Here is a 113204-nt window from a genome sequence, read left to right as displayed (position 1 = left end):
ATCGAAGCGCGGATGGTTTTGTAGTTGGTCAGCATGCCGCCCAACCAGCGATGGTCAACGTACGGCGAGTTGCAACGAGCGGCTTGCTCGGCGACCAGTTTGCCGGCGGAACGCTTGGTGCCGACGAACAGGATCTTGTTTTTGCCCTGGGCCAGGCGCTCGACGAACGACAGAGCGTCGTTGAACATCGGCAGGGTTTTTTCCAGGTTGATGATGTGAATCTTGTTACGCGCGCCGAAAATGTACTTACCCATTTTCGGGTTCCAGTAACGGGTCTGGTGACCGAAGTGCACACCGGCCTTCAGCATATCGCGCATATTGACTTGGGACATGATAGTTCCTTGATAAGTCGGGTTGGGCCTCCACGTATCCCAATGACCAACCCGCGAAGCCGAAGCGTTCGGGGCACCCAGGCCATCGTGTCGACACGTGTGTGGGTTAATGCTCACGGGGTCGTCCCCGAAAGCGGCGCATGTTATACCACAGACTGCAGCCTAACGGAACCCGGATACTGCCTCGCCCGTCAGCGACTTTTGCAGCGAGCGCTCAATCGCGCCAGAATGCTCCCACAAGGCCACGGCGGCGGCGGCTTTCTCCCGACAGCGGGGGGCGCTGCTCTGCTAGAATCCGGCCTTTCCCGTTTGTTCGCGCCCCGCGAGGCGCCGTAGAGAGCCTGTAATGACCGTTACCATCAAGACCGCAGAAGACATCGAGAAGATGCGCATCGCCGGCCGCCTGGCCGCTGAAGTGCTGGAGATGATCGAAGAGCACGTCAAGCCCGGCGTCACCACCGAAGAGCTCGACCGCCTGTGCCACGACTATATCGTCAACGTCCAGCAGGCGATCCCGGCGCCGCTCAACTACAAAGGCTACCCGAAGTCGATCTGCACCTCGATCAACCACGTGGTCTGTCACGGCATCCCCAATGACAAGCCGCTGAAGAACGGTGACACGCTGAACATCGACGTGACCGTGATCAAGGACGGCTACCACGGCGATACCAGCCGCATGTTCCATGTCGGCAGCGTGCCGGTCTGGGCCGAGCGCCTGTCGCAGATCACCCAGGAATGCATGTACAAGGCCATCGAGCTGGTCAAGCCGGGCTGCCGCCTGGGCGACATCGGTGAAGTGATCCAGAAGCACGCCGAGAAGAACGGCTTCTCGGTGGTCCGCGAGTTCTGCGGGCATGGCATCGGCAAGGTATTCCACGAAGAGCCGCAGATCCTCCACTACGGCCGCGCTGGCACGGGCATGGAGCTCAAGGAAGGCATGACCTTCACCATCGAGCCGATGATCAACCAGGGCAAGGCCGACACCAAGGTGCTCGGCGACGGCTGGACCGCGATCACCAAGGACCGCAAGCTCTCGGCGCAGTGGGAACACACCCTGGTGGTGACTGCTACCGGCTACGAGATCTTCACCCTGCGCAAAGACGACACCATTCCCCGTACCTCAGCCTAAAATCCAGGAAAGCGACGCGATGCCCCAGGTGGATCCAGAGCTGTTCGACCGCGGTCAGTTCCAGGCGGAGCTGGCGCTCAAGGCAAGCCCCATCGCTGCCTTCAAGAAAGCCATCCGCCTGGCCCGCGAGGCGCTCGACAAGCGCTTTCGGGAAGGCCGCGAGATCCGCCGACTGATCGAAGACCGCGCCTGGTTCGTCGACAATATCCTGCAGCAGGCCTGGAACCAGTTCGACTGGCAGGATCAGACCGGTATCGCCCTGATCGCGGTGGGTGGCTACGGCCGGGGTGAGCTCCACCCCTACTCCGACATCGACTTGCTGATCCTGCTCGATGGCGCCGAACACGAGCGCTACCGCGACGCCATCGAAGGTTTTCTGACCCTGCTCTGGGACATCGGCCTGGAAGTCGGCCAGAGCGTGCGCAGCGTCGAGGAGTGCGCCGAACAGGCCCGCGCCGACCTGACGGTGATCACCAACCTGATGGAAAGCCGCACCATTGCCGGCCCCGAGCCGCTGCGCCAGCGCATGCTCGAGGTCACCAGCACCGCCAAGCTGTGGCCGAGCAGAGAGTTCTTTCTGGCCAAGCGCGCCGAACTCAAGGCCCGCCACCACAAGTACAATGACACCGAATACAACCTCGAACCCAACGTCAAGGGCTCGCCAGGCGGCCTGCGCGACATTCAGACCGTGCTCTGGGTCGCGCGCCGCCAGTACGGCACCCTGAACCTGCATGCGCTGGCCGGCGAAGGCTTCCTGCTGGAGAGCGAGAACGAACTGCTGGCCACCTCGCAGGCGTTTCTGTGGCGGGTCCGCTACGCCCTGCACATGCTCGCCGGGCGTGCCGAAGACCGCCTGCTGTTCGATCACCAGCGCAGCATCGCCGCGCTGCTCGGTTTCAGCGACGAGAACCCCAAGCGCGCCATCGAGCAGTTCATGCAGCAGTACTACCGGGTGGTGATGAGTATCAGCCAGCTGTGTGACCTGATCATCCAGCACTTCGAGGAAGTCATCCTCGCCGACGAAGACAGTGGCACCACCCAGCCGCTCAACGCCCGCTTCCGCCTCCATGATGGCTATATCGAGGCAGTGAGCCCGAACGTGTTCAAGCGGACCCCGTTCGCCATGCTCGAGATCTTCGTGCTGATGGCCCAGCACCCGGAGATCAAGGGCGTGCGCGCCGACACGGTGCGGCTGTTGCGCGAGCATCGCCACCTGATCGACGACAGCTTCCGCAACGATATCCGCAACACCAGCCTGTTCATCGAGCTGTTCAAGTGCGAGATCGGCATCCACCGCAACCTGCGCCGGATGAACCGCTACGGCATTCTAGGCCGCTACCTGCCGGAGTTCGGCCTGATCGTCGGGCAGATGCAGCATGACCTGTTCCACATCTATACGGTCGATGCGCACACCCTCAACCTGATCAAGCACCTGCGCAAGTTGCAGTACACCCCGGTCTCGGAGAAATTCCCGCTGGCCAGCAAGCTCATGGGGCGTCTGCCCAAACCTGAGCTGATCTACCTGGCGGGGCTCTACCACGACATCGGCAAGGGCCGCCAGGGTGACCACTCGGAGCTCGGCGCGGTCGACGCCAAGGCCTTTGGCGAACGCCACCAGTTGCCGACCTGGGATACCCGCCTGATCGTCTGGCTGGTGCAGAACCACTTGGTGATGTCCACCACTGCCCAGCGCAAGGACCTCTCCGACCCACAGGTGATCAACGATTTCGCCCTGCTGGTCGGCGACGAGACGCGCCTGGACTACCTCTACGTGCTGACCGTGGCCGACATCAATGCGACCAACCCCAGCCTGTGGAACTCCTGGCGCGCCAGCCTGCTGCGCCAGCTCTACAGCGAGACCAAGCGCGCGCTGCGTCGTGGCCTGGAGAACCCGCTCGACCGCGAAGAGCAGATCCGCCAGACACAGAGCGCGGCACTCGACACCCTGATCCGCGAAGGCACTGACCCGGACGACGTCGAACAACTCTGGTCGCAACTGGGCGATGACTACTTCCTGCGCCATACCGCCACCGATGTCGCCTGGCACAGTGACGCGATCCTGCAGCAGCCCGCCGATGGCGGCCCGCTGGTGCTGATCAAGGAAACCACCCAGCGTGAATTCGAGGGCGGCACGCAGATCTTCATCTATGCGCCCGACCAGCACGACTTCTTCGCGGTGACCGTGGCGGCGATGTCCCAGCTCAACCTGAACATCCATGACGCGCGAATCATCACTTCCAGCAGCCAGTTCACCCTCGATACCTACATCGTGCTGGACAACGACGGCGGCTCGATCGGCGACAACCCGCAGCGGGTCAAGCAGATCCGCGAGGGCCTGACCGAAGCCCTGCGCAACCCCGAGGACTACCCGACCATCATTCAGCGCCGGGTACCACGCCAGCTCAAGCATTTCACCTTCGCGCCGCAGGTGACCATCCACAACGATGCACAGCGGCCGGTGACCATCCTCGAGATCATCGCCCCTGACCGACCGGGCCTGCTTGCGCGGCTGGGGCGGATCTTCCTCGAGTTCGACCTGTCCTTGCAGAATGCCAAGATCGCCACCCTGGGCGAGCGCGTCGAAGACGTGTTCTTCGTTACCGACGCCGACAACCAGCCGCTGTCCGACCCGCAGCTGTGCAGCCGCCTGCAGGAGGCGATCATCCAGCAACTGCAGGCCGGCCAGGCCAGCGATGCCAGCCCTACCCGCGTAACCTTCTAACGATTGACGAGACCTTGCGCCGATGAACCATGCCTTGACCCAGCTGCAGCCCTACCCGTTCGAGAAACTCCGCGCCCTGCTGGGCAGCGTGAAGCCGGCAGCGGACAAACGCGCCATCGCCCTGTCGATCGGTGAGCCCAAGCACGAATCGCCGGCGTTCGTCGCCAAGGCCCTGGCCGACAACCTCGACAAGCTCGCGGTCTACCCGAGCACGCTGGGCCTGCCTGCCCTGCGCCAGGCGATCGGCCAGTGGTGCGAGCAGCGTTTCGGCGTGCCGACTGGCTGGCTCGATGCCGACCGCCACATCCTGCCGGTCAATGGCACCCGTGAAGCGCTGTTTGCCTTCACCCAGACGGTGGTCAATCGTGCCGATGACGGCCTGGTGATCAGCCCCAACCCGTTCTACCAGATCTACGAAGGCGCCGCCCTGCTCGCGGGCGCCACCCCGCACTACCTGCCGTGCCTCGAAGACAACGGCTTCAACCCCGACTTCGATGCGGTATCGGCTGAAGTCTGGCAGCGCTGCCAGATCCTCTTCCTCTGCTCGCCGGGCAACCCCACCGGTGCGCTGGTGCCGATGGACACGCTGAAGAAGCTGATCGCCCTGGCCGATGAGCACGACTTCGTGATTGCCTCGGACGAATGCTACAGCGAGCTGTACTTTGACGAAGAGAACCCGCCGCCGGGCCTGCTCACCGCCTGCGCCGAGCTCGGCCGTAGCGATTTCAAGCGCTGCGTGGTGTTCCACAGCCTGTCCAAACGCTCCAACCTGCCCGGCCTGCGCTCGGGCTTCGTCGCCGGCGACGCCGCGATCATCAAGCCGTTCCTGCTCTACCGTACCTACCACGGCTGTGCCATGCCGGTGCAGACCCAGCTGGCGAGCATTGCCGCCTGGCAGGACGAAGCCCACGTGCGCGCCAACCGTGATCAGTACCGGGCCAAATACGACGCGGTGCTGGATATTCTCCAGCCGGTGATGGACGTGCAGCGTCCGGATGGCAGCTTCTACCTGTGGGCCAAGGTACCTGGCTGTGATGCCGCGTTCACACGCGACCTGTTTGAAGCACAGCACGTGACCGTGGTGCCAGGTTCGTACCTGTCGCGTGACGTGGATGGGGTTAATCCGGGCGCTGGTCGGGTGCGCATGGCGCTGGTAGCACCACTGGCGGAGTGCATCGAGGCCGCCGAGCGGATTCGGGATTTCCTGAGCAAGCGCTGATACCTGAAGATCCTGGGGCCGCTTTGCGGCCCCGGCGATCTACCTGACCTGCCCCAGATTGGCCTCACTCAAGTCCAGCTCTCCCAGCACCTGGCGCACCACCTCATCGCCCACCAGATGCTGGCGATGCAGGTTGTACAGCTCCAGCCGCTGCGCCCGCAGCGCCTTGACCCGCAAGCGCCGTTCGAGCAGGTCCATCTGCTCAGCCAGGGCCCGCGCCTCGGCAGTGTCGTTGTAGCTGTCCAGTTCATCCCGGTATTCCGCCATCAAGCGCGCCTTGAGCTCCACGGCCAATGTCGCCTGGGCCGCGTCCTGGGGGGCATTGGCATCGATCACCTCTTCCGCCTCAAGGGCATGGATCGCCGCCTCGGCGGTGCGCCGCCAGGCTTCCTGAACCTCCTGCTGCAAACGCTCGTCGGGGCTCTTGGTGACCCCGCGCAAGAGGATCGGCAAGGCGATACAGGCCCCGATCAACGACAGCAGGATCACCCCGGCAGCGATGAAGATCAGCAGGTCGCGCTCCGGAAAGGCCTGGCCCGCGCCCATCAGCAGCGGCACCGACATGACACCGGCCAGGGTCACCGCACCACGCACGCCACCCAGAGTCAGCAGCCAGCACGAGCGCGCCGTGGGTACCAGCACCAGCTCTGGCTTGCCGCGCCAGCGACGGACCACGCCGATCGCCCGCCAGATGCTCTGCACCCAGATGAACCGCAACAGGATCAGCGCGGCGAAGATCGCCAGCACATCGAGGCAGCGGTAGGCCAGGGTCGGCCAGACGGTAGCTTCGTGGCTGACCACGGCCTTGATGATGTCCGGCAACTGCAGACCCAGCAGCAGGAAGATCAACCCATTGAAGGCAAACTCCAGCAGCGACCAGACACTGCGGTTGAGCAGCCGTGTACTGGTCTGGCGCGGCAGCAGGTCGAGCCAGCTCTGCATCATGCCGGCCGCCACCGCCGAGAGAATCCCCGACACGCCCAGGCGTTCGGCCAGCACATAGGCGGCAAACGGCAGCAGCAACATGAACACCACGTGGGTGGCCGGGTCATCCCAGCCACGGGTGATCATCCACATGCGCAAGCGGCCGATCAGCCAGCTCAGGGCAACGCCGACGGCCAGGCCGCCCAGCGCCACCAGAACAAAGGTAAGGCTGGCGTCGGTCAACGAAAACACGCCGGTGATCGCCGCTGCCAGGGCGAACTTGAAGGTCACCAGGCCGGTGGCGTCGTTCATCAGCGCCTCACCCTGGAGCATGTGCATCAACGGTGTCGGCAAGCGATCCTGAGTAATCGCCGAGACCGCCACGGCATCCGTGGGCGACAACACGGCCGCCAGGGCGAAGGCCACCGCCAGCGGAATATCAGGCAGCAACCAGTGAATGAAGTAGCCTGCCCCGATCACGGTAAACAGCACCAACCCCACCGCCAGGGCTACTACCGGCCCGCGCAGGCGCCACAGTTCACGCTTGGGAATGCGCCAGCCATCGGCAAACAGCAGCGGCGGCAGAAACAGGAACAGGAACAACTCCGGCTCCAGCGCCACATGCAGGCCCAGGCTGGGCCAGGCCAGCAGCGCACCGGCAGCGATCTGCACCAGCGGCAGTGGCAGCGGGATGATCCGCCCCACCAGTTTTGACACGCTTACCAGCGTCAGCAGGATAAGGACGGTATAGGCTGACTGCATCAGCAAGCTTCCTGTGTAATTCGAAAATCCCGGCGCAGCGTAAACATCGCCTCTGAAACAATATGTTAGCGGTGAGCGGTGATACTGCACCGCTGCACGATAGTCGCAGGTACCGGCTGGATATGTAACACCATGCTACTAGACACGCTGTGACACGCAACGTCCCGTCGCGCTCGGCAGCAAGCCGTGGCGCCGGGCTCATCGATGTCGCATAATCGCCTCCACCCTTTCTTCACGGAGTATCGGGGACGCCAGGCTCGCCCTGCCGCCCCAGGCATTCAATGGCTTACACTCTTTACGGCATCAAAGCCTGTGACACCATGAAAAAAGCCCGTACCTGGCTTGAAGAACAGGCCATCGAGTACGTGTTCCACGACTACAAGGCTCAAGGCATCGATCGCGACAGCCTCAACCGCTGGTGTGACGAGCACGGCTGGGAGGTTGTCCTCAACCGCGCCGGCACCACCTTCCGCAAGCTCGACGACGCCAGCAAGGCCGATCTTGACCAGGCCAAGGCCGTCGAACTGATGCTCGCCCAGCCGTCAATGATCAAGCGCCCGGTGCTCGACCTCGGTGAGCGCACCCTGGTCGGCTTCAAGCCCGATCTGTACGCCGCTGCGCTGGCCTGAGCCCGCCTTCGCTTCAACCCTTATTCGCAAGAGGTAATCGCATGTCCACTACCCTGTTCAGCCTGGCCTTCGGTGTCGGCACCCAGAACCGCCAGGGCACCTGGCTGGAAGTCTTCTACGCGCAGCCGTTGATCAACCCAAGCGCCGAGCTGATCGCTGCAGTCGCGCCGGTTCTTGGCTACGAAGGCGGCAACCAGGCGATCGCGTTCAGCAACGCCCAGGCTGGCCAACTGGCCGACGCCGTCAAGTCGGTCGATGCCACGCAGTACGCCCTGCTGACCCGCCTGGCCGAGAGCCACAAGCCGCTGGTCGCCACCCTGCTGGCCGAAGACGCCGCACTGACCTCGACCCCAGAGGCCTACCTCAAGCTGCACCTGCTGTCGCACCGCCTGGTCAAGCCGCATGGCGTCAGCCTGGCCGGCATCTTCCCGCTGCTGCCTAACGTCGCCTGGACCAACCAGGGCGCCGTGGACCTGGCTGAAGTGGCTGAGCTGCAACTGGAAGCACGCCTCAAAGGCGAACTGCTGGAAGTGTTCTCGGTGGACAAGTTCCCGAAGATGACCGACTACGTGGTCCCGGCCGGCGTGCGCATCGCCGACACCGCCCGCGTGCGCCTGGGCGCCTACATCGGCGAAGGCACCACGATCATGCACGAAGGCTTCGTCAACTTTAACGCCGGCACCGAAGGCCCAGGCATGATCGAAGGCCGCGTCTCCGCTGGCGTCTTCGTCGGCAAGGGCTCGGACCTCGGCGGCGGTTGCTCGACCATGGGTACCCTGTCCGGTGGCGGCAACATCGTCATCAAGGTTGGCGAAGGCTGCCTGATCGGCGCCAACGCCGGCATCGGCATCCCGCTGGGCGACCGCAACACCGTTGAAGCCGGCCTGTACATCACCGCCGGTACCAAGGTGAACCTGCTCGACGAGAACAACCAACTGGTCAAAGTGGTCAAGGCCCGTGAACTGGCCGGCCAGACCGACCTGCTGTTCCGTCGCAACTCGCTCAACGGCGCGGTGGAGTGCAAGACCCACAAGTCGGCCATCGAGCTGAACGAGGCGCTGCACGCGCACAACTGAGAACCCTCGGGTTCAAGGTGATAAGATCGGGTCTGGCGTAATGCCAGACCCGTTTTTATTTCCAGGTCTCTCAATATGTTCCAGCCCTCCCCCTGGCGCGCCGACTTTCCGGCCATCGCCGCCCTGCAACGCCAGCACCAGACCTATCTGGACAGCGCCGCTACCACGCAGAAGCCACAGGCCCTGCTCGATGCCCTGAACCACTATTACGGCCATGGCGCGGCCAATGTGCACCGTGCCCAGCATTTGCCCGGCGCCTTGGCGACCCAGGCGTTTGAAACCAGCCGCGACAAGGTTGCTGCCTGGCTCAATGCTGCCGACGCGCGTCAGGTGATCTTCACCCATGGCGCCACCTCGGCGCTGAACCTGCTCGCCTATGGGCTGGAGCACGGTTTCAACGAAGGCGACGAGATCGCCATCAGCGCCCTTGAGCATCACGCCAACCTGCTGCCGTGGCAGCAACTGGCGCGGCGACGCAACCTGCGCCTGGTGATCCTGCCGCTGGACGAGCACGGCTGCATCGACCTCAACCAGGCCCTGCAACTGATCGGCCCGCGTACCCGTTTGCTGGCAGTCAGCCAGCTGTCCAACGTACTCGGCACCTGGCAACCCCTGCCAGCGCTGCTCGCTCACGCTCGTGCCCAGGGTGCGTTGACCGTGGTCGACGGTGCTCAGGGCGTGGTTCATGGCCGGCATGATGTGCAGCAATTGGGCTGCGACTTCTATGTGTTTTCCAGCCACAAGCTGTACGGACCGGAAGGCGTTGGCGTGCTGTACGGCCGCCAGCACGCGCTGCAGCAGTTGCTGCATTGGCAGTTTGGCGGAGAGATGGTGCAACTGGCCGACTACCACAGCGCCAGCTTTCGCCCGGCACCGCTGGGCTTCGAGGCGGGCACCCCGCCAATCGCCGGGGTGATCGGCCTGGGCGCGACCCTTGACTACCTGGCCAGCCTCGATGCCAGCGCGGTCGAACGGCACGAGGCCAGCCTGCATCAGCATCTGCTGCGTGGCCTGGCTGATCGCGACGGCGTGCGCATTCTCGGCACGCCGCAGACGGCGCTGGCCAGCTTTGTCGTCGACGGCGTGCACAACGCTGATATCGCTCACCTGCTGACCGAGCAAGGCATCGCCGTGCGCGCCGGGCATCATTGTGCGATGCCGCTGCTGCAGGGCCTGGGCCTGGACGGCGCAATCCGCGTGTCGTTGGCGTTGTATAACGACAGTGACGACGTGCAGCGCTTCTTCGACGCGCTGGACCAGGGCCTGGAGATGCTGCGTTGAACCTGTCGAGCGAGGCCCAAGAGGCCTTGGCGACCTTTCAGCAGGCCCGCGGCTGGGAGCAACGGGCGCGCTTGCTGATGCAATGGGGCGAGCGCCTGGCAACGCTGGATGAGTCGGAGAAGTCCGAGGACAACCGCGTGCATGGCTGTGAAAGCCTGGTGTGGCTGGTGGCACACCAGGACAACGGCCAGTGGCGGTTCAAGGCCGGCAGTGATGCGCGCTTGTTGCGCGGGTTGCTGGCATTGTTGCTGGTGCGGGTGCAGGGGCTGCACAGCGCTGAGCTGGCGCAACTCGACCTGCGTGGCTGGTTTACCGAGCTGGGGCTGGAGCGGCAGTTGTCGCCTTCGCGCAGCAATGGCCTGCATGCCGTGTTGCAGCGCATGGCGCAGTTGGCCGCTGCGCCGTGAGCTGATGTCAGTCAGCGCCGGCCTCTTCGCGGGGCAAGCCCGCTCCTACAGGGGCCGCGCCGGTCTTCAGCATGGCACGGCCCCTGTAGGAGCGGGCTTGCCCCGCGAAGAGGCCCGCACTGACTGAGCAGACTATTCGGCGACCACCCGCTCCGACGGCCGCCGGGCGCCGCCGACCAGTTTCTCCACCGCCTTGCTCGCCGCCACCATGCCAAAGGTCGCCGTGACCATCATCACCGCGCCAAAACCGCCCGAACAGTCCAGCCGCACGCCTTCACCAACAAAGCTCTTCTGCAGGCAAACGCTGCCATCACCCTTGGGATAGCGCAGCTGCTCGCTGGAAAACACGCACGGCACGCCATAATTGCGCGAGGTATTGCGCGAGAAGTTGTAGTCACGGCGCAAGGTCGAGCGCACACGCGAGGCCAGCGGGTCGTTGAAGGTCTTGTTGAGGTCGCCGATCTGGATCTGGGTCGGGTCGATCTGCCCCCCTGCGCCGCCGGTGGTGACCACGCCGATCTTGCGCCGGCGGCACCAGGCAATCAGCGCCGCCTTGGCCATCACGCTGTCGATGCAGTCGATGACATAGTCGATTTCGTTAGTGATGCACTCGGCCATGCTCTCGCGGGTGACGAAATCCGCCACTGCGTGCACCGTGCAGGCCGGGTTGATCGCCCGCAGGCGCTCAGCCATGACCTCGACCTTGGGCCGCCCGACCTGCCCCTCAAGGGCATGCGCCTGGCGGTTGGTGTTGCTCACGCAGACATCGTCCAGATCGAACAGGCTGATCTCGCCCACGCCACTGCGCGCCATGGCCTCCGCGGCCCACGAGCCCACGCCGCCGATGCCGACGATCGCCACATGGGCCTCGCGCAGGCGTTGCAGCCCGTCGTCACCGTACAGCCGGGCAACGCCGGCAAAGCGTGGATCTTCTGTGCTCATGGTCAGTACCCCGAAAAAACCGGCGCGTATTATAGGCCAGCTGGGCGATCGTGGGGCTGCTTTGCAGCCTGATTGCGATGCAAGGGCGCTCGCCAAAAGGCACCCCGACTAACAACTATCCGATTAACCCTGCTTTAATGTCCTATCAGCAAATGCGAAATGGACTACAACAGAGCGGGATCAATACTTCATCCTCCGAGGCAAGCCCAAGCCACTGCCTCATCTGGAAACCGCCCCGCTCCCTTCTTCGGAATCTTCAAACGCCTATGTCATCACGCAAATTCGGCCTCAATCTGGTGGTCGTGCTCGTCATCGCTGCGCTGTTCACCGGGTTCTGGGCGCTGATCAATCGCCCGGTATCGGCACCTGCCTGGCCGGAACAGATCTCCGGTTTCTCCTACTCGCCGTTTCGCCTGGGTGAAAGCCCGCAAAAAGGCCAGTACCCGACCGATGACGAGATGCGTCAAGACCTCGAGCAGATGAGCAAGCTGACCGACAGCATCCGCATCTACACCGTCGAAGGCACACAGGCGAACGTCCCGCGCCTGGCCGAGGAGCTGGGCCTGCGCGTGACCCTTGGAATCTGGATCAGCCCGGACCTTGAGCGCAACGAGCGTGAAATCAACAAAGCCATCGAGCTGGCGAACACCTCGCGCAGCGTGGTCAGGGTGGTGGTGGGCAACGAAGCGTTGTTCCGTGAAGAGGTCACGCCCGAAGCCCTGATAGCCTACCTGGACCGGGTTCGTGCCGCGGTCAAGGTACCGGTCACCACCAGCGAGCAGTGGCACATCTGGAAGGAACACCCGCAACTGGCCCAGCACGTCGACCTGATCGCCGCGCACATCCTGCCGTACTGGGAGTTTGTGCCCATGCAGGACTCCGTGGAATTTGTCCTTGAGCGCGCGCGCGAGCTCAAGCTGCAGTTCCCACGCAAGCCGCTGCTGCTTTCGGAAGTCGGCTGGCCGAGCAACGGCCGCATGCGCGGCGGTGCCGATGCCACCCAGGCCGACCAGGCCATCTACCTGCGTACCCTGGTCACCACGCTCAACCGGCGCGGCTACAACTACTTCGTCATCGAAGCCTACGACCAGCCATGGAAGGCCAGCGACGAAGGCTCGGTGGGCGCCTACTGGGGCGTGTTCAACGCCGAGCGCCAGCAAAAATTCAACTTCGAGGGGCCGGTGGTGGCCATCCCGCAGTGGCGTGCGCTGGCGGTCGCCTCGGTGGTGCTGGCGATGCTCGCCCTGACCATCCTGCTGATCGACGGCTCGGCCCTGCGCCAACGCGGGCGCACCTTCCTCACCTTCATCACGTTCCTGTGCGGCTCGGTGCTGGTGTGGATCGCCTACGACTACAGCCAGCAATACAGCACCTGGTTCAGCCTGACCGTCGGCTTCTTGCTGGCGCTGGGCGCGATTGGCGTATTCATCGTATTGATGACCGAGGCCCACGAACTGGCCGAGGCAGTGTGGACGTTCAAACGCCGCCGGGAATTCCTGCCGGTACAGGGCGACAGCGCCTACCGACCCAAGGTCTCGGTGCATGTGCCGTGCTACAACGAGCCGCCAGAAATGGTCAAGCAGACCCTCGACGCCCTGGCCGCGCTGGACTACCCCGATTATGAAGTGCTGGTGATCGACAACAACACCAAGGACCCGGCTGTGTGGGAGCCGCTCAAGGCCCACTGCGAGCTGCTCGGCGAGCGCTTCAAGTTCTTCCACGTCGCGCCCCTGGCCGGCTTCAAGGGCGGCGCGCTGAACTACCTGCTGCCGCATACCGCCAAGGATGCCGAAGTGATTGCCGTGATCGACTCGGACTACTGCGTCGACCGCAACTGGCTCAAGCACATGGTGCCGCACTTCGCCGACCCGAAGATTGCCGTGGTGCAATCACCCCAGGACTACCGCGACCAGCATGAAAGCGCCTTCAAGAAGCTCTGCTACAGCGAGTACAAGGGCTTCTTCCACATCGGCATGGTGACCCGCAACGACCGTGACGCGATCATCCAGCACGGCACCATGACCATGACCCGACGCTCGGTGCTCGAAGAGCTCGGCTGGGCCGACTGGTGCATCTGCGAAGATGCCGAACTGGGCCTGCGCGTGTTCGAAAAAGGCCTCTCTGCCGCCTATGCGCACAACAGCTACGGCAAGGGCCTGATGCCCGACACCTTCATCGATTTCAAGAAGCAGCGATTCCGCTGGGCCTATGGCGCCATCCAGATCATCAAGCACCACGCCCGCGCACTGCTGCGCGGCCAGGGTAGCGAACTGACCCGCGGCCAGCGCTATCACTTCCTGGCCGGCTGGCTGCCATGGGTAGCCGACGGCATGAACATCTTCTTCACCGTCGGTGCGTTGTTGTGGTCGGCGGCGATGATCATCGTCCCGCACCGGGTCGACCCGCCGTTGATGATCTTTGCCATACCGCCGCTGGCGCTGTTCTTCTTCAAGGTCGGCAAGATCCTGTTCCTCTACCGCCGCGCGGTCGGGGTCAATCTCAAGGATGCCTTCGCCGCCGCTCTGGCCGGCCTGGCGCTCTCGCACACGATCGCCAAGGCGGTGTTGTACGGCTTCTTCACCAGCAGCATGCCGTTCATCCGCACGCCCAAGCATGCCGACAGTCATGGTCTGCTGGTGGCGATTGCCGAGGCCCGCGAAGAGCTGTTCATCATGCTCCTGCTGTGGGGCGCGGCAGCCGGGATCTACCTGGTCCAGGGCTTGCCGAGTTCAGACATGCGCTTCTGGGTAGCCATGCTGCTGGTGCAGTCGCTGCCGTATCTGGCCGCGCTGATCATGGCTTTCCTGTCGTCGCTGCCCAAGCCGGCGGACAGCAGCGTCGAAGCGCAGGCAACCTGAAGGTCGCCCTCGCTCGACCTGTGGCAGCGGCCTTGTGTCGCGAAGGGCCGCCTGGCGGCCCCAATGCCCGTGCCCGCCGACATCATTTGATATAAGATAACGCCCCTCGTTTTTTCGCCTTGCCTTGCCCCGGAGTTCCCCATGACGGCCCCAGCCGAGCTCTCGCCTACCCTTCAACTGGCCTGCGACCTGATCCGCCGCCCTTCGGTGACCCCGGTCGACGCCGACTGCCAGTCGCAGATGATGAACCGCCTGGGCGCTGTCGGCTTCCAGCTCGAGCCCATGCGCATCGAAGATGTCGATAATTTCTGGGCCACCCATGGCAACCAGGATGGCCCGGTATTGTGCTTCGCCGGCCACACCGATGTGGTCCCGACCGGCCCGGTGCAAAACTGGCAGCACGAGCCATTCCAGGCACTGATCGACGCTGATGGCATGCTCTGCGGGCGCGGCGCTGCCGACATGAAAGGCAGCCTGGCGTCGATGGTAGTGGCCAGCGAGCGCTTCGTGAATGACTACCCCAACCACCGCGGCAAGGTCGCCTTTCTCATCACCAGCGACGAAGAAGGGCCGGCCCACCACGGCACCAAGGCCGTGGTCGAGCGCCTGGTCGCGCGCAACGAGCGCCTGGACTGGTGCATCGTCGGCGAACCGTCGAGCACCAACCTGCTCGGTGACGTGGTCAAGAACGGCCGTCGCGGCTCGCTCGGCGCCAAGCTCACCGTGCGCGGCAAGCAGGGCCACGTGGCCTACCCGCACCTGGCACGCAACCCGATCCACCTGGCCGCGCCGGCCCTGGCGGAGCTTGCTGGCGAACACTGGGACGAAGGCAACGCGTTCTTCCCGCCGACCAGCTTCCAGATCTCCAACCTCAATTCCGGTACCGGCGCCACCAACGTGGTGCCGGGCGACCTGACCGCCCTGTTCAACTTCCGCTTCTCCACCGAGTCGACCGTCGAGGGCCTGCAGGCTCGCGTCGCGGCGATCCTCGACAAGCATCAACTGGAGTGGTCGATCGACTGGGCGCTGTCCGGCCTGCCGTTCCTCACCGAGCCTGGCGAACTGCTCGACGCCGTGTCCGCGAGCATCAAGGCAGTCACCGACCGTGATACCCAGCCGTCGACCAGCGGCGGCACCTCCGATGGTCGCTTCATCGCCACCATGGGTACCCAGGTGGTCGAGCTCGGCCCGGTCAACGCCACCATCCACCAGGTCGATGAGCGGATCCTGGCCAGCGACCTCGACTTGCTGACCGAGATCTACTACCAGACCCTGGTCCGGTTGCTCGCCTGATGCTCGCCTGCCCTCTTTGCCAGGCCGCCCTGTCGCCGCTGGACAACGGTGTTACCTGCCCTGCCGGCCACCGCTTTGACCGGGCCCGCCAGGGCTACCTGAACCTGCTGCCGGTGCAGCACAAGAACAGCCGCGACCCGGGTGACAACCAGGCCATGGTCGAGGCCCGCCGCGACTTTCTCGAGGGTGGCCATTACGCTCCGGTTGCCCGCCGCCTGGCCGAGCTTGCCGCTGAGCGCCAGCCAGGAGCCTGGCTGGACATCGGTTGCGGCGAGGGCTACTACACCGCCCAGTTGGCCCAGGCCCTGCCCGACGCCGACGGTTACGCCCTGGACATCTCCCGCGAGGCAGTCAAGCGCGCGTGCCGCCGCGCGCCGCAGGTGACCTGGATGGTCGCCAGCATGGCCCGGGTTCCGTTGGCCGACGCCAGCTGCCAGTTCATCGCCAGCGTGTTCAGCCCGCTCGACTGGCAGGAGGCGCTGCGCCTGCTCAGCCCCGGTGGCGGCCTGATGCGAGTAGGCCCGACCAGCGGCCACCTGATGGAGCTGCGCGAGGTGCTCTACGATGAAGTACGCCCCTACGCCGATGACAAACACCTGGCATTGGTGCCACAGGGCATGACCCATGCCCACAGCGAGATTCTCGAGTTTCGCCTGAGCCTGGCCGCGCCCAAGGCCCGCGCCGACCTGCTGGCCATGACCCCGCACGGTTGGCGTGCCAGCGCTGACAAGCGCGCCCTGGTGATCGACCAGGCCGAGCCGTTCGAGGTCACGGTTTCCATGCGTTATGACTATTTCGTGCGCCAAGACTGAGCACACCCGGAGCCCTTTATGCGTCAACCCGATATCGAGATCTACCTGAAGGACACCGACGTTGACCACAAGCAGGTTGCCGCCTGGCTTGCCGAGGCGTTGGGTCCATGCACTGAGTGGAGCCAGAAAGGCCTGACCTGGAAGTGCCAGGCCGGTAACATTCCGGTGACCTGGTTACCCAAGGCTGTAGGGAAATGGAACAGCCTCTACCTGGAAAGTGACCAGAGCCCATGGGACGACGACATCGCCTGCGCCCGCGCAGCCTATGCCGCACTGCAGGTCGAAGTGCGCTGTGCACCCGGCAGCTGGAGCGAGGAACATGGAGAGGAAGATGCCGATCGTTGGGTCCGCATCAGTGCCGACGGTGAAGAAGAAATCACCTGGCGTACGCAATAAGCAGCTTCAAGTCGTATGCGGCACGCTTCAAGCGTGATCGCATCAGGCTGCAAGTTCCACGGTCAACTTGCAGCTTGAGGCTTGAGCGTTAGAGGCCGATTACGTCTTCGGCCTGCAGGCCTTTCTGGCCCTGCGTCAGGTTGTACTCCACCTGCTGTCCTTCGACCAGGGTACGATGCCCCTCACCGCGGATCGCCCGATAGTGGACGAACACATCCGCCCCGCCTTCGCGCTGAATGAAGCCATAGCCCTTGGCATCGTTGAACCACTTTACATTCCCAGTCTCACGAGACGACATCTGAACTACTCCGATTTTTTATTGTGAAGATCGCCTTGCAGGCACTGGGTCCTCCCCGTGCCGACGCAGCTTGCTGAAATATCCTGCAAGGTGCGGACCGAGTATATGACACGGAACAAAGAAAATTCATGACCGGGATATGAATTGCAGATTTTTGCTGAACTTACGCGGATACGGCAGACTAACTGATTGGATGTCGACTCGAAATTCCTTCCAGGGCCCCTATATCCCATGACCCGATCTCCCCTGCGCCGCCTGATCTTCGGCGCTCTGCGCCGCGTGCTGTACCTGTGGGTGCGCTCCGAGACCATCAACCAGTCTTCCCTGACCCTCAATCTCGACCGCAGCCGCCCGGTGTTCTATGCCCTGCCCTCACCGGCGCTGACCGACCTGGCCGTGCTCGACCGCGAATGCACCAAGGCGGGGCTGCCGCGCCCGGTGCTGCCGGTGGCCGTGGGCAACCTGCACGAGCCGGCGGCGTTCTTCTACCTGACGCCAGATCCGGACTGGCTCGGCCGGCAAGACAAACGCGGTGCGCCGCCGACCCTCGAGCGCCTGGTTGCGGCGATCAGCCAGCACGCCGAAGAAGACGCGCAGATCATTCCGGTCAGCGTGTTCTGGGGGCAGACCCCGGCCAGCGAATCCAGCCCGTGGAAGCTGTTGTTCGCCGATAGCTGGGCGGTCACCGGCCGCTTGCGCCGGCTGCTGACCATCCTGATCCTGGGACGCAAGACCCGCGTGCAGTTCTCTGCCCCCATCCACCTGCGCGAACTGGTCGAGCAGAACAAAGGCCACGAACGCACGGTACGCATGGCCCAGCGCCTGATGCGCGTGCATTTCCGCAACCTCAAGACCGCCGTGATCGGGCCCGACATCTCGCACCGGCGCAATCTGGTCAAAGGCCTGATCCACGATCCGCAGGTGCGCCAGGCGATCGCCGACGAGGCCGAGCGCGAGAAGATTCCACTGGCCAAGGCCGAGGCCCAGGCGCTGCGCTACGGCAACGAAATCGCCTCGGACTACACCTACACCGCGATCCGCTTCATGGAAGTGGTGCTCAGCTGGTTCTGGAACAAGATCTACGACGGCATCAAGCTCAACCACATCGAGCAGGTGCAAAGCATCGCCCCAGGCCATGAAGTGATCTACGTGCCCTGCCACCGCAGTCACATCGACTACCTGCTGCTGTCGTACCTGCTGTTCCGCAATGGCCTGACCCCGCCGCACATCGCCGCCGGAATCAACCTCAACATGCCGGTAATCGGTGGCCTGCTGCGCCGCGGTGGCGCGTTTTTCATGCGCCGCACGTTCAAGGGCAACCCGCTGTACACGGCGGTGTTCAACGAATACCTGCATACCCTGTTCAGCAAAGGCTTCCCGGTCGAGTACTTCGTCGAAGGCGGTCGCTCACGCACCGGGCGCATGCTCCAGCCGCGCACCGGCATGCTGGCGATCACCTTGCGCAGCTTCCTGCGCTCGTCGCGCACGCCGATCGTCTTCGTGCCGGTGTACATCGGCTACGAACGCGTCCTCGAAGGCCGCACCTACCTGGGCGAGCTGCGTGGGGCGAGCAAGAAGAAAGAATCGATCTTCGACATCTTCAAAGTGTTCGGCGCACTCAAGCAGCGCTTCGGCCAGGTCTACGTCAACTTCGGCGAGCCGATCCGCCTGGCGAGCTTTCTCGACCAGCAGCAGCCGGGTTGGCGTGAACAGCAACTGGGCCCGCAGTTCCGCCCGGCCTGGCTCAACGAAACCACCACCCGCCTGGGTGAGACCGTGGCCCGCCACCTCAACGAAGCGGCGGCAGTCAACCCGGTCAACCTGGTCGCCCTGGCCTTGCTTTCGACCAGCCGCCACGCCCTCGATGAAGACGCGCTGGTGCGGGTTCTCGATCTCTACCTGGCCCTGCTGCGGCAGGTGCCGTACTCGGCCCACAGCACCTTGCCGGAAGGCGATGGTGGGGCGTTGATCACCCATGTGCGTGGCATGAAGCTGCTGTCCGAACAGAACGATGCGATGGGCCGCATCCTCTACCTGGACGAAGCCAACGCGGTGCTGATGACCTACTACCGCAACAACGTACTGCACATATTCGCCCTGCCGGCTTTGCTGGCAAGTTTCTTCCAGAGCAGTTCGCGAATCAGCCGCGAGCTGATCGGCCAATACGTCAAGGCGCTCTATCCGTACCTGCAGGCGGAGCTGTTCCTGCGCTGGAGCGCCGAGGAGCTCGACGCGGTCATCGATCAATGGCTCAGCGCCTTTGTCGAGCAAGGCCTGCTGCGCTTCGAGAACAACGTCTACCTGCGCCCCGCACCCAGCTCGCGCCAGTTTGTCCTGCTGACCCTGCTGGCACGGACCATCACCCAGGCCCTGCAGCGCTACTACATGGCCACCTCGCTGTTGCTCAACAGCGGCCAGCAGACGCTCAGCGCCGAAGCGCTGGAAGACCTTTGCGTGATGATGGCCCAGCGCTTGTCGATCCTGCATGGGCTGAATGCGCCGGAGTTCTTCGACAAGACGCTGTTCCGCCACTTCATCCAGACCCTGGTCCAGCAGGGCGTGCTGCGCCCAGACAGCAACGGCAAGCTGGGCTATCACGACAAGCTCGGCGAGTTGGCCGAAGGCGTCGCCAAACGCGTGCTGTCGGCCGAGCTGCGCCTGTCGATTCGCCAGGTGGCGCTGCACCGCGAAGGGAACGAAAAAGCGTCACTGCAGCAAGCAATCAGCTGACCACACGAGCGACCTGCCCGGGAAAATCCGCTAAAGTCCCTGGGGTTGGCCACAAGCCAGCCCCAGGACTACGGAGATTCCATGAAAAAGCTCTTGATGCTGTGTTGTGCATCCTTGCTCGCAGCCTGCTCCAGCAACAGCAATACCCCCTCGCACCAGGCCAGCCTGGACGGCGAAGTCTTCTATCTGCAGCGCATCGCCCTGCCGCCCACCGCCACCCTGAGCGTCAGCCTGCAGGACGTTTCGCTGATGGATGCCCCGGCCACAACCCTGGCCAGCCAGGCCGGCCCGGTCAAAGGCAATGTGCCGCTGCCATTTCACCTGACCTACGACCCCGCGCAGATCAAACCGGGCCATCGCTATGCGATCAGTGCACGGATCGAACTGGACGGCAAACTGCTGTTCATCAATACCGAGCATCATGGCGTCGAGCTTGATGGCAGCCCTGCACAGCCGCTGCGGATCAAGGTCGATCCGGTTCGTTGATCTCGCTTATTCATCGTCAAAAGGAAGTACCCATGATTCGCTCCTCCCTGCGCCTCGGCACCTTGTGCGCCGGCCTGCTGCTGTCCGCCAACGCCCTGGCCCTGTCACTGGGTGACCTGAGCCAGCAGGATGCCGCTGGTGGCCTCAAGGATGCCCTGACTCAAGGTGCCCAGGTTGCCGTCAAGCAACTGAGCACCCCGGGCGGCTTCAGCAACAACCCCGACGTGCGCATCGAGCTGCCAGGCAACCTTGGCAAGGTGGCCAAGACCATGAAAATGCTCGGCAAGGGTGACCAGGTCACCGCCTTGGAAGACGGCATGAACAAAGCGGCCGAGGCGGCAATGCCTCAGGCCCAGGCGATCCTGGTCGATGCCGTGAAGAAGATGACCGTTACCGATGCCAAGGGCATTCTCAGTGGCGGTGATGACTCTGCCACCCAGTACCTGAACAAGAGCAGCCGCGAGCAGATCCGCGCCAAGTTCCTGCCGATCGTCAAGGCGGCGACCGACAAGGTTGGCGTGGTTCAGCAGTACAACAGCTTTGCCGGCCAGGCCTCGGCCCTTGGCCTGGGCAGCTCGAAAAATGCCAGCGTTGAAAGCTACGTGACCGAGAAGGCGCTGGATGGCCTGTTCGAGATGGTCGCCAAGCAAGAGCAGAGCATTCGCCAGAATCCTGCCCAGGCGGCGACCAGCCTGGCCAAGAAAGTCTTCGGCGCGCTCTGATTCAACCGCTGCACCGTGGGGCTGCTTCGCAGCCCTTTCCTGCGGTGCTCAGTCCTTCCTGACCTTGAACCACGCCGCATACAGCGCCGGCAGGAACAACAGGGTCAGCACCGTGGCAACGATCAAGCCACCCATGATCGCCACCGCCATCGGCCCGTAGAACACGCTGCGCGACAACGGAATCATCGCCAGCACCGCCGCCAGGGCGGTCAGCACGATGGGCCGGAAACGCCGCACAGTCGCTTCGATGATCGCCTGCCAGCGCTGCATCCCTGAGGCAATATCCTGCTCGATCTGGTCAATCAGGATCACCGAGTTGCGCATGATCATCCCCGCCAAGGCAATCGTGCCAAGCATGGCCACGAAGCCGAACGGCTGACGGAAGATCAGCAGGAACAGGGTCACCCCGATCAGTCCCAATGGCGCCGTGAGGAACACCATCACAGTGCGCGAGAAACTGCGCAGCTGGATCATCAGCAAGCTCAGCACCACGACGATGAACAGCGGCATGCCGGCGTTCACCGACTTCTGCCCACGCTCGGAGTCTTCCACGGTACCGCCGACTTCCAGCAGGTAGCCGTCTGGCAGGTTGTTACGTACCTCCTGCAGGGTCGGCAGGATCTGCTGGGTCAAGGTCGCCGGTTGTTCCTTGCCATAGATATCGGCGCGTACGGTGACCGTCGGCAGGCGGTTGCGGTGCCAGATGATGCCCTCCTCGAAGCCGTACTCGAGGGTCGCCACCTGCGACAGGGCAACGCTCTGGCCGTTCTCGGTAGGCACGGCGAGGCTGGCCAGGTTGGTCAGGTCGCTGCGTGCTTCGAGCGTGCCGCGCAAGAGGATTTCGATCAGCTCGTTGTCCTCGCGGTACTGGCTCACCGAACTGCCGGTCAGCGAACTCTGCAGGAACGTCGACAGGTGCGCCGTGCTCACGCCCAGGGCGCGCGCGCGGTCCTGGTCGATCTTGAGGAAGACCGCCTTGCTCGGCTCTTCCCAGTCCAGGTGGACGTTGACCACATAGGGGTTCTCGCGCACCCGGTCCGCCACTTGGCGGGCCAGCGCACGCACCTTGTCGATATGCTCGCCGGTCACCCGGAACTGCACCGGGTAGCCTACCGGCGGGCCGTTTTCCAGGCGCGTGACCCGCGAGCGCAGCTCCGGGAACTGCTCATCCAGGGTTGCGATCAGCCAGCTGCGCAGCGTCTCGCGCTCCTCCAGCGACTTGGCCAGCACCACGAACTGGGCGAAGCTCGCCGCCGGCAGTTGTTGGTCCAGGGGCAGGTAGAAACGCGGCGAGCCCGTGCCGATGTAGGCCACGTAGTTGTCGATACCGTCCTGGCGCTTGAGCAACCCCTCAAGACGCTTGACCTGTTCGGTGGCGTTGCTCAGCGAAGCACCTTCGGCCAGTTTCAGGTCGATCATCAGCTCCGGACGCCCCGACGCAGGGAAGAACTGCTGAGGCACGAAACGGAACAGCAGGATACTGCCGACAAAAGCAGCGATGGTCAGCAGGATGACCGTCTTGCGCCGCCGTACGCACCACTCCACCACGCGCCGCACGCGCTGATAGAACGGCGTGGCGTACGGGTCGGGCGCCTGCCCGCCATGACGCGCCGCGTGGAGCTTGGCCAAGTCAGGCAGGAGGCGCTCGCCCAGGTACGGCACGAACAGCACCGCGGCCACCCACGAGGTCAACAGGGCAATAGTCACCACCTGGAAAATCGAACGGGTGTACTCGCCTGTGCTCGACGCTGCGGTGGCAATCGGCAAGAAGCCGGCGGCGGTAATCAGGGTGCCGGTCAGCATCGGGAAGGCCGTGCTGGTCCAGGCGTAGCTGGCCGCCTTGAAGCGGTCGAAGCCCTGTTCCATCTTGATCGCCATCATCTCCACGGCAATGATCGCGTCGTCCACCAGCAAGCCAAGCGCCAGTACCAGCGCACCCAGTGAGATCTTGTGCAGACCGATGCCGAAGTAATGCATGGCGGCAAAGGTCATCGCCAGCACCAACGGGATGGCCAAGGCCACCACCAGGCCGGTGCGCAGGCCAAGCGAGAAGAAACTCACCAGCAGAACGATCACCAGCGCCTCGACCAGCACCTGGACGAACTCGCCAACCCCGGCCTTGACCGCCGCCGGCTGGTCGGAGACCTTGCGCAGCTCCATACCCGCCGGCAGGTTGTGTGCCAGGCGTTCGAACTCGCCTTCCAGCGCCTTGCCCAGCACCAGGATATCGCCACCGTCCTTCATCGACACGGCAAGGCCGATGGCATCTTCGCCCATGAAGCGCATGCGCGGCGCGGGCGGGTCGTTGAAGCCGCGATGCACTTCGGCCACATCACCGATCCGCAGGGTGCGGTCGCCGACTCGAATCGGGAACTGGCGAATCTGCTCGACACTGTCGAAACGGCCACTGACACGCAGGTTCAAGCGCTCGCTGGGGGTCTCGAAGAAGCCTGCGGTGCTCACCGCATTCTGCTCCTGCAAAGCCTGCTGCACCGACGCCAGCGGCACGCCGAGGGTGGCCAGCTTGATGTTGGACAGCTCGATCCAGATTTTCTCATCCTGCAGGCCGACCAGCTCGACCTTGCCGACATCCTTGACCCGCTGCAGCTGGATCTGGATGCGGTCGGCGTAGTCCTTGAGCACGGCGTAGTCGAAACCATCGCCGGTCAGCGCATAGATGTTGCCGAAGGTGGTGCCGAACTCGTCGTTGAAGAACGGCCCCTGAACCTCCGGCGGCAAGGTATGGCGGATGTCCGCGACCTTTTTGCGAATCTGGTACCAGAGCTCGGGAATGTCCTTGGAGTGCAGCGAATCGCGGGCCATGAAGGTCACCTGCGACTCACCCGGACGGGAGAACGAGACGATCTTCTCGTACTCGCCGGTCTCCATCAGTTTCTTTTCGATGCGCTCGGTGACCTGGCGCGAGACTTCTTCGGCGGTGGCGCCCGGCCACAGGGTGCGAATCACCATGGCCTTGAAGGTAAACGGCGGGTCTTCGCTCTGCCCCAATTTGCTGTAGGACATGGCACCGATCGCTGCCAGCAGGATCATCAGGAACAGTACGATCTGGCGATTGCGCAGCGCCCAGGCGGAAAGGTTGAAACCCATCGGGACTTACTCCTTGGCCGCCAGGTCTACTTCACGGTTGCTACGATCTACCGGCCGCACCTGCTGGCCTTCGCGCAGTACATGGCCGCCGGCGGCGACCACCCAGTCGTTGGCGCCGAGGCCATCGAGTACCGGCACGCTGTCCGAGCCATACGCCCCCAGGCGCACGGCGACACGCTCCAGGCGTTTGTCCGGGTTCACCCGCCAGACGTAGGCCTGACCCTGTTCGGCCGTTACCGCCGACAACGGCACGGCCAACGGCGCCAGGCCATCGTGGGCAATGAACACCCGCGCGCTCTGGCCGAGTTCGGCCGGCGCCTTGGTCGAGTTGAAGGCGATTCGCGCGGCGAAGGTGCGCGAACGCGGATCGGCGGCTGGCGACAATTCGCGAATGTGCGCCTCGAAACGTTGGTTGGGATGTGACCAGAGCTCGACGCTGACCGCCTGGCCCACGGCGAAGCCGGCGAACTGCTGTTCCGGCAGGCCAATCACCACCTCGCGCTCGCCATCGGCGGCCAGGGTGAACACCGTCTGCCCGGCGGCAACCACCTGGCCGACTTCGACCTGACGCTTGGCGATCAGCCCGGCCTGCGGCGCGCGCAGCACGGCATAGTCGGCCTGGTTGCCGGCGACGTCGAACTCCGCCTTGGCCTGCTTGAGCCGCGCCATGCCTGCGCGGTAGAGGTTCTCGGCGTTGTCGAACTGGGAGCGGCTGACCATCTGCCGGTCGAGCAGCGTGCGGTAGCGGTCACGCTCGGCCTGCACCAGCGCCAGGTTGGCCTGGGCGGCGGCCCACTGGGCACGGTTGGCCTCCAGTTGCAGGCGCACATCCTGCGGATCGAGCTCGGCCAAGGGCTGCTCCGCCTTGACCCGCTGCCCTTCTTCTACCAAGCGCTTGGTGACCTTGCCGGCGATGCGGAAGGCCAGCTCCGGCTCAAAGCGGGCACGGACCTCGCCCGGATAACTGTTGGCAGCGGCGCCAGCCGGATGCGGCTGCACCACCAACGCCGGGCGTGGCGCAGCCGGTGCCGCGGTTTCCTGACCGCAGGCGGCCAGCAGCAGCGCTGCGGCGGCGGGCAAAGCGATGGACAAGGCATGACGCAACATGATGAATGACCTTCTGCGAAGCGCACTTTTAATATTTATACTGCCGAGTATATTAAATCAGGGAACCGATGCCGGGAAGCCGCCGTCGGAGAGAAAATCAACATTAACGATTGGTCGCCGATTGCAGCCGGAGCGCACCTGACCCGGTAAGATGGGCGCCTGTTCACCAAGATGCGGATTCCAATGCCCAACGACGCACCCATCGGCCCCGGCCGGCCGAAGGATCTGGCCAAACGACAGGCCATCCTCGAAGCCGCCAAGGCGCTGTTCCTCAGCCTTGGCTATGCCAACACCAGCATGGATGCGGTCGCTGCGGCGGCAGGTGTTTCAAAACTTACGGTCTACAGCCACTTCACCGACAAGCAGACCCTGTTCGGTTCGGCGGTCATGGCGACTTGCCAGAGCCAATTGCCGGAACTGATCTTCGAGCTGCCGGACGACGTCCCCCTCGATCAGGTACTGCTGAACATCGCCCGCGGTTTCCAGGCGTTGATCAGCAGTGACGAGTCGGTCAAGTTGAGCCGCCTGATCATTGCCTTGGGCAGCCAAGACCCTGGCTTCAGCGAATTTTTTTACGAGGCCGGACCCAAGCGTGTGCTGGCCGAAATGGAGTCGCTGCTGCGCTGCGTGGCCGAGCGCGGCTTGCTGCGTATCGACAACCCGTTGCGGGCGGCCGAGCATTTCTTCTGCCTGATCAAAGGCGCGCCGGACTACCGCTTGCTGCTCGGCTGCGCGCCGCCGCTCGAAGGCGACGAAGCCGAGGCGCATGTGCGCGAAGTCGTCGGGCTGTTCATTCGCGCCTACCGCAACTGACGACTCACGCCACCGCGTGCGGCAGCCACAAGGCCAACTGCGGGAAGCAGATCAGCAACGCGATCAGGGCAAGCAGCGCCAGGCAGAACGGCAGCGCGCCGTACACCACGTCCATGAAGTTGCCCCGACCGCGAATGCTCTGCACCACGAACAGGTTCATGCCGAACGGCGGGGTGATCTGCCCCATCTCGCAAAGGATGATCAGGATCACCCCGAACCACAGCGGGTCGAACCCTAGCGCGACGACAATCGGCACGATCAGCGGCGCGGTGGTGATCAGCATGGCCAAGGTGTCCATGAAACAGCCCAGGACGATATAGAACAGGATGATCACCAGCAGGGTTGCCAGCGGCGACAGGCTCAGTTCGCTGACAAAGGCGACCAACGCCGTGGTCAGGCCAATGGACGCCAGCACGAAGTTGAGAAAAAACGCCGCCAGGGTGATGAAAATGATCATGCCGGTGGTGCGCAGGGTCGCCTCGAACGCCTTGCCCAGGCTCTCTCGGGTTAGCGCGCGCCGCCACAAGCCTACGCCCAGCGCCGCCAGTACCCCCAGCGCTGCCGATTCGCTGGCGGTGGCAAAGCCACTGTAGATCGAGCCGATCACCAATACGAAGATCGCCAGCGGCGCGAGCAGATCAGGGATGCTCGCAAGCCGCTCGGCCCAACTGTAGTGGACTTTTACCCCACCCAGGCTGGGGCGGATCAGGCATGCCACGACGATCACCGCGACAAACAACAGGCTCAGCAAGATGCCCGGAAGGGTCGCCGCCAGGTACAGCTTGGGCACCGAAACGTTAGCGATCAGGGCGAACAGGATCATGTTGATCGACGGCGGAATGAGGATTCCCAAGGTGCCGCCAGCGGCAATCGAACCGAGAAACAACGGCGCGTTGTAACCCTTGCGCTCCTGCTGGGGGATCGCCAGGGTCGAGATGGTGGCAGCCGTCGCCACGCTGGAGCCGCTGGTGGCCGAGAACAACGCCGATGCGCCGATGTTCGAGTTCATCAGGCCTCCTGGCAACCATGACAGCCATTTCTCGACAGCCTGGTACATTCGCCCTGCCACCCCCGAACAGACCAGCAACTCGCCCATCAGGATGTACAACGGAATCGCCACCAGCAGAAACTCGGCACTGGTATTCCAGGCGATTTCACCCATGGCGTTGCTCAGTGGCAAGCTCGAATAGAACAGCGACAACGACATGCCCAGCAGGCCGACGCTGACAGCCGCCGCAACGCTTAGCGCCAGCAGACCCAGAAGGATGACCAGGGTAACGCTCAGCATGGTTCTTGCTCCTTGTGCACGGGTGGGTGGGGGCTGAGCTCTTCCTGGATTTCTTCCTCGACCGAGTTGATACCGATCAGCGCACTCACCGCGCGCCAGCGCCCGCGCACCAGGTGGGTCATGCTGGTGAGCAGCAGCATAACGATGGTCAGGGCAAAGAACAGATAGCCCGCGAACCAGATCGATTGCGGGATCCACTGCGGCACCTGCAACGGCGTATTCGAGATCGAGCCGTATTCGATGGAGTCGCGCAGGACGTTGCCGGCGTGCAACAGCAGCGTGCCGACCAGGATCGCCATGCACAGCAACGCGAACAGGTCGAACAGCACCCTGGTTTTCAGCCCGAGGCGGGCATAGAGGATATCGACGCGGACATGCGAGCGCTTCAGCAGGGTCACTGGGAAGGCCCAGGCGCTGGTAATCGCCAGCACATAGCCGGCGATCTCGTCGGCACCGCCCATGGACACGCCGATGGTCTTGCGCAAGATCAGGTCGACAGCGATCAGCACGGCACAACCGAGCAAGGCCACCCCGCCACCCCAGGTGCCTGCCTTGGCAATGGCATTGATGACGCTCGCGCCTGAACGGACCTTTTGCATGGTGGGCTCTCCGGAAACTCATTGCGTTCATCGGCAGCGGCGGCCTGCGCCGGCGGATGCAGGGTGGTCATGGGTGCAATCGGACACCAATGGTCATGCCCACGGTGGCATTCCAGCGCTCGCTACACGCCAGGCCACAGCGCCTGCCCCAGTCATTGGCGATCTTCACCACGATCTGGCGCAGTGCCTGTTTCTCGGTGGCGCTGGGCGCGGACACGGTCATGTGCGCTGGCTGATGGATCTGGCAGTCGGGTCTGCCGATGTTGCAGGCCAGCGCATAGCGGTTCTCGTTGGCAGTCGCCTGCCAGAGGCCATCCTCAAGCACTTGCGCTTGCGTCTGCAGCAACTGCTGAACGGAGGGCGGCAGTTGCTGCCAACGCTTGAGGCCGATGCCGTAGAAACCGATCGACCAGTCCACTGGCAGGTTGTAGATGTAGTCGGCCACGTCATACCACTTGGCGGCGTTGCCAGAACCGATGCCAGTCACGGCGCAATCGATGACGCCGGTCTGCATGGCCGTGACCACCTCGGCGAACGGCAGGGTTACTGGCGCGGCGCCGATGGCCTTGACCATTTCCGCCATGTTGCGGCCACGGGTGCGAATCTTGCGGCCCTGCAGATCGCTCAACGCATTGACCGCCTCGCGACAGAAAAACACCTGGGCGGTGTAGGGCACGGTGGCCAGCAACTTGATGCCGTGACGCTCAGCCATGCGCTGCGCCAGCACCGGCTTGTAGGCATCGGCAATGGCCCGCGCAGCGTCGATGCCGTCGGCCATGCCGGGCAGGTCGACACCTTCGAAGGTCGCATCGTCTCCGGCAACAAAGGCGAATACGCCCATGCCGATGTCGACCGCGCCAAAACGCATCAGGCGGATGATCTCAGGACCCTTCAGGCCACTCTCCGACAAACCCAGCAGTTGCGCGGTGACCTTGCCCTGCGAGCTGGCAGGCAGGGTCTGGTTCCAGAACGGCTGTTCTACTGCGCGAAAGCTGTAGTTGTGGCTGCCGCCGCCAACCACGTTGAAGCGGATGTTCGGGTAGTCGTCGGCAACGGCAACCGAGCTGGCCAGCAGCACACTGGCCAGCCACAGGGCGAATCGAAAGCAGGGTTTCATGGTAGTCCTGTGTTCTTGTTGGAGGATCTACTGGGCAGAAACGCAAAGCGATGCGGCGTGGCTATCAGCAGTCCTGGCGGATCGCTGCATCAATCATCGGCCGCGAGCCGACCACGTCGGGAAACTTCTCACCCTTGGCCAAGCGCGCCAAGGTGTGCTTTTCGTTTTCCTGAAAGTCGATGGCGCGCTGGGCCAGCTCAAGTACCTGGCCAGGCCTGAGGAAGACAATCCCGTTTTCATCAGCCACTACCGCATCGCCCGGATGGACGACCACCCCACCGCACTGGATCGGCGTGCAGAACTCGCCGTCAGCGCCCAGTATGCGCGTGGTGATCGCACTGGCGCCACGCGACCACACCGGCACGCCATGCTGGCGCAGCTCGCCCAGGTCGGTCACGCAGCCATCAACGATGATCCCGGCAATGCCGGCCTGCCGGGCGGCATAGGCCATGGCCCCGCCCAGCGCTGCGGTGACTCGCTCGCCGCAGCGATCGACTACCAGAAAATCGCCCGGCCGCGCGCAGCCCATGGCGTAGTGCAGGATACCGCCATCAGTCCCCGGCATGCGCACGGTGACAGCAGTGCCGACCACCCGCACGTTCTGCAGATGGGCCTTGATTTCAGGGTTGGGAATGCCACGGGTGGTGAAGTGGCCAATGGTCGCCGGCTCGGCCTTGAGCAGGGTATCGAGTTCGGCACGGTCAATCGGAACAGGCAGTTGTTCGATGATATACATGAGGAAGTCTTATTGTGATGGGTGCATTTCCGTATGGGTTCGGTCATCCTAACAAGCACGTCTTCGTGTCGATAATAAAAATCAATGAGCCGATTTCGGGGAAATTTTTATCATGCGAATTACCCTGATGCAGATCGAGGCGTTCTACTGGACGGCCCGTTTGGGCGGCGCGCATGCCGCCTCTCGTCATCTTCATCTGACCCAACCGGCCATCTCTTCGCGGATCAAGGAGATGGAGTCGCTGCTGAGCGTCAAGCTGTTCGACCGCAGCAAGCAGCGCATGACCCTCACCGCCGACGGCCACACCGCACTGCGGCATGCCGAGCTGGTCCTCAACAACAGCGTGCAGCTCGAACAATTTGCCGCCAAGCAGAAGGAACACCGGCGCCTGCGCCTGGGTGCCGACGAATGTTCGGCCATGGTCGGGCTGACTGCGGTGATCAGCGAGATCAAGGCGCACTTTCCGCAAATCACCCTGGAGATCTCGATCGATGTCGGCGCGGAGCTCAATCGCAAGCTCAATGATCACGAGCTGGACATGGCGCTGCTGACCAACCCGGCCACGCGCGAGGACGTTACCGATGTGTTTCTCGGCTGGATGACTTTTCAGTGGGTGGCGGCGCCGCACCTGGACATTGGCGAGGGGCCGTTTCTGGCGACCCAGGCGCGCCAGCACTCGATCGTCACCCACAGCGCGCCGTCGACCTTGTACTCGGTGGTCGACCGTTGGCTGAAGGAAAGTGGCGCGGCGTCGAATGCCTTCCATTCGAGCAACTCGCTGGCGTTCATGGCCAAGATGATTTCTGCCGGGCACGCCATCGGCATCCTGCCGGTGCCGTTGATCCGCGAAATGCTGGCGGTGGACATGCTGAAGATCCTGCCGTGCGATCCACCAATACCGCCGGCAAAGTTCTGCCTGTCATACCTGACCGAGCGCCCCGACATGCACCTTGAAGAGCTGGTGGCGATCACCCGGGCGACCTTGGTCAAGCAGAACTTTCTGATCGACTGAGGCTACTGGAATTGGGCCGCTTTGCGGCCCCAATACAGACGAGCCGGATCAACCGCCGCGCAGCGCCTGCTGCACTGCGGCAATCTGTTGCCCGGCGCTGTTCAGCCAGGACAGATCACTGCCCATCAGCAACATGTCGCTGCCCATTTCGATCAAGCGCCGGGCCGTCTGCAGATCGGCCGGGAAGCACGGCACCATGACCTGGATCGAACGCGCATGACACTTGTCGATGAGCACCTGGAGGCGCTCGAACACCTCCGGATTGCCCAACCGGTAGTCGACCGGCAGCCCCCGCGACAACGAATAATCGGCCGGGCCGAAATGCACTGCATCGATGCCTTCGACATCGAGTATTTCATCGATGTGGTCAAAGAACTCGTAGCTTTCAGCCATGGGCACGATCACGCTCTGGGCATTCTGCGCCTCGGTGTAGCGCGCCCAGTCGAAGCCAGGCCCGGCATAGCCCGCTGAACGCACCGAGCTGTCCCCCCCGCGCCGGCCCAGCGGCGCAAACTTGCTGAAGCGGATGATCTCGCGCATCTGTGCGGCACTGTGCACTTGCGGCACGATCACACCTGAAGCGCCCATTTCCAGCGCCTTGCGGATATCCCACTCGAGTGTGCCGCGGACCCGCACCAAGCTGTGGATGGCCGCATTGCTGGCCGCCAGAATCAGTTTTTCCATGTCGCGGTCAACGCCCAGCGCGGTGTGCTCGGCATCGATAAAGACAAAGTCCAGGCCCCAGTTGCCGGCTACCTCGATGGGCATGCAGGCGGTGCTGTAGATGTTCATGCCAAAGGTGTTGCCAGCCGCCATCCGCTGCTTGAGCGAGGTCTGTGTGCTGTGCATGGTGATGCTCCTGCCCTGTGGTGGATGAGTCGCCATCAGATGCGATAGGTTTCCGGCAGGCGATCGCGGAACGGATGCACCTCGAACACGCCAGGGTCGCGAATCAGCGACTTGTTGCGGGCCTTGCCCAGGTCGATGTCGACGCTGTACACACCGTCTTCCAGGCCCGCGCGGACCAGGGTCTTGCCGGAGGGCTCGATGATGTGGCTGGTGCCGATGAACTGCATGCCGCCATCCATGTCGTTACGGTTCGGTGCAACGAAATAGACCATGTTCTCGGCCGCACGCACCGTGCTGAAGATGTCCGGCAGCATGCGCGCCTGCTCCGGCCAGGCGGCAGGCAGGACGACGATGTCGGCACCTTCCAGGGCCAGGGTACGCACGACCTCAGGGAAGCGGATCTCGTAGCAGATAGCCAAACCGATGCGACCGATCTCGGTGTCGAAGATTGGCGCTGTCCACTCCTGCGGGCGATCAGTGAAGCGGTCGCCGATCATGAACGGCAGGTGCCGTTTGCGGTGCAGGCCGATGATCCCCTGCGGGCCGATCAGGGCCGCGGTGTTGAACACCGAGTCGGCGTGTTTCTCGTAGAAGCCGACAACGATGAGGATGCCGGTCTGCGCCGAAGCTTCCAGCAACGGCGCCAGCGCGTCGATGGCGATCGCGCCACGCTCGAGGTCTTCACGGCTGTCGAACGAGCCGCCGGTCAACAGACATTCGGCGAAGGCGATCAGGCGCGAACCTTCGGCAGCAGTCTGACGGGCCAGCGCAGCGACCTTGTCGATGGTCATGCTCGGGTTGTCGGCCGGGTGGATCTGGGCAACGGAGATTTTCATGCGGGTCCTTTTCTTATAGTGCGTGTCTGCTAGTGCGCGCGCCGCCGCAGCGGCGCACGGGGGATCGTCACTGCGGTTGGAAGTCCATGGCCTGGTAGACCTTGCGGACCAGTTCAGGATTGATCTGCGCGGCATACTTGCTGACCACCGGGCGGATCTTGTCCTGGATGCGGGCCACCTCTTCGGCAGCCAGTTCATTGACCTGCATGCCCGCGCTGCGCAACTCGGCGATCGCCTTGCTGTCGGCTTCGCGGGAGATCTTGCGCTGCTCGATGCGCACCTCCATGGCCACCTCCGAGAGCAGCTTCTGCTCATCCGGGTTGAGCGAGTCCCAGAAGGTCTTGCCGATCAGCACGATCTGCGGGTTGTAGTTGTGCCGGGTCAGGCTCAGGTATTTCTGCACTTCGTTGAATTTCGAAGCGAGGATCAGTGCGGCCGGGTTCTCCTGGCCATCGACAGTGCCCGTCTCCAGCGCCGTATGCACTTCGGTGAACGGCAACGGCGTCGGGTTGGCGCCCAGGGCGGTCCACACATCGAGGAACAACGGCGACTGCTGCGCGCGGATCTTCAGGCCGGCGATATCTTCGAGCTTCTGCACGGGACGCACGTTATTGGTCAGGTTGCGCACACCCAGCTCCCAGAAGGCCAGGCCGACCAGGTTCTTTTCCGGCAACTGATCGGTGAGCATCTTGCCCACCTCACCGTCGAGCATGGCATCGACCTTGGCGGTGTCGTTGTACAGGAACGGGAAATCGAGGATGCCGAAGTCAGTCACGTGGTTGAGCATCAGGCCAGCGTTCCAGGTCATCATTTCGATCACCCCGCCCTGCAGCGACGACAGCACCTGGACATCGCCGCCAAGGACGCCGTTGGGGAAGGTTCGCACCTTGATCTTGCCGCCGCTGCGCTGCTCGACCTTCTTGGCGAACAGCTCCATACCGATGGCCGGCGGCGTGCCCTTGGGGCTGGTGGCGGCAAACTTGATGAGCCGGCTGTTGTAGTCGGCGGCAAAGCTCATGCTGCTGGCGAGCAGCAGGGCCGCGACGGCTGCGAATGGCTTATACATGGCAGGTTCCTTTTTTATTGTTGGGTGTTAGTGGGCGAACCATTGCGCGGGGACGGTGACCAGCTCGGGGAAGATCACCAACAGGAACAACACGATGATTTCGGCGATCAGAAACGGCATGGTGCCCTTGAGCAGCGCTTCGTAGCGCATGCGGCCAATACCGCAGACCACGTTGAGCACCGTGCCCACCGGCGGGGTGATCAGGCCGATCGAGCAATTGACCATGAACAGCACACCGAAGTAGATCGGGTCGATGTTGGCTGCGGTAACCACCGGCACCAGGATCGGCGCCAGCAGCAGCACCGTCGGCGTGAGGTCCATGACCATCGAGATCAGCAGGATCAACAGCATCAACACCACGATCAGCAGCCGTGGGCTGTCGATCACCGGCTGGATCAGGTCGATGATCTGTCCGGGAATATCGGCAATGGTGATCATCCAGGCCGGAATCGACGCGCAAGCGACCAGGAACATCACCGCCGCTGTGGTCTTGCCGGCACGCAGCAGCAGGTCGTTGAGCGACTTCAGGTCGAGCTCGCGATAGACCAGGCACGACACCAGCAGCGCATACACGCTGGCCACGGCACCGGCTTCAGTCGGTGTCACCACGCCAAAGCGCAGGCCGACCACGATGATCACCGGCAGGATGAGCGCCCAGATGCTGTCGACGAATGCCTTCAGGCGCTCCTTGCCAGAGGCCTTGGGGCTCAGCTGCACATCGGTATCGCGCCGCGACACCAGCCACCAGGCGACGACCAAGGCCAGCGCGATCAGCAGCCCTGGGGCAATCCCGGCGAGAAACAGCTTGGTGATCGACAGCCCCGAAGCCACGCCGAAGACGACGAAGCCGATGCTCGGTGGAATGATCGAACCGAGCACCGAGACCGAGGCGATCAGGCCTCCCGAGCGATTGCGGTTGTATCCGGCGATGACCATCATCGGCAGCAACAGCGCGGTCAGCGACGCGGCGTCGGCCAGTGCCGAACCAGACAGGCTCGACAGCAGCACACCGGCAAAGATGGTCACGTAGCCAAGCCCGCCGCGCATGTGGCCAACCATGGCGATGGCCAGGTTGATGATGCGCTTGGACAAGCCACCACTGTTCATCACCTCACCGGCAATGATGAACAAGGGGATGGCCAGCAGGGGAAAACTGCCCGCCGAGTTGATGATGTTCTGCGCGATGATCTGCCCGTCGAACAGGCCGAGCAGCCCCATCAGGGCCACGCCGCAGAGGATCAAGGCGTAAGCGATCGGCACGCCGAGCAGAATGGCGGCCATCAGCACGCCGACAAAAAGATACAGGGCCATTATTTGACGGCTCCCTGTTCGACTGCCAGCGCGGGCTCCGCGACCTGCGCAGGAGGGGCGCTGATCAGGGTCCGGACCAGTTGCACGCCCAGCAGGACACCGCTGCACACCGAGAACACCAGGCCCGCACCATAGAACAGGGCCATGGAAATACCGGTCGAGGGCGCACCGACATGGAGGTTGATCAGGGTTTGCTTGAGGCTGCCATCAAGGAACAGCCAAGTCACATAGAGCATCAGTAGTTGGGTCGCTGCCAGCATGTACTTGGCCATACGTGGCGAGACACGGCTGGTCAGTACATCGACACCGATGTGGCCGTTTTCATGGAGCATCAACTGGGCGCCGGCGAATACCAGCCAGACGAATGCCAGGCGCGAGAATTCTTCGCTGAAGAACAGCCCCGAGTTGAAGCCATAGCGCAGCACGACGTTGGTGAAGATCAGGCACGTGATGCAGATCAGGCACGCAACGACCAGCACCTTCAGTGCAAGGAAGTAACCCTTGAGGAGTGCGTTCATGGCGCCTCCCGGCTATTGACCGACGGGAGGGCGCCGCGAGGGCGAGGACGTGAACTTAGCATGGAGATCACCTTGTTGTTTTTTTGGTTATACGTCGTCGTATGACCTAACAAAGTGTCTGTGAAATGCTCTCTCCCCGCTGCCTCAACATTTTTATCAGGGTTATAAGGAATACAGATCAGCAGCGGGCGTTGCGGTTGTGCTTCCGCTGCCCTTGTGGAAGCGGCCTTGTGTCGCGAAAGGGCCGCGAAGCGGCCCCAGCACGCTCAAGCCAAACGCACAACGAAAGGTATGAAAGCGCTGCCCTACCCCTTCAACGCCTTCTTCGGATAAATGTCATAGCGGCTCGACTTGCCCTCAAGGCTATGACTCGGCTTGGGACCGTCAATGATCGGCGCCTTGCGCGGCCGTTTGACCACCACCCGATGCGACGCCAGGGCCAGCGCCGCCTCAAGCAACGCCGGTGCATCCAGGTCGTCTCCAACCAACGGCCGGAACACGCGCATCTCCTTCTTCACCAAGGCACTCTTGTCGCGGTGCGGAAACATCGGGTCGAGGTAGATCACCTGCGGCGGCTCGCCCTGCCAACCGCGCATGCGCTCGATGGCATTGCCCACCAGCAAACGCATCCGCTCGACAATCACCCCCACCTCAGCATCGCCGCGCCCACGTACCAGGCCATCCTCGAGCAGCGCGGCAATCAGCGGCTGGCGCTCGATCAGAGTCATCTGGCAGCCCAGGCTGGCCAGCACGAAAGCATCCTTGCCCAACCCCGCCGTGGCATCCAGCACCTGCGGGCGCACGCCCTGGGCGATGCCCACGGCCTTGGCGATCATCTGCCCGTTGCCACCGCCAAACAGCCGCCGATGCGCCGCCTGCCCCTCAACGAAGTCCACCCGCACCGGGCCAGGCGCCTGCGGCCCCAATTGCTGCACCTGCAGGCCATCAGCGCCGACCTGCACGGCGAACTCAGCCGAATCATCGGCCAGCGGCAGACCCAGCCGCTCAGCCCACGCCACCGCCTGCGCCTGAAACTGCGGCGCCATCGCCTCGACCCTGATGCCCGTGCCCTGCTCTTGCTCTACCATCCGTTCCCGCACCCGAAAAAATTAATGAAACGCCGGCCACGGCCGATACACGCAGTATCCGCTATTCTGCCAGAGCACAACACGCGCAACTGCCATGTCAGATACTCTTCCCATCGGCTTGACCTACCTGTCGCCCGTCGGCAACTACGGTCGGCAGAATACCCAGGCACTCGGCGGCGTCAGCCACCTGTGGCAGGATTTCTTTGCCCGGGCCATGGCTGATCAGCAAGGTCAGGAAGAAGACACCTTCAGCCAGGCGCTGGTGCAGTATGACCAGGACAGCGGCGAACCGATCGGCGGCGCCCGTGCCCTGGCCCTGATCGACGCACAGCGCGCCTGCCCGGTCAAAGAAACTCAGGTCGTTCCACCCGAGCCGCTGTTTCTGCCCAAGGCAGAACTTGAGGCCAACCTGCTGGAGCCGGCGCCTGAACCCTTCAGCGCTGCCGAACTGATCGAGCAGCAACGCAATCTCGACCTCAACAACAGCTGGCTGCGCCCGGTGGTCATGAGCCACGGCCAACCGCTGCCAGCACCGGGGGCCGCGCCCTCCCCGCGCCCCCTGCACCTGCCGATCGCCGAGTTCGAGATGAGCCTGCTCGACCCTGCCGCCGAACCCTTTGACGACAGCACCCTGGCGCAGCAGCAGAACGACCTCGAGTTCGATACCCACTGGGCGCGCCCGGTCGTACTGAACAACGTCCGCGTTCACGCCTGAGGTCAGCGGCAGATCTGCCAGCGGCCCATGTCCAGGTGAAAGTGGTTGTGGTGAGCCGCGTTGTAATCTGGCCCCAATACCGTACTGAAACTCTCGCAGGCCGCCTGGCGGACCTGCCGGAGAAACTCGGCCTTCTGCCCGCCTGCCTGCCAGTCCTGAGCGAGAACGATACGCTGGCCGTCCTTGAGCCGAAACCCGCTGACATCCAGGGCATTCGCCGTGGCGTGCTGGCTGAGGCGGCCTTCCTTGCGGTTATAGACATTGCGGCAGGCAAAGCTACCCAAGTGCTCGACCTGCGTCACCGGCTGGCCAAACACCCGCTGCGCCGCCGGCTGCAGGCCGTGCTCCTCGAACAGGGCGTAGGCTACCGCCAGCGGGCAAGTGGCCAGGAAACTGCTGCTCAAGCGCGCCTGCCCTGCCTCGACCCGCCATACATTCTGCAGCGGGCAGCGCGCGCTCACCGGGCTGTCGGCCTGCTGGCGAAAGCGCAGTGCCGAGGTGGCCAGTGCCTGCTGACACAGCGCGGGGTCATCGCGCAGCCGTGACAACTTGAAAGGGCTGAGCAGATTGGGCGGCTCACGCACATCCAGTACCGCCCAAGGGTTCCATGCCGAAGGCGGGCGCCAGCCCAGATACCAGGCTTGCCCCGCCGCAAGCAGCAGGCCGAACAGCAGCCAGGCGAACCAGCGCATCAGGCTTCAGCGACGGAACAGGTCGTTGAGCTGGGCAAACGGCAACGCCTGTTCGCTGTAGCCAAACGTACCCTGATCACGAATCTCCAATGCCGCCCGGTGCATCGCCCCCAGCGCAGCGCGGGCCAGTGACGAGCCGACACTGATACGGCGCACGCCCAGATCCTGCAACTGATTGACGCTCAACGGCACCCCCGCCAGCCCCATCAGCACATTGACCGGCCTGGGCGCGACAGCCTGCACCACAGCGCGCACCTCATCGACGCTACGCAACCCCGGTGCATACAGTACATCGGCACCCGCTTCGGCATACGCCTGCAGCCGCAGGATGGTGTCGTCGAGGTCCATGCGGCCATGCAGCAGGTTTTCGGCGCGGGCACACAGGGTGAACGGAAACGGCAGGCTGCGCGCCGCCTGAACCGCGGCGCGAACACGCTCTACGGCCAGGCCCAGGTCGTAGATCGGCGCTTCGCTGCGGCCACTGGCATCCTCTATCGAACCCCCGACCAGGCCTGCCTCTGCGGCACGCAGAATGGCCTGGGCACAGTCGTCCGGCAGGTCGCCAAAGCCGTTTTCCAGGTCTGCCGCAACTGGTAGCGGCGTCGCATCGACTATCGCGCGGGCGTTGTCCAGGGTTTCATCCAGGCTGAGCGCGCCTTCGCCATCCGGGCGAGCCAGGCTGAACGCCAGGCCGGCGCTGGTGGTAGCCAGGGCCTCGAAGCCGAGGCTGGCCAACAGTCGCGCCGAACCCGCGTCCCAGGGATTGGGGATGACGAAAGCACCGTCACGCTCATGCAGTGCCTTGAAGGCCTCGGCTCGCAGGGTTTGCACATCCATGGTCACAGGCTCCGGCAGGTTGAGGAGTGGTCAGAGTAGTCCCAGTTGTTCGACCTCAGGCGCGCGCGGCAATTCCGGCAACGTTGCCAAGCCCGGCAAGCGCTCGCCCAGACGCTGATGAAAGCGCTGGGCCAATGCAGCGGCCAGGCGGTTATCGGAGGTGTGCAGGAAGATGTACGGGCAGCGGCCCTGCTCGATCCATTCAGCGACCTTGGCCACCCAAGGCGTCAGAAACGCCTCGTTCGCTTCCAGCCGCGGGTGGCCGATAAAGCGGATTTGCGGATGCTGGCTGAACGCCGCCGGCCGAGGCGGCACACGCGGCTTTTTGGCCTGGGCGTGAAGAACCGCAGGGTCGTCAGAGCTGCAACTGAACAGCGCGCGTGGATCCAGACAGATGCGCTCTACCCCGCGCCCGAGCAGCAGGCGGTTGAGCGCACGTTCCTCGTCGCCACGGGCGAAGAAGCCAGGGTGACGCACTTCGACCGCGACCGGTACGCCGATGTGTTCGAGAAAGTAGTCCAGCTCCGCCAGCCGCGAGGGGCCGAACAGTGCGGGCAGCTGCAGCCAGTAGGGTGAGACCCGCTCGCCCAATGGCGCCAGCAGACGAGTGAAGTCGATGGCCGCCTGCAGGTGCTCGCGCAGATCTCCCGCATGGCTGACGTCGCGGGGAAATTTTGCAGTAAAGCGAAAATGCGCCGGCATGATCTGCGCCCAGCGCTCTACCGTGGCAGGCGCGGGACGGGCATAGAACGTAGTGTTGCCTTCAACAGCATTGAAGACTTGGCTGTACAAACCGAGAAATTCAGTGGCCTTGGCGTCGGCGGGATACAGGTAGTCGCGCCAGGCGTTTTCGCTCCAGGACGGACAACCGAGAAAGTAAGGCAGTGGCGATGGATTCATCCATCAAATGTACAGATCAAGCCCTGTCACTTCCATCTCCCAATCGCAGAAGCCAGCCGTGGCCAGGTAGCTGGCCAGCGCGGTCGCCGTGCGCCGGTCACGCGCGCGCGGGAAGATCAGGTCTTGTTGGCGGGCCGGCAGACCACCGCTGCGGCGCGGAGTCCTGGCCTCCTGAGGCACTTCGATGTCTTCGACCAGATCGGCATCTTCAACTGCCTCTTCACGTACCGGTGCCTTGCGCACTGGGCGCTTGATCGGATAGGACTGTGATGAGAAGCCGTCGATACGCATGAAATGAACACTCAGGACCCATGATGGCAATCTAGCAGCATCCGCGATTCATCGCGAATGCCGTTGTGATAACTGGACCACATTTCATACGAAAGGTTTAGCGCGAAGGTCGCTCGCCGATGAATAGCCGTCAGAACGCCTTGGGCGTCGCGACGTTATCACGCAGATAAACCGGTTGCGCCTGGTCGGCAGGAATCGCCTCGCCGCGGTCCCAGGCAAAGTTTGCCAGGCTGAGCACGTCCAACGCATTCGGCAGCAGCGTGGCGTCGCTGGCGCTGACGCTTGGCGCCAGGCGCTCGGCGTAATTCCAGCCAGTACCGGCACCGAACCAGTCACCCTTGCTGCCCTCAGGCAGCACGACCCGCTCGGGCGCCAGCACTGCCTCGCGTCCGAGCAGGCGCATCTCGCCTTCGCTGGCCTGGTAGCAACCCCAGTAGACTTCGTCCATGCGCGCATCGATGGCTGCCGCAACCTGCTGGATACCGCGCTCGCGCAGCACTCCCTGGGCCAAGGCTGCCAGATTGGAAACCGGCAATACCGGGCGCTCCAGGGCAAAGGCCAGGCCCTGCACCACGCCGATGGCAATCCGTACCCCAGTGAAGGCGCCTGGCCCACGGCCAAAGGCGATGGCATCGAGTGCGCTCAACGGCACGCCGGCGTCAGCCAGCAGTTGCTTGATCATCGGCAGCAGCTTTTGCGCATGCAGGCGCGGGATGACCTCATAGTGGCTGGTCACCTTGCCGTCATGCAGCAGCGCGACGGAACAGGCTTCGGTGGCAGTATCCAGGGCCAACAGGGTGGTCATCGAACGGTTTCCAAGCGAAAAGGGAAAGAGCGCCAGTATAAACGACTACGGCCCGCAAGCGGGCCGTAGTCGAATACAAGGCAGGGATCAGCTCAGGGCTGCCAGCACCTTGGTAGTGATCGCATCTACCGAACCAACACCTTCGATGTGGCTGTACTTCGGCTTGCCGTTGGCGGCGGCCAGGTTCTGGTAGAAGGCGACCAGTGGCTTGGTCTGGTCGTGATAGACCGACAGGCGATGACGCACGGTTTCTTCGGTGTCGTCCTTGCGCTGGACCAGCTCTTCACCGGTCACGTCGTCCTTGCCTTCGACCTTCGGCGGGTTGTACACGACGTGATAGACGCGGCCCGAGCCTTCATGCACGCGACGGCCAGCGATGCGCTGGACGATTTCTTCGTCTTCCACGGCGATCTCGACCACAGCGTCCAGTTCGACGCCGGCGGTGACTAGGGCTTCAGCCTGCGGAATGGTGCGTGGGAAGCCATCGAACAGGAAGCCGTTGGCGCAGTCGGCCTGGGCGATGCGATCCTTGACCAGGTTGATGATCAACTCGTCGGACACCAGCTTGCCAGCGTCCATGATCGCCTTGGCCTCCAGACCCAGCGGGGTACCCGCCTTCACCGCGGCGCGCAGCATGTCGCCGGTGGAGATCTGCGGAATACCGAACTTCTCGGTGATGAACTTTGCCTGAGTACCTTTACCGGCCCCGGGAGCTCCCAGCAGAATTACGCGCATCTCGTGCTCCTCATATTTTTTTATGCAAATCAATGGATTCGGCGTCAGGGCCAATTCCGGAAAATCGGGTATCGACCAGAAAATCGGTCAAAAGGCTGCTCAAGATACACAGCACCCGGCGACCAGACAAGCGTCCCAAAGTTGCAGCAAAGCGCCACTTGCGACCTGCCGCCGCAGGGGTTGCGCTCAGCGCAACCCCGCTCCCCAGCCCTGACCCGGCCGTGTGCCCGATCAGTCATGAGGGTGACCGCTGGCCGCTCAACCGGTATTGCGCAAGCCAGCGGCGATGCCTGCCACGGTGACCAGCAGAGCCTGCTCCAACGGGCTGTCCAGAGCGGCCTCGCGGCTGCGCGAGCGCGCCAGCAACTCGGCTTGGAGCCGATGCAGCGGATCGAGGTAGGTGTTGCGCAGGCTGATGAATTCCAGCGTCTCGGGGCTGTGCGCCAGTAGCACCGGCTGCCCGGTCAGGCCCAGTACCACCTGGCATGACTGCGACAATAGGTCGCGCAGCTGCGCACCTAAAGGGAGCAGCTGCGGTTGCACTAGACGTTGGTCGTAGGCCTTGGCGATTTCCGCATCGGCCTTGGCCAGGACCATTTCCAGCATGTCGATGCGCGTGCGGAAGAACGGCCATTGTTCACGCATCTGCGTCAGCAATTCGCCCTGGCCGCGGGCCAAGGCGTTGTTCAATGCAGTTTCCCATCCCAGCCAGGCGGGCAGCATCAGCCGGGTCTGGGTCCAGCCAAAGATCCAGGGGATCGCCCGCAGGCTTTCGATACCGCCGGCACGGCGCTTGGCCGGGCGACTGCCCAGCGGCAGGCGACCAAGCTCCTGCTCGGGCGTCGACTGGCGGAAGTATTCGACGAAGTCAGGGTTCTCGCGAACCACCGCGCGGTAGGCCTTGACGCCGTCAGCCGCCATCTGGTCCATCACCTCGCGCCAGGCCGGCTGCGGTGGAGGGGGTGGCAGCAGGGTGGCTTCGAGCACGGCGGCCAGGTAGAGGTTGAGGTTCTGCTCGGCGATTCCCGGCAGGCCGAACTTGAAGCGGATCATCTCACCCTGCTCGGTGGTGCGGAAACGCCCCGCTACAGAGCCCGGTGGCTGCGACAGGATCGCCGCATGGGCCGGGCCGCCGCCACGGCCAACGGTACCGCCACGACCATGGAACAACAGCAGCTCGACCTCATGCTCACGGCAGATGCGCACCAGGTTCTCCTGGGCACGGTACTGTGCCCAGGCCGCCGCCGTGGTGCCGGCATCCTTGGCCGAATCGGAGTAGCCGATCATCACCTCTTGCGGGCCGCGCAGGCTGCTGCGGTAACCCGGCAAACCCAACAGGCGCTGCATCACCGGCCCCGCATTATCGAGGTCGGCCAAGGTTTCGAACAGCGGCACCACGCGCATCGGCCGGGTCAGGCCGGCCTCTTTGAGCAGCAGTTGCACCGCCAGCACATCGGAGGCGGCGCCCGCCATCGAGATCACGTAGGAACCCAGCGACGCGGCCGGTGCTGCAGCAATCTCGCGGCAGGTGGCGAGCACTTCGGCGGTATCGGCCTGGGGCGTGAAATGGGCCGGCAACAACGGCCGGCGATTGCTCAGCTCAGCCTGGAGAAAATCGACCCGGCGTTCTTCGTCCCAGTCGGCATAGCGCCCCAGCCCCAGGTAGTCGGTGATTTCCGATAACGCGTCACGGTGACGGGCAGCATCCTGACGCACGTCCAGGCGAACCAGGAACAAGCCAAACGTGACCGCTCGGCGCAGGCAGTCGAGCAACGGCCCATCGGCGATCACGCCCATGCCGCACTCATGCAGGGACTGGAAGCACAGCTCGAGCGGTTCGATCAGGTCACGGCTGTCCACCAGCACCTGGGCGTTGAGCGGCTGGCTGGCACTCAACGAGGCCTGCGCCCAGGCACGGGTGGCGCGCAGCCGGTCACGCACTTGCTTGAGCAGGCTGCGGTAAGGCTCGGCGCTGTCGCCAACACGCTCGCGCAGGGCCGCACTGGCCTGCTGCATGGACAGCTCGGCGGCCAGGCTGTCGATGTCGCGCAGAAACAGGTCAGCCGCCATCCAGCGCGCCAGCAGCAACACTTCACGGGTGACTGGCGCGGTGACATTGGGGTTGCCGTCGCGGTCGCCGCCCATCCATGAGGCGAAGCGAATAGGCGCCGCTTGCAGCGGCAAGCGCAGGCCGGTGGCCTCGAACAGGGCCTTGTCGACCTTGCGCAGGTGATTGGGGATGGCCTGCCAAAGCGAATGCTCGATGACCGCAAAGCCCCACTTGGCTTCGTCGACCGGGGTGGGTCGGGTGCGACGGATTTCTTCCGTGTGCCAGGCTTCAGCGATCAGCCGACGCAGGCGCTCGCGGATCTGCTCGCGCTCGGCCGGGCTCAGGTCGCGGTGGTCCTGGGCAGCCAGTTGGGCGGCAATGGCGTCGTATTTCTGGATCAGCGTGCGCCGCGCGACTTCGGTCGGGTGGGCGGTGAGCACCAGCTGGATATCCAGCTTGGCCAATTGCCGGGCCAGGGCATCATTGCTATGACCGGCCTGCTTCAGGCGCGCCAGCAACTCGGGCAGCACCCGCGCTTCGAAGGGCTCGGGCTGGCCGGGGTCGCGGCGATGGATGAGTTGATACTGCTCGGCGATGTTGGCCAGGTTGAGAAACTGGTTGAAGGCCCGCGCCACCGGCAGCAACTGATCATCGGCAAGATCATCGAGGGTCGAACTCAGCTGCTCGGCACCGCCCCGGCGATCCGCCTTGGCGCTGTGCCGAATGTCTTCGATCTTCTGCAAGAATGCGTCGCCATGCTGCTGGCGAATGGTTTCGCCGAGCAACTCACCCAACAGATGGACATCCTCACGCAAGCGTACATCGATATCGGTCATCAGGCCTCTCTCCGGCGCGGCAGTCCGCGCATCCGTTCAGGAACCAGCACATCCCAAGAGTGCCCACAGCAACGCCATCTAGGCAAGCCTGAGGCGGGTTGAGCAACTAAAGTGAATGCAGGGCGTATCCATGCAGTCCCAATCAGGCAACGCCTATTTTCGAGGCTTCACAGAGGTCACCATGAAAATCCGCGAACTCGCCCAGCATTGGGAACAGAACGCCGCAGGAAGCTTGAGCCCCACCAGCCATGTGCTCCACCTGGACCTTGAATCCGAAGCGCGCCTGGCCGCGCTGATCGACATGTACCCCAAGCGTACTGCTGAAGAGCTGCTTGGTGAGCTGGTCGCCGCCGCCCTCGAAGAAATCGAGGCGAGCTTCCCGTACGTCCAGGGTCGACAAGTGATTGCCACTGATGAGGAAGGTGATCCGCTGTATGAAGACATAGGCCCAACGCCGCGCTTCCTGGCGCTGTCCCGGCGTCACCTGCAGAACCTGAGCAGCACCGAGGAAGACCCGCGTACCGACTGAAGCGAGAAGCTTGGCGGGGGCGCCCTGCGCCCCTCATTCAGGGCGCAACGGCGACTCAACACGCAACTGTCGCACTGCACAATCACCTCGCCACTACCCTTCTGAACCCTGAAAGTTCCGCAAAAAACCGCTGACCACTCAGTCAGAAAATACTTGCCAAGCCTAGGTATTTTTTTCGGAACTATTCGAAAAACGCTCCAGTCCGAGCCAATAGCCATCACGCTAAAACCCTGCACACAGTGGTTGTGCTCAGCTCAGCGTAAAGCGCGCACTGTCAGGGAAAGAGCGATGGACTGCCACAGACATTGATCTCAGGAGTGATCCAATGGAGCTGACCAACATGAAGACCCGCACTTCGCCAACCTCGTCTTTCCACTTGCGCGGGCTCAAGCTGGCCGCACTGGCGCTGGGCAGCAGCCTGGTACTGGCCGGTTGCGCCGGCAAGCCGCCGAGTGAGCAGTACGCCGTTACCCAATCGGCCGTGAATTCTGCCGTCAGTGCTGGCGGTACCGAGTTTGCAGCCGTCGAGATGAAAGCGGCGCAGGACAAGTTCAAGCAGGCGGAAATCGCCATGCACGACAAGAAATACGACGAAGCCAAGCTGCTCGCCGAACAGGCTGAGTGGGACGCCCGTGTTGCCGAGCGCAAGGCGCAGGCGGCCAAGGCCCAGAAGGCCGTGCAGGACTCCCGCCAAGGTGTCCAGGACTTGCGTGAGGAAGGTCTGCGCAGCGCTCAATGAGCCTGCCCAGCGTTCTCTGAGCCTTCGTAACTGATCAAAGGATGAACATTATGCGCAACTACGTCATGATCCCTGCCCTGCTGGCCCTGAGTGTTGGCCTTGCTGCCTGCTCGCATGATCCGAATGCCAACCTGGAGTCGGCCCGCACCAGCTTCTCCGCGCTGCAGAGCGACCCGCAGTCGAGCAAGCTTGCCGCGCTGGAAACCAAGGACGCCCAGGACTGGCTGAACAAGGCCGACAAGGCCTACATGGACCGCGAGAACGACAAGAAAGTCGACCAGTTGGCCTACCTCACCAGCCAACGTGTCGAAGTCGCCAAGCAGACCATCGCTCTGCGCACTGCCGAAGGCGAGCTGAAAAACGCCTCCGCCCAACGTGCCCAGGCCCGCCTGGATGCCCGTGACGCGCAGATCAAGAAGCTTCAGGACAGCCTCAACGCCAAGCAGACCGACCGCGGCACCCTGGTCACCTTTGGCGACGTATTGTTTGACTTCAACAAGGCCGAGCTCAAGAGCAGCGCCTTGCCTAACGTCACCAAGCTGGCGCAGTTCCTTGCCGAGAATCCTGAGCGCAAGGTGATCGTCGAGGGCTACACCGACAGCGTCGGTTCGGCCAACTACAACCAGAGCCTGTCCGAGCGCCGCGCTGGCGCGGTGCGCATGGCCCTGGTACGTGCCGGTGTCGACCCAGCGCGGATCGTTGCCCAAGGCTATGGCAAGGAGTATCCGGTAGCGGAAAACACCAGCAACTCCGGTCGTGCGCAGAACCGTCGGGTTGAGGTGACTATCTCCAACGACAACCAGCCGGTGGCGCCACGTACGGTTAGCCAGTCGCAGTAAGGCTTGTTGCGTGACTAAAAACCCCGCCTGATGGCGGGGTTTTTTGTTTCCAGTATCTTTTGCTCGCGTCTGGCTTAAGACCATCGGGGCCGCTTCGCGACCCTTTCGCGACACAAGGCCGCTCCCACAATGTCCGCGTTTGCCCGTCAAAGAGGGATGTACACGGTCGGCGTAGGAGCGGCCTTGTGTCGCGAAAGGGGCGCGCAGCGGCCCCAGCGCCTGTCCGGCTCACGCGATACTCACTGCACCTGCCGCGGCGCCTCTTCGCCCACACACCGCACCGCCCGTTTGCGATCATCCACCAGCACCCCACTCAAGCCCTTCTGCTGGGTATCGAACAGCACCAGCACGCCATCCATGCATTGCGCCACCTGCGCAGCAGGCTGCAGGGAAACCTTGTAGTCCTCCCCCGGCACCGTCTTGAGCATGGTGAAATCCTGCAGCAACAAGGCATCCTCAGGCTTGGCAAAGTGCAGGTAGCCGTAATACCAGAGGGCTCCCACCGTCACCATGATACTGCCCACACCGGTCAGGATCAGCGGGATGGCGTTGCGTTCTTCACTCATTGCTTGTTCTTCTCGTCAGGGTAGTTGGGCACTTCCGCCAGGCGGCGAAGACCATTGAAATGGCTCGGGTCGTCGATGAAACGCAACATCACCTGACGCCAGGTCGGGTCGGCAAAGGTCTGAACATGGCCGCCGCGGGTCAGCTGCAATACCCGTGGCGGCGGCGCGTGCTGGTAAAGGCGGATGCCGTTGTCGAGCGGCACCAGGTTGTCGTCGATGCTGTGGAAGAACAGCTTGGGCGGGCTGTCCAGGCGCTCGATGGAGCGGATTGCACTGTCGCCATCCGGCACCAGCCAGGACAACGGCACCTGCAGCGGCCAGGTCAGCCACGAGCCACTCAAAGCATAACGCCCCACCGCGCGGTAGCTGGCCGGCACGCCATCAAACACCAATGCGCTGAAGCGCTGGCGCTGCTCGGGGTGCGCCGCCAGGTAATGAATGGCCATCGCCCCGCCCAGGCTCTGCCCCAGCAGCACCAGCGGCTTGCCCTGCACTTCAGGCGCTTGTTGCAGCCAGTCGATGGCCGCGGCGATGTCCTGGTAGACCTCAGGCAGGCCGGGTTTGCCTTGCGACAAGCCATAGCCGCGGTAATCGATCATCAACACCTGATAGCCCTGCTCCGGCAACCAGTAACTGCCACCCAGATGCCCGGGCAGGTTGCCGCCGTTGCCATGCAGGTGCAACACCGTGCCCTTGACCTCGACTCCGGCCTTGACCGGCAGCCACCAGCCGTTCAGACGCACGCCATCGGCGGTCACCAAGGTGACATCGCGATAGGCCAGTTTGGCCCGCTCAGGGGTAAAGGGCTGGCCGGGCTCAGGGTAGAACAGCAGGCTGCTGCAGCCACTCAACAGCAGCACCAGCACGCCCAGGGCCAGGCCACGGCAGGTATCAGAGAATGTTCGCGTAGTCGGCTTCAATACGATCCAGGCTCAGGTGATTGAGGAAGTTGGAGAAACACATCCACGCCGACAGCGCGTTGAGGTCACGGAACTGCTCAGGCAGGTACTTGGGCGGCTCGACCAGGCCTTCCTCGACCAGTTGGCGCAGGGTGCGCATGTCTTCCAGGGTGGTCTTGCCGCAGAACAGCAGCGGGATCTGCTCGAGCTTGCCCTTCTTCACGGCCAACTGAATGTAGTTGTAAACCATGATGAAGCCCTTGAGGTAGGACAAGTCCTTGGTAAACGGCAGGCCATTGGGCACCGAGCCACGGAATACCCGGCTGGCGTTGCTGTAGCTCTGGCCGATCTCGAAGCCTTGCCCACGGAAGAACTCATAGACCTGCATGAAGTCTGCGCCCTCTTCCACCATGTGGATGGCGCGGGTGCGGTTGGTCAGTTTGCGCAGGCGGCTCGGATAAGAGGCAAACGCGATCACCTCCATGAGGATGGCCAGGCCCTCCTGGGTCACGGTCGACGAGGGCGGGCCCTTGGCCAGAAAAGTGCAGATCGGCTGGTTGAGGCCATTGAGGGTGGTGCCGACATGCACCAACCCTTCGTGCACCTCCAGCGCACGCACGTCGCGGCTGTTGAACATGGCGTCGGCGCGCACCTTGATGTAGTCCGCGCCGGCCGCTGCGTCGGCAACGATGCCGTCTGACTCGAACACGCGGATGGTGCTCTCGGCCTCGCCGAACACCTTGTTCAGGCGGCGCTGCAGGATATCCACCGCCTCTTTGGCCGTGAGGTTCTTCGGCTCGTCCTTGAGGTCGCCACGGCCGTCGATGTTGTTCAGGTAGTCGGAGAGCATCAGGCCGAGGTCGGCCAAGGTCGGATCACCCGCATGGAAGGCATCCGAGGCGGCTCCGTAGAGCTCCTGGGAGATCAGGCCAAAGTCCTCGGTGCCGCGCGCCTCGAGCATGCGCACGACCATCCGGTACTCCTTGCACATGCGCCGCATGATCTGCCCGACCGGGTTGAACTGGCCAAGCCGGCGGGTGATGTCGCGCTCGATGTTCTGGAACTCGGCCTTCACCGCCCCCGAATCAAACGCCAGCGGACGCGCCAGATAATACGCGCGGTCAACGGCGGGTGGCTCCTTGCCTTTGCTCTTGAGAAAGCCCTGGCGGATGCTGTCGTCCCACTTCACCGCATCAAGCACGCGGATGGGGGTTTGCGCCGCGACAATGCGGTCGGACAACCCACGGATAGTCTGCTGGTACTCGTCCACACCGAATTCCTTATGTCGGCTGTTACTTGCCAGCGCGCTTGAAGCGCGCCACTTCGACGAACAGGTCGGAGTTGGCCGGGTCGTCCAGGTAAGCCAGGACGCGCTCGGTCGGGCTGTCAATCAGCACGCCTGGGCCATTGTCTTCTGGCACTTCAGTGCTGCGACCGGCCAGTTCCTTGCTGCTCACCGCTTGCTGCACCTGATCGACATCGAGGTTGTACAGCACCAGGTCGTTGCCGTCCTGGCTGACGTCGAATCCGCCAATCAGGAAATTACCGCCCAGGCGCTTCGGCACCCCGGCTGACACGTACCAGCGGTTGCCATGCCGGGCAACGGTGAAGGCATATTCTTCAGGTGCCTTGCCCTTGGCCCGGGCCACCGCCTTGTAGGTGTTGCCACCGGCTCGGCTGATGCTCAGCTTCAAAGGCTCACCCCAGGCATCCTTGCTGCTCCAGTTGCCCAGCAGCGCCTTAGGCGCAGGCTGGTTGGCCGGCAGCGGATCACCAAAGGTCACCAGACAACCGCCCAGCAGCAGGAATGACAACGTCAACAACACCACACGCCAGGCTTTCATCAGGCTCTCCTTGAAAGTTCGGTCACCGCCTCAGGCCGATGCCAGCACCAAGTGCAGGTATCGGGTAAGGATAGCGAGCATCTGCCCATCGGCTTGCGCATTCGCCTCGATCAGCAGGCCCTGATATTCCATCTGCTCGATAATCGCCGTCAACATCTGCGCATCTTGTTCGGGATGGCGTGAACCCACCACCTGGAGCATCTGCCGTGCGCCATGCAGGAGAATCTGCTCATGAGCGCGGACCAGATCAGCCAGCCGCGGGCACAACAGCGCCTCCTGGCGGAAGGCCTGCTCGGCCATGAGGAAATCACGCCGGTTGTGCAACTGGCGGCTGACATAGTCGGCGGTCATCCGCGCGACTTCGTCAACCAGGCGCGCCTGGGCCTGGGCGCTACCATCACCTTGGGCGAGCAACTGGCGCAGGACCACTTCGGTGTTGGACCAGAGCTTGGCCATGTAGTCTGCGCTGCGCTCGACGTACTGGGCGAAGGTATCGGTGAGCAAGTCCTCGATGTCCTTGAAGTAGTAGGTGGTAGCCGACAGCGGTACACCCGCTTCGGCGGCCACTGCGCGGTGACGCACGCCGCGCACGCCGTCACGCACGACGATGCGCATGGCGGCGTCGAGGATCACCTGACGGCGCTGTTCGCTGCCTTGGCGGCTGGTCTTGCGCCCTTGGTACTGCACACTTTCGGCGACGGCGCTGGCCACGCCGGCCGCACCTTGTTGGGCGTTTGCTGGTGTCACAGTGAATACCTCGTTTCAGTTGAGCCTGGCGTAGGCTGTGCCGGCCACTTCGCGGGGCAAGCCCGCTCATACAGGTATACGCCGAATTCAAAACTGCACAGATCCTGTAGGAGCGGGCTTGCCCCGCGAAGCGGCCGGCACAGACAACATAAGCCTACATCCATGAAAAAGCCGCCTGATTAGGCGGCTTGTTCAGATCACTCAGGCCTGTGGACGCATATGCGGGAACAGGATCACATCGCGAATCGACGGTGAGTTGGTCAACAGCATCACCAGGCGGTCGATACCGATACCCTCACCCGCAGTTGGCGGCATGCCGTACTCCAGCGCACGAACGAAGTCGGCGTCGTAGTGCATGGCTTCGTCGTCACCGGCATCTTTCTCGGCTACCTGGGCCAGGAAACGCTCGGCCTGGTCTTCGGCATCGTTGAGCTCGGAGTAGGCGTTGGCGATCTCGCGGCCACCGATGAACAGCTCGAAGCGGTCAGTGACGTTCGGGTTGTTATCGTTGCGACGCGCCAGCGGCGACACTTCGAACGGGTACTCGGTAATGAAGTGCGGCTGCTCCAGCTTGTGCTCGACCAGCTCTTCGAAAATCATCACCTGCAGCTTGCCCAGGCCTTCGTGGCCGAGCACCTTGGCCCCGGCCTGCTTGGCGATGGCGCGCGCCTTGTCGACGTCCTGCAGGTCGGCGGCGGTCAGCTCAGGGTTGTACTTGAGGATCGAGTCGAACACCGACAGGCGCACGAACGGTTCGCCGAAGTGGAACACCTTGTCGCCGTACGGCACGTCGGTGCTGCCCAGAACGAGCTGCGCCAGCTCGCGGAACAGCTCTTCGGTGAGGTCCATGTTGTCTTCGTAGTCGGCATAGGCCTGGTAGAACTCGAGCATGGTGAACTCGGGGTTGTGCCGGGTCGAGACGCCTTCGTTACGGAAGTTGCGGTTGATCTCGAAGACCTTCTCGAAACCACCGACCACCAGACGCTTGAGGTACAGCTCAGGCGCGATACGCAGGAACATGGCCATGTCCAGCGCGTTGTGATGGGTCTCGAACGGCTTGGCCGCGGCGCCACCAGGGATGGTCTGCAGCATCGGCGTCTCGACTTCGAGGAAGTCGCGCTGGGCCAGGAAGCTGCGGATGTGCGAGATCACCTGCGAGCGCACACGGAAGGTGTGGCGGGTTTCTTCGTTGACCATCAGATCGACATAGCGCTGGCGGTAGCGCTGCTCGGTGTCGGTCAGGCCGTGGTGTTTGTCTGGCAGTGGGCGCAGCGACTTGGTCAGCAGGCGCACGCTGGTCATTTCGACGTACAGGTCGCCCTTGCCGGAACGGGCCAGGGTGCCTTCGGCAGCAATGATGTCACCGAGGTCCCAGGTTTTTACCGCGGCCAGGGTTTCTTCCGGCAGGGTCTTGCGGTTGACGTAGACCTGGATGCGCCCGGTCATGTCCTGGATCACCATGAACGAGCCACGGTTGAGCATGATGCGACCGGCAACCTTGACCGGGATCGCTGCAGCTTCCAGCTCTTCCTTGGTCTTGTCGACATACTGTTTCTGCAGGTCGCTGCAGTAGCTGTCGCGGCGGAAGTCGTTGGGGAAGGCCTGACCCTTGGCGCGTTCTGCGGCAAGTTTTTCCTTGCGCAGGGCGATCAGGGTGTTTTCTTCCTGTTGCAGGTCTTGCGGGTCGAGTTTGAGGTCGCTCATGTCGTCACATTTTCCATCAGGGATTCATTGCCCTCGCCCGGGGGCGAGGGTCTTGCAGCAGCTAACAACCGGAAAGCTTACAGGCCCTGCTTGAGGCTGGCTTCCAGGTATTCGTCGATATCGCCGTCGAGCACCTTGTCGCAGTCGCTGCGTTCGATGTTGGTACGCAGGTCTTTGATCCGCGACGCGTCGAGCACGTACGAGCGAATCTGGTGACCCCAGCCGATGTCCGACTTGCTGTCTTCCAGGGCCTGCGAGGCGGCGTTGCGCTTTTGCATTTCCTGCTCGTACAACTTGGCCCGCAGCATTTTCATGGCGGTGTCTTTGTTGGCGTGCTGGGAACGTTCGTTCTGGCAACTGACCACGGTGTTGGTCGGTACGTGGGTAATCCGTACGGCCGAGTCGGTGGTGTTGACGTGCTGACCACCGGCACCGGAGGAGCGATAGGTATCGATGCGCAGGTCGGACGGGTTGATGTCGATCTCGACCTTGTCGTCGATCTCGGGCGATACGAACACTGCCGAGAACGAGGTGTGACGACGCGCGCCGGAGTCGAACGGGCTCTTGCGCACCAGGCGGTGCACGCCGATTTCGGTCCGCAGCCAGCCAAAGGCGTACTCACCCTTGATATGTACGGTGGCGCCCTTGATACCGGCGACTTCACCTTCGGACAGTTCCATGATGGTGGCTTCGAAGCCACGCTTGGACGCCCAGCGCAGGTACATGCGCAGGAGGATGTTGGCCCAGTCCTGTGCTTCGGTACCGCCGGAACCGGCCTGGATGTCCAGGTAGGCGTTGTTCATGTCCATCTCACCGCTGAACATGCGGCGGAACTCAAGCTTGGCGAGGGATTCTTCCAGGTCCTGGAGCACGGCAACGACGTCGTTGACGGCGCCTTCGTCGTTTTCTTCGACGGCCATGTCGAGCAGCTCGCGCGAGTCGGCCAGACCGCTGGACATTTCATCCAGGGTGCCGACGATCTGCGCCAGCATGGCGCGCTCGCGGCCCAGCTCCTGAGCGTACTCAGGCTTGTTCCAGACGGCCGGGTCTTCCAGCTCGCGGTTGACTTCGATCAGGCGGTCAGCTTTGTGATCGTAGTCAAAGATACCCCCGAATCGATTCGGAACGTTCGGTGAGGTCCTTGATGGTGTTGAGGATCGGTTGGATTTCCATGGGCAGCCTACTCGCGCGAATTCGGTGAAAAGCCGGTGAGTATAAACGAGTCTGACCCATGGCGGCAGACCCGCCGGGCGGTAGAGCAGTCAGAAAGCGATGCCGGGGTAGGCAGCGCAAACTCAGGCGATACCCACTTGGTTGCGTCCGCTGTTCTTGGCCAGGTAAAGGCCTTTGTCGGCCGCCGAGATCACTTGCCGGCATTGGCTGCCAATACTCGGTGTCACAGTGGCCAGGCCGATGCTCACCGTCAGACGGGCATCGGCGCTGGGCGCGGTGTGCGGGATGTTCAGGCCGAGCACCGTCTGCCGCAGTTTTTCGGCAATCAGGCGTGCCCCGCCCGGCGAGGTATTGGGCAGGACCAGCGCAAATTCCTCGCCGCCATACCGGGCCGGCAGGTCGGAGGGTCGCGAGCACGAGCCGCGAATCGCCCCAGCCACCTGGCGCAGCGCTTCGTCACCGGCCAAATGGCCGAAACTGTCGTTGTAAGCCTTGAAGTAGTCGACGTCGATCATCAGCAACGAGATTTGTTGCTGCTCACGTATCGCCCGCCGCCACTCAAGCTCCAGGTACTCATCGAAGTGGCGGCGATTGGACAACCCGGTCAGGCCGTCGGAGTTCATCAATCGCTGCAGCATCAGGTTGGTGTCGAGCAACTGCTGCTGGCTGACGCGCAGCGCCCGGTAGGCCTCGTCACGCTGGAGCAAGGTCATGTAGGAGCGCGAGTGATAGCGAATCCGCGCCACCAGCTCGATGGTGTCGGGCAGCTTGACCAGGTAGTCGTTGGCCCCGGCGGCAAACGCCGCGCTCTTCACCAGCGGGTCTTCCTTGGTCGACAGGACGATGATCGGGATGTCCTGGGTCTGTGGATTGTTGCGGTACTCGCGCACCAGCGTCAGTCCGTCCAGGCCAGGCATGATCAAGTCCTGGAGGATTACCGTGGGCTTGATGCGGATGGCCTGGGCAATCGCCTGGTGCGGATCGGCGCAAAAGTGGAAGTCGATGTTGTCTTCATGGGCCAGGCCCCGCCGCACCGCCTCGCCGATCATCGCCTGGTCATCGACCAGCAGGACCATCGCCGCATTTTCATTGGTGGTCGGGAAACCGTCGATCGGTAGATCATTCATGCCTATTCACCAAGTCACTGCCGGTCAGGCAGCGTGATCGAATACATACCTTCATTTCGAGAAAACCTCCATCAGGCGCCCGGCAATACGTTCCAGCGGGCGAATTTCCACTGCCGCGTCGATCGCCGCAGCCGCTTTGGGCATGCCATACACGGCGCTGCTCTGCTGGTCCTGGGCAATGGTCAGAAAACCTTGCTGGCGCATCAGCTTCAAACCCTGTGCGCCATCGCGCCCCATGCCGGTAAGCAGTACGCCCACGGCAGCGCCACACCAATAGCGCGCCACGCTCTCGAAGAACACATCGATCGAAGGCCGGTAGATCTCATCGACGGGGTCGGCAGTGTAGGCGAGCTGGCCGCTTTTCATCAGGCGGATATGGTGATTGGTACCGGCCAACAATACCTGCCCAGCCTGCGGCGGTTCACCTTCGCGGGCCAGGCGCACCACCAGCCCGCAGGCGCTGCTGAGCCACTCGGCCATGCCGGCGGCAAACACCTGATCAACATGCTGGACCAGGACGATGGCCGCTGGAAAATCCTTGGGCAACCCCTTGAGCAGCACCTCGAGTGCGGCCGGGCCACCCGCGGACGAGCCAATGGCCACCAGGCTGCTGCATTGCGAGGCTTCGCGCAGAGTCGAAGGCACCGCCCTGGGCGCGCCGGGCCGCTGCTGGCCGATCAGCCAACCGATGTTGAGGATCTTGCGCAACAACGGCGCTGCCGCCTCGCGCGCATCTCCTGCGCCGAGCGCCGGCGTGTCGACCACATCCAGGGCGCCATGGCCCATGGCTTCGAACACGCGATGGACATTCTGCTTGCGGTCGACGGTGACGATGACAATGGCGCAGGGGGTTTCGGCCATGATCCGTCGCGTCGCCTCGACCCCATCCATGATCGGCATGATCAGGTCCATGAGAATCAGGTCCGGGGTCTGCTCGGCACACCGGCGGACCGCCTCCTCGCCATTGCCCGCGACCCACAGCACCTGGTGCGCCGGCTCGAAGGCCAGTGCCCGGCGCAGGGCCTCGACAGCCATGGGCATGTCGTTGACGATGGCGATCCTCATCCCTGTGCACCTCCAATCAACTCGACCACCGCATCCAGCAACGCATCGTCGTGGAAACTGGCCTTTGCCAAATAGTAGTCGGCTCCGGCATCCAGTCCACGCCGGCGATCTTCCTCACGGTCCTTGTACGACACCACCATTACCGGCAGCGATTGCAGGCGCTGGTCGCGGCGCACCAGGGTGACCAGCTCGATGCCGTCCATGCGCGGCATGTCGATGTCGGTGATCAGCAGGTCGAAGTCCTCCCCGCGCAGGGCGTTCCAGCCATCCATGCCGTCTACCGCCACGGCCACGTCATAGCCTCGGTTACCCAGCAGCTTGCGTTGCAGCTCGCGTACGGTCAGCGAGTCGTCAACCACCAGCACGCGTTTGCGGGCCTGGCCCTTGAGCGCAGCGCCGCCACGCTCGATGCGCTCCAGGCGACCCGTGCTGAGCAGCTTTTCCACCGAACGAAGCAAGTCTTCGACGTCGACGATCAGCACCACCGAGCCGTCGTCGAGCAGCGCCCCTGCGGAGATGTCCTGGATCTTGCCCAACCGCGGATCGAGCGGCATTACCACCAGTACCCGTTCGCCGATCAAGCGCTCCACGGCCACCCCGTAGAGCTGGTCGCGCTCGCGGATCACCACCACGCGCAGGCTGCTCTCCTCGCCCTGGACCGCCGGGCGATTGAGCAATTGGTTGGCCGACACCAGGCCGATATGCCGCTGTTCGTGCCAGAAGTGCTGGCGCCCTTCGATCTGCACGATGGCTTCGGCCGGTACGTCCAGGGTCCGTTCGATATGCGCCAGGGGAAAGGCGTAGGCCTCGCTGCCGACTTCCACCACCAGGCTGCGCACCACCGACAGGGTCAGCGGCACTTGCAGGTGGAAACAGCAACCCTGGCCGGCCACCTGGCTCAGCTCGATCGAACCGCGCAGTTCGCGGACCATGTGCTGCACCGCATCCAGTCCGACCCCTCGGCCAGACACCTCGGTAACCGTATCACGCAGGCTGAAGCCCGGCAGGAAGAGGAACGTCAGCAGCTCTGCTTCGCTCATCTGCGCAACAGTCTCGGCCGGCGACAACGCGCGCTGGACGATGCTGCGGCGCAAGCGTTCGAGGTCAATGCCGGCGCCGTCGTCGTTCAGCTCGAGAATCAACAGGCCGGCCTGGTGCGAGGCGCGCAAGCGGATCACTCCGTCACCCGGCTTGCCTGCCAGCAGGCGTCGCTCGGGCAGTTCGATGCCATGGTCGACCGCGTTGCGCAGCAAATGGGTCAACGGCGCTTCGAGCTTTTCCAGCACGTCGCGGTCGACCTGGGTCTTGTCGCCTTCGATTTGCAACTGGACCTGCTTGCCCAGCGAGCGACCCAGGTCGCGGACCATCCGGCTCTGCCCCGCCAGCACGTCGGCAAAGGGCCGCATGCGGCAGGCCAAGGCGGTGTCGTAGAGGTTCTGCGCACGCTGACTGGCTTGCCAGCCGAACTCGTCGAGTTCGGCGGCCTGCTGTTGCAGGATCTGCTGGGTCTCGCCCAGCAGGCGCTGGGTCTGGGCCAGGGCGTCGAGCACTTCCAGGCTCTGGCCGCTGCCTTCGAGTTGACTCTTCAGGCCATCGAGCGCGCGCATGCCTTGGCCGTGCATGCGCTTGAGCCGCTGCAGGCTGGCCAGGTAAGGCTTGAGCCGCTGGGTTTCGACCAACGACTTGCTCGACAGGTCGAGCAGGCTGTTCAAGCGGTCAGCCGTGACCCGCAACACCCGCTCGCTGCCTTCAGCACCACGTTTACCTGGCTTGCGCGGGTCTGCGCCCTCGCCTTGCGGCTCGAGTACGACCGCCGCCTGCTCAACCAAGGGAGTGGTCGGCGCCGGTTCGACAGGCAGAGGAGCCGCCTGGGTCGGTATGGCTGCGGCAAACGCGGCATTGGGATCAAGCAGCGCCGCCATCTGCACCAGAAACCCTGGTACCGCCGCTTCACCGGCGACATCACCGGGGGTGGCGATGCGCATCAGCAGGTCGGTACCCAGCAGCAGCGCGTCGATATGCTCGGGACGCAAGCGCAGGCGGCCCTCCTGGGCCGCCACCAGGCAATCTTCCATGACATGCGCGACACTCACGCCAGCATCGACGCCGACAATCCGCGCCGCGCCCTTCAACGAGTGCGCGGCACGCATGCAGGCTTCGAGCTGGTCAGCCTGGGTCGGGTTGCGCTCCAGCGCCATCAGGCCACTGCTGAGCACCTGAGTCTGGGCCTCGGCCTCCAGGCTGAACAGTTCGAGCAGCGAAGCGTCACGCATTTGCTCCGGGGTCATGACAGGCTCCGCTTCACGGCAGACAGAAGATGTTGCGAATCCAGTACGCGCACACTGCGCCCGCGCCACTGCAGCACTGCCGCAGTGAAGTGGGCGGTGTCCTGGCCATCACCGCAACGTTCGCTGTCGAGGCGGTGGATACCATCGATTTCATCCACCTGGACCACCACCGGGCCACCTTCGGCGGCAAGGATGAGCATGCGTGGCATCACCCGCCCACTGCGCGCCTGCGCCGGCAGTATGTCGACCCCAAGCAGGTCTGCCAGCGACAGGCACGGCACGAGGGCACCGCGCACGTTGGCCACACCCTGCAACACCCGCGAGCGCTGGTGCGGCAGCGAATGCACCGGCTGCAGCGGGGCGATTTCGGCCAGGCTGGCGGTGGCCAGTGCCAACCATTCCTCTCCCAGGCGGAACAGCAGCATCGAGCGTCCGCTGCACGTCTCGACTGGCGCCGGCGCCTCTATCTGTTCGTCCTGCATCAGCGCATAGCGATCGAGCAGCCGGGTCGCCGCCGACGCATAGACCTCGCAGTTGCGACAATGGATATGCCGCTCAAGCAGCGGGCACTGCTTGTTGCCGTGCACGCCGATGCGGTTCCAGCAATCGTCGATGCGCTCGGACTCCTGGCTGGCCAGTGGCATACCGTTGGCAGCAATCATCGTTCAGACTCCCGTCCAGCCCGGGCGGCACGTTCCTGCAAGCGGCGCGCGCCGGCCTCATCGCCCTGCGCCGCCAGCAACGCCGCCAGATGAATCAACGCTTCAGGGTGCTGTGGTTCAAGGTACAACGCCTTGCGGTAATGGATCAGGGCACTCTGGCTATCGCCATCGGTATCGCTGAGCAACCCCAGCCAGTAGTAGACCTGTGCGTTCGGTGCGAAATGACGCAGGTAGTGCTCGCAACGGGTGCGGGCTTGCACGCTATCGCCGGCATTGGCCTGGCGGGCAATGCTGGCCAACAGCTCGTCCGGGGTTTCGCGCGGTTGCGCAGCGCCGGCCAGCGGCGCTACCGAGCGCAGTGGCCGGGCAGCGGGCGGCACCGCGCGCGGGGCAACGATCGACACAGGCAGCGGACGGCTGATAACCACCGGGGGGCTTGCGGCTACCGCGGCAATGTCTGCCTGTCGGACATAGGCAAACGACTGGGGAATGCCCAGCGGCCGCATGCCCAGGCGTGCCAACAGGCTGCCCTCGGCGGGGCCGATGAACAACACGCCCTGGGCATGGATCAACTGCTTGAGCACCTCGAACACCCGACGCTGAGTCGCCACATCGAAATAGATCAACAGGTTGCGGCAGAACACGAAATCGTACTGGCCTGCACGGCTCTGGAGCGCCGGGTCCAGCACATTGCCCACCTGCAGGCTGACCTGCCGGCTGACCCGCTCGTGCAACCGATGGCCCTCTTCGCACTCGCTGAAATGCCGCTCGCGAAACGCCAGGTCGCTTCCGCGAAAGGCATTGCGCCCGTACAGCGCCTGCCGGGCGCGGGCCACCGAGTGGGCGCTGATGTCGAGGCCGTCGATGGCAAAGTCGCCGGGGTTGATGCCACTTTCAAGCAGTGCCATGGCGATCGAGTAAGGCTCTTCGCCGGTAGAGCATGGCAGGCTGAGAATGCGCAGCGGCCTGGCGCCAGCCAGTTCGGCAAGGCGCTTGTGCGCCAGGCTGGCCAACGCGGCAAATGATTCGGGGTAACGGAAAAACCAGGTTTCGGGGACGATCACCGCCTCGATCAAAGCCTGTTGCTCGACCCCGGACTGGAGCAGACGCAGCCAGTAATCGTCGAGGTCGCTGGCCTCCAGCGCGGCGCAACGCTGGCGCAACGCCCGTTCGACCATCGGCGCCCCCACCGATTCGACATCGAGGCCGATACGCTCCTGCAGAAAGCGGAAAAAGCGCTGTTCGCTCATGCTGGAACCTGCCCGGTTTGCTCAGGGAACAACAGCTGACGCACCTCATCAGGTAGCAAGTCGTTGACCTGGATACGTTGCAGCAGGCCCTCTGCGTCCTGGCGTACCGGCCCCAGATACGGCGCATCGGGGTTGTCCAGGCCGTAGGGCTGGAACTCATCGGGATGACAGCGCAGGGTGTCAGTGGCCTGTTCGAGAATCAGCCCAAGACGCAGCGGCGCGTGCGCCGCAGGAGGCAGGTAGTGCACCAGCACCAGACGGGTGCTGGTGCGCTGTGCAGCCGGGGTAGCGAAGCTCAGGGCCGTCAGATCGATCACCGGGATCAGCGCACCGCGATGGGCAAGAATCCCCGCCACCCAGGCTGGCGCCTGGGCGATCGGCTTGAGTGCGCGGCGCGGCAGCACCTCGATGACCTCGCGCACATCCAGGGCGAAGCGTTGCTGTCCGAGGCGAAACTGCAGGTACAAGGCGCCTTTGCCGTGGCCGGCCGGTTGTTCGCGGGAGGGCATGTTGTTCATCGTCGTCAGACTTTGAAACGCGATACACCGCCACGCAGGCCGGCCGCCACCTGGCTCAGTTCGTCAATGGCGAAACTGGCCTGGCGCAGCGACTCGACGGTCTGGGTACTGGCATCGCTGAGCTGGGCCAGGGCCTGATTGATCTGCTCGGCGCCGGTGGCCTGGGCCTGCATGCCGTCGTTGACCATCAGCACGCGCGGCGCCAGGGCCTGGACTTGATGAATGATCTGGCTGAGCTGCTCGCCGACCTGCTGCACTTCGAACATGCCGCGGCGCACCTCTTCGGAGAACTTGTCCATGCCCATGACCCCGGCCGAGACCGACGACTGGATCTCGCGGACCATCTGTTCGATGTCGTAAGTGGCCACCGCAGTCTGGTCGGCCAGCCGGCGCACCTCGGTGGCCACCACGGCGAAGCCACGGCCGTACTCGCCGGCCTTTTCGGCTTCGATGGCGGCGTTGAGCGAGAGCAGGTTGGTCTGGTCGGCAACCTTGACGATGGTCACTACCACCTGGTTGATGTTGCTGGCCTTCTCGTTGAGGATGCCCAGCTTGGCGTTGACCAGGTCGGCGGCGCCCATGACCTGGTGCATGGTCTCTTCCATGCGCGCCAGGCCCTGCTGGCCGGAGCCGGCGAGAATCGAGGCCTGGTCGGCGGCGGAGGTGACCTCGGTCATGGTCCGGACCAGGTCACGCGAGGTCGCGGCGATCTCCCGCGAGGTGGCGCCAATCTCGGTGGTGGTGGCTGCTGTTTCCGTGGCGGTGGCCTGCTGCTGCTTGGAGGTGGCGGCAATCTCGGTGACCGAGGTGGTCACCTGCACCGACGAGCGCTGCGCCTGGGCTACCAGGTTGGCGAGGGCCTCGGCCATTTCGTTGAAGCCGGTCTCGATGGCCCCGAACTCGTCCTTGCGCTCAAGGTTCAGGCGCATGCTCAGATCACCCGAACGCAGCTTGTCGAGGGCGTGGACGATACGTTGCATGGGTGTGGTGATGGCGCGCATCAGCAGCAGGCCACAGATACCCGCAGCGATGATGGCCAGTACCAGCGAGACGATCATGCTGCCCTTGGCCGTGGCCACGGCGCTGACGATCTCGTTGGTGGCTGCGTCCGCGGATTCACGGTTGCGTTCGATGACCGTGTTGAGGTGCTTGCGGCCTTCGATCCAGGACGGCGTGAGCACCTCGGAAATCAACCGTTGAGCTTCGGCATAGTCTTTCTGCCGGTAGACCTCGAGCACCTGCTTGATGTCTTCGACATAGCGCTGTTCCATGCCGACGAAGGTATCAAAACTGGCCTGGTCATCGCTGGTGCGGATGGTCCCCTTATAGCTGGCCATAGTCTCGCGCAGGCGATCCTCGAAGCCCTTGAACAGCTCCATGTCGGCGCTGGTGATCTCGCGATGATTGCTCAGGCCAACCAGTTGCTGGCTGGTGACATAGCTGTCGACCCAGGCGCTGCGGATCATCGAGCTGTAGTAGACGCCGGGAATCGCGTCGGCCGCGACCGCCGATTCGCTCGTCGAGATGGCCACCAGCCTCGAATAGGCGGCCACGATCATCAGCAGCATGATGGCGATGATCACGGCAAAACTTGCCAGGATCCGTTGGCGCATGGTCCAGTTCTTCACAATCAGCCCTCAAGAATTCAGTGCGAGCGGGAAAGCGCCGAAGTATAGCCTAGGCGTCTCACCCGTTCGCAGCTCAATTGCAGGGGATTCAGGCGTCCCTGGCTGATGGCGCAATCAGTACCGGGCTATTGGCCAGCAGCAAGCCGGACCTGGCTTTCCAGCTCCTGACGCAGGGCCGGATCCAGGCGCAGTTGTCGCGCCAGTTCGTCGAGGTAGCTACGCTCCATGAAGTTTTCCTGGTCGACCATCATCACGCTGGCCAGGTACATCTCGGCTGCCATTTCCGGCGTCTGTGCGGCACGCGCCACTTCTGCCGGATCGAGCGGCTTGTTCAGTTCGGCGTGCAGCCAGTGCTGCAGTTCGCGATCACTGTCGAGGCGGGTGAACTCGCCCTCGATCAGCTCGCGTTCACGCGCATCGATATGGCCATCGGACTTGGCCGCTGCAACCAATGCTCGCAGCACCGCCTGGCTGTGCTGCTCGGCCTGCGCCGGCGGCAGCCGATCGAGCGTCTGTGGCTCATGCTGCTGACCCTGGGCCTGGCCGGCCTGCCAATTGCCATAGGCTTTGTAGGCCAGCACGCCAAGTGCGGCGAGGCCGCCGTAGGTAAGCACCTTGCCGCCGTATTTGCGTGCGCTCTTGTTGCCCAGCAGCAGGCCCATCGCACTGCCGGCCAGGGCACCCCCGCCCGCGCCCGAGAGCAGCCCGCCAAGGCCACCAAGGCCACCAGCGCCTAGGCCAGGCTTGCTCCCGGCGCCCTTGCCCGCCTGTTTGCCGAGCAGTTCCTGACCGGATTTGAGCAGTTGATCGAGCAAGCCTCGGGTGTTCATTGATGCGTCTCCACAGTGCACAAGGTAACGCCCAGAGTAAGGCTTGCCCGTGTGTTCGCCACGGGGGGATTTGCTTCGGGATGTTGCATAAGGCGGACTTCGTTAAACCTCGTTATCTTCAGAATCATCCTACACGGAGCGGTCCGGCTCCTTACAGTCGCACATTTGAACCGATCATAGCGGTATCATAATCTGATACCATGAATAACCATCAACGAAGTACCCTGGAAGCGCTATTCCAAAAACCGGTGCCAAAGTCGCTGGAATGGCTCCGCCTGGAGTCGCTGTTGGTATCGCTTGGCGCATACGTCGTCGAAGGCAGCGGCTCACGCATTCGCTTCGAACTTAACGGCATGATCGCAACATTTCATCGCCCTCACCCTGGCAGGCACGCCAAGCCCTATCAAGTGCGGGATGCTCGCCAGTTCCTTGAGCAGGCAGGAGTAACACCATGAATGTCATGACCTACCGCGGCTACGCTGCTCGCATCGAATACAGTGACGAAGACCAGTTGTTGATCGGCCATGTTGCTGGAATACGCGACGTGATCGGTTTTCATGGGGAGTCGATCAGCGAGTTACGCAACGCGTTCGAAGAGGCAGTGGACGACTATCTGCAGACGTGCGAGCGGCTCGGAAGAGCGCCGCAAAAAGCCTACTCAGGCAAGCTCAGCCTACGCCTCGAACCTGCCCTTCACGCCAGCGTGGCAGCCAAGGCCGAGCTGGCGGAAAAGAGCATCAACCAATGGGTCAGCGACATACTCAGCCGGGCAGCCTGTAGCTGAAAGCGTCGCTGTCATTTGCTCGTCGAAAGCGCAGTTAGCAACAACGTCTGAGCATCTAATCCCTCAAATCCGATTCATGAATCGGATTGGCCCGACTGGTCGCGCGCTGGTACTGCGCCGGCCAGGTCGCCTTGTTACCGCCCAGGTCATCGTCGGCATGCAGTGGCCAATACGGATCACGCAGCAGCTCACGGGCAAGGAAGATGACATCCGCCTGGCCAGTACGCAGGATGTGCTCGGCCTGGGCCGGTTCGGTGATCATGCCGACGGTGCCAGTAGCGATCTCCGATTCCTTGCGCACACGTTCGGCGAAACGGGTCTGGTAGCCGGGGCCGGTCGGGATCTCGGCGTTGACCGAAGTACCGCCCGACGAAACGTCGATCAGGTCGACACCGATCACCCGCAGGCGACGCGCCAGTTCGACAGTTTCGTCCGGGTTCCAGCCATCTTCCACCCAGTCGGTTGCCGACACACGGACAAACAGGGGCAGCTCTTGCGGCCAGACTTTTCGCACGGCTTCAGTGACTTGCAGGGTCAGACGGATGCGGTTCTCGAAGCAGCTACCGTAGTCATCGCGGCGCTGGTTGCTCAGCGGCGAAAGGAACTGGTGCAGCAGATAGCCATGCGCAGCGTGGATTTCGACCACCTTGAAGCCTGCGCTAAGGGCCCGCTCGGCGGATTTGACGAAGGCGCTGACGACGCCCTGGATCTCGTCCGAGCTCAGTTCGCGTGGCGGGGTATGTTCCGGGTCGAACGCGATCTTCGACGGCCCAACGGGCTGCCAACCGCCGTCCTCAGGTTTGACGCTGCCATGCTTGCCCAGCCAGGGCCGATGGGTGCTGGCCTTGCGCCCGGCATGAGCCAGCTGGATGCCCGGCACCGAGCCCTGGGCAGTGATGAACCGGGTGATGCGCTGCAACGCGGGGATCTGGACGTCGTCCCACAGGCCGAGGTCTTCGGCAGTAATACGGCCGTCAGCGGTGACGGCGACGGCTTCGGTGATCACCAGGCCGGCGCCACCCACCGCGCGGCTGCCCAGATGCACCAGATGCCAGTCATTGGCCAGGCCGTCAGTGGCAGAGTATTGGCACATCGGTGAGACCGCGATGCGGTTGGGCAAGGTCAGCTGACGCAGGGTGTAGGGCTCGAGCAACAGGCTCATGAGGGTACCTCCCAAGGACTCCAAATGGTTGACCGGGCCGGGCACTCATGAGCGACTCTGGCCTGGTACCGGTTCCTTTGAGCCTAGACCAGTTTGCGCCAGTGCCGACCTCTTCGCGGGACAAGCCCGCGCCTACAGGTACCGCGCCAAGCGTCTGGCCAGCGCCAAATCGGTAGGCGCGGGCTTGCCCCGCGAAGAGGCCAGCACATCCAGCACACCCTGCGCTGTTGAAGACCCTGTCAGCCCGGTCCCCCCTTCACTGACAGCATCACCGCGGCTCCATATGCGCAATCATCAACTGCACACTCTCATTGCCACGAAACTCGTTCACATCCAGTTTGTAGGCCAACTCCACCCAACGCACCGTCGGATTAGGCCAGACCTCCCGGTCAATGCCAAAGGCAATGCCATCCAGCCTGACTGCCCCACATTCGCTCTTGAGCACCACTTTCAGGTGCCGCTCGCCGACCACCCGCTGCTCGACCAGCTGGAAGACGCCATGGAACAGTGGCTCGGGGAAGTGCTGCCCCCACGGCCCGGCGCTACGCAGCGCCTTGGCCAGGTCCAGATGAAACTCCTCGACCGCCAAGGTGCCGTCGGACAGCAGCCGCCCAGTCAGGTCATCCTCACACAGCTGGCGCCGGGTCTCTGCGTCGAACGCCTCGGCAAACGCCGGGAAGTTCTCCGCTGGCAGCGACAAGCCCGCCGCCATCGCGTGACCGCCGAACTTGCTGATCAGCTGCGGATGACGCGCCGCCACCGCATCCAGCGCATCACGAATATGAAAGCCCGGGACCGACCGCGCGGAGCCCTTGAGCATGCCCTCCCCGGCATCGGCAAAAGCGATGGTCGGGCGGTGATAACGTTCTTTCAGCCGGGATGCGAGAATACCGATCACCCCTTGGTGCCAATCAGCGTCGAACAGGCACAGACCATAGGGCATCGACTCGACAGGCAGGTCCTTGAGCTGGGCCAGCGCTTCGCGCTGCATGCCCTGCTCGATGGATTTGCGGTCCTGGTTGAGGCCGTCCAACTGCTCGGCCATGTCCCGCGCCAGGGCCGGGTCGTCACACAGCAGGCATTCGATTCCCAGGCTCATGTCGTCGAGCCGTCCAGCAGCATTCAGCCGCGGGCCGAGAATGAAGCCCAGGTCGGTCGAGGTAATGCGCTGGTAATCACGCCGGGCGACTTCAAGAATTGCCTTGAGGCCAGCACGGGCACGGCCGGCGCGAATCCGCTCAAGCCCCTGGTGGACCAGGATACGGTTGTTGGCATCCAGCGGCACCACGTCGGCCACACTGCCCAGCGCGACCAGGTCCAGCAGCTCGCCGATGTTCGGCTGCGCCTGGGTCTGGTAACGGCCCAAGCTGCGCAGGCGCGCACGCAGGGCCATCAGCACATAGAAGATGACCCCGACACCGGCCAGCGACTTGCTCGGGAACTCGCAGCCAGGCTGGTTCGGGTTGACGATGGCATCGGCATCCGGCAACTGGTTGCCCGGCAGGTGGTGGTCGGTGACCAGCACCTTGAGCCCGGCAGCCTTGGCTGCCGCGACCCCCTCCACGCTGGAGATACCGTTATCGACGGTCACCAACAATTGCGGCTGACGCTGCAGTGCCACTTCAACGATCTCCGGGGTCAGGCCATAGCCATACTCGAAGCGGTTCGGCACCAGGTAATCGACGTGGGCCGCGCCCAAAAGGCGCAGGCCAAGCACGCCAACGGTACTGGCTGTAGCACCGTCGGCATCGAAGTCGCCGACGATCAGGATCCGTTGCCCCTGGTCCAGCGCCTCAACCAGCAGCTCGACCGCCGCGTCGATGCCCTTGAGCTGTTGAAACGGCAGCAGGCGCGCCAGGCTCTTGTCCAGTTCGGCCTCGGACTGCACGCCACGGGCGGCGTACAGGCGAGTCAGCAAGGGTGGCAGGGCGCCGAGAAACGGCAGGGTTGGCGGCAGCGGGCGGGGTTCGATACGCATGGGGTCTTCAGCAGTCAATCAATAAGGGTTCAGGTCAGCCACGCTCACCGAGCAGCCACTGCAGCTGCACTTCGTGCTGGCCACGGTCGTCGGTAACGAACACAGTGCCTTCGCTGATCATCACATCCCACTTGATGCTGCGCGGCATGTCCTTGGCGAGGATTTCCAGCACATCCTGCGGTACGGCAGCGATGTTGAGGTTTTTCAGATTCTTCACCGCGCCGACCACCTTGGTCTCCCAGACCCGCAGGCTGCCGTAGGCCAACAGGCTGGTACGTTCGGTACGACGCGAGCACCAGGTCAGGCGATCAGCATCTGGCTGACCGACTTCGATCCAGTGCAGGACACGATCATCCAGGCTCTTTTCCCACAGGGCAGGCTCGTCGACATCCGACAAACCCCGGCCAAACGACAGATGCTCGTTGTACCAGAGCGCGTAGGCCAGCAGACGAACGGCCATGCGCTCTTCGGTTTCCGAAGGATGGCGGGCGATGGTCTGTTTGACGCTTTCGTACACGCCGCGATCGAGGTCGGTCAGGTTCAGTTCGAATTTGTAGGTGGTGGACGGCTGGGCCATGGCAAACGGGCTTCTTGCAAGAGAAAAGTCGCCCAGTCTAACTGATCCTGCCTTCCTTGCGTCGCAGCAGTATCTGCCGCTGGCGACCTATGATAAAACCACCCCTCCGCCCATTTGCCACGGATGCCTCATGCCCACGCCCAGCAAACCCCTCGCCGGCCTCAAAGTCATCGAGCTCGGTACCCTGATCGCCGGCCCATTCGCCTCGCGCATCTGCGCCGAATTCGGCGCCGAGGTGATCAAGGTGGAGTCGCCCGACGGCGGCGATCCGTTGCGCAAGTGGCGCAAGCTTTATGAGGGCACCTCGCTGTGGTGGTTCGTACAGGCCCGCAACAAGCAATCGCTGACCCTCAACCTCAAGCATGACGAGGGCCGCGAAATCCTCAAGCGGCTGCTGGCCGAGGCCGACATTCTGATCGAGAATTTCCGCCCCGGCGTGCTGGAAAAACTCGGCCTGGGTTGGGATGTGCTGCATGCACTCAACCCGCGCCTGGTCATGGTGCGGTTGTCCGGTTTCGGCCAGACCGGGCCAATGAAAGACCAGCCAGGCTTTGGCGCGGTGGGTGAGTCGATGGGCGGGCTGCGCTACATCACCGGCTTCGAGGATCGCCCGCCGGTACGCACCGGCATTTCCATCGGCGACTCGATCGCGGCCTTGTGGGGCGTGATTGGCGCACTGATGGCATTGCGACACCGCGAAGTGAACGGCGGCGAAGGGCAAGTGGTGGATGTTGCGCTGTATGAAGCGATCTTCGCCATGATGGAGAGCATGGTCCCCGAGTTCGACGTGTTTGGCTTCATCCGCGAGCGCACCGGCAACATCATGCCGGGCATCACCCCTTCTTGCATCCATACCAGTGCCGACGGCAAGCATGTCCAGATCGGCGCCAACGGCGACGCGATTTTCAAACGCTTGATGCTCGCTATTGGTCGTGATGACCTGGCCAGCGACCCAGGCCTGGCCAGCAACGACGGCCGCGACCTGCGCCGCGATGAGCTGTACGGGGTGATCGACCGCTGGGTCAATGGCCTGCCACTGGAGCAGGTGATGCAGGCGCTGACCGCTGCCGAAGTGCCGGCCAGCCGGATCTATTCGGCCGAAGATATGTTCAGCGACCCACAGTTCCTGGCTCGTGAGATGTTCCTTCAAGGCCGACTGCCGGACGGCAAGCCGTTCAAGATGCCTGGCATCGTGCCCAAGCTGTCGGACACCCCCGGCTCCACTGAATGGGTAGGCCCTGCGCTGGGCGAGCACACCGAGTCGGTACTTGCCGGGCTGGGCTACGACCCGGCTGCGATCGCCCGTCTGCGCGAGGCAGGCGCGGTCTGAGCCGGCGCCATCATTCATGCCCAGACGTGCCGGCCGGCTCCTCCTCTCGCTGATTATCTGCACCCTGTTACCGCTCATGGCCGAGGCCAAGGAGCGCTTGCTGTGGCTGGTCCGCGACTTGCCCCCTTTCACCATCTTCGAAGGCCCGGAAAAAGGCCAGGGCGTGATCGACAGCATGCTGGCGCTGCTGATCGAGCAGATGCCCGAGTACGAGCACAGTGTCGTTCGGGTCAATCGCGCACGCGGCATCCAGATGCTGCAGGAGCCCAGCTTCACCTGCGACCCGACCTTGTTGTGGACGCCAGAGCGAGCCAAGTTTGCTCGCTTCTCGCAGCCGACACTGGGCGTGTTGAGCAGCGGCCTGCTGGTACGCAAGCACGACCAGAGCATGATCGAGCCCTTCCTCAGTGCCCAGCAGGTCGATCTAAAGGCACTGCTGGCGCAGACTCAGCTCAAACTGGGCATCGTCGCCGAGCGCAGCTACAGCGCGCAGGTGGATGAAATGCTGCGCCAACTGCCCGAAGGCGCCCTCAGCCGCCATTACGGCAACGATGCAACCGCCAACCTGCTGCAGATGCAACAACTGGGGCGTCTGCAATTGTTACTGGGCTACTGGCCGGAGGTGCGTTATCTGGTCCAGCAGCAAGGCGGACCGCTGGACGACTACCTGTTCTACCCGATCCAAGGCGTCCATCAATATCAGTTTCTGCATGTCGCCTGTTCCGACACGCCGCTGGGACGCGAGGCGATCAAGCACATCGATACGCTGTTACCGGCTTTGCGCCGAGACACCCTGCCTGGGTTCTATGCGCGCTGGCTCGATCCGGAACTGCGTGAGAATTATCTGCGCCAAGCCCGCCAACGAGTCGATGATCTGGCCGGCGAAGCGCCTGCTGATCCTTGAGTCGGGCATTTACGGCAGACAAAAGAAACCCCGGTCGCTGGGGAGGACGACCGGGGCGAATCGAAAGCCTGGAAGGGCTTCCCGTGACAGCCTGTCGAAACCGGAGCAAAGCGTCGATGGGCTGCCATTACCGCATCTGACGGTTGTCTCAGGCGAAGGTTCCATGAATGTGTTGCTGATGCTGCAACGCGGCGATAACGCACGGCTGCAGACGCCCCTCGGCAATTTGCAGATCGCGGTGCAAACCGTCGACCAGGTCGATCAAAAGGCTTTGCTCCAGCAGTTGGCGCGGGCTCACGGCCCGTTGCAAGGTCAGCGCGCCCTGGCTGTCAATGACGGTCAACTGATGATGGCCGCTGGCATCAATCGCACTGAGCTGGGCCTGATAGGGGGTCAAGGCTTGGTTGAGCAGTCTGCAGATTCTTTCCATCCGGCGTACTCACTTAGGTGGGGGACTTATCGGTACTGACCTTCAGGCGCAGTACAAAGTTCGTCACTGCGGGCCCTTTCAGTGAGCATGCGCGGGCAACATGACAGTTTGAAACTCGCTCTGAGCGGACCTTGGGCTGGATCCCTGGATGCGTATCAAGGCATGCCGCAGGGCTGGCGTAGACAACGGCCATGGCAGTTCGGCGATAACCCACAAGCCTTGTCTGCGGGCCATGGCAGCGCAATCTGGTGTACCTGGACGGCGGGTTCCTACGAACAACAGAGCCTTGGGGGCGGCGACCTGGCTCAGTTGTTCAAGCAAGGCGTTGCTTTCGCCAGCGGGCATGGCGTGGTCCAGGACCAACAGGTCACAGCGACGGGTGCTGCCCAGGCAGGCCATGGCGGCAGGCAGATGTTCGGCTACGCGAACATTGAACACACCTTGAGCGTTACACGCCTGGTGCAGGGTGATCTGATGGCAAGGGCTTGCCTGGTAGATCAGGATATTGAGCCGGTTCATGGGTCGCTCCCGAGCGCCTTGCGCCCTGACCAAGTGACCCGCCACTGTAGAAAAACGATTGTCGCTTTACATTCAGAAATGTCTGAAAGTGTTGGGGAACAATTCCCACTTTAAAGTTCTATTGGAATTGCGCCTGGCTTGAGTTCGCCTTTGGGGTTGGGGCTTTTGGGGTGGGGGCTTATCTATTTGATGTGGTGGCTTTTCGGGCCCCTTCCGCCCTTACGGCGGGTCACTTTTTTTCTTGGAAAAAAGTAACCAAAAACCGCTTGCTCCTGCATCCGGCCCTTCGCTGCGCTACGGGTTCCCTCGCTCCGGTCTTGCTCCGGGAGGACCGCGCTGTACGGCCCATCCTGGGCCTCAGCGCTTTCCGGCCATCCATGGCCTCCACCTCCCTGCGCAAGACCTCCACTCGGCCTCCTGAAGTCGCTGGTAGATCAAGAGCAAGATCAAGATCAAGATCAAGATCAAGATCAACAGCCAGGGCAACGGCTGGCGAATCGCTGCGCTCTCGCTTTGTTTATCTACCAGCGGATTTGTGGGGTGGCTGGCAGGGCTGCGCCCTGCGATTTGCATTGGCAGTACCGGCCTCTTCGCGGGACAAGCCCGCTCCTACAGGATTGCGCCGAATTCAAAACCGGCGCTGTACCTGTAGGAGCGGGCTTGCCCCGCGAAGAGGCCCGAATATCCACCACCGCAGCCACTATCGAAGACAACGCCAGCCCAAACGCCGCCCGTAACTTCGCGACTGCAGGAGGATGCAGGAGTAGGCGGCTTATTTATGAGCGGATTTGTGGGGTGGCTGGGCAGGGCTGCGCCCTGCGATTTGCATTGGTAGTACCGGCCTCTTCGGGCAAGCCCGCTCCTACAGGGATTACGCCGAATTCAAAATTTGCGCAATACCTGTAGGAGCGGGCTTGTCCCGCGAAGAGGCCCGAATATCCACCACTGCAGCCACTATCGAAGACAACGCCAGCCCAAACGCCGCCCGTAACTTCGCGACTGCAGGAGGATGGTAAGCGTCCGCCCAACTCACCTTGCGTAAGTTAGGCAGACACCCACTGATGCGGTAACAGTTGCCCGATCTCACTGGCCCGTTGCGTCGGCAACCGCGTCAGTACATCTTTGAGATAGGCATATGGATCATGCCCACTCATGCGCGCCGATTGGATCAGGCTCATGATTGCAGCTGCTCGTTTGCCGCTGCGCAACGACCCGGCAAATAACCAGTTCGAGCGCCCGAGTGCCCATGGCCGTATCTGGTTTTCAACTTGGTTGTTGTCGATGGGCACAGCACCATCGTCCAGGTAGCGCGTCAGCGCTACCCAGCGTTTCAGGCTGTAGTCGAGGGCTTTGGCCGTGGCTGATCCGTTGGGCACCAGGTCGCGCTGGGCCAACATCCAGTCATGCAATTTTTTACTGATCGGTACCGCCATTTCCTGACGTATTCGCCAGCGATCTTCATCACTCATGTCCCGCGCCTGGCGTTCCACCTCGTACAGGCCGCTGATCGAGTGCAACGCCTGTTCGGCTAGCTGACTTTTGTTCGCCACATGCAGATCGAAAAACTTGCGACGGGCGTGGGCCATGCAGCCGATCTCAGTGATGCCTTGCTCAAAACCAGCTTTATAACCAGCGAAGTCATCGCAAACCAGCTTGCCGTTCCAGTCGCCCAGGAAGTTACGCGCGTGTTCGCCAGCACGGCTTGGGCTGAAGTCGTAGACCACCGCCTTGAGCGCCGAAAACGGCGTCGTGCTGTAGGCCCAGACATAGGCTCGGTGGGTTTTCTTCTCGCCCGGCGCAAGCATTTGCACCGGCGTTTCATCAGCGTGAATCACGCCCTGGTTCAGAACGGCTTCACGCAGTGCATCGACCAGCGGCTGGAGCCGCACACCGGTTTGTCCGACCCACTGGGCCAGGGTCGAACGAGCGATTGCCAGCCCCGCGCGGCCAAAGATTTTCTCCTGCCGGTACAGCGGCAAGTGGTCGGCAAACTTCGCCACCATCACGTGGGCCAACAAGCCTGCGGTCGGGATACCTTTGTCGATAACCTGCGCCGGCACCGGCGCCTGCATCAGTATCTCGCACTGACGGCAGGCCCATTTGCCACGCACATGTTGCTCGACAGTGAACACGCCCGGCGTGTAATCCAGCTTCTCGCTGACGTCTTCGCCGATGCGCTGAAGTTGGCAGCCACAGGCGCACTGAGTGTCTTCGGGTTCGTGACGAATCACTGTGCGTGGAAACTGCGGCGGCAATGGCGCACGTTTCGGAGATTGCCGTGGCTCGGCTTGTGGCGAAGCTGGAAGGAGCTGTTTCAGTTCTGCTGCGATAGCTTCAAGGTCTGTGTCGAGCAGGTCGTCCAGCAAGCTGCCTTGCGCCGGGCTGATTTGCTCGCTGCGCTTAGCAAACTTGTGGCGCTTGAGCAGGGCGATTTCGAACTTGAACTGTTCGATGAGGATTTCATCGTTCTGGATCTTCCTGCTCATCGCCTCGACTTGGGACTGCAACTGCAGCGCCTGTGCCGCTAAGGCACGGAGCTGTTCCGGGGTCATCTGGTCGAGGTTGGGCGAGAAAGTCATGCCGCCGATTGTGCCAGAGCAGGCCCGAAACGACGACAAGCAGACCGGTCAAATGGCCGGCGATTACAGCATGCTGATCACGCCACCCGTACCGACTCGCTGCCACGGCAAACCCAGTACCAACGCCTGGAGTTGTTCGCTGTCGAGTTCGACCTCGCAGCCGTGGCGAATTCCGGGCCAGTGAAACTTGCCTTGGTTCAGTCGCCGCGCCGCAAGCCAGACGCCCACGCCATCGTGCACCAGTACTTTCATCCGGTTAGCCCGACGATTGGCGAACAGATAGGCGCAGTGCGGCTTCGCCGCACCGAACACTGCGATCACCCGGGCTAATGCGGTTTCGGTGCCGGCGCGCATATCCATCGGCTCGGTGGCCAGCCAGATTGCATCGATGCGGATCATTGAGCGACAGCCCGGATAAATTGCGCGCAGCCCTCGGGATCTGAGGTTGGCCATTTCACTGTGATCACTTGGCCGGCCATGGGCAACTCGATGATCACTGACGCTTCGGCTGGCCGTTTAGGTACGGCTTTTAGCGGGACGAATGCCGGTAGTGAAGTCGCTGCGGGCTGGTCTCGATAGAGCGGCATCCATTTTCGGATGACGTTGGCATTGATGCCGTGGCTGATGGCGACACTTGAGACAGTGGCCCCAGGTTGCAGGCATTCCTGAACGACTTGGGCTTTGAACGGTTTCGGATAAGAGCTTCGTTGGCGCATGGAAATCCTGGCGATAAGGGCGATCGCGTCCGCTTAAAAATACGCGGACACCATCGCCCTTAAAGCTGGAGTTCGGAAGGTGAGTTCGCCGGACGGTTACGGAGGATGCAGGAGTAGGCGGTTTATTTATGAGCGGATTTGTGGGGTGGCTGGGCAGGGCTACGCCCTGCGATTTGCATTGGTAGTACCGGCCTCTTCGCGGGGCAAGCCCGCTCCTACAGGGATTACGCCGAATTCAAAACCGGCGCTGTACCTGTAGGAGCGGGCTTGTCCCGCGAAGAGGCCCGAATATCCACCACCGCAGCCACTATCGAAGACAACGCCAACCCAAACGCCGCCCGTAACTTCGCGACTGCAGGAGGATGCAGGAGCAGGCGGTTCATTTATGAGCGGATAAAAGTGACCCGCCGTAAGGGCGGAAGGGGCCAGAAGCGGCAGCACATCAAATGGATAAGCCCACAATTCCTAAGCAAGCCAAGCCAAGCCAAGCCAAGCCAAGCCAACAGATCATCTCCCCAACAATCCGTGAAAAAAGCCCATCTCAAGGATGGGCTTTTTCAATACTGCGGCTACCGCTTACAACGGCTTACCACGATTGCCATGCTGGCTGACAAACGCCTGCACCGCCTTCAGATCGTTAGGCAATACCGTACAACGCTCTTCACGGCTGAACAGATCAGTCAGGTGCGTCGGCAACTCCAACGCCTTGCCCACACCAGCCTTCTCCACTGCCTCAGGGAACTTGACCGGATGCGCAGTGCCCAGCACCACCATCGGGGTATCCAGGCTACGACGGCATTCACGGGCAGCCTTGACCCCAATCGCAGTGTGCGGATCAAGCACTTCACCGGTGCTGGCGAAGACTTCAGCGATGGTTTCGCAGGTCTCTTCGTCGCTGACCGCCAACGAGTCAAACAATTTGCGCGCTTCGGTCCAACGGTCTTCGTCGACGCTGAAACCGCCACCTTGCTTGAAGTTGGCCATCAGCTCGGCAATCGCAGCGCCATTACGGCCATGCAGGTCGAACAGCAGGCGCTCGAAGTTGGACGAGACCATGATGTCCATCGACGGCGACAGGGTCGCGTGCAGGGTGTCCTTGACGTACTGGTTGCCGCTCATGAAGCGGTGCAGGATGTCGTTGCGGTTGGTCGCCACAACCAGCTGGCTGATCGGCAGGCCCATGTTGCGCGCCAGGTAACCGGCGAAGATGTCGCCGAAGTTACCGGTCGGCACCGAGAACGCGATCGAACGCGCCGGGCCGCCCAACTGCAGGGCTGCATGGAAGTAGTAGACGATCTGGGCCATGATCCGCGCCCAGTTGATCGAGTTGACCGCGACCAGGCGGGTGCCCTTGAGGAACGACTGGTCGGCAAAGCTGGCCTTGACCATCTCCTGGCAGTCGTCGAAGTTACCTTCGATGGCGATGTTGTGGATGTTCTCGCCAAAGATCGAGGTCATCTGCCGACGCTGAACTTCCGACACACGCTGGTGCGGGTGAAGGATGAAGATGTCGACGTTGTCGCAGCGGCGGCAGCCTTCGATCGCAGCCGACCCCGTGTCACCACTGGTGGCGCCGACGATAACCACGCGCTCGCCGCGCTTGGCCAGAACATGATCGAGCAAGCGGCCGAGCAGTTGCAGGGCGAAGTCCTTGAACGCCAGGGTCGGGCCGTGGAACAGCTCCAGGACCCACTCGTTGCTGTTCAGCTGGCGCAGCGGTGCCACTGCGGCGTGAGAAAACGCGCCGTAGGTTTCTTCGAGGATCTTCTTGAAATCGGCATCGGCGATGCTGCCGGTGACGAACGGGCGCATGACCCGGAAGGCCAGCTCGTGATACGGCAGGCCGGCCCACGAGGCGATCTCTTCCTGGGTGAAGCGTGGCAGGTTCTCTGGCACATACAGGCCGCCGTCAGTGGCCAGGCCTGCGAGCAGGACATCTTCGAAGTTCAGGGCCGGGGCCTGGCCGCGAGTACTGATATAACGCATGGATGCAAACCTTCGATGCTGGAGCCCGGGCCGCACAGGCGGCCCGAAGGCGAAATTAGTTGAGCTGTTCGACGCGAATGCGCACGACCTTGCCGACCACATCCTGCAGAGCTTCCAGGGCGACGATTGCATCGTTGATGCCCTGCTCGACCACGCGGTGAGTGACCAGGATCATCGGCACCAGGCCATCCTGCTCCTCGGCTTCCTTCTGCATGATCGACTCGATGTTGATACCGCGCTCGGAGAGGATGCTCGCGACCTGGGCCAGTACGCCCGGATGGTCCTTGGCCTGGATGCGCAGGTAGTAGGAGCTCTCGCAGGCTTCGATCGGCAGGATCGGGTGAGCAGACAGCGAATCGGGCTGGAAGGCCAGGTGCGGCACGCGGTTCTCCGGGTCGGAGGTCATCGCACGGACCACGTCGACCAGGTCGGCGACCACCGACGAGGCGGTCGGCTCCATGCCGGCGCCGGCGCCGTAGTACAGGGTCGAACCGGCTGCGTCGCCGTTGACCATCACGGCGTTCATCACGCCATTGACGTTGGCGATCAGGCGGTCGGCCGGGATCAGCGTCGGGTGCACGCGCAGCTCGATGCCAGCCGGGGTGCTGCGGGCAACGCCCAGGTGCTTGATGCGGTAGCCCAACGCTTCGGCGTAGTTGACGTCAGCGGTGGTCAGCTGAGTGATGCCCTCGGTGTAGGCCTTGTCGAACTGCAGCGGAATACCAAAGGCGATCGAGGCAAGGATGGTCAGCTTGTGCGCCGCATCGATACCTTCGACGTCGAAAGTCGGGTCGGCTTCGGCGTAACCCAGGGCCTGCGCTTCGGCGAGAACATCCGGGAAGGTGCGGCCCTTCTCACGCATTTCAGTGAGGATGAAGTTACCGGTGCCGTTGATGATCCCCGCCAGCCAGTTGATGCGGTTGGCCGAAAGGCCTTCACGGATAGCCTTGATTACCGGGATGCCACCGGCCACGGCCGCTTCAAAGGCGACGATGACGCCCTTCTCGCGCGCCTTGGCGAAGATTTCGTTGCCGTGCACGGCAATCAGCGCCTTGTTCGCGGTCACCACGTGCTTGCCGTTTTCAATGGCTTTCAGGACCAGATCGCGGGCAATCGTGTAGCCGCCGATCAGTTCGATGACGATATCAATCTCCGGGTTGCACGCGACCTCGAACACATCAGCGGTAATGGGGGTACCGGTAATCTGGCAGTTCGGGTTCTGCGAGCGCATGGCGATCTGTGCAACTTCAATACCGCGCCCGGCACGGCGGGCAATCTCCTCGGCGTTGCGCTGAAGTACATTGAAGGTTCCGCCACCGACGGTCCCCAACCCACAGATGCCTACTTTGACCGGTTTCACTGTGAACTCCCCATTGAACGGCCGGCACCTGCGCCGACCGTGAAACATTGCCGTCACCCCATGACGACGGCGTACTGAATGAATTACTTGGCAGCTTTTGCATCACCGGCAAGGGCCAATTTGGCCACTTGTGGCGCCGGCTGGTAACCCGGAATCACCTGACCGTTCTCGAGCACGATCGCCGGCGTGCCATTGACCCCGATCGACTGGCCCAGGTGGAACTGCTTGCCGACCGGATTGGCGCACTTGGCAGCCTTGATCTCTTTGCCTTCGACCATCTTGTCCATCGCCGCCTGGCGGTCGCTGGAGCACCAGACCGCCTGCAACTGCTCATCGCCCGGCGAGCCGAGGCCCTGGCGCGGGAAGGCGACATAACGCACTTCGATACCGCGACGGTTGAGCTCCGGCACTTCGGCATGCAGCTTGTGGCAGTACGGACAGGTGGTGTCGGTGAATACGGTGATGTGCGACTTGGTTTCGCCCTTGGCAGGATAAACCACCATCTCGGCGGCGGGAATGCCGTTGATGAGCTTGGCGACGCCCTGGCGCTCGGTCTTCTCGGTCAGGTTGACCGGCTTGCCATCCTGGATCTGGAACAGATAGCCCTGCATGACGAACTGGCCATCGGCGCTGGCGTAGAGCACGCGACCGCCCTGCAGTTTGACTTCATAGAGGCCATTGAGCGGGCTGCTGGCAACGCTCTCGACCGGGACTTCCAGCTCGAGCGTCTGCAGGGTCTTGCGAATTGCCTGTTCGGCGCCCGCGTTGCCATCGGTGGCCGCCGCGGAGGCGAAAGTACTGGCCAGCGCCAAGGCGGCGGCGGCGAAAATCTGGGTCACGCGCATGGGGTACTCCTGAAGACGGACGGGGCCGGAGGACGTCGCCTGCGTAAATAATCGCGGCGACCGTGCGGCCCTTGGTGCAAACCGCCCAAGCCTACCACATCAGGCCCGCGCTGAATGGTCCCTGGGCGCCGCTTGGCGGAACATGAAAATCATTCATCCACGCGGATGATGCTCGGCGTGCAGCTGTTGCAGGCGGGCCTTGGCTACATGGGTGTAGATCTGCGTGGTCGACAGGTCGCTGTGGCCCAACAGCATCTGTACCACGCGCAGGTCGGCGCCATGGTTGAGCAAGTGGGTTGCGAACGCATGACGCAGGGTGTGCGGCGACAGCGACTTGTCGATACCGGCGACCATGGCCTGGTGCTTGATCCGATGCCAGAAGGTCTGCCGGGTCATCTGTTCACCGCGCAAGCTGGGGAACAGCACATCGCTGGGACGCTCATTGAGCAGTTCGGCGCGGGCCTGGCGCAGGTAGCGCTCGATCCACAGCACCGCCTCCTCGCCCATCGGCACCAAACGCTCCTTGCTGCCCTTGCCCATGACGCGCAGCACACCTTGGCGCAGGTTGACCTGATCGAGGGTCAGGCTGACCAGTTCGGTTACTCGCAAGCCGCAGGCGTAGAGCACTTCGAGCATGGCACGGTCGCGCTGGCCGATGGCTTCGCTGAGATCCGGCGCCTGCAGCAAGGCTTCGACGTCCGCCTCCGACAGGGACTTGGGCAGTGGTTTGCCCAGTTGCGGCATATCGATCTGCAGGGTCGGATCGACGCCGATCAGTTTTTCCCGCAGCAAATACCGATAGAAGCCACGCAACCCGGAGATGAAACGCGCGGTGGAACGTGGTTTGTAACCTTGATCGAGGCGCCAGGCCAGGTGATCGAGGATCAGCTCACGAGCGGCGTCTGGCAGCGCTACGCCACGCTCTTCAAGCCAACCGTTGAACAGGGCGAGGTCGCTGCGATAAGAGGCGCGGGTGTTGTCGGAGAGGCCTTTTTCCAGCCACAGGGCGTCGAGGAACTGGTCGATCAGGGGGTGGTCAAGGGCGGGCATGCAGGGTGTCGAATGAGAAGAGTGGGCGTCAGTGTTTCACAGTGAATATGCGCTTGTCTGTACTGGCCTCTTCGCGGGGCAAGCACAGACCACGCGATACTATCAGGCCTCAGCCAGCACCGGCACCGGGCGCTTGTCCTCATCAATGGCGACGAAGCTGAACACCCCATGAATCGCCCGCTCACGCCCATCCAGGTACATGTTCTCGACGAACACATCGACCTGCACCTGCAAACTGGTATTGCCCACCTTGACCACGCTGCCGACCAGCTCGACGATCGAGCCCGCCGGGATCGGGTGCTTGAAGTCGATACGATCGGTCGACACCGTCACCAGCGGCAGCCGGCAGAAACGCGTGGCGGCAATAAACGACACCTCGTCCATCCAGGCCAGGGCAGTCCCGCCGAACAGGGTGTTGTGGTGATTGGTGGTATTGGGGAACACCGCCTTGGTCACGCGCGTCACCGATAGCTCGGTGCGGCGCTGGATTTCCTGGTCTCGGCTGCTGGTCATGGTTATGTCACATCGCAATGGCAAGGTTTCATAAAGCAAAAAAGCAGCCCGAAGGCTGCTTTTTTTCTCGCAGGGTGGCCGCAGCCACCCGTCAAACTGTACTCAGGACAGTTTTTCTTTGATGCGAGCGGCTTTGCCGGACAGGTCACGCAGGTAGTACAGCTTGGCTTTACGCACGTCACCACGACGTTTCACGGCCAGGCTGTCGATCTGCGGGCTGTAGGTCTGGAAGGTACGCTCAACGCCAACGCCGCTGGAGATCTTGCGCACGGTGAAAGCGCTGTTCAGACCGCGGTTACGCTTGGCGATGACAACGCCTTCGAACGCCTGCAGACGGGAACGATCACCTTCCTTCACTTTAACCTGGACGACAACGGTGTCGCCTGGTGCGAAGGTCGGGATTTCCTTGCTCATCTGCTCTGCTTCGAGCTGCTGGATGATTTTGTTAGTCATGCTGTGCTCCTAAGGTGGATAAACGTGATCCACCATCGATACGTTAACTATCGTTCCGCTCGCGGAGGTATTCCTCGAGCAGCTTCTTCTCTTCTCCAGAAAGTGAGCGACTTTCCAGAAGATCGGCGCGTCGTTCGAAGGTCCTACCAAGGGACTGCTTCATCCGCCATCGCCGGATATGTGCATGGTTGCCACTTAGCAACACGTCGGGTACACGCTGATCCGCATACACCTCAGGTCGGGTGTAGTGCGGGCAATCCAGCAAGCCATCGGTGAAGGAGTCTTCCTCCGCCGAGCCTACATGCCCTAAAGCTCCGGGCAGCAGCCGCGTAACCGCATCGATCAGTACCATGGCCGGCAGCTCACCACCGGAAAGCACATAGTCCCCAATCGACCACTCTTCATCGACATAAGCATCAATAAAACGCTCGTCAATGCCTTCATAACGGCCGGCGATCAGGATCAACGATGCCTGTTCGGCCAAGCCTTTGACCGCTTGCTGATCCAGCTTGCGGCCTTGTGGCGAAAGGTAAATTACCTTTGCCGCTGCTCCGGTCGCTTGCCTGGCACTGGCCAGGGCATCTTCCAGAGGCTTGATCTTCATCACCATCCCCGGACCACCGCCAAAAGGCCGATCATCCACCGTGTGGTGGCGATCACTGGTGTAGTCCCGCGGATTCCAGCAAGTGACTTGCAACAAGCCCTGCTTCACCGCGCGGCTGGTAATGCCGTACTCAGTAATGGCCGAGAACATCTCGGGGAACAACGTGATGACTTCTACGCGAAGGTTACCCATCAGTTAGAAATCCGCGTCCCATTCGACCCGCATCACACCGGCTTCGAGGTCGACTGTCAGCACACATTGCGCCGTATAGGGCAACAAGCGCTCACGGTCATCCAGGCTGCCTGCGCAAGGCTTGACCACCATTACATCGTTCGCGCCGGTCTCCAACAGGTGATCAACCGTGCCGAACAGCTGTTCGTCCTGGTTGATGACTTTCAGACCGACCAACTGGTACCAGTAGTACTCGTCGTCCGTCAGGTTGGGCAAAAGGCTGCGCGAGATGCAAATCTCGTAACCGCTCAGAAGACGCGCTTCATCACGATCGTCGAGCCCTTTGAGCTTGGCGACCAGCTCCTTTTTATTGGAACGGCCACTGACCAGCTCTACCTGCTTGACCGAGCCTTCGCGCCGAAGCGTCCAGTCACGGTAATCCAACAGGTTTTCAATCGGATCGGTAAAGGAGTACACCTTCACCTCGCCGCGAACGCCGTGAACCGAAAAAATCTTGCCAACGACGATGAGGTCGTCAGCCTTTTCTGGCGTCGCGTTCATACTGTTCAGGCAGCAGCCTTGGCAGCTTCCTTCAGCAGCTGAGCAACACGCTCAGACGGCTGTGCGCCGACGCTCAACCAGTGAGCAACACGGTCTTGTTTAACGGACAGACGAACTTCCTGACCACGGGCGATCGGGTTGAAGAAGCCAACCTGTTCGATGTGGGAGCCGTCACGCGGGTTGCGCGAGTCGGTTACGGTCAGTTGGTAGAACGGGCGCTTTTTGGAGCCGCCACGGGCAAGACGAATGGTAAGCATTGAACATCGTTCCTGTAGTCGGTGCTGCAAATCATGATGCACAGCGGGCACACGGGTGCCCGAAAGGCCGCATATTCTCAAGGAATATACGGACTTTTGCAAATGCCTTTTTACTTCAAGGAAAAAGGCCAGCCTGCAGATCTGCTATTAAGCTGCCTCTCTCTATAAAAGGCAGCGGTATTCCCGCCGAAGCGGGGTTCCGGGCAGCGGCGCAGTTGCCGCCACTGACCTGAATCGGTTTACAGCTTGGGCATGCCGCCACCCGGCATCATGCCGCCAAGGCCGCGCATCATCTTCGACATGCCGCCCTTGGTGGAGAATTTCTTCATCATCTTCTGCATTTGCTTGTGCTGCTTGATCAAGCGGCCGACGTCCTGCACCTGGGTGCCAGAACCGAGGGCGATACGGCGTTTGCGCGAACCGCTGATCAGCTCAGGGTCACGGCGCTCGGCCGGGGTCATGGAGTTGATCATCGCCTCCATCTGCTTGAACTGCTTCTCGGCCGCGCCCTGGGCGTTGCCCATCTGCGACAGGTTGACGCCGCCAATGCTCGGCAGCTTGTCCATCAGCCCGCCCAGACCGCCCATGTTCTTCATTTGCTGCAGCTGGTCGCGGAAGTCTTCGAGGTCGAAGCCCTTGCCCTTCTTGAGCTTCTTGGCAAGCTTGTCGGCCTTGGCCTTGTCGATATTCTGCTCGGCCTGTTCGATCAGGCTGAGCACGTCACCCATGCCGAGGATCCGCGAGGCGATACGGTCAGGGTGGAACGGCTCGAGCGCTTCGCTCTTCTCGCCCATACCGATGAACTTGATCGGCTTGCCGGTGATGGCGCGCACCGACAGTGCGGCACCGCCACGGGCATCACCGTCGACCTTGGTCAGCACCACGCCCGTCAGCGGCAGTGCATCGCCAAAGGCCTTGGCGGTGTTGGCGGCGTCCTGGCCGGTCATGGCGTCGACCACGAACAGGGTTTCGACCGGCTTGACTGCGGCGTGCAGGGCCTTGATCTCATCCATCATGTCGGCGTCGATGTGCAGACGGCCGGCGGTGTCGAGGATGACCACGTCGATGAACTTGAGCTTGGCCTCGCGGATGGCCGCTTCAGCAATGGCCACCGGCTTCTGGCTGATGTCGGACGGGAAGAAGGTCACCCCGACCTCATTGGCCAGGGTTTCCAGCTGTTTGATCGCTGCCGGGCGGTAGACGTCGGCGGAGACCACCATGACGGTCTTTTTCTTGCGCTCTTTAAGGAAGCGCGCCAGCTTGCCTGCGGTGGTGGTCTTGCCCGCACCCTGCAGGCCGGCCATCAGTACCACGGCAGGCGGGGTGGCGTTGAGGGCGAGGTCTTCGTTGGCCGCGCCCATCAGGCTTTCAAGCTCGGCCTGGACGATCTTCACGAACGCCTGGCCCGGCGTCAGGCTGCGCGAGACTTCGGTGCCGACCGCGCGTTCCTTGATGCTGTTGACGAAATCCTTGACCACCGGCAGGGCGACGTCGGCCTCGAGCAGCGCCATGCGCACTTCGCGCAACGTGTCCTTGATGTTGTCTTCGGTCAGCTTGGCCTTGCCGGTGACATGGCGCAGCGTCTGTGACAGGCGGTCGGTCAGGTTTTCGAACATGGTGATCCTTTCAGGCTTGGCAAAGCCGAGGTTTGTCAGGCGCCCTGGCGGAATTTGGACACGCGCGGGGCACAGCAAGCCGGCGATTATAGCGAAGAGTTGTGGCTGCGCACACCATGCTCGGATGGATGTACCGGCATCAATGCCGCCAGGCCTGCCATCGGTCTTCCTTGGCAGACGCGTTCTATGCCAAACTCCGTCTCTTTCAGGGCTTGCCTACCAGGACTTATGCTCTCTTCACCCAGCCTCATCCCCAACCTGATCGCCGCCGGCCTCTATATAGTTGCCGCGTTCTACCACGGCAGCCGCCTGGCCCAGGGCACCCGTGCCGACAAACGGCTGCTCGGCCTGCTGGGAGCAATTGCCGTGATTGCCCAGGGCGGTGCCCTGTTCTTCCAGCTGATTACCCCGCTCGGCCTGAGCCTGGACTTCTTCAGTGCATCGAGCCTGATCGCCGTTGCCGTGATCAGCCTGACGCTGCTGGCCTGCCTGCGCATCCCGGTGGAAAACCTGCTGATCCTGCTGTTCCCGCTCGGCGCGATCACCGCCCTGCTGGCCCAGTTCGCGCCGCCGGGCACCGTGCCGCTGATCAACGAAGAGCCCGGCATCCTCGCGCACATCCTGCTGTCGATCCTGGCCTACGGGCTGTTCACCATTGCCGTGTTCCAGGCCCTGCTGTTGCTGCTACAGGACCACCAGCTCAAGCACAAGCACCCGTCCGGGCTGATTCGCAACTTCCCGCCGCTGCAAACCATGGAAAGCCTGCTGTTCGGTTTTCTCTGGACCGGCTGGGTCCTGCTCTCGCTGTCGCTGATCTCTGGCTGGCTGTTCCTCGACAACCTGTTCGCCCAGCACCTGGTGCACAAGACCTTGCTCGCGTGCATCGCCTGGATCGTGTTCAGCGTGCTCTTGTGGGGTCGCACACGCCTCGGCTGGCGTGGCCACAAGGCGATCCGCTGGACCCTGGCCGGCTTCTGCCTGCTGATGCTGGCCTATTTCGGCAGCAAGCTGGTACGCGAATTCATCCTGCATATCTGACGGTCACCTATGGATAGCCTGCCGTTCGTCCAGTTGCACGCGCCACTGTTAGCCACCCTGGCCTTGGCGCTGCTGTGGGCGGTGCTGTTCAGCACCGTCGACGCGGCGCGCCAGCTACTCACTGGCCAGGCGCGTGGCACAGATTCGGCAGAACCCGCCCTGCCCGCGCAGGCCCTGGTGTTTGGCGCCAGCCTGGGCAAGCTGCTGGTACTGGGCCTGGCCTGCCTGATCGGCCAGCACCATAGCGGCGATCATGGTTTCTGGGCGGGTGGCCTGACGGCCGCGCTGGTCCTGCTGGTACTCGCCGAGTACCTGCCCAGGCGTCTGGCCCGGCGCAACCCGCAGGCCTTCGTCAGCTTCGGCGCCAGCCTGCTGAAACTGCCGCTGGCCATCCTGCAACCGCTGGCATGCCTGCTCGACGGCAGCGCCAAGCTGATCCTGCGCCCATTCCGCGCCCAGCCAACAGCGGTTGCCCTGCACGCGCAGGACGAGGATGAAGAGGATCAGGACGAGCTCCACGCGTTCAACCGCCACGGTCTGATCGAAGGCCTGCAAGCGCTGGACAAGGTCACCGTCAACGACATCCTGGTGCCGCGCAACGAAGTCGACGGGGTCAACCTGGACGACCCGATCGAGCGCATCATCGAGCAGTTGATCGTCAGTCGGCACACCCGTTTGCCGGTGTATCACAACGACATCAATCAGGTTGAGGCGGTACTCAACACCAAGCTGATCAGCCACCTGTTGCCCCACGCCGAACTCACCCTGCAAGCCCTGCACGCTGCCTGCTACGAGCCGTACTTCGTGCCCGAAAGCACGCCACTGCAGATGCAACTGCTCAATTTCCACAAGCAACAGCGCCGGCTCGGCGTGGTGGTCGACGAATACGGCGAGGTCCTCGGCATCGTCACCCTCGAGGACATTCTCGAAGAGATCGTCGGCGAGTTCGAAGACGAGCAAAGCCAGGACAACCCGCACATTCACCCGCAGGCCGATGGCCGCTTCGTCATCGAAGGCACCGCCTCGCTGCGTGATCTCAACCGCAGCCTGGGCTGGCACCTGCCCTGCGATGGCGGGCCGAAGACCCTCAATGGCCTGGTCACCGAAGCACTGGAGAGCATACCGGCCAGCGCGGTGTGCCTGAAGATCGGCCGCTACCGCATGGAGATCCTCGAAACCGAGGACAATTGTGCCAGCAAGGTACTGGTCTGGACCGTGACCCGCTAGCTATACTCCGGTCACGCTTACCCAGCCCTGCCGTCCCGCCCGCTACCCGCACTCGGCGCCACACGGCCAGTCCGCTTCACTGACACCCCTGCGGTCCTGTTTCAACACCCTGAACAGCGCCGTCCCCCTCCCTATCCCCTGGGCCATCGTCAGTCGAGCGACTTACAACAATACGCTCCGGCGTCCGCGCGCCCGTGCCTGCCTGGCACTGCGTGGATTGCCCATGGAGTATCCGACTGTCAGGGACCTACACATGACGACCAGCACTACCTACACCGACTCGACCCCGGCAGCCCCGGTCAACTCGCCTGCGCGGGTGGCCACCGCCAGTTTCATCGGCACCGCCATCGAATTCTATGATTTCTACGTCTACGCCACGGCGGCCGCGCTGGTGATCGGCCCGGTGTTCTTCCCGTCCGGGTCGGGCACCGCACAGATGCTGGCGGCTTTCCTCACGTTCGGTATCGCCTTCATGGCCCGGCCATTGGGCTCGGCACTGTTCGGCCACTTTGGCGACCGCATCGGCCGCAAGTCGACCCTGGTTGCTTCGTTGCTGCTGATGGGGGTGTCGACCACGGCCATTGGCCTGCTGCCAGGCTATGACAGCATTGGCGTGTGGGCACCGATCATCCTCTGCCTGCTGCGCTTCGGCCAAGGCCTGGGGCTGGGTGGCGAATGGGGTGGTGCAGCGCTGCTGGCCACGGAAAATGCGCCGCCCGGCAAACGCGCCTGGTTCGGCATGTTCCCGCAATTGGGCCCTTCGATTGGCTTCCTGGCAGCCAACGGCCTGTTCCTGACCCTGGCGCTGTCGCTCAGCGACGAGCAGTTCCGTGACTGGGGCTGGCGGATTCCGTTCCTGCTCAGCGCCGCACTGGTGCTGGTCGGCCTGTATGTGCGCCTGAAGCTTGAAGAAAGCCCGGTGTTCGCCAAGGCTGTAGCGCAGAACGAGCGGGTCAAAATGCCCGTGGTCGACCTGTTCGCCAAACACTGGCGACCAACCCTGTTGGGCGCAGCGGCGATGGTGGTGTGTTACGCGCTGTTCTACATCTCCACGGTGTTCTCGCTCAGCTACGGTGTCACCACCCTGGGCTACAGCCGCGAGACGTTCCTTGGCCTGCTGTGCTTCGCGGTAGTCTTCATGGCCCTAGCCACACCGCTGTCGGCCTGGCTCAGTGACCGCTACGGGCGCAAGCCGGTGCTGATCATCGGCGGCCTGTTGGCGGTGGCGTCGGGCTTTACCATGGAGCCGCTGCTGACCTCGGGGTCGACCACCGGGGTGGCGTTGTTCCTGGCCCTCGAGCTGTTCCTGATGGGCGTTACCTTCGCGCCGATGGGTGCTCTGCTGCCGGAGCTGTTCCCGACCCACGTGCGCTATACCGGCGCCTCGGCGGCGTACAACCTGGGCGGCATCGTCGGCGCCTCGGCGGCACCGTTCTTTGCCCAGAAGCTGGTAAGCATGGGTGGGTTGAGCTGGGTCGGTGGCTATGTGTCGGCAGCAGCGGTGATCAGCCTGATTGCTGTGCTGTGCCTGAAAGAGACGCGCGACGCGCAACTCTGAGTGAACGGGGGCCGCTGCGCGGCCCCCGTCTGCCTTGGATCAGAACTCGACTTTGACAGCCTGCGCAGCGCGCGTGGCCTTGGCCCGCGCGGCTTCGATCGACTCGTCGCGCGCCAGGCATACGCCCATGCGCCGCTGGCCGTCGATCTCTGGCTTGCCGAACAGGCGAATGGCGGTGTCCGGCTCGCTCAACGCGGCGCCGAGGTTGGCAAAGCTGGTCTGCTGCGACGTGCCCTGTGGCAGGATCACTGCCGACGCCGACGGACCGAACTGACGCACCAGCGGAATCGGCAGGCCGAGGATCGCCCGGGCATGCAGGGCGAACTGCGACAGGTCCTGCGAAATCAACGTCACCAGGCCGGTGTCATGCGGACGCGGCGAGACTTCGCTGAACCATACCTGATCGCCTTTGACGAACAGCTCCACGCCAAACAGGCCGCGCCCGCCCAGTGCATCGGTGACCGCCTGGGCCACTCGCTGCGACTCGGCCAACGCCTTCGGGCTCATCGCCTGGGGCTGCCAGGACTCCTGATAGTCGCCCTTCTCCTGACGGTGGCCGACCGGCGCGAGGAAGGTCGTGCCGCCAACGTGGCGCACGGTCAGCAGGGTGATCTCGTACTCGAAATCGATGAAACCCTCGACGATTACCCGGCCCTTGCCGGCACGGCCGCCTTCCTGGGCGTAGTCCCAGGCCTGACGCAGGTCAGCGTCACTGCGCAGCAGGCTCTGGCCCTTGCCCGACGAGCTCATCACCGGCTTGACCACGCACGGGTAGCCGACATCGGCCACGGCGGCTGCGTAGTCTTCAAAGGTGTCGGCAAAATGGTAAGGCGAGGTCGGCAGGTCGAGCTCTTCGGCGGCCAGGCGACGGATGCCTTCACGGTTCATGGTCAGCTGGGTGGCGCGGGCGGTGGGCACCACGTTGAAGCCTTCATTTTCCAGCTCGACCAGCGTCGCAGTGGCGATGGCTTCGATTTCAGGGACGATGTAGTGCGGCTTTTCCGCTTCGATCACCGCACGCAGGGCCACGCCGTCGAGCATGTTGACCACATGGCTGCGGTGGGCGACCTGCATGGCCGGCGCATTGGCATAGCGGTCCACGGCAATCACTTCGACGCCCAGGCGCTGCAGCTCGATCACCACTTCCTTGCCCAGCTCGCCGCAGCCGCACAGCAGTACTCGGGTCGCGGTGGGCGACAATGGGGTTCCGATACGGGTCATTTCAGGTCCTCGAAGGCGTCCGGGGCTGCGTCAGGCTGTACGCCGCCCGCTGAAAAAGGACCCGTATTCTACACCCAGCGACTATCCGGCGAACGCGTTTTTGCGGGCACGCCAGGTCATCGCCAGCCACACCGCAGTCACCCCGGCAAACTTCGACGCTAGCGCCGTCCCGGCTACGGCGGGAGTGAGGGCACCGATCATGCCGAAGAAGATCACCGTATCCACGGGAATGCTCAGCGCCGAACTCAGCCACAAGCGATCGCGCAGCGGCCTGCGGGTGATGCTGAACACCAGCCAGTCGATCAGTTCGGAAACGAAGAACGCGGTAGCGCTGGCCAAGGCGATGGCCGGCTCCGAGGTGACATAGGACAACAGCAACGCCGCCAGCATCGCCAGCAGTGCGCCGTGGCCATAGCGGGTTTGCACCATGTCGCGCAGGATGAACACCAACCCGCCCCAGGCGGACCAGATCACGTCCAGGTGCGGGGCGCTGGAAAAGGCGTAGTTGATCAGCACTACGCTGCTGATATAAGCGAGCAGATAGAACATGGCAGGCGACCTTCGGGCAAGCCGCACAGATTACTTGATTTTCGAGTCAGTGCCAGCCTCTTCGCGCGGCAGAGTTATCCCCTTCAGGCAACGGATCCATGGCACCGGCGTTGCCGGTGTTCGCGGGACACGCCCGCTCCTACAGGGTTGGACATCCCCTGTAGGAGCGGGCTTGCCCCGCGAAGAGGCCATCAAGCCCGGCACAAGCGTCACACCCCGAGCATGATCCCCGCCGCCACTGCGCGCTCATGACACAAACGCAACACCTGGCGCCGCTCGGTATTGTCCATCCGCCCCCAGCGGCTGATCTCGGCCACGGTACGTTGGCAACCGGTGCACATGTCCTGCTCGTCCAGCGCACAGATACTGACGCAGGGCGAAGCAACCGGACGTTCGACTTCACTCATGTCAATCCTCCTGCAGTGCCAGGACACGCGCATAACGTTCGGCGTTATGTACGTAGTGGGCAGCACTCGCCTCGAGCATACGCTTTTGCGCATCGTTCAGCTCGCGCACCACCTTGCCGGGCGAGCCCATGACCAACGAGCCGTCAGGGATTTCCTTGCCTTCGGCGATCAGCGCATTGGCGCCAATGATGCAGTGCTTGCCGATTCGGGCCCCGTTGAGGATCACCGCATTGATGCCGATCAGGCTGTAGTCGCCGACCGTACAACCATGGAGCATGGCGTTATGGCCTACGGTCACGCCTTTGCCGAGGGTCAGCGGCACCCCCGCGTCGGTGTGCATCACCGTGCCGTCCTGGACATTGCTGTCTTCGCCGATGTCGATCAGCTCGTTGTCACCGCGCAGCACAGCGCCAAACCAGACACTGGCCCGGGCCTGCAGACGCACCTTGCCGATCAGCGTGGCGTTGGGCGCAGTCCAACTGCTGGGATGGGTTTCTACCCGCATATCGCCCAGGCGGTATTTCATGTATGGCTCCTCACGGCATGGCAAGTGGCGGGGTCGTCCCCGCTCAATTCTGAATGAACCGCTCTGGCGGCTTGTGCAAGCTGATCCGAGCATCGAACAGCAGGTTGACCAGCTCGACGATCATGATCGCCGACAACCCCCAGATCTTGTACTCGCCGTACCGATAACTGGGCACATACCAGCTACGGCCCTGGTAATCGATCCGGTGCGTGTGGTCACGCGGGTCCTGCCGGAAGAACTCCAGCGGAACGGTGAATACTGCGGCGATCTCGGCATCGTTGGCGTGGTATTCGACATAGTCCGGAATCAAACCGACGAATGGCGTCACTTTCAGGCCGTGCAGCGAAATCAGTGGACTGAGTGGCCCGATCACCTCCACCAGGCCAGGCGGCAGGCCGATCTCCTCCTGCGCCTCGCGCAGGGCAGTAAACACCAGGTCAGGGTCTTCCGGGTCTCGCCGGCCACCGGGAAAGGCCACTTCGCCGCCATGGGTGGAAAGCCCCTTGGCGCGCAGGGTCAGGACCAGTTCGGGCTCTTCGCTACGGGTGATGGGCAGCAGTACCGCCGCTTCCGGAAAACGGCGATCCGCCTCCAGCGAGACGGGGTTATGGTTGCTCATTCGGCGCAGAAGCTCGTCCAGCATTACGTACTCTCGATGGCATGACCTGCCGTGCATGATGCACCAAAAGCCGCGAGGCACCCAAGCCCTGGCCGAAGGCGGCTTGCGGCAAGACCGTCGGCCACGCCAAGATAGGCTGACTTAAAGGGAAGCAAAGCATGAATTTCTGCAGCGCGTGCGGTAAACCGGTGATTCAGCGGATTCCCGAGGGCGACAGCCGCCTGCGGTACGTCTGCGAGCATTGCCAGACCATCCATTACCAGAACCCCAATATCGTCGCCGGGGTGCTGCCGACCTGGGGCAGCCGGGTGTTGCTCTGCCGCCGGGCGATCGAGCCACGCCGCGGGTACTGGACACTGCCGGCAGGCTTCATGGAGAACGACGAGACCACCGACCAGGCCGCCCGTCGCGAAACCGTCGAAGAAGCCTGTGCCCGTGTCGGCGAACTGAGCCTCTACCAGCTGTTCGACCTGCCGCACATCAACCAGGTGCACCTGTTCTTTCGCGCCGAACTCAGCGACCTGGACTTCGCCGTGGGCGTCGAGAGCCTGGAAGTGCGTCTGTTCGAGGAGCATGAGATCCCTTGGGCTGAGCTGGCTTTCCGGACCGTCACACGCACACTAGAATGCTATTATCGCGACCGCATCGAGCAGCACTACCCCATAGGCCATGAATACCTGCCGCCGATGAACGTCGCATCGCCCCTTAAATAGCTTGCAGGGATACCGTTTCATGCGTTGGTTGCTAGCCCTTTTCTGCCTCAGCGTCGTGTCGGTGTCCCAGGCGGCCTTCACCGAGACGATCATTCGCAAGCCAGCAGCAGCGGCGCAGTCGCAGGTGCCGGCGCAAGCACATCCGCTGATCGACAAGGTGCTGGTGCTCAAGTCCGAGCGCCGCCTGCAGCTGATCAGCCGCGGCGAGCCGCTCAAGACCTACCGCATCTCGCTGGGCAAACAGCCCAAGGGCGCCAAGCAGCGCGAAGGCGACAAGCGCACGCCAGAGGGCTTCTACTGGCTCGACTGGCGCAAGGTCAGCGACCGCTACAACCTGGCCATGCACATCTCCTACCCGAACATCACCGATGCCGCCAAGGCCCGCCGCGAAGGCGTCGCTGCCGGCAGCATGATCATGATCCATGGCACGCCGCTGGACGAAGAGTACCCCGAGTGGTATTTCCACACCCTGGACTGGACCGAAGGCTGTATCGCCATGCGCAATGACGACATGCGCGAGGTCTGGAGCCTGGTCAAGGACGGCACGATGATCGAGATCCGTCCCTGACGTCCTACATTTTTACGTCGGCCATCAGAAATTTCTGATGCAAGACAAGAAATCGCCTTACGCAACCGTAGGCAGGGGACCGCATCCAAACGATTGCTTAGATTTTTAGAATTCACGCAGACGAGTACTTCATCGTACGTCAACTGCGGAATTCTTCCATGTCGATTGACCTTTCCCGCACTGCCCGCCAATGCCTTGCTGCGCTGTTGCTGACGCTCCTGCTAGGGCCGCAGGCGCTGGCCAACGACCCTGCCAGCCAGCAGTTGCGTGAGCAACAGCGCTCGCTACGGCAAATCGAGCAGCGCCATAGACTCGAGCAATGGCAACGCCGGCGACTGTCACCCGACGAGCAGCAGAGCCCCCGTGAGCAAACTCCGGATAGTGCCTGCTGGCCAGTGTCTGGCGTGCGCCTGACCGGCAACCAGCTACTCTCCAGCGCCACCCTCGAGCATACCCTGCGACCACTGTTGCACCCCTGCATGGGCGTGACCGACCTCAACCGCTTGCTCAAGGCGATCACCGAGCGCTACGTGCAGGCCGGTTATCCGACCAGCCGCCCTTACCTGGCGCGACAACCCCAGGCTGGCGCAGCGCTGGAACTGGTCGTGGTCGAAGGCTTCGTCGAGTCGATCAGCCTTAGCGACAGCGACCTGCCGCTCTCCCTGCGAGGCGCCTTCCCTACCCTGCTGGGCAAGCCCCTGTACCTCCCAGCGCTCGAGCAAGGGCTCGATCAACTCAACCGCCTGCGCGCCTACGACCTGACGGCAAGCCTGCTCCCGGGCACACTTGCCGGCGGCACCCAGGTGCTCGTCGAGCCGCAACGGGTCGGCTCACGCTGGCACCTGGACAGCCAGACCGATAACCGCGGCAGTGCCCTGACGGGTCGTCAGCGCCTGAACCTGGGCCTGGGCCTGGACAGCCCGCTTAACCTGAACGACGACCTGCGGCTGTCGCTGAACTCGGCAGTACTGGGCGCACCGGGCACAAGCCGCGGCGTCAGCCTGTACTACAGCTTGCCTTACGGCCCGTGGACCTTCGCTCTCAATGTCAGCCAGCTCAGCTACAGCGCGCCGCTACCCGGCGGCCAGCATGTGAGCAGCGGCAGCAGCCGCTTTCAGGGGGCGAGCGCCGAGCGTGTGCTCTGGCGTGGCCAGCAGGGCATGCTCAGCGCCAGCGCCCGGCTCGACCGCAAGCAACTGATCAATCGGCTGAGCAACAGCCCTGTGGGGGTACAGAGCAGCAACCTCACCACAGTGGAGTCCGGTATCAATCTGCTGTGGCTGGACGGCGGGCTATGGAACGTCTACCTGGGCATGGCCCACGGACTTGCCTGGCTGGGTGCCGACCCACCGGCCGCCGGGCCCAATCACCCGCAACCGCGATTTCACAAGTACCGCGCCAACCTGCTGCACCTGCGCCAGGGCCCTGCGCAAAGGCCCTGGCGCTGGCAAAGCGAACTCGCCTTGCAATACAGCCGTGACCTGCTCCCCGCCATCGAGCAACAACTGCAAAGTGACGATTCAGCCGTACGCGGCTTTCGCCAGTACACCGTCTCCGGCGCCAGTGGCGCCACCTGGCGCAACACCCTCAGCCAACCCCTCGCCCTGAGCTTGCCCTGGGGGCTGCAAATCCGCCCGGCGCTCGGCCTTGACCTGGGCTGGAGCCGCCTCGCCCAGGGCAGCCCCTTGCAGCGCCTGATCGGTACCAGCGCCGGCGTCGAACTCAGCCTTCCCGGCAGCCGCCTGCGCCTGGATTACCAGCACCCTCTCTACGCCAGTGACCGTCCCCGGCAAATGCTCGAGCCGGGGTTCTGGGTACTGGACTGGACCTTGAGCCTTTGATTCACCCACAACAATGAGAATGGAACCATGCCAAGTCGTGTAGAACCTACCTTGATCCGTCCGGATACCCTTCGCTGGGCCATCTTCCTTGGCCTGTTCAGCACCTGCGCAGCGCTGGCCCAAGGGCCCCTGCAACCGATCACCGGGCCAGGCGGTACGCCTGTGATCAACCCCGGGCACGGCGTGCCGGTGATCGACATCGTCGCGCCCAATGCCAGTGGCCTGTCGCACAACCAGTTTCTTGACTACAACGTCGGCAAGCCTGGGCTGGTCCTGAACAACGCCCCGCAAGCCGGCCAGTCGCAACTGGCCGGCGCCCTTGCCGCCAATCCACAGTTTCACGGCCAAGCGGCCTCGACCATCCTCAACGAAGTGGTCAGCCGCAATGCTTCGCTGATCGAAGGCCCGCAAGAGATCTTCGGCCGTGCCGCCGACTACATCCTGGCCAACCCCAACGGCATCACCCTCAATGGTGGCAGTTTTATCAACACCACCCGGGCAGGGTTCTTCGTCGGCACCCCGCAGGTTGACGGCCAGCAACTGAAGTTCATCGACACCCTGCAAGGCAGCGGCACGCTGCAGGTCCTCGAAGGCGGCCAGCACAATGACGCTGGCGCACTTGACCTGATCGCCCCGCAGATCGACAGCAAAGGCGAGCTCAGCGCCAGAGACGAGCTCAACCTGACCGTCGGTCGCAACCGCATCGACCTCACCAGCGGCGAAATCGTCGAGCACCTTCCCGCCACTGCGTCGAGTATCGACGCCCGCTTGTTCGGGGCGATGCGCGCCGGGCGCATCCGCGTGATCAGTACCGCCGAAGGTGCCGGCGTGCGCATGGGCGCAGTTGAAGCAGCAGGCCGTGATGGCGTGTATATCCGCAGCGCTGGCGACCTGCTGATCAGCAGCGATCGCAGCGCATCCGCCACGCTGCGCAGCGAGCACGGCAAACTCGAACTGGGGGCCGACAAAGACCTCACCCTGCGCGCCGTCGAGGCTCAGGCCAAGCAGATAGAAGCCAAGGCCGGCAAACTGTTGACTCTGGACACCGCCGCCCGCGAACGCATCACCCGTGAACAGCAAGCCTGGGACACCAAAGCCTGGTTCATCACCACCGAGACCTACAGCCAAGAACGCACCACCACCGAGCGCACGCAGCAGGGCACGCAGTTGCGCGCCGAGGACGGTATCGCGCTGAACTCGGCCGGCGACATGAAACTGGTGGCCGCCACGGTTCTGGCCGGGGACGAGTTGAATCTGGCCAGTGGCGGTGCACTGGACATCGAAGCGGGTGTAGACAGCAAGCGTGTGGAGGAGTCCATCCGCCATCGCAAGCACCTGTGGCGCGGTGATAGCGACAGCAATGACTACCAGGAAACCTCCAAGGGCAGCCTGCTGGGCGGCAAGCAAATCGTCGCAACGGCGGCAGGGACGATTACCGTGCAAGGCAGCAACTTGTCCAGCGAGGGCGATAGCTTGCTCTACAGCGACAAGGGCAGCCTGGTGGTCAAGGCCGACCAGACCACGTCCAGCTCTACCTCGCATCGCAGCGACAGCAAGCTGTTCGGTTTGTTGAAAAAAGCCAAGGACGCCTCGGCCAACGATCACCAGGCGCATGGCAGCGAGTTACAGGCCCAGAACAATCTGCGCCTGGCCAGTGCCGAAGAGATGAAAATCCATGGGTCCAAGCTCAAGGCAGGCAAGCAGCTACAGCTCGACGCCAAGGGCGACCTGCTGATCGAGAGCGCTGAGTCTCGCCGCGAAGAACACGTTAACAGCCATCAGCGTGGCTTCACTGCCAGCGCCGAACAGACCCAGCAGGCTCAGGACGGCAAACCCGATTCGCGCCAATACAAGGCCAGGGTGGGCTACGAGGTCGCCAACACCCGCAGCGATCGCACGCACTCCAGCCAACAGGCCAGTGAACTGCAGGCAGGCACCATTGACCTGCGCAGCGACGGCCAGTTGCAGGTCAACGGCTCGAAGGTGCAGGCCAGCGCGGGTGACCTCACCATCACGGCCAAACAGACCAGCCTCGGCGTCACCCGCAATGAGCACGATGAACAGACCACCACCACCCAGAGCGGCGCAGGCCTGGCCCTCACCGGCGGCATCGACAAGCTCGGCAGTGCCTTCGACGGCTATCACAACCGCGACAGCCAGACCGCCAAGGACAGCAAGGTCCAGCGCACGCAGTTGCAGGCCAGTGGCAAGCTGGCCATCGCCACCGATGAGCTGGTGACCGAAGCCGCCCGTGTCGACGCGGGCGATACCCTGCAGGTAGTGGCCAAGCGGATCGACAATCGCGCGGTGCACGACACAGAAGAGCGCCAGCACGAGACGGACAACTGGAGCGCCAGCCTCGGCGCGAGCCTTGAGTACCGCGACCTGACCCGGCCAATCGAGCGGCTGGTCGAAGGTGGCGAAGCACAACGCTTCCAGCAGGCTGCAACCGAGGATGCCCTGGCCGCGCCCAGCGTCGGCGGCGAGATGACCGTGGATCACCTCAAGCGCCTGGAGAACCAGCGCCGCGGTTATGCCCAGGTCGGTGAGTTGTCCGGTGCTTCAGTGCAGGTCAAGGCCGACAGCATCGATGACCAAGGCACCGCCTGGCGCGCCAATTCCGGCGCCCTGCGCGTCGACAGCGGCCGCCACAACATGAGCGCCGCCGCCGACCAGCAACAGCACAGCGTCGACCGACTGGCCTTCGCTGGCGAGTTGCGCGTAGACAGCAGCACCGCCACCGACCTCAATGTGCGCGCGATCGGCAAGGGCGACTCGCTGGCCAGTCAGAAGACCACCGAGACTGCCCGTGTGGGCAGCCTGTATGGCAAGCAAGGCATTCAGGTGCAACTGGGCAGTGACGGTCATTACGAGGGCAGCCGCCTGGACGGTGGCGACGGCGGCGTCAGCGTGGTCAGTGCCGGCCGCTTGACCCTGGCCCAGGCTACCGAGCGCAGTACCGAGCAGAGCACCCAGCTCGATGGCAATGCCTGGGCCAAGGGCGGCAACCGTCCCGGCAGCACTGGCGGTGAAGTACGCGGCTACCTCAAGCATGAGCAACGCCAGGTCGAGGACGGCAAAGCGCAGGTTGCGCAGATCGACGGCAAGGGCGCTGTGCTGCTGAGCAGCGCAGGCGACCTGGTGCTCGAAGGTACGCGCATTGGCAGCCGTGCAGCCAAGGTCGGCGAGGTACGCCTGGAAAGCGCCGGCGTGTTGCAGGTCAAGGCCGCCAGCGACAGCCATCAAGCGCATGGCAGCAAGCTCGGTGGTGGTCTTGAGCTGGCCGCCAAGCACGGCACTACCCAGGGTGGCGCGGTGGGCGGGCACTTCAACGCTGGCAGGCTCGACGAGTCTGCCAGTCAGGCGGTCGATGCACGCGTTGAAACGGCTGGCACCCTGCGCGTGAGCAGCACCGCCCGTGAAGACAGCGCCGTGCACCTGCAAGGCTTGCAGGCCTCAGCCAAACGCATCGAGCTGAATGCCGAGAATGGTGGCCTCCACCTCGAAGGCTCAGCGGACCGCGACCAGCGAAACAACCTTGACGTCATTGCCGGGGCTGGCATTGCCAAATCCACGGGTGCAACCACCAGCCAGGGTTTGCATGGCCGGGTCAGCGTGGCCGTGGACAAGCGCGACAACCAGACCTGGAACGCCAGTAACCTGCGCGCGGAGCACGTCGCGCTGAACAGTGCCGGCGACAGCCGAATCGAAGCCGCCCGCCTGCAAGCCACGGCGATCGACGGCAACATCGGTGGCGACCTGCACCTGGCCAGCCGCAAGGACCGGGTCGACAGCCTGAGTGTCGAGGTAGATGGCCGCGTGAGCCGAGAGCAGAACCCTCAGGGCTATATCAATGCACTGAGTGCGCTGGCTGGCCCAGCGGGGGGCAAGGTCACCGAGAAAGTCGGCGCGAGCGTGGGCAAGGCCGACCCGAGCCTGTCACCGACCTTGAAGCTTGAACTGTCGCATCAACAGCGCGACACCGTCGGCACGCAGACCAGCCTGCAAGGGCGTGACGGCATCGACCTCGAGGTGGGTGGTGACGCCCAGTTGGTGGGCGCCACGCTGCGCTCGGCCAACGGCGCGGTCAATCTGCAAGCGGGTAGCGTGACCGAGCAGACGTTGACAGGGCGTGATTATCGCCGGGATGTCGTGGTCGATGCCTCCAACTCACCAGTTGACCTGGGTACTGCTCTCGTCGATGCAGTCAAGACCAGCCGTGGGACTGAAGGCGAGAACGCCTTGAACCTGGGGCTGTTGCGCACCAGTGGGCATGACCGCAGCGAGCAGTGGACGGCTGGCGTGCAAGGCAAGCCACAGCGCTAGACGTTTTGTGTGTGTTGTCAGTCCCGGCGCCTTCGCGGGGTCTGCCCTGATGTTGTTCACTTGAGAATGCTGGGGCCGCTTTGCGGCCCTTTCGCGACACAAGGCCGCTCCCACAGTGAATCGTGTATGCCTCTATTTACGCGGCATGCGCGGACAGTGTGGGAGCGGCCTTGTGTCGCGATGGGCTGCGCAGCAGCCCCGGCTCTCTCAAGTGAACAGCATCAGGGCAAGCCCCCGCGAAAAGGGCCGGCACTGGCAATGCACCTACCAACTGACCTGCCGCTGCATCCGCGACGCCTGCGGCCCGATCAGCTGCGCCCCACGTAACAGCGGTGTAAGCGCGGCATCGGGGTGCAAATCAAGGCTCAACTGCGCCCGCCGCCCCAGCAGGTCGGCATCAATTACCCCCTGGTGCTGGCCGGGCGCCTCCAGCCTGGCCAACAGTCGCCATCCTTGCCGACAATCCATCTCGACAGCAGCACGCCCCAAGCCCAGCGACCAGGGTTCAACCAGCGCCAGATCCTCCACGGCAATGCGCCCTTCTGCAGCGCTGCAGCCCCAGCCGGCACCCTTCATCCGCAGCACCCCCTGCCACTGCCCGGCCAGCCGGTAACCGCTCGCGACTCTGGTTTGCGCCGCAAGTGCCTCCAACTGGCCCTGCCAGCGCCAGGGCCAGCCGTGTACACGCGCCTGCCAGCCCTGCCCCTGAAACCCAAGACGAGCCTCGGCGTCCAGACGCCAAGGGCGCAGTTGCCAAGACACCGGACCGACCTCGCCCCACTGTGTCGCCTGGCCGCGCCAAAGGCTGCCGCTGACACCTTTGGCCGACAGACCGAGACCTTCGCCAACCCAACGCGCCGGTAACTGCGCCAGCACGCTCACGGCAAACACCAGCGCCAGCCACAGCCCGCTGCGCCAACTCAAGGGCGCACCTGCAGGGCAAAACGCAGGCCGTCGCCGTCCTGCTCCAGGCCCCACTGCAGCGGCTCGACACCGTCGGCCTGCAATGCCAGCAGCCATTGCTCGAGGCGCTTCTCGTCAGCCACCTGGCCACGCAACTGCCACGTGTCATCCAGCGCTTCGACGTCAGCCAGGACGATCTGCCGTGCCTGCGCCGACTGGCGCAAGCGTTCCAGCGCCAGCACTGGGCCGTCGTGCAGGCTGGCCGCCGACTCGGCCAATGCCCGCCACTGCTTTGCCTCTTGCCAGTACGCCAAGCCTTCGCGCACCAGCAGTGATAGGCCCAGCACAACGACCACTGCCCAGGCGAGGGGGAGCCGATAGCGCTGCAAAGACGCACGATTCATCACGCTGCTCCCAAGTCGAACACTGCTTGCCACTGCCCTGGCTGGCCATCGTCACTCACCTCGACCTTGGCCCCCGCAGCGCCAGCCAGCGTTTGCCAGGCGGGCCCAGCCCCCTCCCCGGCCAGCCGCACGTGCCAGCGCTGGCCATCGAAACGCACTGCATGCAAGCGCCAGCCGGGATGCTCGCTCAGCCACTGTTGCAGTTGAGCCTGCAAGCCTTCGAGCTGGCGCAGACGCACCCGCCGTTCGTGCTGATCCTGCTGCAGGCGCTTGAGTACCAACGCCGCCTGGCGCACGCCGGTCTGCTCGCCGGTCACGGCAATCACCTGCTGGCGATAGAGCTGGCCTTGGCGCCACTGCTGGCTCAACCAGAGGCCGCCCCACACCGCGGCCAGCAGTAAACATCCCGCCGCCAGGCGCACCTGGCTACGCGGCAGGCCATGAGGCTGGCGCAGCCGCGGTGACTCGAACAGCCCGGGCAGACCATCCAACGCCATCAAGCGCGTGGGCCAACGCCCCGCCATGGAGGCGAGCGAGAGTTCGCTCCAGGGTCGCGACGGCACCTCGCCCAAGGAGCCCGGCCAGCACAGCCAGTGCTCTTGGCCATCGCTGGCGGTACCTTTGAGCAGCTCCACGCCCTCATCCCGTCGCCACGACCAACCACACCCCGGCTGCGCCACCGGCAGCAGCTGCATTTCTGCCCAGGTGCGCTCGACCACCAAGCCCCACTGCGCACACTGCTGTCGCCAGCCTTCAAGCGCAGCGCGGGCAACCACGGCCAGACGCAGTTGCCCCGGTAGCCGCTGCAGGCAGGCACACAGCACCTCTTCGCTGCTCTGCAACAGCCGCTCTTCGAGTAACAACGGCCACTCCTCGCGCTTGAGCCCGGGCGGCGCCGGCAACTGAAAATGGCTGCACAGCTGCGCCGGAACGATCAAGGCGATGCGTCCAGCGAGATGCGCCGGCGGTTCGCCCTGCCCCTCACGGCTAGGCTGGCCGCGCTCCACCAGCAGCCAGTCCCACGGCTGCCCGGCGCTGCCAGGGCGCAGCAGCAGCCAGGGCCGGGCCGGCGCTCGTCGTAACCAGTCAGGCGTCATGCGCGCCCCCTTCATGAGAGCCCATGGGGCAAGGCAAATGTGCAGACATAAGGTGCTCCGTCACGCTGCAATTGCACACGCACGCCACGACCGGGGTGCGCGGGCTGATCAGATGGCCAGGCCAGCCAGCGGCCACCCTGGTGATAAAAGACATTCCAGGCACTGACCCGCTGCAGACGCTCGCGCACCACCCACTGCGGCGCGCCCACGGCATACAGGTCGGCCGAGCTTTCCAGCAGCAGTTGCTGCTCGCGGGGCTGGTAACGCAGACGCTGGCGTTGCAGGCGCGAACCACCCTCGGCCTGCGGCCAGGCCGCGGCAGCTACCCAGAGCAGTTGATCGTGCTGCGGTTGCCAGTCGAGCCAGCGCACGGCCAATGGCAGGCGCTGCTCGTACACGCGGCGCAGCACCGGGCTGTCGAAGCGCCGCTCCAGTGCCAGGCAAAACTCCAGCACGTCAGTGTCGGCGGTCGGCGTGTCGAGCCGCTCGCGGACCTTCAGCCAGCCATTGACAAGGGCTGCGAGCATGATGCCGAGCAGCGCAGTCAAGGCCAGCGCAACCATCAGTTCGATCAGGGTCAGGCCGGCTTGACGGCGTTTCATGGGCGCTCCACAAACACGCTGTACTGGCCCAGCGGCACGCGCTGGTCGCGGTCGGCAAACAGCTGCAGATCACCCCGGCGCAAGTCGCGCACGCCGGTGCCGCGCAGCTGCAGTTGCCAATGACAGGCCTGGCTGCCCTGGTTGAGCACGCCGCTGTCGCGCTGGGTCGGCGGCCAGTACTGCTCGACGGCAAACCGCGCTTGCAGTTCACGCGCGCAGAGCAGGCCGAGCCGGTGCTGCTGGATGACCTCCTGCACAGCCAGGCGCTGGCGCAGGACCTGGCTGGCGATCACCGCCAGCACGGCGGCAATCGCCAGGGCGACGACCACTTCGAGCAGGGTGAAGCCGCGCTGACGGGCCCTCATGGGGTACTGGCCGTGTGCAGTTGACCGTCGCGCTGCCACTGCCAGCGCTGGCTGCCCTGCGGCCACTGCCACAGCACTGTGCCGGGACGTGCCCAGCCGTCGGGGGTGAAGATCAGCTGCGGGGCGCTGCTGGCAGGCCAGTCCGGGCGCAACGCCTCCGGCCAGTCGCCGAGGTGCGTCGGTTCCACCTGCCAGGCATCGCCCTCGCGGCGGACAAACTCCGGCCGCTGGCCGTTCCAGCGCAGCCCGCGCAACTGCCCGGCATGCCGGGCCAGGGTAGACTGCTCGCGGGTCTCTGCGGCCAGCCGGGCAAGGGCCTGGTCGATCCGGCTGCTGCCACTGTCGAGCCAGGCCACGCTGAGGCCGGTCATCAGCCCGGCAATGGCCAGCACCACCAGCAACTCGATCAGGCTGAAGCCGCGCTGCGCCGGCATGGGTCACAGCTCCCAGTTGCCCAGGTCGGCGTCCAGCGCCTCGCCACCCGGCACGCCATCAGCGCCCAGCGAATAGACATCGACCCGGCCATGTTCGCCCGGCATGCGGTACTGGTACGGGGTGCCCCAAGGGTCTTCGGGCAGGCGGCGAATATAGCCGTCACTGCGCCAGGCGCGCGGCACGGGTTCCTGCGCCGGCTTCTTCACCAGCGCGGCCAGGCCCTGCTCGCTGCTGGGAAAGCGCAGGTTGTCGAGGCGGTACATGTCCAGCGCCTGTTCCAGGGTTGCCAGGTCGGCCATGACCTTCTGCCGCATGGCCTTGTCCTGGTTGCCCAGCACGCTGGGCGCGACCACCGCGATCAACAGGCCGATGATGAAGATCACCACCATGATTTCCATCAAGGTGAAACCCCGTTGACGCTTGCGTCGGTGCTGCATGTCGATTCTCCTCATCACAATTGCAGGCCCTGGTTCAGTTGCATGATCGGTAGCAGTACTGCGAGCACGATGAACAGCACCACGCCGCCCATCACCAGGATCATCAGTGGTTCGAACAGCGCCATGGCCGTGTCGACCTGGCGGGCGAAGCCGCGCTCCTGGTCATCGGCGACACGTTCGAGCATGTCGGCCAGGGTGCCGCTGGCCTCGCCACTGCCGACCATGTTCACCAGCAACGGCGGAAACTGTTGGCTGGCGTCCAGCGCGCGGTGCAGGCTGGTGCCGCCCTGCACCTGCTGGCGGACCTGCTCCATGGCCAGCCGGATGCGCCGGTTGCCGACCGTCTCGGTAGCCACCTGCAGCGCTTCGAGCAAGGCCACGCCGCTGCCACTGAGAATCGCCAGGCTACGGGCCAGCCGCGCGCTTTCGAGTACCTGCAGGAGGCCGCCGATACGCGGCAGGCGCAGCAACAGCTGGTCGCGGCGCAGGCACCAGTGCGGCTTGCGCAACAGCCAGCCGCCGAGCAGCGTTGCCATGAGCGCCGCGCCGAGCAGCCAGGGCCCGGCGCTGACCAGGCCCTGGCTGATGCCGATCAGCACTGCAGTGACCAGCGGCAGGCTCTGCCCGGAATGAGCGAATTGTTCAGTGAGCTTGGGCACGACGAAGGTCATCAGGCCGACCACCACCGCCAGCGACACGCCCATCAGCACGCTCGGGTAGATCAAGGCGGTGCGCGCCTTGTGCTGCTGGCGCTGGACCTGTTCGAGGTGATCGGCCAGGCGCGTCAACACTTGGGCCAGGCGCCCGGAGCGCTCACCGGCTTCGACCAGCGCGCAGTACAGCCCGGTGAACGGTGCGCCCTGACGGGCCAGGCTGCGGGCCAGCCCCAAGCCCTCGGCCAAGGCCCCGCGCACGGCCACCAGCACGGCATGCAGCGCTGGCTGGCGCAGTTGCCGCTCGAGCGTTTGCAGGGCATCCACCAGCGGGATACCGGCGCCACTGAGGGTGGCCAACTGGCGGGTCAGCTCGCACAATTGGGCGCGACTCAGGCGCTGGCGACGCGGTTTGGCAGCGCCGCTGTCCTGGCGTTTCAGGTGCCGCGCGAACAAGCCCTGCTCGCGCAGCAACTGCCGCGCATGCCGCTCGCTGTCGGCCTGAAGGCTGGCGCCGTGGGTTTTGCCGGCGAGGTCGACGGCCTGGTAGCGATAGGTCGGCATAGGTCAGCCCTGGACCACGCGCAACACTTCGGCAAGGCTGGTCTGGCCCTGCCGGAGGCAGTCGCTGGCCATGCTCACCAGGCTCTTTCGGCGCTCGACCAGATAGTCCTGCATGGCCAGTTCGCTGGCGCCGTCGTACAACAGCGCGACCAGGCCCGGGTCCAGCTCAATGAATTCGTACAGGCCCAAGCGGCCGCTATAGCCACTGCCCTGGCACTCATCACAGCCGACTGCATGGTAGGTCTCGCTCAACCCGGCCAGCTCTGGCCACAGCTGGCGCTCGGCGCTTTGCAACGGTTGCGCCACGGCACAGCTGCACAATCGTCGCACCAGCCGCTGGGCCAGTACCCCGCGCAGGCACGAGGCGATCAGAAACGGCTCGATGCCCATGTCGCGCAAGCGCGTGACCGCGCCGACAGCGCTGTTGGTGTGCAGGGTCGATAACACCAGATGGCCGGTCAGGCTCGCCTGTACGGCGATCTGCGCGGTCTCCTGGTCACGAATCTCACCGAGCATGATCACGTCCGGGTCCTGGCGCAGGATCGCCCGCAGGCCACTGGCGAAGGTCAGCCCGGCGCGCGGGTTGATCGCAGTCTGACCGATGCCGGCAATGGCGTATTCGACCGGGTCTTCGACGGTGAGGATATTGCGGCTGCCGTCATTCAGGCTGTTGAGGCTGGCATACAGCGTGGTGGTCTTGCCCGAACCGGTCGGGCCGGTGCTGAGGACGATACCGTTGGGCCGTGCCAGGCAACTGCGCAGGCCGCGCAAGACCGCCTCGGGCATGCCCAGGTTGGTCAACGCGAGCAGACTGGCCTGTTTGTCGAGCACGCGCATCACCACCCGCTCGCCATGAATGCCGGGCAAGGTCGACACCCGTACATCGACCTCGCGGCCGGCGGCGCGCAGCGTAATGCGGCCATCCTGGGGCTGGCGCTTCTCGGCGATGTCGAGGCGTGCCATGACCTTGATCCGCGACACCAGCATGGCCGACAGCGCCCGCGGTGGGCGCAGCACTTCGCGCAGGTGGCCATCGACGCGCAGGCGCACCACCAGACTCTGCTCGAAGGTCTCGATGTGGATGTCCGAGGCGCGCAGGCGCAAAGCCTGGCCGAACAGGCCGTTGATCAGGCGAATCACCGGCGCTTCGTCATCGCTTTCGAGCAGGTCTTCGATGCGCGGCAGCTCGTTCATCAGGCTGTCCAGGTCGACCCGCTCGCCGATGCCTTCAATCAGCGCTTCAGTGCTGGCACTGCCCGCTTCGTAGAGTTGGCCAAGGCGGCTATCGAACGCCGCGGCGTCAAGGTATTCAAGCTCGCTCGGCTGGCCATGCACGCGCAGCAGTTCGTGCAACTGATCGCTGTCGGCATCTGGCCGCAGCCATAGCTGCCAGCCTTCGGCGTGCGGCAGCATGGCCAGGCCGGCTTGGCGTGCAAGGCGATAGGGCAGCATTACCAGTTGCCTCCTTCAAGCCGCGCCCGGCTCGACGGAAACACCTTGAGCAGCGGCATGCCTTCGGCCAGTTCTGGCAGTTGCAGCGGGGTGGTCTGTTGCAGGCTGCGGTACTTTTCCTGGCTCAGGCCCGCCAGGCTCGGCCCGTCACGCAGGATCCGCGGACGAATGAACACCATCAGGTTCTGCTTGGTGTTCTTGCTGGCGTCGGAGCGGAACAGCCGGCCCAAGCCAGGGATGTCGCCAAGAAACGGCACACGCTGGTTGCTGGTGCTGAGCTCGTCGCTGATCAGCCCGCCAAGAATCACCAGGCCATTGTCCTCGACCATGACCTTGGTCTTGATCTCGCGCTTGTTGGTGATCACGTCACTGGCGCTGGTGCTGTCGGCGATCGACGACACCTCCTGGACGATATCCAGGCGCACGCTGTTGTCGATGTTGACCTGCGGCTTGATCCGCAGCTTGACCCCGACTTCCTTGCGCTCGATGGTCTGGTACGGGTTGGCATTGTTCTGCGTCACCGAGCCGGTGACAAAGGGCACTTCCTGACCGACCAGGATCGACGCCTCGGCGTTGTCCAGGGTCAGCAGGGTGGGCGTGGACAACAGGTTGAAGCCGCTCTTGCCCTTGAGCGCATTGATCAACATGGCGAAGTTGAAGCCGCCACCAAAACTGCCGATGCCTGCGGTAACGCCGGTGGTGGCCGAGAGCAGATCACCCAGCGCCGTATTGTCGCCACTGGCAGCGGCCCCGGCGATGCTGGCGATATTCACTCCGTTGCTGCCGAAGTTGACGATACCGGCACCGAACTTCTCGTCAGCGAACAGCCACTGCACGCCCAGCTCCTGCGCCTGGCTGTCGGAGACCTCGGCAATGATCGCCTCGACCACCACCTGCGCGCGGCGAATGTCGAGCTGTTCGACGATGTTGCGGTAGGCCGCCAGCTCGCTGTCCGGGCCGACCATGACCACGGCGTTGGTGCCCTCTTCATACTCCAGGCGGATCCCCGAGTCGCTGGCCATGGCCAGCGCTGGCTCCTTGCCTTCGCCCTGCCCTTCCGCGGGCACGGCGCCGGTCTGGCTGAGGCCGCGCAACACCTTGACCACTTCACTGGCGTTGGCATGGCGCAGGTAGATCACTTGGGTATTGCTGTTGTGCAGGCTGTCGCTGGGCCGGTCGAGCTGGGCCAGCAAGGCCCGCACGCGCTCGCGGCTGTCGGCGCTGCCACGCACCAGCAAGGCATTGCTGCGCGGGTCGGCCACCACCTGGGCGCGGTCGGCAGCCTGTTCGCTGGCCAGCAGGCGGGTCATCAGCTGGGCGGTGTCGGCGGCGCTGGCATGCTGCAGCTTCATTACCTGCAGCGGCTCGTCACTGACCTGGTCAAGCTGGCGCAACAGGCTGTCGATGCGTTCAAGGTTGCTGCGCCAATCGGTGACCACCAGCAGATTGGCCGCCGGATACGGCGTGATCACCCCCACCCGGGGGTCGATCAACGGCTTGAGAATGCCAAGCATCTGCTCGCTGGCGGCGTTGCGCACATTGAACACGCGGGTCGCCACGCCATCACTGCTGGCGGTTTTTGCCCCGCCGGCTTCAACCGGCACCGGCTCCAGCCGCGCCGCCTGGTCGGGGACGATCTTCACGCTGCCGTTGGGCAGATCGACCGCGGCATAGCCCTGGGCGCGCAGCTGGGCGAGAAAGATGTCGTAGATCGCATCGGCGTCATGCCGGTCGACGGTGCGCACGGTGACCTTGCCCTTGACCCGCGGATCGACGATGAAGGTGGTGCCGGTGATGCGCGAGACGCTGTCGATGAATTCACCCAGTTCGGTGTCGACGAAATTCACCTCATAGACCGGTGTGCCGCTGTCGTCGAACTCCGGCTCTTCGGCCCAGGCCGGCGACAGCGCGCCCATCAGGGTCAGGCTCAACACACCGGTCATGCAGTATCGTGCAAACATCACTCATCCTTGCCGCTTGAAGCCGGTCACGGCAGGCCGTGGCGGCCAGGGCAGGCGTTCGCGCCGCCCCTGGTTGTCGAAAATCAGGCCATCGGCGTCGATGTCCTGCAGGACGATGCCGGGCGCCAGGCGCTGGCCACGGCCAAGCGTGCGCACCAACTGGCCGTAGCGCAGGACCACGACGGTGGCCGACAGCGGCTGGGCGCGCAGCCCGCCGAGGTACTGCACGGGCAGCCGGGTCAAGGGGATCAGGCCGTCGCTGACAGGTGCCTGCCAGTGGCCGACCATCAGGCCCGGCAACGGCTGTTCGCCGCTTACGTTCGCGGTCGCCGGCTGCGGCTGGCGGCTCGCTTGCAGCACGCACTGCGCGGCCAGCCAGCCGGCCAGGGTCAACAGCGCGCCATTGAGCAGCCGGTTGCGCCAGGTCACGAGGCCAGCTGCCGTGGGTGCCAGCCCGGATGACCTTGTACGTAGCGCACCTCGGGCAGTTGCAACGGCGCCAGCTGCCAGTCGCTGGGCTGGCGCGCCAGCCAGGCTTCGAGGGTCTGCCACAATGGCTCACCGGCCTGGGGATCGAACTGCAGACCAAAGGTGCGGCACAGCCCCTGGACCGCATCGAGCCCGGCAATTCGCTTGCCCTGCGGGCTGTAGCTGACGCGCCAAGCCTGGCTTTGCCAACGTGGCAGGTCCTGGCTGTTATCCAGCAGCAGGGGGTCACCGAACAATTGCTCGGCGGCGTTTTCCAGGACCTGCTCGACCTGCCGCGCGGGGGCTTCGACTACCGGCGCGGGGTAGCCGCCGGTGAGGCTGATCAGGTGTTCACGGGTGATCGCCTCGCCAGCTGCGAGTGGGTAGTCGTAGCGCAGGCCAGGCAACAGCACCGGCATGCTGCTGTCGTTAGCCAACGCCTGATGCAGCAAACGGTCCCAACTGCCGCCACGCGTGTCGCGCCGCCACAGCGCCTGCGGTGCGCGCGCCAGCGGTTGATCGAGCCAGGCGGCGTGGCCGGCGCGTTGCTGGCGCAGCACGCTGCGCAGCGGGCCGACCCGGCCCTGCGCGGCGGGGGTCAGTTGATGTTCGAAGGCGGCGAAAAAGCGTGCGTCGAACTGCCACTGGCCCGCCACCTGCTGGCAGCGCAGGCGAAACGCGCCACTGCCGCGGCAGCCGGCAAACAGCACCGGTACACGACGGCCGCTGGCCTGGGCGACCTGCACCGGGGCCGGCCACAGGTCCTGGCCGCGGGCGCACAGCAGTACGTCTATTTCAGGCAGCCGCTCGGCCAGCCACAGGCCGGGACCGGTGCCGACATCGGCCAAGGCCACGACCAGGTCCGCCTCTCGCCGCGCTTGCTGGAAGACAGGCTGCAGCGATTGATACCACTGCTTGAGCGAGGCTTTCTGATCCTGGGCGTAGGGATCGGTGACGCCCACCACCGCGATCCGCGCACCGCCGCGCTCGAACAGGCGCAGGCTTTCCAGACCGAGCGTCTTGGCCTGGTCGGGTGCAAGACCGGCAGCGAGGGTCACCGCTGAGGATTGCTTATAGAGCGCCGCGCAACGCTGCGGCCAGAGCACTCGTTCATCGCTGCTGACGCGTACTTCGCTGCCGAGCAACTGGCTGCCTTGCACTCCGCTTTCGCCTTGCGTCAGGTAGGCCAGGCCGCTGCCGTTCCAGCCCTGGCCGTTCTCCAGGGTCAGGCAGTTATGCGCACCGGCCTCGCTGCGCAACTGTTCGAGCAGCGCCGCCAACACCGGGTAGCCACCGAGCTGGGCAGCGCCCGCCTGGCTGGCGTCGAGCAATGGCGCAAGGTCGGCGTGCGCGGCACTGGCGCTGCTGCCGGTCATCCATGGCGCACGGCCGAGATGGCTGACCGGTCCCAGTCGGGTCGCCGGCACCACGGCCAGGCCGGGTTGGCGGGCATCCAGTGTATCGGCCACATACAACAGGTCGAGCGCTGCACTGCCAGTGCCTTGCCCAGGGAGCGCAGAACAGGCGCCGAGCAGCGGTGCCAATGCACCGACACCCATCCAGCTGATCACTTCGCGTCTGCCCACACTACTCGCCATCAGGCCTGCATCCTTTCCGAGTTCACTTAGGGACCCGGATATTGCGGCGCTCACATGACAGTTTAATGGCAGTTATCCGACAGTAATTTCGGAATGATCTTTCAACCACCCTTGCTAAGAGCGACTAGTTTTAAGCGGACCTTAATATTTCTGCCAAAGAATCATCACACTTGCCCTCTAAAGTCGCGGGTTCCTCCAACTCAGCCAATATAAGGACACCCTGATGAGTCGAGACACCGGCGACAACCTGGACCGGAACCTGAGCGGCAACCTGCCAATGGCCAGCGTCATGGACGCTTACCTGAGCCGTCGCACCGTGATGCGTGGCAGCCTTGGCGCAGCGATCGCGATGATCGCCGGTACCGGTCTGACAGGCTGCTTCGATAGCGGTGGCGGTTCCGACCATGATGAGGATCCGGTTACCGAGCCAGAAGTACCGAAACTCGCCCTGGGCTTCACCTCCATCCCCGGTTCGCGCACCGACGCCTGCGTCGTCGCCGCCGGCTACAGCGCCTACGTCCTGGCACCGTGGGGCACGCCGCTGAACAGCAACGGCAACCCGTGGAAGTCCGATGGCAGCAACACCTCCACCGACCAGGCCAACGCCATGGGCATGCACCATGACGGCATGCACTTCTTCCCGATCAATGGCAGCTCCGAAGATGGCCTGCTGGCGATCAACTTCGAGTACATCGATGCCGCTGCCCTGCACCCGGCCGGGCCGACCACCGATGCCAGTGGCAAGCGCCCGGTCGAGGAAGCACGCAAGGAGATCAACGCCCACGGCGCCGGCGTGGTACGCCTGAAGAAGGTCAGCGGCCGCTGGCAAGTGGTCGACAACGACCCGCTCAACCGTCGCTTCACCACCGTATCGCTGATGGACATCTCCGGCCCGTTGCGCGGCACCGATCACGTCAAGACCAAGTTCTCCCCGGCCGGTACCCAGGCCCGTGGTACCAACAACAACTGCGGCAACGGCTACACCCCGTGGGGCACCTACCTGACCTGCGAAGAAAACTGGCCGGGCATCTTCGTCAACAAGAGCACCCGCCCGGCCGACCAGGCGCGGATCGGTGTCGGCACCTCCAGCGGCCAGTACAAATGGGAAACCTGTGCCGGTGACGCCAGCGAAGTCGATGATGAGTTCGCCCGCTTCGACGTCACCCCGACCGGTGCCAGCGCTACCGACGACTTCCGCAACGAAGCCAGCACCTATGGCTATATCGTCGAGATCGACCCGTACGACGCCAGCACCCGCGCGGTCAAGCGCACTGCGCTGGGGCGCTTCCGCCACGAAGGCTGCTGCCCGGGCCTGCCGGTCGTGGGCAAGCCACTGGTCTGGTACACCGGCGACGACTCCAACAACGAGTACCTGTACAAGTTCGTTTCCACCGCAGTGTGGGACGCGGCTGACGCCACCCCGGCCGATCGCCTGGCCACCGGCGCCAAGTACATGGACCAGGGCAAGCTGTATGTCGCCCGCTTCAACGCCGACGGCAGCGGCAACTGGTTGCTGCTCGACGTCGGCACCGTGACCACTGGCGGTACTACCTTGGGCGCGCTGTATGGCGACCTGGCGGGGATCATCCTCAATACCCGTGGCGCGGCCGATGCAGTTGGTGCAACGCCGATGGACCGCCCGGAATGGACCGCGGTGCACCCGGTCAATGGTGATGTCTACCTGACCCTGACCAACAACAGCGCGCGCACTGCCGACAAGGTCGACGCGGCCAACCCGCGTGGGCCGAACCGTCACGGCCACATCATCCGCTGGCACGACAGCGACGATCACCTGAGCTTCAACTGGGATATTTTCGTGTTCGGCGCCAACGCTGCCGGCACCGCTGACATCAACCGCTCGGGCCTGACCGAACTGAACCAGTTCGCCAGCCCGGATGGCATGAGCTTCGATAGCCGTGGCGTGCTGTGGTTCGAGACCGACAACGGCGAGTCGACCCTGACCAGCTACACCAACGACCAGCTGCTGGCGGTGATCCCGACCGATCTGGTGGATGCCACTGGCAAGCAGATCCCGGTCAATGCGCAAAACCAGGTGGACCTGCGTCGGTTCTTTGTTGGGCCTAATGGCTGTGAAGTCACCGGGATCGCCTTTGCGCCAGACAACAAGAGCATGTTCGTCAATATCCAGCACCCGGAAAACTGGCCGTACAACGATGTCGCCACCGATGCGACCCCAGCGGGCGCTACCGTGCGGCCGCGGGCTTCGACGGTGGTGATCCAGCGTAATGATGGCGGTGAGATCGGTACTGCCTGATCCGGCCTCTTTGCGGGTCAAGCCCGCGCCTACAGGATTTGCGTCCCATGCGCCTTCCGGGCTCTACGCAAAACCTGTAGGAGCGGGCTTGCCCCGCGAACACGGGCAAAGCCCGTGCCATCCATCGCGATACCGGTGTCAGTAACAAGACTGCAAACATCCCGAGCACTATCAGCAGCTACCACGCCAGCGGCTCACGCCCGCGCACCCGCACCCGCTGCGCCGGCACCCGCGCATGCCACTGCACCACCCCCAGCGCCTCCACCTGAAACTGACTGCGCAAGCTCAACCCCTCCTCCTCGAACGACAACTGCAACAGATAATGCCCACTGTTGAGCAGCAAGCCCTCGCTCAACCGCGCAAAGGTCTCGTCATCCACCGCCCCCAACGCCTGGCGTAACGCCGCCGCGTCGACATACCCCGCCGCTGGCCGCCCACTGACAATCCGGCTAAGCAACGAACGCGGATAACGCCCCTCGTACAACGCCTCCAGCAGCCCCAGATGCTCAAGCCCCAGCGCATTGGCATTGAGCCGCCAGCCACTGGTCTGCGGCAAGGCACACAGCATCGGGTAGCGGCTTTGCCGAGTCGCATCCGGCTCAAGCAACAGGTTCAGCTCACTGGCGTCGACCATGGGCTGATTGGCCGCCAGCCGCGCTGGCTGCTGGCGCAGGTACTGCGCGCTCTCGGCGCCTTGCAGACGCGCATCGCTGTCACTGTCGAGCCAGTCCGCCAGCGCGTGCACCAGCCGCTCAGCGGCCATGTCATCGCCCAGCAGTTGGCGCAACTGGCGCTCGGCGCGCTCACCATCCTCGCCCAGCAACGCGTTGACGTTGAAGCAGGTGTGCTGATCACGCACCCGCAACTGCGCCTTGCCGGCGCCAAAGTCATAGTTCAGCGGCTGCCCGCGCAAGGCCTGCCAGAACAATGGGCTCGCCCGCCAGGCAGGGTCGCGCAAGGCCTGCTTGGCATAGGCCAGCCCCGCCTGCTCCATGGCCCGCGCCTGTACCCGCTGCTGCAACAGGCGCACTTCATCAACCTGCCGACGGCCACCTTCGACCAGCCAGGCCAGCCCTGCGGCAATCATTGCCAGCGCCACCATGACCATCAGCAACGCCGCGCCGCGTTGTCGTCCACCGCCCATCCTTGCCACCGTTCTGATTGTACAAAGGCGCCAGTCAACACCGTGCGTGTTGCAGGCAGATGGCAAGACCATCGACAGTCATCTGCTCGTCATCAACGGCAGGCAGGATTGCCTCTCTTTTCATGGCCTTACAGGAGTAGTCGCAAATGGGTGGCATCGGAATCTGGCAACTGGTGATCGTGCTGATGATCGTGTTTCTGCTGTTCGGCACCAAGCGCCTCAAGGGCCTGGGCAGTGATGTTGGCGAGGCGATCCAGGGTTTTCGCAAGTCGATGGGCGGCGACGCTGACGCCACCCCGACGACTCATGCTCAAGTCCAGCAACAGCCGCCGCTGAACGGCCAGCCCGTGCAGCAGGCACAAACGGACCGCCAGGCCTGATGTTCGAGGTAGGCTTCACCGAGCTTGTACTGGTAGGCGTGGTCGCCCTGCTGGTGCTCGGCCCCGAACGCCTGCCGGTGGCGGCGCGCACACTCGGGCGCGGGCTGGGCCAGGCGCGCCGTGCAATGCATGCGTTGCGCACGCAAGTGGAACGGGAAATCGACTTGCCGACGCTGGACAGCGCACCGCTGCAGCGTCTTGAGCAGGACATCCGCCAGGGCATCCGCCTCGAAGTGGAACCGGCCAATGACGCCGCTGCGCCGCAGCCAGCGCCACTACCGGCGAAGGAGAGCAGCTCATGAGTGTGGCCATGCAACCTGAGGCGCGCATGCCGCTGACCGAGCACCTGCGCGACCTGCGCAAGCGCCTGATGCGTGCCCTGCTGATCATCGGCGTGCTGTTTGCCGGGCTGTTCCCGTTCGCCCAGACCCTCTACACGCTGATTTCCGAGCCGCTACGGCGCTATCTGCCGGAAGGCACCAGCATGATCGCCACCAGCGTGACCTCGCCATTCTTGACGCCGTTCAAGCTGACCGCGATGTGTGCGTTGTTCCTGGCCATGCCGTTGCTGCTGCACCAGGCCTGGGGCTTCATCGCTCCCGGGCTGTACAAGCGTGAACGGCGCATAGCGCTGCCGTTGCTGCTGTCGAGCATCGTCTTGTTCTATGGCGGGATGGCGTTCGCGTTCTTTCTGGTGTTCCCGATGATGTTCGGCTTCTTTGCCAGCGTGACCCCGGACGGGG

General features: G+C 63.5%; 109 protein-coding genes (2 of these 109 running past the window's edge). 35 read left to right on the top strand and 74 right to left on the bottom strand.

The features are described 5' to 3' along the window. Positions 1-332, bottom strand: partial view of a 30S ribosomal protein S2 gene (gene rpsB, locus J3B00_RS08335; RefSeq protein WP_209866592.1) — the 5' portion only. 406 nt of this gene lie to the left of the window's left edge; only the first 332 of its 738 coding nucleotides appear in the window; its start codon is at positions 330-332; its stop codon lies beyond the left edge, outside the window. 346 nt (positions 333-678) lie between these two features. On the opposite strand from rpsB, the gene map reads away from it, so the two are divergent. The 3 genes from map to dapC are packed head-to-tail and all read left to right on the top strand — an operon-like array spanning position 679 to position 5402. Further along, positions 679-1461, top strand: coding sequence for a type I methionyl aminopeptidase (gene map, locus J3B00_RS08330; RefSeq protein ID WP_209866590.1), 783 nt, complete (start codon positions 679-681; stop codon positions 1459-1461). A 19-nt stretch (positions 1462-1480) separates the two neighbouring features. Further along, a complete protein-coding gene (locus J3B00_RS08325) occupies positions 1481-4183 on the top strand; it encodes a [protein-PII] uridylyltransferase (protein ID WP_209866588.1) in 2703 nt (900 codons plus the stop codon). Between the two features lie 22 nt (positions 4184-4205). Further along, entirely contained in the window at positions 4206-5402 is a 1197-nt protein-coding gene (gene dapC, locus J3B00_RS08320) for a succinyldiaminopimelate transaminase (protein WP_209866586.1), read from the top strand. A 39-nt stretch (positions 5403-5441) separates the two neighbouring features. Here the strand turns inward: dapC and J3B00_RS08315 are convergent, their stop codons facing one another. After that, positions 5442-7088 carry a Na+/H+ antiporter gene (locus J3B00_RS08315; protein WP_209866584.1) on the bottom strand — a complete coding sequence of 549 codons (1647 nt, stop codon included), beginning with the start codon at positions 7086-7088 and terminating at the stop codon, positions 5442-5444. 281 nt (positions 7089-7369) lie between these two features. Between J3B00_RS08315 and J3B00_RS08310 the strand changes: the two genes are divergently transcribed. The 4 genes from J3B00_RS08310 to J3B00_RS08295 all read left to right on the top strand — a co-directional run bounded on the left by J3B00_RS08310 (position 7370) and on the right by J3B00_RS08295 (position 10481). Continuing rightward, complete coding sequence (locus J3B00_RS08310) at positions 7370-7717, top strand: ArsC family reductase (RefSeq protein ID WP_209866582.1); 348 nt, start codon at positions 7370-7372, stop codon at positions 7715-7717. Between the two features lie 41 nt (positions 7718-7758). Beyond that, positions 7759-8793 (top strand): 2,3,4,5-tetrahydropyridine-2,6-dicarboxylate N-succinyltransferase, encoded by a 1035-nt coding sequence (gene dapD, locus J3B00_RS08305; RefSeq protein WP_209866580.1) that lies wholly within the window; start codon positions 7759-7761, stop codon positions 8791-8793. A 75-nt stretch (positions 8794-8868) separates the two neighbouring features. After that, the gene (locus J3B00_RS08300; RefSeq protein WP_209866578.1) at positions 8869-10074 is read left to right on the top strand and encodes a cysteine desulfurase; all 1206 of its coding nucleotides are present in this window, start codon (positions 8869-8871) and stop codon (positions 10072-10074) included. Beyond that, positions 10071-10481 (top strand): SufE family protein, encoded by a 411-nt coding sequence (locus J3B00_RS08295; RefSeq protein ID WP_209866575.1) that lies wholly within the window; start codon positions 10071-10073, stop codon positions 10479-10481. Before J3B00_RS08300 ends, J3B00_RS08295 begins: the two co-directional genes overlap by 4 nt. Positions 10482-10613: 132 nt before the next feature. On the opposite strand, the gene tcdA is transcribed toward J3B00_RS08295, so the two are convergent. Beyond that, on the bottom strand, positions 10614-11423 hold the full coding sequence (gene tcdA, locus J3B00_RS08290; protein ID WP_209866573.1) for a tRNA cyclic N6-threonylcarbamoyladenosine(37) synthase TcdA: 810 nt from the start codon (positions 11421-11423) through the stop codon (positions 10614-10616). A gap of 266 nt (positions 11424-11689) precedes the next feature. Here tcdA and J3B00_RS08285 point away from each other — a divergent pair, with 266 nt between their 5' ends. The 4 genes from J3B00_RS08285 (at position 11690) to J3B00_RS08270 (ending at position 16782) form a co-directional block, all read left to right on the top strand. Beyond that, entirely contained in the window at positions 11690-14281 is a 2592-nt protein-coding gene (locus tag J3B00_RS08285; RefSeq protein ID WP_209866570.1) for a glycosyltransferase, read from the top strand. A gap of 141 nt (positions 14282-14422) precedes the next feature. Next, positions 14423-15574 carry a succinyl-diaminopimelate desuccinylase gene (gene dapE / locus J3B00_RS08280; protein ID WP_209866568.1) on the top strand — a complete coding sequence of 384 codons (1152 nt, stop codon included), beginning with the start codon at positions 14423-14425 and terminating at the stop codon, positions 15572-15574. Further along, positions 15574-16386 (top strand): putative RNA methyltransferase, encoded by an 813-nt coding sequence (locus tag J3B00_RS08275; RefSeq protein WP_209866567.1) that lies wholly within the window; start codon positions 15574-15576, stop codon positions 16384-16386. Before dapE ends, J3B00_RS08275 begins: the two co-directional genes overlap by 1 nt. A gap of 18 nt (positions 16387-16404) precedes the next feature. Next, positions 16405-16782: a hypothetical protein gene (locus tag J3B00_RS08270; RefSeq protein ID WP_209866565.1), complete on the top strand. Its 378-nt coding sequence runs from the start codon at positions 16405-16407 to the stop codon at positions 16780-16782. Between the two features lie 88 nt (positions 16783-16870). Here the strand turns inward: J3B00_RS08270 and J3B00_RS08265 are convergent, their stop codons facing one another. Further along, the gene (locus J3B00_RS08265) at positions 16871-17080 is read right to left on the bottom strand and encodes a cold-shock protein (protein WP_119145031.1); all 210 of its coding nucleotides are present in this window, start codon (positions 17078-17080) and stop codon (positions 16871-16873) included. Between the two features lie 231 nt (positions 17081-17311). On the opposite strand from J3B00_RS08265, the gene plsB reads away from it, so the two are divergent. The 3 genes from plsB to J3B00_RS08250 all read left to right on the top strand — a co-directional run bounded on the left by plsB (position 17312) and on the right by J3B00_RS08250 (position 21018). After that, entirely contained in the window at positions 17312-19810 is a 2499-nt protein-coding gene (gene plsB / locus J3B00_RS08260; protein WP_209866562.1) for a glycerol-3-phosphate 1-O-acyltransferase PlsB, read from the top strand. A gap of 81 nt (positions 19811-19891) precedes the next feature. Beyond that, the gene (locus J3B00_RS08255; RefSeq protein ID WP_209866560.1) at positions 19892-20296 is read left to right on the top strand and encodes a YbaY family lipoprotein; all 405 of its coding nucleotides are present in this window, start codon (positions 19892-19894) and stop codon (positions 20294-20296) included. 32 nt (positions 20297-20328) lie between these two features. Next, positions 20329-21018 carry a DUF4197 domain-containing protein gene (locus tag J3B00_RS08250; RefSeq protein ID WP_209866558.1) on the top strand — a complete coding sequence of 230 codons (690 nt, stop codon included), beginning with the start codon at positions 20329-20331 and terminating at the stop codon, positions 21016-21018. 48 nt (positions 21019-21066) lie between these two features. Here J3B00_RS08250 and J3B00_RS08245 read toward each other — a convergent pair whose 3' ends face one another. Further along, on the bottom strand, positions 21067-24126 hold the full coding sequence (locus J3B00_RS08245; RefSeq protein ID WP_209866556.1) for an efflux RND transporter permease subunit: 3060 nt from the start codon (positions 24124-24126) through the stop codon (positions 21067-21069). A gap of 6 nt (positions 24127-24132) precedes the next feature. Beyond that, a complete protein-coding gene (locus J3B00_RS08240) occupies positions 24133-25233 on the bottom strand; it encodes an efflux RND transporter periplasmic adaptor subunit (RefSeq protein WP_209866554.1) in 1101 nt (366 codons plus the stop codon). 171 nt (positions 25234-25404) lie between these two features. Here J3B00_RS08240 and J3B00_RS08235 point away from each other — a divergent pair, with 171 nt between their 5' ends. Continuing rightward, complete coding sequence (locus J3B00_RS08235; RefSeq protein WP_209866552.1) at positions 25405-26046, top strand: TetR/AcrR family transcriptional regulator; 642 nt, start codon at positions 25405-25407, stop codon at positions 26044-26046. 4 nt (positions 26047-26050) lie between these two features. Here the strand turns inward: J3B00_RS08235 and J3B00_RS08230 are convergent, their stop codons facing one another. From J3B00_RS08230 to J3B00_RS08215, 4 genes are all read right to left on the bottom strand, one after another. After that, positions 26051-27334 carry a TRAP transporter large permease gene (locus J3B00_RS08230; RefSeq protein WP_209866550.1) on the bottom strand — a complete coding sequence of 428 codons (1284 nt, stop codon included), beginning with the start codon at positions 27332-27334 and terminating at the stop codon, positions 26051-26053. Then, complete coding sequence (locus tag J3B00_RS08225; RefSeq protein ID WP_209866548.1) at positions 27328-27933, bottom strand: TRAP transporter small permease; 606 nt, start codon at positions 27931-27933, stop codon at positions 27328-27330. The genes J3B00_RS08230 and J3B00_RS08225 overlap by 7 nt, the downstream gene beginning before the upstream one ends. 67 nt (positions 27934-28000) lie before the next feature. Next, positions 28001-29050: a TRAP transporter substrate-binding protein gene (locus J3B00_RS08220; RefSeq protein ID WP_209866545.1), complete on the bottom strand. Its 1050-nt coding sequence runs from the start codon at positions 29048-29050 to the stop codon at positions 28001-28003. Positions 29051-29114: 64 nt separating this feature from the next. After that, positions 29115-29786: an RraA family protein gene (locus J3B00_RS08215; protein WP_209866544.1), complete on the bottom strand. Its 672-nt coding sequence runs from the start codon at positions 29784-29786 to the stop codon at positions 29115-29117. A gap of 112 nt (positions 29787-29898) precedes the next feature. Here J3B00_RS08215 and J3B00_RS08210 point away from each other — a divergent pair, with 112 nt between their 5' ends. Beyond that, the gene (locus J3B00_RS08210) at positions 29899-30798 is read left to right on the top strand and encodes a LysR family transcriptional regulator (protein ID WP_209866541.1); all 900 of its coding nucleotides are present in this window, start codon (positions 29899-29901) and stop codon (positions 30796-30798) included. Positions 30799-30846: 48 nt separating this feature from the next. Here the strand turns inward: J3B00_RS08210 and J3B00_RS08205 are convergent, their stop codons facing one another. From J3B00_RS08205 to J3B00_RS08180, 6 genes are all read right to left on the bottom strand, one after another. Further along, the gene (locus J3B00_RS08205) at positions 30847-31647 is read right to left on the bottom strand and encodes an aldolase/citrate lyase family protein (RefSeq protein ID WP_209866539.1); all 801 of its coding nucleotides are present in this window, start codon (positions 31645-31647) and stop codon (positions 30847-30849) included. Positions 31648-31682: 35 nt separating this feature from the next. Further along, positions 31683-32483, bottom strand: a complete 801-nt coding sequence (locus J3B00_RS08200; RefSeq protein WP_209866537.1) for a carbon-nitrogen hydrolase family protein — start codon at positions 32481-32483, stop codon at positions 31683-31685. A gap of 67 nt (positions 32484-32550) precedes the next feature. Beyond that, positions 32551-33549 carry a TRAP transporter substrate-binding protein gene (locus tag J3B00_RS08195; protein WP_209866535.1) on the bottom strand — a complete coding sequence of 333 codons (999 nt, stop codon included), beginning with the start codon at positions 33547-33549 and terminating at the stop codon, positions 32551-32553. A gap of 27 nt (positions 33550-33576) precedes the next feature. After that, positions 33577-34860 (bottom strand): TRAP transporter large permease subunit, encoded by a 1284-nt coding sequence (locus tag J3B00_RS08190; protein ID WP_209866533.1) that lies wholly within the window; start codon positions 34858-34860, stop codon positions 33577-33579. After that, positions 34860-35378: a TRAP transporter small permease gene (locus J3B00_RS08185; RefSeq protein WP_209866532.1), complete on the bottom strand. Its 519-nt coding sequence runs from the start codon at positions 35376-35378 to the stop codon at positions 34860-34862. The genes J3B00_RS08190 and J3B00_RS08185 overlap by 1 nt, the downstream gene beginning before the upstream one ends. A gap of 305 nt (positions 35379-35683) precedes the next feature. Then, complete coding sequence (locus tag J3B00_RS08180; protein ID WP_245362737.1) at positions 35684-36424, bottom strand: class I SAM-dependent methyltransferase; 741 nt, start codon at positions 36422-36424, stop codon at positions 35684-35686. A gap of 136 nt (positions 36425-36560) precedes the next feature. Between J3B00_RS08180 and J3B00_RS08175 the strand changes: the two genes are divergently transcribed. Further along, positions 36561-37181, top strand: coding sequence for an energy transducer TonB (locus J3B00_RS08175; RefSeq protein WP_209866527.1), 621 nt, complete (start codon positions 36561-36563; stop codon positions 37179-37181). A gap of 2 nt (positions 37182-37183) precedes the next feature. On the opposite strand, the gene J3B00_RS08170 is transcribed toward J3B00_RS08175, so the two are convergent. The 7 genes from J3B00_RS08170 to ppc form a co-directional block, all read right to left on the bottom strand. After that, positions 37184-37873 carry an extensin family protein gene (locus J3B00_RS08170; protein ID WP_209866525.1) on the bottom strand — a complete coding sequence of 230 codons (690 nt, stop codon included), beginning with the start codon at positions 37871-37873 and terminating at the stop codon, positions 37184-37186. Positions 37874-37879: 6 nt separating this feature from the next. Next, positions 37880-38710, bottom strand: a complete 831-nt coding sequence (locus J3B00_RS08165; protein WP_209866523.1) for an isocitrate lyase/phosphoenolpyruvate mutase family protein — start codon at positions 38708-38710, stop codon at positions 37880-37882. 30 nt (positions 38711-38740) lie between these two features. Further along, positions 38741-39610: a DUF72 domain-containing protein gene (locus tag J3B00_RS08160; RefSeq protein ID WP_209866521.1), complete on the bottom strand. Its 870-nt coding sequence runs from the start codon at positions 39608-39610 to the stop codon at positions 38741-38743. Positions 39611-39613: 3 nt separating this feature from the next. Continuing rightward, the gene (locus tag J3B00_RS08155; RefSeq protein WP_209866519.1) at positions 39614-39901 is read right to left on the bottom strand and encodes a hypothetical protein; all 288 of its coding nucleotides are present in this window, start codon (positions 39899-39901) and stop codon (positions 39614-39616) included. Between the two features lie 130 nt (positions 39902-40031). Then, positions 40032-40706, bottom strand: a complete 675-nt coding sequence (tsaB, locus tag J3B00_RS08150) for a tRNA (adenosine(37)-N6)-threonylcarbamoyltransferase complex dimerization subunit type 1 TsaB (RefSeq protein WP_209866516.1) — start codon at positions 40704-40706, stop codon at positions 40032-40034. 87 nt (positions 40707-40793) lie between these two features. Then, complete coding sequence (gene adk / locus J3B00_RS08145; RefSeq protein WP_209866514.1) at positions 40794-41441, bottom strand: adenylate kinase; 648 nt, start codon at positions 41439-41441, stop codon at positions 40794-40796. 258 nt (positions 41442-41699) lie between these two features. Further along, positions 41700-44327: a phosphoenolpyruvate carboxylase gene (gene ppc, locus J3B00_RS08140; RefSeq protein WP_209866512.1), complete on the bottom strand. Its 2628-nt coding sequence runs from the start codon at positions 44325-44327 to the stop codon at positions 41700-41702. A gap of 181 nt (positions 44328-44508) precedes the next feature. Between ppc and J3B00_RS08135 the strand changes: the two genes are divergently transcribed. From J3B00_RS08135 to J3B00_RS08125, 3 genes are all read left to right on the top strand, one after another. Further along, positions 44509-44856, top strand: a complete 348-nt coding sequence (locus J3B00_RS08135) for a pilin assembly protein (protein WP_209866509.1) — start codon at positions 44509-44511, stop codon at positions 44854-44856. A gap of 325 nt (positions 44857-45181) precedes the next feature. Continuing rightward, a complete protein-coding gene (locus J3B00_RS08130; protein WP_209866507.1) occupies positions 45182-45595 on the top strand; it encodes a DUF4398 domain-containing protein in 414 nt (137 codons plus the stop codon). Positions 45596-45645: 50 nt separating this feature from the next. Next, complete coding sequence (locus tag J3B00_RS08125) at positions 45646-46434, top strand: OmpA family protein (protein ID WP_209866505.1); 789 nt, start codon at positions 45646-45648, stop codon at positions 46432-46434. A 239-nt stretch (positions 46435-46673) separates the two neighbouring features. On the opposite strand, the gene J3B00_RS08120 is transcribed toward J3B00_RS08125, so the two are convergent. The 15 genes from J3B00_RS08120 to J3B00_RS08050 form a co-directional block, all read right to left on the bottom strand. After that, positions 46674-47000, bottom strand: a complete 327-nt coding sequence (locus J3B00_RS08120) for a hypothetical protein (RefSeq protein WP_209866502.1) — start codon at positions 46998-47000, stop codon at positions 46674-46676. After that, complete coding sequence (locus J3B00_RS08115) at positions 46997-47920, bottom strand: alpha/beta hydrolase (RefSeq protein ID WP_209866500.1); 924 nt, start codon at positions 47918-47920, stop codon at positions 46997-46999. Before J3B00_RS08115 ends, J3B00_RS08120 begins: the two co-directional genes overlap by 4 nt. After that, a complete protein-coding gene (locus tag J3B00_RS08110; RefSeq protein WP_209866498.1) occupies positions 47892-49169 on the bottom strand; it encodes a flavohemoglobin expression-modulating QEGLA motif protein in 1278 nt (425 codons plus the stop codon). The genes J3B00_RS08115 and J3B00_RS08110 overlap by 29 nt, the downstream gene beginning before the upstream one ends. A gap of 22 nt (positions 49170-49191) precedes the next feature. Further along, a complete protein-coding gene (locus tag J3B00_RS08105) occupies positions 49192-49743 on the bottom strand; it encodes a hypothetical protein (protein ID WP_209866496.1) in 552 nt (183 codons plus the stop codon). A gap of 30 nt (positions 49744-49773) precedes the next feature. Then, complete coding sequence (locus tag J3B00_RS08100) at positions 49774-50490, bottom strand: TetR family transcriptional regulator (protein ID WP_209866493.1); 717 nt, start codon at positions 50488-50490, stop codon at positions 49774-49776. A gap of 201 nt (positions 50491-50691) precedes the next feature. Beyond that, complete coding sequence (lysS, locus tag J3B00_RS08095) at positions 50692-52194, bottom strand: lysine--tRNA ligase (RefSeq protein WP_209866491.1); 1503 nt, start codon at positions 52192-52194, stop codon at positions 50692-50694. 77 nt (positions 52195-52271) lie between these two features. Further along, positions 52272-53367 (bottom strand): peptide chain release factor 2 gene (prfB, locus tag J3B00_RS08090; RefSeq protein ID WP_209866489.1). Its coding sequence is split into 2 segments (ribosomal slippage): positions 52272-53294 and positions 53296-53367, totalling 1095 coding nucleotides; the frame shifts between segments, so codons are not numbered across the junction. Positions 53368-53489: 122 nt separating this feature from the next. Continuing rightward, positions 53490-54494, bottom strand: a complete 1005-nt coding sequence (locus J3B00_RS08085) for a PleD family two-component system response regulator (RefSeq protein ID WP_209866487.1) — start codon at positions 54492-54494, stop codon at positions 53490-53492. Between the two features lie 51 nt (positions 54495-54545). After that, positions 54546-55559 carry a chemotaxis response regulator protein-glutamate methylesterase gene (locus tag J3B00_RS08080; protein ID WP_209866485.1) on the bottom strand — a complete coding sequence of 338 codons (1014 nt, stop codon included), beginning with the start codon at positions 55557-55559 and terminating at the stop codon, positions 54546-54548. Continuing rightward, on the bottom strand, positions 55556-57847 hold the full coding sequence (locus J3B00_RS08075; protein WP_209866483.1) for a hybrid sensor histidine kinase/response regulator: 2292 nt from the start codon (positions 57845-57847) through the stop codon (positions 55556-55558). The genes J3B00_RS08080 and J3B00_RS08075 overlap by 4 nt, the downstream gene beginning before the upstream one ends. Then, positions 57844-58509, bottom strand: coding sequence for a chemotaxis protein CheW (locus J3B00_RS08070; RefSeq protein WP_209866481.1), 666 nt, complete (start codon positions 58507-58509; stop codon positions 57844-57846). The genes J3B00_RS08075 and J3B00_RS08070 overlap by 4 nt, the downstream gene beginning before the upstream one ends. Then, complete coding sequence (locus tag J3B00_RS08065; protein WP_209866479.1) at positions 58506-59759, bottom strand: protein-glutamate O-methyltransferase CheR; 1254 nt, start codon at positions 59757-59759, stop codon at positions 58506-58508. The genes J3B00_RS08070 and J3B00_RS08065 overlap by 4 nt, the downstream gene beginning before the upstream one ends. After that, positions 59756-60277: a chemotaxis protein CheW gene (locus tag J3B00_RS08060; RefSeq protein ID WP_209866477.1), complete on the bottom strand. Its 522-nt coding sequence runs from the start codon at positions 60275-60277 to the stop codon at positions 59756-59758. The genes J3B00_RS08065 and J3B00_RS08060 overlap by 4 nt, the downstream gene beginning before the upstream one ends. A 5-nt stretch (positions 60278-60282) precedes the next feature. Continuing rightward, positions 60283-61905, bottom strand: coding sequence for a methyl-accepting chemotaxis protein (locus J3B00_RS08055; RefSeq protein WP_209866476.1), 1623 nt, complete (start codon positions 61903-61905; stop codon positions 60283-60285). A gap of 125 nt (positions 61906-62030) precedes the next feature. Beyond that, a complete protein-coding gene (locus tag J3B00_RS08050) occupies positions 62031-62735 on the bottom strand; it encodes a tellurite resistance TerB family protein (protein WP_209866475.1) in 705 nt (234 codons plus the stop codon). A gap of 200 nt (positions 62736-62935) precedes the next feature. Between J3B00_RS08050 and J3B00_RS08045 the strand changes: the two genes are divergently transcribed. Both J3B00_RS08045 and J3B00_RS08040 read left to right on the top strand, forming a co-directional pair. Then, a complete protein-coding gene (locus J3B00_RS08045) occupies positions 62936-63190 on the top strand; it encodes a type II toxin-antitoxin system HicA family toxin (RefSeq protein WP_209866474.1) in 255 nt (84 codons plus the stop codon). Beyond that, positions 63187-63519 (top strand): type II toxin-antitoxin system HicB family antitoxin, encoded by a 333-nt coding sequence (locus J3B00_RS08040; RefSeq protein WP_209866473.1) that lies wholly within the window; start codon positions 63187-63189, stop codon positions 63517-63519. The genes J3B00_RS08045 and J3B00_RS08040 overlap by 4 nt, the downstream gene beginning before the upstream one ends. A gap of 55 nt (positions 63520-63574) precedes the next feature. Here the strand turns inward: J3B00_RS08040 and J3B00_RS08035 are convergent, their stop codons facing one another. The 3 genes from J3B00_RS08035 to J3B00_RS08025 all read right to left on the bottom strand — a co-directional run bounded on the left by J3B00_RS08035 (position 63575) and on the right by J3B00_RS08025 (position 67236). After that, a complete protein-coding gene (locus J3B00_RS08035; RefSeq protein ID WP_209866471.1) occupies positions 63575-64681 on the bottom strand; it encodes an NADH:flavin oxidoreductase/NADH oxidase in 1107 nt (368 codons plus the stop codon). 268 nt (positions 64682-64949) lie between these two features. Further along, positions 64950-66659, bottom strand: coding sequence for a single-stranded-DNA-specific exonuclease RecJ (gene recJ, locus J3B00_RS08030; protein WP_209866469.1), 1710 nt, complete (start codon positions 66657-66659; stop codon positions 64950-64952). A 34-nt stretch (positions 66660-66693) separates the two neighbouring features. Continuing rightward, positions 66694-67236, bottom strand: coding sequence for a YaeQ family protein (locus J3B00_RS08025; RefSeq protein WP_209866467.1), 543 nt, complete (start codon positions 67234-67236; stop codon positions 66694-66696). A 130-nt stretch (positions 67237-67366) separates the two neighbouring features. Here J3B00_RS08025 and J3B00_RS08020 point away from each other — a divergent pair, with 130 nt between their 5' ends. Together J3B00_RS08020 and J3B00_RS08015 are read left to right on the top strand one after the other, a co-directional pair. Further along, the gene (locus tag J3B00_RS08020; RefSeq protein ID WP_209866464.1) at positions 67367-68566 is read left to right on the top strand and encodes a CaiB/BaiF CoA-transferase family protein; all 1200 of its coding nucleotides are present in this window, start codon (positions 67367-67369) and stop codon (positions 68564-68566) included. Between the two features lie 16 nt (positions 68567-68582). Further along, positions 68583-69470 (top strand): TIGR02285 family protein, encoded by an 888-nt coding sequence (locus J3B00_RS08015; protein ID WP_209866461.1) that lies wholly within the window; start codon positions 68583-68585, stop codon positions 69468-69470. Between the two features lie 148 nt (positions 69471-69618). Here J3B00_RS08015 and J3B00_RS08010 read toward each other — a convergent pair whose 3' ends face one another. The 15 genes from J3B00_RS08010 to ffh all read right to left on the bottom strand — a co-directional run bounded on the left by J3B00_RS08010 (position 69619) and on the right by ffh (position 83130). Beyond that, positions 69619-69900, bottom strand: coding sequence for a DUF3509 domain-containing protein (locus J3B00_RS08010; RefSeq protein ID WP_209866458.1), 282 nt, complete (start codon positions 69898-69900; stop codon positions 69619-69621). A gap of 78 nt (positions 69901-69978) precedes the next feature. Next, positions 69979-70419, bottom strand: coding sequence for a histidine kinase (locus J3B00_RS08005; RefSeq protein ID WP_209866455.1), 441 nt, complete (start codon positions 70417-70419; stop codon positions 69979-69981). Between the two features lie 1043 nt (positions 70420-71462). Then, positions 71463-72998, bottom strand: coding sequence for an IS66 family transposase (locus J3B00_RS08000; RefSeq protein WP_209863109.1), 1536 nt, complete (start codon positions 72996-72998; stop codon positions 71463-71465). Between the two features lie 63 nt (positions 72999-73061). Then, complete coding sequence (gene tnpB / locus J3B00_RS26520) at positions 73062-73397, bottom strand: IS66 family insertion sequence element accessory protein TnpB (RefSeq protein ID WP_232893846.1); 336 nt, start codon at positions 73395-73397, stop codon at positions 73062-73064. Beyond that, positions 73394-73714, bottom strand: a complete 321-nt coding sequence (locus J3B00_RS07990; RefSeq protein ID WP_034111071.1) for a transposase — start codon at positions 73712-73714, stop codon at positions 73394-73396. The genes tnpB and J3B00_RS07990 overlap by 4 nt, the downstream gene beginning before the upstream one ends. Before the next feature lie 576 nt (positions 73715-74290). Then, positions 74291-75700, bottom strand: coding sequence for a threonine synthase (thrC, locus tag J3B00_RS07985; protein WP_209866451.1), 1410 nt, complete (start codon positions 75698-75700; stop codon positions 74291-74293). A gap of 55 nt (positions 75701-75755) precedes the next feature. Beyond that, positions 75756-77060: a homoserine dehydrogenase gene (locus tag J3B00_RS07980; protein WP_209866449.1), complete on the bottom strand. Its 1305-nt coding sequence runs from the start codon at positions 77058-77060 to the stop codon at positions 75756-75758. A gap of 83 nt (positions 77061-77143) precedes the next feature. After that, on the bottom strand, positions 77144-77905 hold the full coding sequence (locus J3B00_RS07975; RefSeq protein WP_209866447.1) for a DsbC family protein: 762 nt from the start codon (positions 77903-77905) through the stop codon (positions 77144-77146). Positions 77906-78058: 153 nt separating this feature from the next. Beyond that, entirely contained in the window at positions 78059-78955 is an 897-nt protein-coding gene (gene xerD, locus J3B00_RS07970) for a site-specific tyrosine recombinase XerD (protein ID WP_209866445.1), read from the bottom strand. 102 nt (positions 78956-79057) lie between these two features. After that, positions 79058-79468 (bottom strand): acyl-CoA thioesterase, encoded by a 411-nt coding sequence (locus J3B00_RS07965; RefSeq protein ID WP_209866443.1) that lies wholly within the window; start codon positions 79466-79468, stop codon positions 79058-79060. A 102-nt stretch (positions 79469-79570) separates the two neighbouring features. Then, a complete protein-coding gene (gene rplS / locus J3B00_RS07960) occupies positions 79571-79921 on the bottom strand; it encodes a 50S ribosomal protein L19 (RefSeq protein WP_011535315.1) in 351 nt (116 codons plus the stop codon). Positions 79922-79964: 43 nt separating this feature from the next. Further along, entirely contained in the window at positions 79965-80717 is a 753-nt protein-coding gene (trmD, locus tag J3B00_RS07955; RefSeq protein ID WP_209866441.1) for a tRNA (guanosine(37)-N1)-methyltransferase TrmD, read from the bottom strand. Positions 80718-80720: 3 nt separating this feature from the next. Further along, complete coding sequence (gene rimM, locus J3B00_RS07950) at positions 80721-81257, bottom strand: ribosome maturation factor RimM (protein ID WP_209866439.1); 537 nt, start codon at positions 81255-81257, stop codon at positions 80721-80723. A gap of 5 nt (positions 81258-81262) precedes the next feature. Beyond that, positions 81263-81514 (bottom strand): 30S ribosomal protein S16, encoded by a 252-nt coding sequence (gene rpsP, locus J3B00_RS07945; protein ID WP_209866437.1) that lies wholly within the window; start codon positions 81512-81514, stop codon positions 81263-81265. A 239-nt stretch (positions 81515-81753) separates the two neighbouring features. After that, positions 81754-83130: a signal recognition particle protein gene (gene ffh, locus J3B00_RS07940; RefSeq protein WP_209866436.1), complete on the bottom strand. Its 1377-nt coding sequence runs from the start codon at positions 83128-83130 to the stop codon at positions 81754-81756. Positions 83131-83358: 228 nt separating this feature from the next. Between ffh and ccsA the strand changes: the two genes are divergently transcribed. The 3 genes from ccsA to J3B00_RS07925 all read left to right on the top strand — a co-directional run bounded on the left by ccsA (position 83359) and on the right by J3B00_RS07925 (position 86953). Beyond that, positions 83359-84168: a cytochrome c biogenesis protein CcsA gene (ccsA, locus tag J3B00_RS07935; protein WP_209866435.1), complete on the top strand. Its 810-nt coding sequence runs from the start codon at positions 83359-83361 to the stop codon at positions 84166-84168. 9 nt (positions 84169-84177) lie between these two features. After that, the gene (locus J3B00_RS07930; RefSeq protein ID WP_209866434.1) at positions 84178-85395 is read left to right on the top strand and encodes a transporter associated domain-containing protein; all 1218 of its coding nucleotides are present in this window, start codon (positions 84178-84180) and stop codon (positions 85393-85395) included. Positions 85396-85648: 253 nt separating this feature from the next. Further along, positions 85649-86953 carry an MFS transporter gene (locus J3B00_RS07925; RefSeq protein ID WP_209866433.1) on the top strand — a complete coding sequence of 435 codons (1305 nt, stop codon included), beginning with the start codon at positions 85649-85651 and terminating at the stop codon, positions 86951-86953. A gap of 39 nt (positions 86954-86992) precedes the next feature. Here the strand turns inward: J3B00_RS07925 and purT are convergent, their stop codons facing one another. The 5 genes from purT to J3B00_RS07900 all read right to left on the bottom strand — a co-directional run bounded on the left by purT (position 86993) and on the right by J3B00_RS07900 (position 90299). Next, positions 86993-88174 carry a formate-dependent phosphoribosylglycinamide formyltransferase gene (gene purT, locus J3B00_RS07920; protein WP_209866432.1) on the bottom strand — a complete coding sequence of 394 codons (1182 nt, stop codon included), beginning with the start codon at positions 88172-88174 and terminating at the stop codon, positions 86993-86995. Positions 88175-88255: 81 nt separating this feature from the next. Continuing rightward, positions 88256-88723 carry a VUT family protein gene (locus tag J3B00_RS07915; RefSeq protein WP_209866430.1) on the bottom strand — a complete coding sequence of 156 codons (468 nt, stop codon included), beginning with the start codon at positions 88721-88723 and terminating at the stop codon, positions 88256-88258. Positions 88724-88932: 209 nt separating this feature from the next. After that, positions 88933-89130 carry a DUF1289 domain-containing protein gene (locus J3B00_RS07910; RefSeq protein WP_209866428.1) on the bottom strand — a complete coding sequence of 66 codons (198 nt, stop codon included), beginning with the start codon at positions 89128-89130 and terminating at the stop codon, positions 88933-88935. Position 89131: 1 nt separating this feature from the next. After that, a complete protein-coding gene (locus tag J3B00_RS07905; RefSeq protein ID WP_209866427.1) occupies positions 89132-89656 on the bottom strand; it encodes a gamma carbonic anhydrase family protein in 525 nt (174 codons plus the stop codon). A gap of 43 nt (positions 89657-89699) precedes the next feature. Then, on the bottom strand, positions 89700-90299 hold the full coding sequence (locus J3B00_RS07900) for a CoA pyrophosphatase (protein WP_209866425.1): 600 nt from the start codon (positions 90297-90299) through the stop codon (positions 89700-89702). A 134-nt stretch (positions 90300-90433) separates the two neighbouring features. On the opposite strand from J3B00_RS07900, the gene J3B00_RS07895 reads away from it, so the two are divergent. From J3B00_RS07895 to J3B00_RS07880, 4 genes are all read left to right on the top strand, one after another. After that, the gene (locus J3B00_RS07895) at positions 90434-90988 is read left to right on the top strand and encodes an NUDIX hydrolase (RefSeq protein WP_209866423.1); all 555 of its coding nucleotides are present in this window, start codon (positions 90434-90436) and stop codon (positions 90986-90988) included. A 19-nt stretch (positions 90989-91007) separates the two neighbouring features. Continuing rightward, positions 91008-91556, top strand: coding sequence for a L,D-transpeptidase family protein (locus tag J3B00_RS07890; protein ID WP_209866421.1), 549 nt, complete (start codon positions 91008-91010; stop codon positions 91554-91556). Between the two features lie 158 nt (positions 91557-91714). After that, the gene (locus J3B00_RS07885; RefSeq protein WP_209866419.1) at positions 91715-93397 is read left to right on the top strand and encodes a ShlB/FhaC/HecB family hemolysin secretion/activation protein; all 1683 of its coding nucleotides are present in this window, start codon (positions 91715-91717) and stop codon (positions 93395-93397) included. A 27-nt stretch (positions 93398-93424) separates the two neighbouring features. After that, positions 93425-97723: a hemagglutinin repeat-containing protein gene (locus J3B00_RS07880; RefSeq protein WP_209866416.1), complete on the top strand. Its 4299-nt coding sequence runs from the start codon at positions 93425-93427 to the stop codon at positions 97721-97723. 264 nt (positions 97724-97987) lie between these two features. On the opposite strand, the gene J3B00_RS07875 is transcribed toward J3B00_RS07880, so the two are convergent. Genes J3B00_RS07875 through J3B00_RS07820 form a run of 12 tightly spaced genes read right to left on the bottom strand, consistent with a single transcriptional unit; the run spans position 97988 to position 108662 of the window. After that, entirely contained in the window at positions 97988-98647 is a 660-nt protein-coding gene (locus J3B00_RS07875; RefSeq protein WP_209866413.1) for a general secretion pathway protein GspN, read from the bottom strand. Further along, entirely contained in the window at positions 98644-99030 is a 387-nt protein-coding gene (gene gspM, locus J3B00_RS07870; protein WP_209866410.1) for a type II secretion system protein GspM, read from the bottom strand. The genes J3B00_RS07875 and gspM overlap by 4 nt, the downstream gene beginning before the upstream one ends. After that, positions 99030-100127, bottom strand: coding sequence for a type II secretion system protein GspL (gene gspL, locus J3B00_RS07865; protein WP_209866406.1), 1098 nt, complete (start codon positions 100125-100127; stop codon positions 99030-99032). Before gspL ends, gspM begins: the two co-directional genes overlap by 1 nt. Before the next feature lie 11 nt (positions 100128-100138). Further along, entirely contained in the window at positions 100139-100729 is a 591-nt protein-coding gene (locus J3B00_RS07860) for a prepilin-type N-terminal cleavage/methylation domain-containing protein (RefSeq protein WP_209866403.1), read from the bottom strand. Continuing rightward, positions 100726-101094: a type II secretion system protein GspI gene (locus J3B00_RS07855; RefSeq protein ID WP_209866400.1), complete on the bottom strand. Its 369-nt coding sequence runs from the start codon at positions 101092-101094 to the stop codon at positions 100726-100728. The genes J3B00_RS07860 and J3B00_RS07855 overlap by 4 nt, the downstream gene beginning before the upstream one ends. Continuing rightward, a complete protein-coding gene (gene gspH, locus J3B00_RS07850; RefSeq protein WP_209866395.1) occupies positions 101091-101528 on the bottom strand; it encodes a type II secretion system minor pseudopilin GspH in 438 nt (145 codons plus the stop codon). Before gspH ends, J3B00_RS07855 begins: the two co-directional genes overlap by 4 nt. Before the next feature lie 3 nt (positions 101529-101531). Further along, entirely contained in the window at positions 101532-101966 is a 435-nt protein-coding gene (gspG, locus tag J3B00_RS07845; protein WP_209866392.1) for a type II secretion system major pseudopilin GspG, read from the bottom strand. A 14-nt stretch (positions 101967-101980) separates the two neighbouring features. Next, the gene (gene gspF, locus J3B00_RS07840; protein WP_209866389.1) at positions 101981-103183 is read right to left on the bottom strand and encodes a type II secretion system inner membrane protein GspF; all 1203 of its coding nucleotides are present in this window, start codon (positions 103181-103183) and stop codon (positions 101981-101983) included. Between the two features lie 3 nt (positions 103184-103186). Continuing rightward, positions 103187-104635 (bottom strand): ATPase, T2SS/T4P/T4SS family, encoded by a 1449-nt coding sequence (locus J3B00_RS07835; RefSeq protein ID WP_209866386.1) that lies wholly within the window; start codon positions 104633-104635, stop codon positions 103187-103189. Continuing rightward, positions 104635-106596: a type II secretion system secretin GspD gene (gspD, locus tag J3B00_RS07830; RefSeq protein ID WP_209866383.1), complete on the bottom strand. Its 1962-nt coding sequence runs from the start codon at positions 106594-106596 to the stop codon at positions 104635-104637. Before gspD ends, J3B00_RS07835 begins: the two co-directional genes overlap by 1 nt. Before the next feature lie 3 nt (positions 106597-106599). After that, complete coding sequence (locus J3B00_RS07825) at positions 106600-107025, bottom strand: pilus assembly protein PilZ (protein ID WP_209866380.1); 426 nt, start codon at positions 107023-107025, stop codon at positions 106600-106602. Beyond that, positions 107022-108662: a lipoprotein UxpA gene (locus tag J3B00_RS07820; RefSeq protein WP_209866377.1), complete on the bottom strand. Its 1641-nt coding sequence runs from the start codon at positions 108660-108662 to the stop codon at positions 107022-107024. The genes J3B00_RS07825 and J3B00_RS07820 overlap by 4 nt, the downstream gene beginning before the upstream one ends. Before the next feature lie 223 nt (positions 108663-108885). Here J3B00_RS07820 and J3B00_RS07815 point away from each other — a divergent pair, with 223 nt between their 5' ends. Then, on the top strand, positions 108886-110937 hold the full coding sequence (locus J3B00_RS07815) for a PhoX family phosphatase (RefSeq protein WP_209866374.1): 2052 nt from the start codon (positions 108886-108888) through the stop codon (positions 110935-110937). Between the two features lie 178 nt (positions 110938-111115). On the opposite strand, the gene gspK is transcribed toward J3B00_RS07815, so the two are convergent. Then, positions 111116-112081, bottom strand: a complete 966-nt coding sequence (gene gspK / locus J3B00_RS07810) for a type II secretion system minor pseudopilin GspK (RefSeq protein WP_209866370.1) — start codon at positions 112079-112081, stop codon at positions 111116-111118. A gap of 146 nt (positions 112082-112227) precedes the next feature. Here gspK and tatA point away from each other — a divergent pair, with 146 nt between their 5' ends. The 3 genes in view from tatA to tatC are tightly spaced (each overlapping or abutting the next) and all read left to right on the top strand, a layout consistent with a single transcriptional unit that may run on beyond the window. Further along, positions 112228-112461: a twin-arginine translocase TatA/TatE family subunit gene (tatA, locus tag J3B00_RS07805; protein ID WP_209866366.1), complete on the top strand. Its 234-nt coding sequence runs from the start codon at positions 112228-112230 to the stop codon at positions 112459-112461. Continuing rightward, positions 112461-112763, top strand: a complete 303-nt coding sequence (gene tatB, locus J3B00_RS07800) for a Sec-independent protein translocase protein TatB (RefSeq protein WP_209866363.1) — start codon at positions 112461-112463, stop codon at positions 112761-112763. The genes tatA and tatB overlap by 1 nt, the downstream gene beginning before the upstream one ends. Further along, positions 112760-113204, top strand: partial view of a twin-arginine translocase subunit TatC gene (gene tatC / locus J3B00_RS07795; protein WP_209866360.1) — the 5' portion only. The gene runs 314 nt beyond the window's last position; the window shows 445 of its 759 coding nt (coding positions 1-445); it begins with the start codon at positions 112760-112762; the stop codon falls past the right edge of the window. The genes tatB and tatC overlap by 4 nt, the downstream gene beginning before the upstream one ends.

This window comes from Pseudomonas sp. BP8, assembly GCF_017875955.1.
Classification (GTDB): domain Bacteria; phylum Pseudomonadota; class Gammaproteobacteria; order Pseudomonadales; family Pseudomonadaceae; genus Aquipseudomonas.
The sequence above is the reverse complement of the archived record's forward strand: the minus strand, read 5'-3'. Positions and strand labels throughout refer to the sequence as shown.

Bases quoted from the DNA above. Each gene is read 5' to 3' on its own strand.
- J3B00_RS08245 (WP_209866556.1), bottom strand. From the start codon at position 24,126: ATGGGTTTCAACCTTTCCGCCTGGGCGCTGCGCAATCGCCAGATCGTA.
- gspL (WP_209866406.1), bottom strand. From the start codon at position 100,127: ATGACGCCTGACTGGTTACGACGAGCGCCGGCCCGGCCCTGGCTGCTG.
- J3B00_RS08080 (WP_209866485.1), bottom strand. From the start codon at position 55,559: ATGAGGATCGCCATCGTCAACGACATGCCCATGGCTGTCGAGGCCCTG.
- J3B00_RS07880 (WP_209866416.1), top strand. From the start codon at position 93,425: ATGCCAAGTCGTGTAGAACCTACCTTGATCCGTCCGGATACCCTTCGC.
- J3B00_RS08215 (WP_209866544.1), bottom strand. From the start codon at position 29,786: ATGTATATCATCGAACAACTGCCTGTTCCGATTGACCGTGCCGAACTC.
- J3B00_RS08185 (WP_209866532.1), bottom strand. From the start codon at position 35,378: ATGAACGCACTCCTCAAGGGTTACTTCCTTGCACTGAAGGTGCTGGTC.
- J3B00_RS08120 (WP_209866502.1), bottom strand. From the start codon at position 47,000: ATGAGTGAAGAACGCAACGCCATCCCGCTGATCCTGACCGGTGTGGGC.
- J3B00_RS08045 (WP_209866474.1), top strand. From the start codon at position 62,936: ATGAATAACCATCAACGAAGTACCCTGGAAGCGCTATTCCAAAAACCG.
- gspM (WP_209866410.1), bottom strand. From the start codon at position 99,030: ATGAATCGTGCGTCTTTGCAGCGCTATCGGCTCCCCCTCGCCTGGGCA.
- J3B00_RS07915 (WP_209866430.1), bottom strand. From the start codon at position 88,723: ATGTTCTATCTGCTCGCTTATATCAGCAGCGTAGTGCTGATCAACTAC.
- J3B00_RS08315 (WP_209866584.1), bottom strand. From the start codon at position 7,088: ATGCAGTCAGCCTATACCGTCCTTATCCTGCTGACGCTGGTAAGCGTG.
- adk (WP_209866514.1), bottom strand. From the start codon at position 41,441: ATGCGCGTAATTCTGCTGGGAGCTCCCGGGGCCGGTAAAGGTACTCAG.
- purT (WP_209866432.1), bottom strand. From the start codon at position 88,174: ATGACCCGTATCGGAACCCCATTGTCGCCCACCGCGACCCGAGTACTG.
- J3B00_RS08250 (WP_209866558.1), top strand. From the start codon at position 20,329: ATGATTCGCTCCTCCCTGCGCCTCGGCACCTTGTGCGCCGGCCTGCTG.
- dapC (WP_209866586.1), top strand. From the start codon at position 4,206: ATGAACCATGCCTTGACCCAGCTGCAGCCCTACCCGTTCGAGAAACTC.
- J3B00_RS08040 (WP_209866473.1), top strand. From the start codon at position 63,187: ATGAATGTCATGACCTACCGCGGCTACGCTGCTCGCATCGAATACAGT.
- rplS (WP_011535315.1), bottom strand. From the start codon at position 79,921: ATGACTAACAAAATCATCCAGCAGCTCGAAGCAGAGCAGATGAGCAAG.
- xerD (WP_209866445.1), bottom strand. From the start codon at position 78,955: ATGCCCGCCCTTGACCACCCCCTGATCGACCAGTTCCTCGACGCCCTG.
- J3B00_RS07900 (WP_209866425.1), bottom strand. From the start codon at position 90,299: ATGCTGGACGAGCTTCTGCGCCGAATGAGCAACCATAACCCCGTCTCG.
- J3B00_RS08190 (WP_209866533.1), bottom strand. From the start codon at position 34,860: ATGGCCCTGTATCTTTTTGTCGGCGTGCTGATGGCCGCCATTCTGCTC.
- tatA (WP_209866366.1), top strand. From the start codon at position 112,228: ATGGGTGGCATCGGAATCTGGCAACTGGTGATCGTGCTGATGATCGTG.
- J3B00_RS08265 (WP_119145031.1), bottom strand. From the start codon at position 17,080: ATGTCGTCTCGTGAGACTGGGAATGTAAAGTGGTTCAACGATGCCAAG.
- rimM (WP_209866439.1), bottom strand. From the start codon at position 81,257: ATGAACGCGACGCCAGAAAAGGCTGACGACCTCATCGTCGTTGGCAAG.
- J3B00_RS07820 (WP_209866377.1), bottom strand. From the start codon at position 108,662: ATGGCGAGTAGTGTGGGCAGACGCGAAGTGATCAGCTGGATGGGTGTC.
- J3B00_RS07860 (WP_209866403.1), bottom strand. From the start codon at position 100,729: ATGAAACGCCGTCAAGCCGGCCTGACCCTGATCGAACTGATGGTTGCG.
- J3B00_RS08105 (WP_209866496.1), bottom strand. From the start codon at position 49,743: ATGAAAGCCTGGCGTGTGGTGTTGTTGACGTTGTCATTCCTGCTGCTG.
- J3B00_RS08310 (WP_209866582.1), top strand. From the start codon at position 7,370: ATGGCTTACACTCTTTACGGCATCAAAGCCTGTGACACCATGAAAAAA.
- J3B00_RS08000 (WP_209863109.1), bottom strand. From the start codon at position 72,998: ATGACTTTCTCGCCCAACCTCGACCAGATGACCCCGGAACAGCTCCGT.
- plsB (WP_209866562.1), top strand. From the start codon at position 17,312: ATGACCCGATCTCCCCTGCGCCGCCTGATCTTCGGCGCTCTGCGCCGC.
- J3B00_RS07855 (WP_209866400.1), bottom strand. From the start codon at position 101,094: ATGAGGGCCCGTCAGCGCGGCTTCACCCTGCTCGAAGTGGTCGTCGCC.
- J3B00_RS07885 (WP_209866419.1), top strand. From the start codon at position 91,715: ATGTCGATTGACCTTTCCCGCACTGCCCGCCAATGCCTTGCTGCGCTG.
- J3B00_RS08220 (WP_209866545.1), bottom strand. From the start codon at position 29,050: ATGAAACCCTGCTTTCGATTCGCCCTGTGGCTGGCCAGTGTGCTGCTG.
- J3B00_RS08165 (WP_209866523.1), bottom strand. From the start codon at position 38,710: ATGGATGTGCAAACCCTGCGAGCCGAGGCCTTCAAGGCACTGCATGAG.
- trmD (WP_209866441.1), bottom strand. From the start codon at position 80,717: ATGGGTAACCTTCGCGTAGAAGTCATCACGTTGTTCCCCGAGATGTTC.
- J3B00_RS08210 (WP_209866541.1), top strand. From the start codon at position 29,899: ATGCGAATTACCCTGATGCAGATCGAGGCGTTCTACTGGACGGCCCGT.
- recJ (WP_209866469.1), bottom strand. From the start codon at position 66,659: ATGCGTATCGAACCCCGCCCGCTGCCGCCAACCCTGCCGTTTCTCGGC.
- J3B00_RS08135 (WP_209866509.1), top strand. From the start codon at position 44,509: ATGAAAATCCGCGAACTCGCCCAGCATTGGGAACAGAACGCCGCAGGA.
- J3B00_RS08025 (WP_209866467.1), bottom strand. From the start codon at position 67,236: ATGGCCCAGCCGTCCACCACCTACAAATTCGAACTGAACCTGACCGAC.
- J3B00_RS08180 (WP_245362737.1), bottom strand. From the start codon at position 36,424: ATGGCGCCGCAGTTTCAGGCGCAGGCGGTGGCGTGGGCTGAGCGGCTG.
- J3B00_RS08050 (WP_209866475.1), bottom strand. From the start codon at position 62,735: ATGAACACCCGAGGCTTGCTCGATCAACTGCTCAAATCCGGTCAGGAA.
- J3B00_RS07930 (WP_209866434.1), top strand. From the start codon at position 84,178: ATGGATAGCCTGCCGTTCGTCCAGTTGCACGCGCCACTGTTAGCCACC.
- J3B00_RS07890 (WP_209866421.1), top strand. From the start codon at position 91,008: ATGCGTTGGTTGCTAGCCCTTTTCTGCCTCAGCGTCGTGTCGGTGTCC.
- J3B00_RS08020 (WP_209866464.1), top strand. From the start codon at position 67,367: ATGCCCACGCCCAGCAAACCCCTCGCCGGCCTCAAAGTCATCGAGCTC.
- J3B00_RS08300 (WP_209866578.1), top strand. From the start codon at position 8,869: ATGTTCCAGCCCTCCCCCTGGCGCGCCGACTTTCCGGCCATCGCCGCC.
- ccsA (WP_209866435.1), top strand. From the start codon at position 83,359: ATGCTCTCTTCACCCAGCCTCATCCCCAACCTGATCGCCGCCGGCCTC.
- dapD (WP_209866580.1), top strand. From the start codon at position 7,759: ATGTCCACTACCCTGTTCAGCCTGGCCTTCGGTGTCGGCACCCAGAAC.
- gspF (WP_209866389.1), bottom strand. From the start codon at position 103,183: ATGCCGACCTATCGCTACCAGGCCGTCGACCTCGCCGGCAAAACCCAC.
- J3B00_RS08235 (WP_209866552.1), top strand. From the start codon at position 25,405: ATGCGGATTCCAATGCCCAACGACGCACCCATCGGCCCCGGCCGGCCG.
- J3B00_RS08160 (WP_209866521.1), bottom strand. From the start codon at position 39,610: ATGAATCCATCGCCACTGCCTTACTTTCTCGGTTGTCCGTCCTGGAGC.
- tatB (WP_209866363.1), top strand. From the start codon at position 112,461: ATGTTCGAGGTAGGCTTCACCGAGCTTGTACTGGTAGGCGTGGTCGCC.
- map (WP_209866590.1), top strand. From the start codon at position 679: ATGACCGTTACCATCAAGACCGCAGAAGACATCGAGAAGATGCGCATC.
- J3B00_RS08200 (WP_209866537.1), bottom strand. From the start codon at position 32,483: ATGAAAATCTCCGTTGCCCAGATCCACCCGGCCGACAACCCGAGCATG.
- J3B00_RS08060 (WP_209866477.1), bottom strand. From the start codon at position 60,277: ATGAACAACATGCCCTCCCGCGAACAACCGGCCGGCCACGGCAAAGGC.
- J3B00_RS08285 (WP_209866570.1), top strand. From the start codon at position 11,690: ATGTCATCACGCAAATTCGGCCTCAATCTGGTGGTCGTGCTCGTCATC.
- J3B00_RS08195 (WP_209866535.1), bottom strand. From the start codon at position 33,549: ATGTATAAGCCATTCGCAGCCGTCGCGGCCCTGCTGCTCGCCAGCAGC.
- gspH (WP_209866395.1), bottom strand. From the start codon at position 101,528: ATGCCGGCGCAGCGCGGCTTCAGCCTGATCGAGTTGCTGGTGGTGCTG.
- J3B00_RS08010 (WP_209866458.1), bottom strand. From the start codon at position 69,900: ATGGAAAGAATCTGCAGACTGCTCAACCAAGCCTTGACCCCCTATCAG.
- J3B00_RS08205 (WP_209866539.1), bottom strand. From the start codon at position 31,647: ATGCACAGCACACAGACCTCGCTCAAGCAGCGGATGGCGGCTGGCAAC.
- J3B00_RS08225 (WP_209866548.1), bottom strand. From the start codon at position 27,933: ATGCAAAAGGTCCGTTCAGGCGCGAGCGTCATCAATGCCATTGCCAAG.
- J3B00_RS08325 (WP_209866588.1), top strand. From the start codon at position 1,481: ATGCCCCAGGTGGATCCAGAGCTGTTCGACCGCGGTCAGTTCCAGGCG.
- J3B00_RS08005 (WP_209866455.1), bottom strand. From the start codon at position 70,419: ATGAACCGGCTCAATATCCTGATCTACCAGGCAAGCCCTTGCCATCAG.
- J3B00_RS08065 (WP_209866479.1), bottom strand. From the start codon at position 59,759: ATGAGCGAACAGCGCTTTTTCCGCTTTCTGCAGGAGCGTATCGGCCTC.
- J3B00_RS07925 (WP_209866433.1), top strand. From the start codon at position 85,649: ATGACGACCAGCACTACCTACACCGACTCGACCCCGGCAGCCCCGGTC.
- J3B00_RS08035 (WP_209866471.1), bottom strand. From the start codon at position 64,681: ATGAGCCTGTTGCTCGAGCCCTACACCCTGCGTCAGCTGACCTTGCCC.
- J3B00_RS08240 (WP_209866554.1), bottom strand. From the start codon at position 25,233: ATGTTGCGTCATGCCTTGTCCATCGCTTTGCCCGCCGCCGCAGCGCTG.
- J3B00_RS08230 (WP_209866550.1), bottom strand. From the start codon at position 27,334: ATGCTGAGCGTTACCCTGGTCATCCTTCTGGGTCTGCTGGCGCTAAGC.
- J3B00_RS07965 (WP_209866443.1), bottom strand. From the start codon at position 79,468: ATGACCAGCAGCCGAGACCAGGAAATCCAGCGCCGCACCGAGCTATCG.
- gspG (WP_209866392.1), bottom strand. From the start codon at position 101,966: ATGCAGCACCGACGCAAGCGTCAACGGGGTTTCACCTTGATGGAAATC.
- J3B00_RS07975 (WP_209866447.1), bottom strand. From the start codon at position 77,905: ATGCGCGTGACCCAGATTTTCGCCGCCGCCGCCTTGGCGCTGGCCAGT.
- J3B00_RS08175 (WP_209866527.1), top strand. From the start codon at position 36,561: ATGTCAGATACTCTTCCCATCGGCTTGACCTACCTGTCGCCCGTCGGC.
- lysS (WP_209866491.1), bottom strand. From the start codon at position 52,194: ATGAGCGACCTCAAACTCGACCCGCAAGACCTGCAACAGGAAGAAAAC.
- J3B00_RS08270 (WP_209866565.1), top strand. From the start codon at position 16,405: ATGCGTCAACCCGATATCGAGATCTACCTGAAGGACACCGACGTTGAC.
- J3B00_RS07905 (WP_209866427.1), bottom strand. From the start codon at position 89,656: ATGAAATACCGCCTGGGCGATATGCGGGTAGAAACCCATCCCAGCAGT.
- J3B00_RS08130 (WP_209866507.1), top strand. From the start codon at position 45,182: ATGGAGCTGACCAACATGAAGACCCGCACTTCGCCAACCTCGTCTTTC.
- gspD (WP_209866383.1), bottom strand. From the start codon at position 106,596: ATGTTTGCACGATACTGCATGACCGGTGTGTTGAGCCTGACCCTGATG.
- J3B00_RS08015 (WP_209866461.1), top strand. From the start codon at position 68,583: ATGCCCAGACGTGCCGGCCGGCTCCTCCTCTCGCTGATTATCTGCACC.
- dapE (WP_209866568.1), top strand. From the start codon at position 14,423: ATGACGGCCCCAGCCGAGCTCTCGCCTACCCTTCAACTGGCCTGCGAC.
- gspK (WP_209866370.1), bottom strand. From the start codon at position 112,081: ATGGGCGGTGGACGACAACGCGGCGCGGCGTTGCTGATGGTCATGGTG.
- J3B00_RS07815 (WP_209866374.1), top strand. From the start codon at position 108,886: ATGAGTCGAGACACCGGCGACAACCTGGACCGGAACCTGAGCGGCAAC.
- J3B00_RS07835 (WP_209866386.1), bottom strand. From the start codon at position 104,635: ATGCTGCCCTATCGCCTTGCACGCCAAGCCGGCCTGGCCATGCTGCCG.
- J3B00_RS07895 (WP_209866423.1), top strand. From the start codon at position 90,434: ATGAATTTCTGCAGCGCGTGCGGTAAACCGGTGATTCAGCGGATTCCC.
- tcdA (WP_209866573.1), bottom strand. From the start codon at position 11,423: ATGAGCACAGAAGATCCACGCTTTGCCGGCGTTGCCCGGCTGTACGGT.
- tnpB (WP_232893846.1), bottom strand. From the start codon at position 73,397: ATGATCCGCATCGATGCAATCTGGCTGGCCACCGAGCCGATGGATATG.
- J3B00_RS08075 (WP_209866483.1), bottom strand. From the start codon at position 57,847: ATGACCCCGGAGCAAATGCGTGACGCTTCGCTGCTCGAACTGTTCAGC.
- J3B00_RS08255 (WP_209866560.1), top strand. From the start codon at position 19,892: ATGAAAAAGCTCTTGATGCTGTGTTGTGCATCCTTGCTCGCAGCCTGC.
- ffh (WP_209866436.1), bottom strand. From the start codon at position 83,130: ATGTTCGAAAACCTGACCGACCGCCTGTCACAGACGCTGCGCCATGTC.
- J3B00_RS08070 (WP_209866481.1), bottom strand. From the start codon at position 58,509: ATGATTGCTGCCAACGGTATGCCACTGGCCAGCCAGGAGTCCGAGCGC.
- rpsP (WP_209866437.1), bottom strand. From the start codon at position 81,514: ATGCTTACCATTCGTCTTGCCCGTGGCGGCTCCAAAAAGCGCCCGTTC.
- J3B00_RS08125 (WP_209866505.1), top strand. From the start codon at position 45,646: ATGCGCAACTACGTCATGATCCCTGCCCTGCTGGCCCTGAGTGTTGGC.
- J3B00_RS07990 (WP_034111071.1), bottom strand. From the start codon at position 73,714: ATGCGCCAACGAAGCTCTTATCCGAAACCGTTCAAAGCCCAAGTCGTT.
- thrC (WP_209866451.1), bottom strand. From the start codon at position 75,700: ATGCGTTATATCAGTACTCGCGGCCAGGCCCCGGCCCTGAACTTCGAA.
- J3B00_RS08155 (WP_209866519.1), bottom strand. From the start codon at position 39,901: ATGCGTATCGACGGCTTCTCATCACAGTCCTATCCGATCAAGCGCCCA.
- ppc (WP_209866512.1), bottom strand. From the start codon at position 44,327: ATGACCGATATCGATGTACGCTTGCGTGAGGATGTCCATCTGTTGGGT.
- tsaB (WP_209866516.1), bottom strand. From the start codon at position 40,706: ATGACCACCCTGTTGGCCCTGGATACTGCCACCGAAGCCTGTTCCGTC.
- J3B00_RS08085 (WP_209866487.1), bottom strand. From the start codon at position 54,494: ATGAATGATCTACCGATCGACGGTTTCCCGACCACCAATGAAAATGCG.
- J3B00_RS08170 (WP_209866525.1), bottom strand. From the start codon at position 37,873: ATGCGCTGGTTCGCCTGGCTGCTGTTCGGCCTGCTGCTTGCGGCGGGG.
- J3B00_RS08275 (WP_209866567.1), top strand. From the start codon at position 15,574: ATGCTCGCCTGCCCTCTTTGCCAGGCCGCCCTGTCGCCGCTGGACAAC.
- J3B00_RS07910 (WP_209866428.1), bottom strand. From the start codon at position 89,130: ATGAGTGAAGTCGAACGTCCGGTTGCTTCGCCCTGCGTCAGTATCTGT.